The sequence below is a fragment of the Acinetobacter sp. TUM15071 genome (assembly GCF_008980925.1).
GTDB lineage: Bacteria > Pseudomonadota > Gammaproteobacteria > Pseudomonadales > Moraxellaceae > Acinetobacter > Acinetobacter dispersus.
Window position 1 is genome coordinate 1 of the sequence record NZ_BKGB01000014.1, and the last position, 106,509, is coordinate 106,509.

Sequence of the window (106,509 nt, forward strand, 5' to 3'; positions counted from 1 at the left end):
GATGTTAGCACTAGATTTTCTGGAATATTAGGACAGATTATAAGCTTTTTCCTGTTCTTTGTTTTTACTTTGAAATTAATTATAGGAAAAAAATATAATATTATTTATGCTACATCTTCTCGCCTTATGACAGCATTTCTAGGAGCTGTAGTTTCTTTTTTTACAAAGGTACCTCTCTATTTAGATATCCGAGATATTTTTATAGATACTGTTGATGATGTGTTTTCCAAGAAAATGACTTTCTTAGTTTTGCCATTTTTATCTGTAATTGAAAAGTTTGCGATTAATAAAGCCAGTATTGTAAATATAGTTTCAAAAGGATTTCTTCCTTATTTTGAAAGTAAGTACAAAAATAAAAACTATAGTTTCTTTACAAATGGAATTGATACCATATTTTTGGATCAATGTAATAAAAATATTGGGTATAAAATTAATGATCCATTAGTTATTGTTTATGCTGGTAACTTTGGTGATGGACAAGGTCTGCATAAAATTGTTCCACATTTAGCTAAGAAGCTTGAAGGGCGAGCCGTATTTCAGTTAATTGGTAATGGTGGAAGGAAGAATGAGCTGGAAAAAACATTGAATGATTTAAATGTAAATAACGTACAAATTCTTCCTCCCGTGAATCGTTCTGAGTTACTACAGTATTATGACAATGCAGATATCCTTTTTCTTCATTTGAATGATTATGATGCTTTCAAAAAGGTGATACCCTCTAAATTATTTGAATATGCTTGTTATAATAAACCTATTTGGGGTGGTTTGTCTGGATATGTTGTTGAATTTATTGGTGAAGAGTTGGATTCCACATATGTGTTTCGACCATGTGATCTAGAAGATGCAGTTAAAAAGTTTAGTGAAATTGACTATTCAGTAAGTTTACGTGAGAATTTTATCCATAAATATACGCGTAGTAATATTATGGATAGTTTGGCTAATGATATTATGAGATTGGATGAAATTAATTAATATTTACAAGGCTGTTAATTATGTTATCAACTAAAGTTTTAATTACTGGTAGTAATGGTTTTCTCGGGAAATTTCTTTGTCAGTACTTATCTAATAAAGATTATTCTGTCATCGCGCATACACGTACACCTCAAGTTTTTAGCCAATCAAATATTCAAAATATTAATTTTGATTTAAATCAAAATTTGGAAGAATTGGACTTGGAAAGGGTTCAGGTTGTTATACATTGTGCTGGTCGTGCACATGTGATGAATGAAACAGCAGCTTCTCCTTTAGATGCATATCGCCAGATTAATGTAGAAGGAACATTAAATCTTGCTAAAAAAGCGGTACAAAGTGGTGTAAGACGGTTTATTTATTTGAGCAGTATTAAAGTAAACGGTGAGGGGGCTACTCAGCAGAAGCCATTTACTGCCGAGGACTCGATTAATACAGATGATCCCTATGGCTTATCCAAATATGAAGCAGAGCAAGCGCTAAAGCAGTTAGCACAGGAAACGGGTTTAGAAGTCGTGATTATTCGTCCCGTGCTGATTTATGGACCAAATGTAAAAGCCAATTTTAAAAGTATGATTTCTCTGGCATCCAAAAAGATCCCTCTGCCAGTAGGATGTTTAAACAATAAACGTAGTATGGTCAGTGTTTATAATTTGGCTGATTTAATCGAAGTTTGTTTATCTCATCCGAATGCCTCTGGACAAACTTTTTTAGCTAGTGATCAGGATGATATTTCCGTGAAACAGCTGTTTGAGAAATTAGCGTCTTTGCAAAACAATAAACTGATCAAAGTACCTGTACCTAAAAATTTAATTTTCTTATTGGCAAGTCTTGTGGGGCGTTCTGCTATGGCATCTCGCTTATGTTCCGAGTTAGTCGTCAATACATCCAAAAACACACAAGTCCTTGGTTGGAAAGCTCCTTATTCGACCGAGCAAAGCCTCGCTAAAATGTTTAGTGAAATGAGATAAAGTTATGTTCTATGTGTTAATTTTCTTTGTTCTTTCTTTTGTGCTGACTTATCTCATGCGGATGTATGCCCTTAAGAAAAATATTATTGATAATCCTAATGAGAGAAGCTCTCATAGTATCCCAACACCACGAGGTGGAGGCGTTGCAGTTGTTGTTAGCTTCCTTTTAGGACTGACATTGCTTATTTATCTTGAAAATCTATCTCTATCGACGGGTTTAATTCTGATTGCAGCAAGTTTTACAATTGCATTATTGGGTTTCTTGGATGATCACGGACATATTAATGCTTTAGTCCGTTTAGCAGTCCATTTCATTGTTGCAATTGGAGCCGTAGTCGCATTAGGTGGATTCTCCGAAATTGAATTATTTAATAATACGCTTCAGTTGGGATGGGCTGCCAATATTATTGCTGTACTTTTCTTGGTCTGGTTATTAAATCTATATAATTTTATGGATGGTATTAATGGTATTGCCAGCATAGAAGCGATTACAGCAACTGTAAGTATTGGTAGTATTTATCTTTTATCTAGCTTTCATCTATCGAGTCAGGTACTTTTTCTACTAACAGCTTGTACCGCTGGCTTTTTATTGTGGAATTTCCCCAAAGCTCGTATTTTTATGGGAGATGCATGTAGCGGTTTCTTAGGACTCGTGTTGGGTATTCTTGCTTTAATTGCGTTAAAACAAGATGTAGCCCTATTTTGTGCATGGTTAATCTGTTTGGGTGTGTTTATCGTGGATGCCACCTTTACTCTGATTCGTCGTGTAATCAATGGTCACAAAATGTATGATGCACATCGAAGCCATGCCTATCAGTACGCATCTAGAAAATATAATAGCCATACACGTGTTACATTGAGTGTACTGGCAATTAATGTTTTATGGCTCTTTCCAATGGCATACTTTGCAACTCAACACTTTCTAATGCCTGAACTCTTGATATTGATTGCCTATATTCCATTAGTACTTTTGGCTTTGTATTTTGGTGCAGGTAAAACAGAAAATGGCTAAACAAAATGTTTTATTAATTCTGGGTGCTGGTGGGCATGGGAAATCTGTTGCAGAGGCTGCATCGCTATCAGGGCAATGGAGCAAAATTATATTTGCTGATGATAGTTGGCCTCAAAAAACAGAGGTAGCTGGATTTCCTATCGTAGCCAATATTGAGATGGTATCGGCACTCATTTCTACCGTCACGGCAGCTATCCCTGCGATTGGTAATAATCAGGTTAGAAAGGATTGGGCTCAAAGGCTAAAAAACTTAGGGATTCCTTTAGCCACCGTAATTCACCCATCTGCAATAATTAGCCCTACTACTAAATTAGGGGAAGGCATTTGTATTATGGCGGGATGTGTCATTGGTGTTGATGTTAGAATAGAAGATGGTGTGATTGTTAATCTCGCTTCAGCGATTGATCATGATAGTGAGATTGGAATGTTTTCACATCTGAGCGTTGGTGTGAAAATTACTGGCAATAAAATAGTAAAACCTTTTACTTTTTTAGAAGCTGGTTCAATCCTTGCTCATTAAAAATGAACATTAAATCAAAAAAAATAGTGGGATAAGTGACTTGTATCGTACTATGCTTAAACCTTGTGTACTTTATGTGTAAAAGTCATTTCTAGTTTTATTAGAAGTGCGTATAAAGATCGAACCGAATATGGGATGAGTAGAAGATCACTGTGAAAAAGATTATTCATCAATTTGCCTCAGCGCCAAGATTATTTAAACAATTTTTCCTTATTTTTTTGGATGCTTTTGCTTTTCCTGTGATTTTATGGCTGTGTTATGTCATCCGTTTATTTGATCTAGGTGCAGAAGTTATTCCTGGTATTGGTCATGGGGTTGTGCTGGTCAGTCTGATTACTGTTTTAAGCTTGGCACTCACAGGTGTTTATCATTTTATTGTTCGAACTTTCAACGAAGTCTTTATTGTTAAACTTGCAATTGCTGTTTCATTGACGATGATTGCAATGTACACACTGAATATACTTACACCTGCCTATATTCCAATGTCGATTCCATTTATGTATGGATTTATGGTGTTTGCCTGGGTATGGATTAGTCGTGCAGCAATCCGTTTCATTATCAAAGTTTCATTTTATTCAGAGATTGGACGTAAACGGATCGCTATTTATGGAGCGGGTGATGCTGGACAGCAAATCGCAGCTGCATTACACCGTTCTGATGACCACTTACCTGTTTTCTTTATTGATGATTATGCATCATTACAAGGACAAACCGTTGGTGGCTTAAAAGTTTTTTCTGTTGAAAAGGCACTGCAACGCTTTAAAAAAGATCGTATAGAAGAAATTTTACTCGCACTTCCTTCAGTAGGGCGAGTTCGTAAAACAGAAATTATTCAACAGTTTGAAATTGCGCACTTAAAAATTACAGAATTACCTGGCTTAACCCGTCTTGTTGATGGTGAAATACAAGTTTCAGATATACAAGAAGTTGATATTATTGATTTATTAGGACGTGATCCTATTCCTCCTATTTCACATTTGATTGCTAAAAACATCCAGAATAAAGTAGTGATGGTGACAGGTGCGGGTGGTTCAATTGGTTCAGAACTATGTCGACAAATTATCAAGAATCAACCAAAGATGTTGGTGCTGTATGAGCTCACAGAATTTGCTTTATATGATATTGATAAAGAGCTGAGACAAACCGCAACCTGCGAGATTGTGCCGATCTTAGGAACTGTACAAGATCAGCAAAAGCTTGAACGTATTATTGAACAATATCATATACAAACGGTTTATCATGCTGCTGCCTATAAGCACGTCCCGTTAGTAGAGTGTAATCCAATCGCTGGATTAAAAAACAATGCCATTGGTACCGCAAATAGTTTGAATGCTGCAGTTGGAAAAGGTGTTGAAACTTTTGTTTTAATTTCAACGGATAAAGCAGTTAGACCGACCAATGTGATGGGCGCCTCAAAACGTATGGCTGAGCTCTATTGCCAAGCTGTAGCTGAAACCAAACCCGCTACACAAATCAGTATTGTACGTTTTGGTAATGTTTTAGGTTCTTCTGGTTCTGTTGTTCCATTATTTAAACAACAGATCGCAAAAGGTGGACCGATTACCGTGACGCATCCTGAGGTCACTCGTTATTTTATGACCATTCCTGAAGCATCACAGTTGGTGATTCAAGCTGGGGCATTGGGCTCGGGTGGTGATGTATTCTTGCTTGATATGGGTGAGCCTGTTCGAATTCAGGACCTTGCACGTCAAATGATTAAGCTGAGCGGTTTGAAAGTGAGAGAAACTGGCTCACTGGACGGTGATATTGAGATTGCCTATAGTGGTTTGCGTCCAGGTGAAAAACTTTATGAAGAATTGCTGATTGATCAGGATAATACCGAATATACTGAACATACCCGTATCTTACGTTCGTTTGAAAAACATTTTCCATTACATGAAATTGAGTGCGTATTTGGTAAAATCAGTCAAATGACAGCTATCGATCATGACGTGGACTGGGCCCTAACCCAGCTTGAACATTATGTAGATGGCTATAAACGTAGCGGTGAAGTTAGAGTTAATTAATCTGAGAAAGAAATGATCAAAAAAGCAATTTTACCTGTCGCAGGTTTAGGTACACGTTTTTTACCAGCAAGTAAGTCAATTCCGAAGGAAATGGTGACGGTTGTAGATCGCCCTGCGATTGAGTATGTCGTACGTGAAGCAGTTGAAGCTGGCATTGAACAAATTATTTTGGTCACCCATTCATCTAAGGCGTCGATTGAAAATTACTTTGATCGCAACTTTGAGTTGGAAACCACTTTAGAGCACAAAAAGAAATTTGATCTACTCAAAGAAATTACTGATATTTTACCCAAGCATGTCAGTGTTGTGAGTGTGCGTCAGCCACAACCGCTAGGACTTGGACATGCAGTGCTATGTGCGAAAGACATTGTAGGTGATGAGGCCTTTGCGGTGTTATTGCCCGATGTGCTGGTCAAGAACCAAACCAGTGACAATGATTTGTCACTCATGATTCAGCGTTTTGAACAGTCACAAGCAGCGCAAATTATGGTTGAAGCGGTGCCTGACAATCTTGTTGATCAATATGGTATTGTTGATGTTGCAGTTACACCGAATGAGGGTGAAAGTATCAAGATGCAGGGCATAGTTGAAAAGCCTGCTGTGGGTACAGCGCCTTCAAATCTTTCCGTTGTTGGGCGTTATATTTTACCTGCTCAAATCATGGCACTTTTAGAAAATACGCCACGCGGCGCGGGCAATGAAATTCAGCTCACTGATGCAATCGCAGCATTACAACAATCGGAAGCTGTTGAAGCGTATAGGATGAAAGGGCAAACTTTTGACTGTGGTAGTAAATTGGGCTATTTAAAGGCTGTATTACACTATGGTATTGAGCATCCAAAATTGGGCGCAGATTTTAAGGGCTTAATCCAAGAATTAGCCCTGTAGTTTAGGGCATGTGGTTATGAAAGTTGCAATCTTTGGAAATACTTTATATGCAGGCGTGATGTCTGCATTATTGTCTGAATCTGGGCATTTTGTTTATTGGTGTTCCCATCTCGATGATCATTCTGCTGATCAACAATATGCATTTCATGATGAAAATGTCAGTCGTTTATTAGAGAAACAGCGTAATAGTGGTTTTCTAAATTATCGAGATTTAGAGGGTATTCCTTTAGATATTGATGCTTACTTATTTAGTTTTAACCAAACACAAGAACAGCAAGTTTTTCAATTATTGCAGTCGTTGAAACTACGCCCAATCATTCATCCTAAGCTGATGATCAATGCATCCACTTTTGGTTTGCAGGGTACTGAGCACTTTAAGCAAATCCTGTCTGAGGATGACTGGGTTTATTTACCAGATACCATCCAAGAGGGGAATGCTTTACATAGTCTGACCCAAGCTAAGCAACTGATTGTGGGATGCACTCAAGTTGCAGTTCAAAGCAAAGTGAAAGAATTGCTGCGACCATTTTTCCCTTTGGAACAACAATATTTGTTTATGCCAATTTTAGATGCTGAGTTCACCAAACTCAGCATTTCTGGCATGTTAGCGACACGGATCAGCTACATTAATGATTTGGCTGTTGTGGCAGAGAAGCTCGGGATTGATATTGCTTCAGTCCGTCAGGGTATGGCTGCTGATAGCCGTATCGGCTCGGCTTATTTAGCGCCAGGTGCAGGTTTCGGCGGTGAAAACTTTTCTCATGATATCTTGACCTTGTCGAATACAGTTGCAAATACAGGCGTGAAAAGCCAGCTACTTGCTCAAGTTTGGGACATCAATGAGCAACAAAAAGAAATCCTGTTCCGTAAGTTCTGGAATTACTATCATGGTGATTTACAAGGTAAATCAGTCGCGATTTGGGGTGCATCTTTTAAAGAAAATACATCAAGTATTCAGCAATCGCCTATTCACCAAATGTTAGCAGCATTGTGGGCACAAGGGGTGTCGGTTCATCTACATGATCCGCAAGCCTTGGATGAAATTCAACAGATGTATGGGCAACGTGATGATCTGATCCTTTATCAAGATCAGTATGATGCAGTGAAAAATGTGCATGGTCTGTGTGTATTAACTGCATGGAAACAATACTGGAGTCCAGACTTTAAACAGCTTGAACAGTTGATGGTGCATCCTTTAATTTTGGATGGTCGCAATATTTATGATCCAGACTATGTAAAATTACAAGGCTTTGCATATATGGGCGTGGGGCGTTAATGATGATAAAACAGATTCAGCCCTTTAGCGTTAAGGAGCCAGCATCAGTACTTGAGCAGTTATCATCTTTGCAAAAGCAAATTAAGGATATCCATCTCAAAGAATTATTTGCAGCTGATCCTGCACGCTTTAAACATTTTTCGGTTGAATTTGATCAGATTGTTTTAGATTTTAGTAAGCATCGCCTCGATCAGAATATTTTAAATAGTTTGGTTGACTTGGCTCAGGCACAAGATTTAAAACAATGGATTAAGACATTATTTTCTTCTGAACAGATTAATTATACCGAGCATCGGGCCGCGATGCATTGGGCATTACGCCTACCTCAATCTCATTCGGATTTTACTGAGATTAATCAAGCTGTGCACCAGCAGCTTGAACGCATGTATAGCTTGGTTGATAAAATTCATGCGGGTCAATACCGTGGGGCAACGGGTGAAGTCATTCAAGATGTGGTGAATATTGGGGTTGGCGGATCTGATTTGGGACCTGTTATGGTTACCCATGCTTTGTCTGATTTCAAGATCGCCACGGCAAAACCTCTGGACGTACATTTCGTTTCGACTATGGATGGCAGTCAGTTATCTGACCTGCTACATCAGCTGCGCCCAGAAACGACATTATTTATTATTTCCTCGAAGTCATTTGGCACCATTGATACCTTGTCGAATGCACAAACGGTTCGTCAATGGTTGGAAAAGTCGCTTGGACAGAATGAAAAAATTCTGCAGAATCATTTTATTGGGGTCTCGACCAAACCTGAAAAAATGACGGAATGGGGCATTGCCGCTGACAAGCAGCTGTTACTATGGGATTGGGTCGGTGGCCGTTATTCGTTGTGGTCATGTATTGGTTTGCCGATTGCACTGACCATTGGTGTAGAGGGGTTTAAGCAGTTATTAGCAGGTGCTTATGCTATTGATCAACATTTCCAAACAGCGCCATTTCAGCAGAATATTCCTGTATTGATGGGTTTATTGGGCGCGTGGAACAATAACTTTCTGGATATCCAGACGCACGCGGTATTGCCTTATGATGGTCGACTCAAGTATTTCGCAGCTTATTTGCAGCAGCTCGAAATGGAGTCCAATGGTAAATCCATTCAGCGTAATGGTGAGAAGGTAAAGTCAGCAACCTGTCCAATTGTCTGGGGTGAAGTGGGACCCAATGCGCAACATGCATTTTATCAACTGCTACACCAAGGCACACATTCAGTCAGCTGTGACTTTATTGCACCTGTGAAACGTTATAATGCCAATCAATTTACCTATGCTGAAAGTGCAGAAGCCTTGATCGAGCAGCATCATCTTGCTTTATCGAATTGTTTGGCCCAGTCACGTTTATTGGCCTTTGGTAATCAGGCATTGGCAGTAGATGAATTACAGGATTTACCTGCCTATAAACAATATGAAGGTAATCAGCCAAGTTCAACTATTTTGCTTAAAGAACTGAATCCTTATAGTTTAGGGATGCTGATTGCGATGTATGAACATAAAGTATTTGTGCAGTCGGTATTGTGGAATATCAATCCCTTCGATCAGTGGGGTGTTGAAAAAGGTAAGGAAATTGCCAATCAGCTATTACCGATTCTAAATCGTGAACAAGAAGATCTGTCTTCTTTTGATACATCAACTCAAGGTCTACTTAGAATATTGTTAGGAAAGACAGATGGCTAAAATCTTAGTCACAGGTGGTGCGGGTTATATTGGTTCGCATACTTGTTTAGAATTACTCCATGCAGGCCATGAAGTGGTTGTATTTGATAACCTTTCTAATAGTTCTGAAGAAGCTTTGCGTCGAGTACAGAAGCTGGCAAATAAATCGCTAATTTTTGTGCAAGGGGATATCCGTCATCAAGTTGAGTTAGACCAAGTCTTTCAAGATCATCAGATTGATGCGGTAATTCATTTCGCAGGTTTAAAAGCGGTAGGTGAGAGTCAGCAAATTCCTTTGGCATATTTTGATCATAACATTGCTGGCAGTGCTCAATTGTTCAAGTCAATGGAAAAAGCGGGTGTATTTACCTTGGCCTTTAGCTCCTCTGCTACTGTGTATGGGGAGCTCAATCCTTCACCTTATCAAGAAGATATGTCTCTAAGTTTGCCAAATAATAATTATGGTTATACCAAACTGATTATTGAACAGATGTTAGAAAAGATGGCGCTGGCTGACTCAAGATGGTCGATTGCCTTGCTACGTTATTTTAATCCAGTCGGTGCACATAAAAGTGGGCAGATTGGGGAAGATCCTCAAGGGATTCCAAATAATCTCATGCCCTATGTCACACAAGTAGCGGTAGGACGTCGTGAAAAACTGTCGATTTTTGGCAATGACTATCCAACCAAAGATGGTACCTGTGAACGGGACTTTATCCATGTGGTCGATTTGGCGAAAGCTCATGTGCTGGCTGTTTCCAATCGTCTCAACAATAAAGGTTGCCGAGCTTGGAATATTGGAACAGGTGCTCCAATTTCCGTTCTACAAATTAAAGAAACCTTTGAGAAAGTGAATGGGATTGAGATTACAACAGAATTTGCGGAGCGGAGAGCCGGAGATTTAGCCGCATTTTATGCAGATGCTTCGCGAGCTAAAGCTGAGCTTGGTTGGCAGCCACAATATACTTTGGAAGATATGCTGGCCGATAGTTGGAATTGGCAGAAGCAGAATCCAAACGGCTTTAACTGAATAGAACAGCAATAAAAAGGAGCAATATGCTCCTTTTTATTTGGAATAAATTATCCCTGAATTAAAGCGGTTAACTCATCTATATAGTGCTGCATTGGTTGCGGATTTTGATCGGCACGACTCTCAATATTTAGGCGAAGCAATGGCTCAGTATTCGATGCACGCACATTTAAACGCCATGCACCAAAATCAAGACTCACACCATCAGTACGGTCCACTTGTGGATTTTGATCAGCATAATGATCAAAAATCTTTTGCACCGTTGCTTGGGTATCAGCTACTTTAAAATTGATTTCACCACTACATGGGAATTTGGCAATCATATTTTCAACCAGCGTTGAAAGTGATTTGCCTGTTTCCGAGAGCAGGGCAATGGTCAGTAACCAAGGGATCATACCACTGTCACAGTAAGCAAAATCACGGAAATAGTGGTGTGCACTCATTTCACCACCGTAAACTGCATTGTGTTCACGCATGACATCTTTAATGAAAGCATGTCCAGATTTTGACTGTACTGCGATGCCTTGGTATTGATCGACAATATCAAAGGTATTCCAAACTAAACGCGGATCATGCACAATCTTTTCACCTGATTGTTTGATCAGGAAGGCCTGTGCCAATAAACCCACGATATAATAGCCTTCAATAAACTGCCCTTTTTCATCAAACAGGAAGCAACGGTCAAAGTCACCATCCCAAGCGATGCCCATATCAGCTTGATGTTGCAATACTGCATCACGGGTGCTGTCACGGTTTTCAATGAGGATTGGGTTCGGAATACCATTTGGGAAATTGCCATCAGCTTCATGGTGGATTTTAATAAATTCCACAGGGATGTTGAGTTGTTGGAATTTTTGTTCGATGGCATCAATAACATGACCTGCTGCGCCGTTCCCTGCATTGACCACCAATTTGAGTGGTTTAATTTTTTGTGGGTCAATATAAGTGAGCAGGTGATCCACGAATTCAGGCAAAATATTGTAGTTTTGCGTCGTACCTTTATTGGTAACTTCAGCGAATTGTCCTGATTCCGCTAGTGCCTGAATTTCTTTTAAGCCTGTTTCCGCGCTGATAGGACGTGCATTTTCACGCACCAGTTTCATGCCGTTGTAATCCATTGGATTGTGGCTGGCAGTCACTTCAATACCACCTTGCACGTCTAAGTGGAAGGCTGCGAAATAGACTTCTTCTGTGCCTGTCATACCCAAATCAAGCACATTGATACCTGCATCATTCAAACCACGAATGGTTGCCTGTTTTAAGCCTTCGCTACTTAAACGGATATCACAACCAATCACGACAGTTTTGGGTTGATAGATCTGTCCATAGGCACGACCAATGTTATAAGCAATCTCTTCATTCAGTTCTGTGCCGAGTTTTCCGCGAATATCGTAAGCTTTAAAGCAAGTCAGTTGAGTCATATTGTTCAATTCATAGTGATGTGATTTGAGTTGTAAATACATTATACAGATATCGCCAAGAAGTCATATTTATAGTTCTTTATAGGTTGATGATCTAAGTTGAATTTGGCTCTAGTCATGAGGGTAATCGTTTTATCAGACTTTAGTCGAATGTGAAATAAGTAGAGCAGAGCAAAAGGATTGATTTATTTTAATTATTATTGGTCATACCAATTATTGTTATATTGATAGGGTTGCTCCTTTTAATTCATATAATTAAGATGCATGAATATTGCAAATGAGCATGGTTTGTTTATTTATTCAATATTGGTCATACCAATATTGATGAGATTCGTTAAATATCGAAGTAAAAACAAAATGACGCCCAGCATTTCAAGGAGATGAGAATGCTAAATGTGTGGCAACAATTATATGACCCTTTAAATAATATCTGGCTATCTAGTGCAGTCGCGTTGATCCCAATTATTTTCTTCTTTTTGGCTTTGGCTGTATTTCGTTTAAAAGGCAGTGTGGCGGGAACCTGTACCGTAATCATCGCTATGTTGATTGCTTTATTCTTTTATCAAATGCCCGTTGAAATGGCATTTGCTTCTGTTGTTTATGGTTTTATTTACGGTTTATGGCCAATCTCATGGATCATTATCGGGGCAGTTTTCCTGTATAAAATTTCGGTAAAAACGGGCCAGTTTGATGTGATTCGCTCCAGTATTCTATCGATTACCGAAGATCAGCGTTTACAGATGTTATTGGTTGGCTTCGCTTTTGGAACTTTTCTGGAAGGTGCGGCTGGCTTTGGTGCACCTGTTGCGATTACTGCAGCGTTGTTGGTTGGATTGGGCTTTAAACCGCTCTATGCTGCGGGCCTCTGTCTGATCGTCAATACTGCGCCTGTGGCTTTTGGTGCAATGGGGATTCCGATTATTGTGGCAGGGCAGGTATCTGGTGTAGAGACCATGGAAATCAGCCAGATGGTCGGCCGTCAGTTGCCGTTTCTAGTTATTATTGTGCTGTTCTGGATCATGGCGATTATGGACGGCTGGCGCGGGGTAAAAGAGACCTGGCCTGCGGTGCTGGTCGGTGGTAGTGCTTTTGCCATTGCGCAATATCTGACTTCAAACTTTTTGGGGCCAGAATTGCCTGATATTACCGCTGCAATTGCCTCATTGGTCAGTCTCACCCTGTTATTCCGCGTTTGGAAACCGAAACATATTTTCCGTTTTGAAATGACTGATGAACAAGCAGCTAGCCATGTGGCCTCATCACAACAGAGTTATAGCATTGCACAGATTGCCAAAGCATGGTCGCCGTTTATGATTTTGACCGTGATGGTGACCATCTGGAGTATCAAACCATTCAAGTCATTATTTGCCAAAGACGGTGCCTTGGCCGATTGGATTTTTAAAATTGAAGTGCCATATCTGCATAATTTGGTGGAAAAAATGCCACCGATTGTGTCTGAAAGTACCGCTTATGAAGCAATCTATAAATTTGATTGGTTCTCTGCGACAGGGACTGCCATTTTTATTGCCGCGATTATTACCATCATTTTCTTGAAAATGAAAACCCGTGACGCGGTTAGTACCTTTGCTGAAACATTAAATGAGTTAAAAACCCCGATTTATTCGATAGGAATGGTATTGGCTTTTGCCTTTATTGCCAATTATTCAGGTTTATCTGCGACCTTGGCTTTGGCACTCTCGCATACGGGTCATGCTTTTACTTTCTTCTCGCCATTCTTGGGCTGGCTAGGCGTATTCCTGACGGGTTCTGATACCTCATCCAATGCGCTGTTCTCCGCATTGCAAGCGACTACGGCACAACAAATTGGGATTCCAGAAGTACTGTTGGTGGCCGCCAATACCAGTGGTGGCGTAACAGGCAAGATGATTTCACCACAATCGATTGCGATTGCCTGTGCAGCGGTAGGCCTAGTTGGAAAAGAGTCAGACTTGTTCCGTTTCACAGTAAAACATAGCATCATATTTACAGTCTTTGTTGGCATCATCGTCACGGTTCAGGCTTATCTGGTGCCGTGGATGATTCCATAACTCTAATCAAGGAAATGTGATGAGAATCTCCGATCAAGTGGTCATGAAATTACAGGCACTCATTGAGCAACGCCAGATGAAACAAGGTGATCGCTTACCTGCCGAGCGTCAACTTGCGACCAGCTTAGGCGTATCTCGTCCATCCTTACGTGAAGCGATTCAGCAATTGAATAGTCAGGGCGTGCTCAGTAGCCGTCGCGGTGATGGCACCTATATTCAGCAATTGCCTGAGCAGTGGTCACAACAGTTGATTGTGAACCCAATCAGTAACTTGATTGAAGAAGATCCGCTGTATCGATTTGATGTGCAAGAAGCCCGTTTGATACTGGAAGGTGGAACAGCATGGTATGCGGCATTGCGTTCAACACCTGAAGATCGCGCCAAAATCCATCATTATTTTGATGAGATTAGCCGCCATCAAAATGCTGGGGATTCGGCTCAGGCAGCAGTGGCGGATGCGGAATTCCATTTAGCGATTGCTGAGGCCTCACACAATATTGTGTTGATCCAAATGATGCGTAGCCTGTTTGACTTGTTGCAATACAACGTCTTGCTTGGGCGTAACAAAGTTTATAACCATCCTGTTAATGGTGACTTGCTCAGTGAGCAGCATTTTCAGGTGATGGATGCGATTGATCGTCAAGATCCCGAGGCTGCACGCCAAGCGGTGTGCGGTCATATTGAATTTGTGATTAATCATGTACGTGCGCTGGGCGAAGATGAAGCTCGCCAGAAACGTGCAACACGTTTAACTAGAGTTGATTCAAAATGATTATTTCTTCTGGCAATGATTATCGTGCTGCGGCACAGCGTCGTTTACCGCCGTTTTTATTTCACTATATCGACGGTGGAGCGTATTTGGAACATACCTTAAAACGTAATGTGCAGGATCTTTCTGAAATTGCCTTACGTCAGCGGGTACTGAATGACATGTCGGCATTGAGTCTGGAAACCAAGCTGTTTAATGAAACCTTATCGATGCCAGTGGCTTTGGCACCTGTGGGTTTAACTGGTATGTACGCACGTCGTGGTGAGGTGCAGGCGGCAGTGGCAGCAGATCAAAAAGGCATTCCATTTACCTTATCGACGGTTTCAGTCTGTCCAATTGAGGAAGTGGCCCCTGCAATTCAGCGTCCAATGTGGTTCCAGCTCTATGTCTTGCGTGACCGTGGCTTTATGCGTAATGCCTTGGAACGTGCCAAGGCGGCAGGCTGTTCAACATTGGTGTTTACCGTGGATATGCCTGTGCCAGGGGCACGTTATCGTGATGCCCATTCAGGCATGAGTGGGCCAAATGCGGCGATGCGTCGTTATCTGCAATCGATGTTGCATCCGCATTGGGCATGGAATGTGGGGATGTGTGGCCGTCCGCATGATTTGGGCAATATCTCGAAATACTTAGGTAAACCGACTGGGCTCGAAGACTATATTGGCTGGTTAGGTTCTAACTTTGACCCATCGATTTCATGGAAAGATCTGGAATGGATTCGCGAGTTTTGGGATGGTTCGATGGTGATTAAAGGGATTCTGGATCCTGAAGATGCCAAAGATGCGGTGCGCTTTGGTGCCGATGGTATCGTGGTGTCCAATCATGGTGGGCGTCAGCTGGATGGGGTGATGTCTTCTGCACGGGCTTTGCCTGCAATTGCCGATGCGGTGAAAGGCGATCTAGCGATTCTGGCAGATTCAGGCATCCGTAATGGTCTGGATGTGGTGCGCATGTTGGCGCTTGGTGCAGATACGGTGTTGTTGGGGCGTGCCTTTATTTATGCCTTAGCGGCTGCGGGCGGGCAAGGGGTGTCGAATTTGCTGGATTTGATTGAGAAGGAAATGCGTGTGGCAATGACGTTGACGGGTGCTAAGTCGATTCAAGAGATTAATGCAGATTGTCTGGTACAAGCCATTAAACAAGGTTTTTAAGAATAATTTGCTAAGTGATGCGGTAGGCACTGCCTCATCATTGGGTGACTTGCGTGTTTCTAGTGTAGAGGCGTTTGTCACTTTTGAAAGGTCAAAAGTAACCAAAAACCTTTTGTTGAGCAAACCGTACCTCCCTGTACGGTTGCTCAACAGGCGGCATCCTTGCCGCCTTCCGCGATAGCAAATATAGGGCTGATTCGTATTGAAGAATGAGCTACTTAAATAGTTACTTATAAACAGTAAGACTCCGTTGTGCTGATCTAGTTTGAGCATGCATAAGATATAGCTAGATTTTATATGGATGATCCAAAGGAGCCATCATGCAAATATTTTCTCCCAAAGCGGTGATTGATCGTTTACAGCAGATCGTTGGGCGACAACATGTGCTGAGTGATGATCAAAGTACCCGCCAGTATCGGCAAGGTCGTCGTTTTGGTGAGGGCAAAGTCTTTGCGGTGGTGATCCCAGGTACTTTGCTGGAGCAGTGGCAGGTGTTGCAAGCGGCGATTGAAGCGGACTGTATTGTTATCATGCAAGCAGCCAATACGGGCTTGACGGGTGGTTCAACGCCCTATGGTGATGATTATGATCGACCTGTGTTGGTAATGAGTACGCGCCGTTTAAAAGGCATTCAAGTGATTCATGAGGGTAAGCAGGTGATTTGTTTGCCGGGGGCGACTTTGGACAATCTGGAACAGCTACTGAAAGGCTATGATCGAGAGCCACATTCGGTGATTGGTTCTTCCTGCATTGGCGCTTCGGTATTGGGTGGGGTCTGTAATAATTCAGGTGGCGCTTTGGTACGTCGTGGGCCTGCTTATACGGAACTGGCGCTGTATGCGCAGGTCAATGCACAAGGTCAGCTGGAATTGGTGAATCATCTGGGCGTGAACTTGGGCTCAACTCCTGAAGAAATCCTGCCTCGTTTAGAACAACAGCAATACCAAGCGACAGATATTTTAGATGATGGCAAAAAGCAGGCATCTGATCAACGTTATGCGCAAGATGTCACTCAGGTCGATGCCGACAGTCCTGCTCGTTTTAATGCTGATCCATCACGACTGTTTGAAGCCTCAGGTTCAGCGGGAAAAGTCTGCGTGTTTGCGGTGCGTCTGGATACCTATGAAAAGGTGGAGAGTAGTGTGTTTTATATTGGCAGCAATGATGCCGATGACCTGACTGCGATTCGTCGCTATTTACTTACCTCACTGCCAAGCCTGCCGATTGCAGGGGAATATATTCACCGTGATGCTTACCATATTGGCGAAAAATATGGCAAAGATACCTTCCTGTTTATTGAGAAATTTGGCACCGCCAATGTACCGAAAGCCTTCGCGCTCAAGGATAAGGTTGATGGCTTTTTAGAAAAATTTAAAATCAAAGGGCTGACTGATCATATTTTACAAGCAATCACATCCTTGTTACCGAGTCATTTACCGAAACGGATGACCGAATATCGTGATCGTTATGAGCATCATTTGATGTTGCGCGTTGAAAATAATTGCAAGGCCCAGACCGAGCAATTTTTACAAGATTATTTTAAAGTGCATGCTTCTGGCAATTTCTTTCTCTGTGATGCGGAGGAAGGACGTAAAGCCTTTTTGCATCGTTTTGCGGTAGCAGGTGCCGCGATTCGTTACCGTGATACCCATCGCGATGAGGTTGAAGATATTGTGGCACTCGACATTGCGTTACGTCGTAATGACCGTGAATGGGTTGAGCAACTGCCTGCGGAGATGGAACAGCAGATCATTCATAAGCTTTATTATGGGCACTTTTTCTGTCATGTCTTTCATCAGGATTACATCCTTAAAAAGGGTAATGATCCTTTAGCGATGGAACATCAGATGTGGCATTTACTCGATGCTCGCCGTGCCGAATATCCTGCCGAGCATAATGTTGGCCATCTGTATATTGCCAAGCCTGCATTGGCCAATTTCTATCAGAAACTTGATCCGAATAATTGTTTTAATGTCGGGATAGGGCAAACCTCTAAATTGAAGTATTGGGGTAAGGTCAAGTCCTAAATTCAAATAAAACCAGCAATAAAAAAGGCGCTTCAAGCGCCTTTTTTATGTGCAATAACTTAAGCTGTTGCAGCAGATTTTGCTAAAACTTCAGCCACTGCTTTGGCAACTTTGTATACGTTGTTCATGTTCAGACCTGCAACACAGATACGACCACTGCGTACTAAGTAGATTGCATATTCTTCACGTAGCGTATCCACTTGCTCAGCCGTTAAACCTGTGTAGCTAAACATCCCTTTTTGGTTCACAAGATAGCTAAAGTCACGCTCAGGAAGGGCTTTAGTTAGCTCATCTTTTAAGATGCTACGCATTTTGATAATACGCTCACGCATCTCTTTCACTTCGCCTTGCCATTGTTGATTGAGATCAGCGTCATTTAACACTTGATCAACCAACCACGCACCTGTTGTTGGTGGGCTAGAGTAGATACGACGTACCGTTGCTTTCAATTGACCGAATGTGCATTTTGCTGCTTCTGCATCATCACATACGAAAGTCAAACCACCGACACGCTCACCGTAAAGTGAGAAGATTTTAGAGAACGAGTTGCTGACAATAAAGTTCAGACCTGCTTGGTCTAAAGCACGAATTGCATAGGCATCCTGTTCCATACCATCACCGAAACCTTGGTAAGCGATGTCGAGGAATGGAATCAGGTTACGTTCTTTTAATACCACAATCACTTGATCCCATTGTGCTGGATTCAAGTCTGCACCTGTTGGGTTATGGCAGCATGGGTGCAATAACACAATGCTTTGTTCTGGCAATGTTTTTAGGGTAGACAACATGCCGTCAAAATCAACGCCACGTGTTTCAGCATCGAAGTATGGGTAGAAGTTGCTCTTGATGCCTGCACCATTGAAGATCGCAACGTGGTTATCCCAAGTTGGCTGGCTCACCCAAACTTCTGAATTCGGGAAGTAAGTTTTTAAGAAGTCTGCACCGACTTTTAATGCGCCAGAACCGCCTAATGTTTGAATCGTTGCAACACGACCTTGTTGAATTGCAGGGCTGTTTGTACCGAACAATAAGGCTTGAATCGCATCACGGTAAGGTTTGAAACCTTCCATTGGTAAATAAAGCTTGGTTTGGGTATTTTTAGGTGCAATACGTTTTTGCGCTTCGATAATGGTATCAAGCTGAGGAACGATACTGTCTTCGTTATAGTACAAACCAATACTGAGGTTTACCTTTTCAGCACGTGGATCAGCATTGAACTGTTCCATCAATGAAAGGATTGGATCGCCTGCATAAGGTGGGATATGTTGAAACATTAACAATGTCCTTTTCTTCAACAAAGTGCATAGATGTCTGGGGAGGTTGGCGCTTTAGAAGCGGAACCTTTGATGCCCAATAATGTATCAATAAAGACTGCATGAAGCACGCTGTTATTTACATTTTGGTGCAGTATTTACTTACAAAATTTGTCGGTACAAGCTGATTATAAAGATTATCTACAATCAAGTTGTCATACCATGGTCGTAGCATTAACAGTCTAAGGTTGCTCAGTCGATTAAAACTCAGGGTTGAATGATAAGTGGTAATATTATTAAGCTATTGTTTTGTCTAATTTTATATAAGATTTATAGCAGTGTGTTGATCAGCCATTGAGTGATCACAATCCAGTAGAATTGAAAGCACTAGTCTAATTTATTGTCGACAATCCTATTGCATTTTTTCTTTTATCTCGTTATAAAATCATCAAAACCGTAGAGATTGTCGACAATATGCAAGATACCCTTGTTCCTCAAGCCCTCAGCACCAGTCAGGGAATGACCCTGACGGAACACGTATTCAAGCAAATTCAGTCGGCGATAGTATTGGGACATATTCCTGCGGGCAGTAAGATTTCAGAACCTGAACTGGCACGTATTTATGGCATCAGCCGAGGGCCTTTACGTGAAGCGATTCATCGTCTGGAAGGGCAGAAACTGGTAGAGCGGACTGCGCATGTCGGTGCGCGAGTAGTCTCGCTTTCACTGCAACAGTTTCAAGAACTCTATCAAATTCGTGCCTCTTTAGAAGGCTTAGCCTGTAAACTCGCAGCACAGCATATTGATAAAAAACAGATTCTGGCCTTGCGTGATGTATTGCGAATGCATGCCGAAGATGAAAACTTTAAAGCAGGCAAGGGCTACTATCTGCAAGAAGGTCAGGACGATTTCCATTACTGCATTATCAAAAGCAGTGGCAATAAAACCTTAGAAAAAATGTTATGTGATGAGCTGTATCACCTCATTCGTATGTATCGAATCCAGTTTTCAAATACCCCAGATCGACCAAGCAAAGCTTGGGACGAACATATCCGCATATTAGATGCGATTGCTGAAGGTGACGGTGAACTTGCTGAAATGCTGATGCACCGTCACATCAATGCATCTTACAAAATTGTTGAGCAAACATTGCTACAAAATCAAGGAGAACAACAACATGGCTAAACAGTCTGCTGGTCAGCTATTCCGCGACGCGGTCGCAAATGAAAAACCATTACAAGTGGTCGGTGCGATCAATGCCAACCATGCGTTATTGGCAAAACGCGCAGGCTACAAGGCGATCTATTTGTCAGGTGGTGGTGTTGCCGCAGGTTCTTTGGGCTTACCTGATTTGGGTATCAGTAACCTTGATGATGTATTGACCGATGTACGCCGTATTACCGATGTCTGTGACCTGCCATTATTGGTCGATGTCGACACTGGTTTCGGTGCTTCTGCCTTTAATATCGCGCGTACCACCAAGTCGATGATCAAGTTCGGTGCTGCTGCGATGCATATCGAAGATCAAGTCGGTGCCAAGCGTTGTGGCCACCGCCCAAATAAAGCCATCGTGACTCAACAAGAAATGGTCGATCGTATCAAGGCAGCGGTTGATGCGCGTACCGATGACAGCTTTGTGATCATGGCACGTACCGATGCGCTTGCGGTTGAAGGTTTGCAAGCTGCAATTGACCGTGCAGGGGCGTATATCGAGGCGGGTGCAGACATGCTGTTCCCCGAAGCGATCACTGAATTGGCCATGTATAAGCAATTTGCAGATCTGACTAAAGTTCCTGTTTTAGCCAATATCACCGAATTTGGTTCAACGCCATTATTTACCACAGAAGAATTGGCTTCTGCCGATGTCAGCATCGCGCTCTATCCACTTTCTGCATTCCGTGCCATGAACAAGGCCGCAGAAAATGTCTATGAGACTTTGCGTAAAGAAGGCACACAAAAGAATGTGGTGGATACCATGCAAACCCGTCAAGAACTGTATGAACGCATTAACTACCATGCGTTTGAACAATATCTGGATGGGACTTTTGCGAAGAATAAATAATTTTACCCCCTCCTAACCTCCCTCAGAGGGAGAGGGATTTCACGAATTGAAGACTTTCGAGTAGAGATAAAAAGCGTATTTTTTTATCAGTTTCATGAAGGTCTGAATGATCGTGAAGGCGGCATGGATGCCGCCACGTTGGGCTGCCTTGCGCTGCTTTCAAAGCGATGCTTTGAAGTTGCTCAGGACGTACCGTCAGGCCAACACAGGATTTTTGCTTACTTTTGATCCATCAAAAGTAAGTCCAGCCGAAGGCTTATCCTCAAATAAGATGAGAGTTCGGTAAGACACCGCTACGAAATTCACCTAAGGATATAAAAAGGACAATCTTATGAGCAGTAATGAAACGCCAACAGGCTTCAAACCAAAAAAATCAGTTGCACTCAGCGGACAAGTTGCAGGCAACACTGCACTCTGTACCGTAGGCCGCAGCGGCAACGACTTACACTACCGTGGCTATGACATTCTCGATCTTGCTGTCGGCAGCCAATTTGAAGAAGTGGCACACTTGCTGGTACACGGCAAACTTCCAAACAAAGCCGAACTCAAAGCCTATAAAGCAAAATTAAAAGCACTCCGTGGCTTACCTGCAGCATTAAAAACAGCACTTGAGCAACTGCCGCCGTCTGCACACCCAATGGATGTGATGCGTACTGGCGTATCTGTATTGGGCTGCTTAACCCCAGAACATGAAGACCATAACGAAGCAGGCGCAAAAGATATTGCGGATAAATTGATGGCAAGCTTAGGCTCAATGTTGTTGTACTGGTACCACTTCAGCAACAATGGTCGTCGTATCGAAGTTGAAACCAATGATGACTCGATTGCTGCGCATTTCTTGCATCTCCTGCATGGCGAAGCGCCATCTGAAGAATGGATTCAAGCTATGCACACCTCTTTGATTCTGTATGCAGAGCATGAGTTCAATGCATCTACCTTTACTTCACGTGTGGTGGCAGGTACAGGTTCAGACATGTACTCAGCCATCACAGGCGGTATCGGTGCGTTACGTGGACCTAAACACGGTGGCGCGAACGAAGTAGCCTTTGTGATTCAGCAACGTTACGACAATGCAGACGAAGCAGAAGCTGACATCCGTAGCCGTGTTGAGAAAAAAGAAGTGGTGATCGGTTTTGGTCATCCAGTCTATACCGTTTCTGATCCACGTAACGAAGTGATCAAGCAAGTGGCGCGTGAACTTGCTGAAGCGCAAGAAAATACCAAGATGTATGTAATTGCTGAACGTTTAGAAGCCGTGATGAAGGAAGTGAAGAACATGTTCCCGAACCTCGACTGGTTCAGTGCAGTGAGCTATCACTTGATGGGCGTGCCAACAGCAATGTTCACGCCATTATTCGTGATTGCACGTACTGCGGGCTGGTCTGCACACGTGATTGAACAACGTCAAGACGGCAAAATCATTCGTCCAAGCGCGAACTATACTGGCCCTGAAAATCTTGAATTCAAACCATTGGCGGAGCGTGGTTAATGAACACAAAATATCGTAAACCGCTGGTAGGTACCCAGCTCGAATACTATGACGTGCGTCAAGCCGTTGAAGATATTCAGCCAGGCGCATATGAAAAGCTGCCATACACCTCGAAAGTGCTCGCTGAACAGCTGGTGCGTAAAGCGGATGCCGAGAATTTAACGGCCTATTTAACCCAGTTGATCGAACGCCGTCAGGATCTCGATTTTCCATGGTATCCAGCACGTGTAGTCTGTCACGACATTTTGGGTCAAACCGCACTAGTTGACTTGGCTGGTTTGCGTGATGCGATTGCCGACAAAGGTGGTGATCCTTCCAAGGTCAATCCCGTTGTTCCAACCCAGTTGATCGTGGATCACTCTTTGGCCGTAGAATTTGGTGGCTTTGACCCTGATGCCTTTGAGAAAAACCGTGCAATCGAAGATCGTCGTAACGAAGACCGTTTCCACTTTATTGAGTGGACCAAGACTGCATTTAAAAATGTCGACGTGATCCCTGCGGGCAACGGCATCATGCATCAGATCAACTTGGAGAAAATGTCTCCAGTGATCCAAAACCGTGATGGTTTGGCTTTCCCTGATACCTGTGTTGGTACAGATTCACATACCCCACATACCGATGCGCTTGGCGTGATTTCAGTCGGTGTTGGTGGTTTGGAAGCTGAAAATGTGATGTTGGGTCGCGCGTCTTGGATGCGTCTTCCAGACATCATCGGAGTTGAGTTTGTCGGTCAGCGTCAAGCAGGCATTACTGCAACGGATATCGTCTTGGCATTGACTGAGTTCTTGCGTAAAGAACGTGTCGTTGGTGCTTACCTCGAGTTCTTTGGTGAAGGTGCTGACAGCATGTCTGTGGGCGACCGTGCTACCATCTCGAATATGACGCCTGAATATGGCGCAACTGCGGCAATGTTCTATATCGACCAGAACACCATCGACTATTTACGCCTAACAGGTCGTGAAGATGCGCAAGTGGCTTTGGTTGAGCAATATGCCAAAGAAATCGGGCTTTGGGCATCGGATATGACCAAAGCTGAGTACCCACGTGTACTTCGTTTTGATCTTTCAACGGTGACCCGTAACATTGCTGGCCCATCAAACCCACATGCACGTGTCTCTACGGCTGATTTGAAAGCAAAAGGCATTGCAGGGAACTTAGAGCTTGCCAAGGCACAAGAAGCAGAAGGTTTAATTCCTGATGGTGCAGTGATTATTGCTGCAATTACCTCTTGTACCAATACCTCTAACCCACGTAATACCGTTGCTGCAGGCTTATTGGCACGTAAAGCCAATGAACTGGGCTTGGTACGTAAACCTTGGGTGAAATCATCATTTGCACCAGGTTCTAAGGCAGCTGCGCTGTATTTAGAAGAAGCAGGTGTATTGGGTGATCTTGAGAAGCTTGGTTTTGGTATCGTTGCCTACGCATGTACCACCTGTAATGGGATGTCGGGCGCGTTAGATCCAGTGATTCAACAAGAAATCATTGAGCGTGACTTGTATGCGACAGCGGTGCTTTCGGGCAACCGTAACTTCGATGGTCGTATCCATCCATACGCAAAACAAGCGTTTTTAGCATCTCCGCCACTGGTGGTGGCGTATGCGATTGCAGGAACCATTCGTTTTGACATCGAAACAGATTCGCTTGGAAATGACAAAGACGGTAATCCAATTTACCTGAAAGATATCTGGCCTTCGGATGCTGAAATTGATGCGCTTGTGAAAGAAGCAGTGAAACCTGAACAGTTCCGTAAAATCTACATTCCAATGTTTGATTTGGGTGTCAATGAGGAGGCGGCAAGCCCACTATATGATTGGCGTCCAATGAGTACGTATATCCGCCGCCCCCCGTATTGGGAAGGCGCGTTGGCTGCACCACGTACTTTAGCCAATATGCGTCCGCTTGCGATCTTGGGTGACAACATCACCACCGATCACTTGTCTCCATCGAATGCGATTGTGCTAGACAGTGCTTCTGGTGAATATTTGGCGAAAATGGGTGTGCCTGAGGAAGACTTTAACTCTTATGCAACCCATCGTGGCGATCACTTAACCACACAACGTGCAACCTTTGCGAATCCGAAACTGTTTAATGAAATGGTGGTTCGTTCCGACGGCACGATCAAGCAGGGTTCAAAAGCACGTGTCGAGCCTGAAGGCGAAGTGATGCGCATGTGGGAAGCGATTGAAACCTACATGAACCGTAAGCAACCGTTGATCATTGTGGCGGGTGCGGATTATGGTCAGGGTTCAAGCCGTGACTGGGCAGCCAAAGGTGTACGTCTTGCAGGTGTGGAAGCGATTGTGGCTGAAGGTTTTGAGCGTATTCACCGTACTAACTTGGTCGGTATGGGCGTTTTACCGCTTGAGTTTAAGCCGGGTGTTAACCGCAAGACGTTAAAGCTGGATGGTACTGAGCTATATAGCGTGATTGGTAATATTGCACCGCGTTCGACCTTAACTTTAGTGATTGAACGTGCTACAGCGGACGGTAAGGAAGAAATTCTGGAAGTGCCTGTAACCTGTCGCTTAGATACAGAAGAAGAAGTTTCTGTTTATGAAGCGGGTGGGGTATTACAGCGTTTTGCACAAGACTTTTTAGAAGGTCAAGTGGCGTAATACTTTGATCTGACAGTGATTGATTCTGTTTAATAAAAACCCTACTTTATAGTGGGGTTTTATTAATTTATGGCATTAAAAATGAAAATATTGTTTTGTAATATTGGGTGGATGAAAAAATATAATGGAATTGACAAAGATTCTTTAGAAAGAGGAGGGGCTTATAATGATTCTCAAACAGGCCATGAAGTTTGTAATTTCACTAACCTGAATGGAAATGTTTATGGGTATGTGCGTTCATCTGGAAAAATTAATATTAATAATCTAGGGGCGGATAAAAATGATAAGCATATTGATGGGGTAACTGTTGTTTGGACAGCTGGTCCAGACTCTGGTGGAACAGTTATTGTTGGATGGTATAAAAATGCTACAGTATTTCGAGAGGAAACTTACTTTGAATCTATTTCAGGGTTACATAAGAAAAATAGAATTAAATTCTATCGAATAAAAGCCAATTTTGAAGATGCTTACCTTTTACCAGTTTATGAAAGAAATTTGCATATTCCACGGGCAGTAAAAGGGGGGATTGGACAAAGTAATGTTTGGTATGCGAAATCAAAAGAGGCTAAGCCTTTGTTAGAAAAAGTAAAAAAATACATTGAAAAACGATCTCCATTAGGAGAGTTACCTGATATTGATAATCTGGCTGCTAGAGAAGGTAGTTTTAAAATTAGAGAACATTTAGTTCGAGAAAGAAATTTAAATATTATTAAACAAAAGAAGAAGAAAGTATTATCCGATTTGAAGAAATTAGAATGTGAGGTTTGTCATTTTGATTTCAAAAAAGTGTATGGAGAAATAGGAGAGGAATTTTGTGAGGTCCATCATTTGATTCCACTAAGTAAAGCAATTGGTATAGTTGAAACTAAGCTAGAAGACTTAGCTATTGTCTGTTCAAATTGCCATAGAATGTTACATCGGGAAAAAGAACTATTAACATTAGAAGGTCTTAAAAAACTAATGATTAATGTAAAAGAAAACAGTTAAAGTAAGAATAGGTCTTGAAAGTACGTTTAGTGTAGAGATGAGTTTTAGTTTCCTTCACCTTTCCGCCATCATCACTCGTCGGAAAGGTCAATAAATAATCAAAACTATCACGCTATAGTATATGTACCATTTCTAAAATCTATGGAGAACAAAGATGGTAACTGCTGGCGAAAAACCTGGAACAGGCTTCTATTTTTGTGTTCAATGCGGACACCGCACCTATTTAGAAATTGGTACTGATCGTTTACCTCCGTGTACCAAATGCCTTGGCAATCAATTCAACAGTAAGAATGCCTAAGCCGCAAAATACCAAACAGTTACCCACTGTTTGAATAAAAGCCCTATCCCTTGATAGGGCTTTTTGTTACCTTAAAAATAAGATGTAAATAACAAGACCTGTCATAGGCATAGAAAGGTAATCCATGATGGAAACAATTTTAGGACTCTGTATTGGCGTTGGACTCAGCGCAGCCTGTGGCTTTCGTGTCTTTGTTCCGCTATTGGCGATGAGTATTGCCACCCTCATGGGATGGTATCAACCTGCCCAAGGCTTTGAATGGCTGGCACTTCCATCGGTGTGTATGGCACTGGGTTTTGCCACGATTTGTGAAATAGCAGCTTACTATGTGCCATGGGTAGATAATCTATTAGATACCATTGCTACACCTGCGGCTGTGGTGGCAGGTACACTGACCACGATGGCAGTGAGTAGTGGTGAAATGTCCCAGTTTGCCACTTGGGCAGCGGCACTGATTGTCGGTGGTGGTACCGCAGGCGTGGTGCAAATGAGTACCGTAGCGGCACGCGGCGTTTCGACTGCAACCACGGGTGGACTGGGTAATTTTGTGATCTCGACAGGTGAGTTGATTGGCTCGGTCGTCTTATCGATTCTGGCCTTTATCATGCCTGTGGTGATTACGATCTTGGTGATTATTCTTATTATTGTTGCCGCACGTTGGATTCATGCAAAACGCCAAGAGCAAGTGAGCCATTCCATATAAATGCAATAACTCCGATAACAACCTGAATGATGAATTAAAGATGATGATAAGAACACAATGCATTGCACTCATCTTGGCTTGCTCAAGCCTATCTATACTTCCGCAAACAGCCTTTGCCCAACAACAACCATCGGCAGAAGAACTGAAACTCCGCAAAGATAAAGCCACTTATAAAGCCTATATCCCTGCAAAGTATCAACTGTTTGAAGCGATTGAAGGTGATCTCAATAAAGATGGCTTAAAGGATGTGGTACTGATCGTCAAAGCGACTGATCCCAAAGCCTTTGTACATGATGAATATCGTGGGCATTTAGACCGCAACCGCCGCGGTGCAATTGTATTACTGAATGAAAAAGGCAAATACAAATCGGTTGTGAGTAACCTCAATTGTTTTAGCTCGGAAAATGAAGATGGAGGTGTCTATTTCCCACCTGACCTATGGATGGAAATTAAAAATAATGTACTGAGTGTTTATTATTCGCATGGACGTTATGGTTATTGGCGTTATCTATTTCGCTTAGAAGGTAATGATCTACGCCTGATTGGCTATGATGATTCAAGCAATCACGGCCCCCTGATTCAAAGTCAAACCAGTATTAATTTTTTAACGGGTAAAAAAGTTGTTCGTGACAATTTAAGCCAAGATCCAGAAGATGATCCAAGGTTTAAAGAAACATGGAGCAAAATCAATCAACCGCCGATCTATCTGTCCAAAGTGAAGGACTTTAATGATTTAAGTTTTTAAAGACTGATGACTATCGAAAAACCAGTCAGAACAGCGTAAATTAGCCTCACTTTTGCTCTTGCGTTCAAGCTTATGATGATCACTTGGATTCTGTTCACCTTGATGGCTGCATTCATGCAGGCTTGGCGCAATGCATTTCAAAAACAACTCAGTACGAGCGTGGATGTTTATGGCACCACACTGGCGCGCTTTATCTTTTCACCGATCTTTGCCTTTAGCTATCTGGCCTTTCTGTATCTGCATCAACCTGTCACAGTCCCTGTGCATTTTTCCGATAAATTCTGGCTGTATATTGTGATTGCAGGCATTAGCCAAATCTATGCGACTGCTTTGATGGTAAAACTATTTCAACAAAAGAACTACGCCATTGGTGTCGGACTTGCCAAAAGTGAAGCGATCTTGGCAGCCTTGGTCGGTGTGCTGTTCTTACAGGAACATCTCAGCACATGGGGCTGGATCGGGGTAGTGATTGGAGGGCTTGCAGTATTTTTACTGAGTAAAGGCAAACAACAGTCTGATCTGTCCTTTAAAACCTTGATGATTGGACTTGGCAGTGGCCTGTGTTTTGCCATTACCTCTTTGTTGGTGCGTGAAGCCAGTTTAGAACTGAGCATGTTGCCATTTTTACACCGTGCTGCATGGGTGTTGTGCAGTTTGATCAGCTTCCAATGTATCGTACTGTTGATCTATCTCGGATTTTTTAGCCGACCGACGTTATATAAAATGTGGCAGCGTGTTGGGCTGACCTTGAGAGTGAGTATCTGTAGTTTTCTAGCCTCAGTCGGTTGGTTTAGTGCTATGAGTATGCAAACCGTCGCGATTGTCAAAACACTGGGGCAGGTGGAAATTCTATTTAGTCTATTAATCTCGGCTTTCTTTTTTAAAGAAAAGCTCGCTAAAACTGATCATTTAGGTCTGTGGTTGGTGATTGTGGCTGCGATTATGGTGATTTGGGCTTAAATGAGAAGCTCTATTTGAAAAAATACACATGTAAATTTGAATTTATCGAAATATAAATCGTGGTTTTTTATTTGATGTGGGAAATATTTTAACTTTTAGAATGTAGCATGCAAAATTATTTCATTGATTGCTAAAAATAGCAGTTTTTAGGAAAACAATCCCACCGTGATCTGCCTAAACTATGTCTCAAGGGTGTGAAAGGGATCGAAAAGAGTAGCATGCACCGACGCTTATAAAGCAAGTGTGTACGAACCCAAAAGGTCTCGATTCGGCTTAGGACGCTATAGATCAAAAGTTTATAGGCAAAGGTTATGACTTACAAAGTCATAGGTGTTGAAGTAAACAACCTCTGTTTTCCCTTGATACCCTAAAAAATTTAATTGAAGAGAACATCAATAATTCGATCAAAATAATAAAAACTAGATCAATAAAACTAAAACTGAGTGTGAAACTAATCCTGTAATCTGAATATTGTGAATATAAATCGATATTTTTATATTAAAAAACAAAGTGATATAATTATTTTTATATTAATAAATCAAAAAAATCACAGTAATAGGTCAGTACCATCATGAATGAGTTCGAGCTTAAAATCCGCTATCCACATCAAATGAATCATAATGACATCGATCATGTCGGTACATTTGATTTGGCAACGATTTTAACGAAATTTGATGAGATGGCTTGGCGTCAACAGTTGGTTCGTCAATTACAACTCAATGGTGCAGATACCAGTTTTATTGTCAGTGATCATCGGACAGAACAGACCATTTCCATTACCCTTGACGCCTATGCCAAGTCACAACAACTGGAGTTTAAGCTAGACAGTGATATTCCAGTCATCATTCCTAAAAAAGATTTATTTGGCCTAGTCACGCGTAAAAGCAAAGACAGCATTTCGTTTAAACAGCTTAGCCTTGCTCGGGTGAAGGACTATTTGATTGCCTTTCTTAATCGAGATATTGAAAGTTTGGAGGAACGCTATAAAGAAAAGTTAAGTAAAGCGCTCAAAACACCATCTTAATTTGCCTTGAGACAACAGCTGAATCGGTGCTTGCGAAACTGCTTGGGACATCTATAATCGCTGCTGCTTCTGTCTTTGCTTGATTTGTTTATTTCTCCATGCCTTTAAATGACAATTTTATTTATACGCCACCACAAGATCCTTTAGACATCGTTTACGAAGATGAGGACTTGCTGGTAATTAATAAGCCTGCTGGGCTATTGTCCGTGATGGGGCGGTTACCTGAACATCAGGACAGTGCCTATTTACGGGTTTTGGACAAATATCCTGCTGCCAAAGTCACGCATCGTCTGGATATGGCAACTTCGGGCTTACTCATGTTTGCCAAACATCGAGAAGCAGAAGTCGCAGTCAGTAAAATGTTTCAGGCACGAACCGTCAAAAAGTACTATGTGGCATTGGTACAGGGGCAAATTCAGTCAGAAGGTAGTGTCGAAGTCCCCTTAATTACCGATTGGGAAAATCGTCCACGTCAGATCGTCCATTTTGAATTAGGTAAGCAAGCCAAAACCTTATTTCAATGCATGGCATATGATGCCGAAACTGATCAAAGCCGTGTGCGTCTAGAGCCAGTGACAGGGCGTTCGCATCAATTGCGGGTACATATGATGCATATTGGTCATCCGATTATGGGGGATAAACTTTATCATCCTGAGCCAACCAAATTTCATTTAAAACGAATGGCGCTTCATGCGGCTTATCTGGCATTTCAACATCCACTCAAGCTGAATGAAGTTGAAATTCATTCTGAGGTAAGATTCTAAGACAACAATAAATAGGCAAGATCATGTATTCAATTCAATGCGTTCTCTGGAAGCTACTGTCACAGGTACAACAAGATCAATTAAAAACATTGTTGTTAGAGGCTGATCCGAGTTGGGTAGAGATCGAAACATATTTATTTGATTCAAAAATTTTTGTGATCTTGAATGATCAAGCAGAGATCATTGCTCAGCTGTGTTTACTCGAAACAGGTGATCAAGCTGAAATTAAAAATCTAACCGTGGCGGAAGGCTATCAAGGACAAGGCTTAGCCAAAGCATTGATTCAACATGTAATCGAGTCTGCCAAGCAGCTGAATACACACACCTTATGGGTTAAAACAGGGAATTCCAGTCTGAATCAATTGGCACTGTATCAAAAGTGTGGCTTTCGTCTGTCGCATATTGAACGAGATGCTTTTAAAGACTACCCAGAACTGATCTATGAAAATGGCATAGCTTGCCTTGATCAGGTGGTACTTGGCATCGTATTACGCTGATACACCCAGTCTCAAGACGTTTACTTTGATCATTTTTTGACTACAATATTGCTATTAATCCGTCTAAAAAATGACATAAAAATCGGTTAATCTATAGCCAAATATCAAGTCCAAAACACAACAAAGGATATTTATATGACTCGCGACTATGACCAATTCCCAGACAATGATAATGGCAACGTGCTATGGCAGATGGTTGAAGATGGTAATGAACTCAACGAGCCACATGAAGTCGAATTTTCGATTGTTTTTGAAAAACAAGAACAGGTTGAAAAATGTGCCTTACATCTTTTACATCAAGAACAAAAAATTTCACTTTTTCAGGAAGAAGTACATTCAGATGGTTCAGATCTTTGGGTACTGAACATTCATGTCAACATGATTTTGGAATATGAAGATATTGAAGACTTGGAAGAATGGATGACCAAGATCGCCAAAGAGTTCAATGGTGAATATGATGGTTGGGGTTGTATGAGCTATATTTACGACGAAGATGAGTAAACAGCTCAAGCTCGATCCAATAAAAGCCCTTGCATCAGGGCTTTTTTGTTGGGTACAAGTTTATATACCCATATCTAAATATAAAGATTCTTTGACTTCTTCCATCACAATATAGCTATGTGAAGAAGCAGAGGCAGGCAGTTTTTTTAATAAATCGCCTAATAGACGTCGATAAGCACTCATTTCTTTTAAACGTGCCTTTACCAAATAATCAAACTCACCTGAAATGAGATGGCATTCCAATACCTCTGGAATATCAACCAAATCACGTGCCACCTGATCAAATACATCACCAGATTTAGCAGACAGTTTGATTTCCAAAAACACCAGCAGGCTGCGATCGACATAGGCTGGGTTGAGTCGAGCATAGTAGCCCACAATAATCCCTTCGCGTTCTAAACGCTTCACTCGTTCCGAGCAAGGCGTCGTGGAGAGGTTGACCCGTGAAGCAAGTTCACTGATCGCAATTCGGCCTTCACGCTGCAAAATATCTAAAATCAGGCGATCAATACGGTCTAATTTACGCATAGAAGATTCCCTTTTATTTTAATTTTTTCGCGATAAAAATATTAAATTACCTAGATTATAGTCATAAAATCAGTGAAAAAAACTATTGATCCAAAAATATACTAGTTAAATAACCTAGTGTGTGCTTGAGGGATCTATTATGCGCGTAATCGTTTTAGGAAGTGGCGTCATTGGTGTGGCAAGTGCCTATTATCTTGCACAACAAGGTGCGCAAGTGACGGTACTTGACCGTCAGTCTGGACCTGCAAAAGAAACCAGTTTTGGTAACGCAGGCCAAATCTCCCCAGGATATTCAACGCCGTGGGCAGCGCCCGGTATTCCTTTCAAAGCCGTAAAATGGATGTTCCAGCATCATGCGCCATTAGCAATCAATATTGATGGCAGTATGTGGCAGTTGCAGTGGATGGCTCAGATGCTGAAAAACTGTAATCCACAAAGCTATGCGGTGAATAAAGAACGCATGATGCGTGTGGCAGAATACAGCCGTGACTGCTTACGCGATCTCAGAGCACAAACAGGGATCAACTACGAAAACCGCGCGAAAGGTACCTTACAAGTGTTTCGTAATGAGGCACAACTTGAAGCTGTACAGCGTGATATTCAAGTACTCAAAGAGTGCGGTGTTGACTTTGATTTGTTGAATGCACAAGAGCTGGGTACGGTAGAACCTGCCTTAGCACATACCGATAAATTGGTGGGTGGTTTACATCTGCCGAATGATGAAACAGGTGATTGTTATCTGTTTACCAATGCCTTGGCAAAATTGGCCCAAGATTTGGGTGTGGAATTTAAATTCGATCAAAATGTTGAAAAGTTGATTGTTGAAGGCGATGAAATCAAAGGCGTCATGGTCGATGGTGCGATTTTAACAGCCGACCGTTTTGTACTGGCTTTTGGTAGTTATTCACGTGATTTCCTGAAACCACTGGAACTGAATTTACCTGTTTATCCAGTGAAAGGCTATTCACTCACGATCCCGATTGTGGAACCAAAATTCGCACCGCAATCAACGGTATTGGATGAAACCTATAAAGTTGCTTTGACACGTTTCGATCAACGTATCCGTGTTGGTGGTATGGCTGAGCTCAGTGGTTTTAATCTTGGTCTAAAAGAAGATCGTCGTGCAACCTTAGAAATGGTGACTCAAGATCTATTCCCAGGTGGCGATCTTGCTCAAGCATCGTTCTGGACAGGTTTACGTCCGATGACACCCGACAGCACACCGATTATCGGTGCAACGCAATATAAGAATCTGTTCCTGAATACGGGGCATGGCACTTTAGGTTGGACCATGGCTTGCGGTTCTGGAAAATTGATCAGTGATCTGGTCATGAATCATCGTCCAGACATCAGCACTGATGGCTTGTCGATTCAACGTTATTCACACGCCGCATAATTGAACATACAAGGAAGTATCGTATGCCTCGTCCAATTACTGCAGTCATCCATACCCAAGCCTTACGCCAAAACCTAGCGGTCGTCAGTCAGTCGGTACCCGACAGCAAAGTGTTTGCAGTGGTCAAAGCCAATGCTTATGGGCATGGGATTGAGCGTGTCTATGAGTCTTTTAAAAGCGCAGATGGCTTTGCCTTACTCGATATCGATGAGGCAAAACGCTTACGTGCTTTAGGTTGGACAGGCCCGATTTTATTGCTGGAAGGTATTTTCTCCCCACAAGACTTATTTGATTGTGCACAGTACCAATTAAGCTTTACGGTACATAGTGAACAACAAGTGGAATGGCTACAGCAACATATCTATCCAGCTCAATTTGATATTTTCTTAAAAATGAACAGTGGTATGAACCGACTTGGTTTTAAACCAGAACAGTATCGTAAAAACTGGCAACATTTAAATCGTTTTCCTAACGTGGCCAGTATCACCCATATGATGCATTTCTCCGATGCTGATGGTGACCGTTTTGGGCAAACTGGAATTGATTATCAACTCAAGCAATTCGAAGCTACGATCCAAGGTCTACCTGGGGAAAGATCCGTCAGTAATAGTGCTGCAATCTTAAGATATCAAACCCAATTGCAATCAGATTATGTCCGTGGTGGCATCATGCTGTACGGCAGTTCTCCCGATTATCCTAAACACACGATTCAGGATTGGGGCCTTGCACCGAGCATGAGCCTGCGTAGTGAAATTATTGCCGTGCAAGAACTCAATACCAATGAAAGTGTTGGCTACGGCTCCAGCTATGTGGCCGAGCAACCGATCCGTATTGGTATCGTGGCGTGTGGCTATGCCGATGGTTATCAACGGATTTCAGCCACTGGTACGCCAGTTTTGGTGAATGGAATTCGGACCCAAACCATTGGGCGGGTCAGCATGGACATGCTGGCTGTGGACCTCAGCCCAATCAGCGATGCCGATGTTGGCAGCGAAGTGGTGTTATGGGGCCAGTCTAGTTCAGGAACAGTTTTACCCATTGACGACGTCGCAGTAACTTCAGGCACCATCGGTTATGAACTGATGTGTGGCGTGACTGCGCGCGTTTCATTTATGACTCAGGAATAAGGATTTATCATGTCACATTCAGATATTCAAAAGCTCAATACCAATGAAGTGATGAGTGCAGTCACAGTATTCAATAAGGTGGTGTATTTGTCAGGTCAGGTGCCTAAAAATGCCGACTTAGATATTGAAGGACAAACTCGTGAAGTGCTTGCAACCATTGAACAATTACTTGCTTCAGCAGGGACGGATAAATCTCGTCTACTCTCAGCACAACTATTTTTAAAAGATCTTTCAGATTTCCCTGTGGTCAATACCATTTGGATTGATTGGTTAAAAGGTCATGTCGCACCTTCACGTGCCACCATTCAGGCCGATTTGGTCAATCCAAAATGGTTGATCGAAATTGCAATTGTTGCAGCACAAAAATAAAGCGATCCGCTTTATTTTTGTTTAAAAAATATAAAAAAAGAAGAAAAGTAACGTATTTGCAGTAGATAAAACGTAGTCAGATACGTATTTTCTTGCAATCGAAGATGAGTCAGCAGTCTTAAAAAGACAGCTAGGGTATGGCACATAAATCAAGGCTGACTCATTTAGGAAAGAGTAAAAGGAACTTAAGATGACGGTTACACAGCATCAGTCAGAAGGCGAACAGTCGCCCCAAGACTTACAAAGAAAACTTTCAAATCGCCATTTGCAATTGATTGCAATTGGCGGTGCCATTGGTACAGGGCTCTTTATGGGCTCAGGCAAAACCATCTCCTTGGCAGGCCCATCGATTCTGTTTATTTACATGATTATTGGTGGAATGTTCTTCTTCTTAATGCGAGCACTCGGTGAGTTGTTGCTTGCCAATCTACACTACAAATCATTTGTTGATATGGCGCATGACCTGATTGGGCCATGGGCTGGCTATTACATGGGCTGGACCTATTGGTTGGGTTGGGTACTGGTCGGTATTGCCGATCTGGCCGCCGTGATCAATTATTTAACCTTCTGGCTGCCTGAAGGCACCATGTTTACCCCAATTGGACAGGCTGCCATTAGCGCAGGCTGTGTGCTATTTGTGCTGTTCTTGAATCTGCTGACGGTACGTCTGTTTGGTGAAATTGAGTTCTGGTTTGCCCTGATCAAGATTTTAGCGATTATTGGCTTGATTGGTGTCGGTGGCTATATGATCTTTAGCCATTTCCATGCTCCTCATGGTGCTGTCGCTTCGCTCAGCAATGTCTGGTCGCATGGTGGTATGTTTCCTAAAGGTCTGGATGGTTTCTTGGCAGGTTTTCAGATTGCTGTATTCGCCTTTGTCGGCGTGGAACTGATTGGAACCACCGCTGCTGAAACCAAAGACCCACATAAGAATTTGCCAAAGGCTATTAATGCGATTCCGATTCGTATTATCTTGTTCTATGTGTTGGCCTTATTGGTGGTGATGTCCGTGACACCGTGGAACATTATCCGTGCAGATAAGAGCCCATTTGTAGAATTGTTCTTAAATGCTGGGATTGTGACATCGGCGATCATCATGAATTTGGTGGTACTGTCTTCAGTCATGTCTTCCATGAACAGTGGTGTGTTCTCCACCAGTCGGATGCTGTTTGGTCTGTCTAAAGATGGTCAGGCACCGAATGCCTTTGGTCGTTTATCCAAAAGTGCCGTTCCAGCCAATGGTTTGATTTTCTCATGTGTGTTCATTATGGGCGGTGCGGTATTACAATATTTTGTACCGAATACCCTTGAAGCCTTCACACTGGCGAGTTCACTATGTGTGATTCTATTCATTAGTGTTTGGAGTCTGATCATGGTGTGCTATCTGCGCTACCGAAAGCTACGTCCAGAACTGCATGCACAATCGAAGTTTAAAATGCCGGGTGGCGTATTCATGTCTTATATCGTGATTGCCTTCTTGTTATTTGCTTTGGTGATTTTGGCACTTGAGCCAGATACCTTAAAAGCACTTTATGTTAGCCCATTATGGGTAGTCATTTTGGCTGTGACCTATCAGCTGATGTATAAACCACGCATGAAAAAACTGGGTCGTGAGTTGGCACAATAGTTCATGTCAATTAAGTAAAAAACCGATCTACATTGATCGGTTTTTTATGGTCGGGTGATTGTGTTTAATCGACTAATAAGTGCTGATATTGATCAGCCTGTTTACGTAGATAATCCCAGACCAGTTTAATGCGGGGTTCATGTTGCAAATCGACAAAGGTCAGCATCCAAAAGGTATGGGTGTAGCGCACTTGTTGTTCTAATACTGTTTCAAGTTCAGGTTTATCATCGGCTAAAAACTTGGGCAAGATGGCCAGTCCTGCGCCAGAACTGACAGCAATTTGCTGCGCTAAAATACTGCTGCTGCGAAAGTTTGCATTCAGTTTTAAGGGTAAGCGTTCCAGACAATACAGCTCAGGACTATAGACCAGATCATCAATATAATTGACAAAGCGATGTGAAGTTAAATCTTGTAAATCACGGATGGGTGGGTTGAGTGCCAGATATTTTTTACTGCCATAAATTTTTAAACAATAATCCGAGAGTCGCGTAATGATATAGGGACCAGAGGTGGGTCGTTCAATCGAGACCACAATATCTGCTTCACGATGCGACAGTTTGATCATTTTCGGCACTGGAATCAGGTCAATGGTGAGCGAGGGATACTGTATGGAAAACTCTGCTAACAAGCGGGCTAAAAATGCCGTACCAAAACCCTCAGGTGTGCCAATTCGCACACGGCCTTGCAAAGGTTGATGCGGTTTTTCAATTTGCAGGAAAGCGTATTCCATTTGCTCAACCCGCGGCACCAGTGCCAAACCCTCCATAGTCAGCTCATAGCCAGAGGCTTCGCGTTTAAATAGGGTAATGCCTAAAGCCTGCTCCAACGCCTGAATCCGCCGCGCTACAGTACTGTGTTCCACGCCAATAATGCGGGCGGCATTGGTTAAGGTTTTGGTCCGTGCCAACACTAAAAAAAACTGTAGATGATCCCAATCCACTTTCATTATTATGGTCTTCCTTGTGCATATTTGCACAATGATCGTGCATTAATTTGCGTTGGTGGTCAAAGCTTTCTTTGCTAGTCTCGAATAAAACCTGAATAAAGAAAATACGACGATCGATATTTTCTGAACACTGAACACAATAAAAATACGGCCTATGGAGAGGTTATGAACACAATCCAAAATATTCAATTGGAAACAGCCAAGTTACTCATTAACGGTAGTTTTATCGAATCTGAAACCCAACAATGGCAAGACATTATTAATCCTGCAACGCAGGAGGTGATTGGTCGTGTGCCATTTGCTACGGTGCAGGAAGTCGATGCGGCAATTCAGTCTGCACAAGCAGCTTTTGCGTCTTGGCGTCAAACCCCGATTCAGGCGCGTATGCGTATCATGCTGAAACTGCAAGACCTGATTCGCGCCAATATGAAAGAGATTGCTCAGGTACTGACTGCGGAACAAGGCAAGACTTTGGCGGATGCAGAAGGTGATATTCAACGCGGTTTAGAAGTGGTTGAGCATGCCTGTTCAGTTGGTACCTTGCAAATGGGTGAATATGTTGAAGGTGTGGCGCGTGGTGTCGATACCTATACCTTACAGCAGCCTTTGGGTGTGTGTGCAGGCATTACCCCATTTAATTTCCCTGCCATGATCCCGCTCTGGATGTTCCCAATGGCGATTGTCTGTGGCAATACCTTTGTATTGAAACCTTCTGAGCAAGATCCGCTTTCGACCATGATGTTAGTCGAATTAGCGATTCAGGCAGGTATCCCAGCAGGGGTGCTCAATGTGGTACATGGTGGTAAAGAGGTGGTTGATCGTCTGTGTACCCATGCTGATATTAAAGCGATTTCCTTTGTCGGTTCGACTGCGGTTGGTACGCATGTGTATAACCTTGCAGGACAACATGGCAAACGTGTGCAGTCGATGATGGGTGCGAAAAACCATGTCGCGGTAATGCCAGATGCCAATAAAGAACAAACGCTGAATGCTTTAGTCGGTGCCGCATTTGGTGCAGCAGGACAACGTTGTATGGCGTTGTCGGTTGCGGTGATGGTCGGAGACAGTAAACACTGGATTGCAGAGTTGGTCGAAAAAGCCAAAACATTGAGTGTTAATGCAGGGCATGAACCGAATACCGATATTGGGCCAGTCATTTCAAAGCGTGCCAAAGCCCGGGTACTGGATTTGATTAATAGCGGTGTCGAGCAAGGTGCAGAACTGTTACTGGATGGTCGTGATGTTCAGGTACACGGTTATGAGTCAGGCAATTTTGTCGGAGCGACGATTTTTAGTGGCGTGAATACCGACATGTGCATTTATAAAGAAGAAATTTTTGGCCCAGTACTGTCTATTATTTGTGTCGATACGCTTGAAGAGGCGATTGCACTGATCAATGCCAATCCATTTGGTAATGGTGTGGGATTATTTACGCAAAGTGGTGCGATTGCGCGTACTTTCCAGAACCTGATTGATATCGGTCAAGTCGGCATCAATATTCCAATTCCTGTCCCTGTACCGTTCTTTAGCTTTACTGGCTCTCGTGGTTCAAAACTCGGTGATTTAGGCCCTTACGGCAAACAGGCTGTGCAGTTCTATACCCAAACCAAAACCATTACCAGTCGCTGGTTTGAAGACAGCCACGAAGTGGGCGGTGTCAATACCACCATCAGTTTACGTTAATAAGGGGATCACGGATGAATATCGCCTTTATCGGTCTAGGGAATATGGGCGGCAGAATGGCCCACAACCTACTTAAAGCCGGATTGACAGTCTATGGTTATGACCTCAGCGAAGTGGCCATTCAGCACTTTGCCGAGGCGGGTGGGGTAGTGTGTGACAGCCCTCAAGCAGCGGCCAAACAAGCCGATGTGCTGATCAGCATGTTACCTGCCGCCAAACATGTCAAAGAGGTATATCTGGGCGAAGATGGCGTGCTGGAAGTTCTGAAAGCAGGCAGCTTATGTATTGACAGCAGTACCATTGACCCACAAACCATCAAGGACATTGCTGCGGTTGCCCAAAGTAAAAATATTCACATTTGTGATGCACCTGTTTCGGGTGGCACCATTGGTGCACAAGCGGGGACCTTGACCTTTATGGTGGGTGCCAATGATCAGACTTTTGATGAAGTCAAACCCGTACTCAGTCACATGGGCAAAAACGTGGTGCATTGCGGTGAGGTGGGTGCAGGTCAAATTGCTAAAATCTGCAATAACTTGATTCTCGGCATTTCTATGGCTGCCGTGGCAGAAGGCATGGCGCTCGGTGCCAAACTGGGCATTGATCCAAAAGCCTTGGCTGGGGTGATTAATACCTCAAGTGGTCGTTGCTGGAGTTCGGAAGTCTGTAATCCATGGCCACAGATTAATGAAAATGCCCCCGCTTCGCGTGGCTATCAAGATGGTTTTGCCACACAGTTGATGTTGAAAGACTTGGGTCTTGCAGTAGAAGCGGCAGGGCAGGTCAAACAACCGATCGTATTGGGTGGGATGGTGCAGCAGCTGTATCAGCAAATGTGTATGCGCGGCAATGCGCATCTCGATTTTTCCAGCATTATTCAGCAATACCTGCCGCCAGAGGCATAACAGCTCAAGCCAAAGGATGGCTATCAAAAAATTAAACCCTGTCATGAATAACAATCAAAGCAGACTGAGGGAACACAGATGTTGAATTATAAAGAGACGGTACAGGCTTTTGATCTGCAAAGTACAGCAACAGAGATGCTGTCAGGTTCAGTCGATGCATTGAATGCCTGTTATGAATGTTGTGATCGCCATGCGCATGACGACAAGATCGCATTGTATTGGCAAGGCAAAGATGGTCGAAAAGAACAGTATACCTTTCGCCAGTTACAGCAATGGTCGAGTCAATTTGCGAATTTCTTAAAATCACAAGGGGTGCAAGCAGGTGACCGTATTTCAGGATTACTGCCGAGAACACCCGAACTGTTGGTGACGATTTTCGCGGCTTGGCGGATTGGTGCGGTTTATCAGCCTTTGTTTACTGCATTTGGTCCGAAGGCCATCGAGCATCGATTGCAACTGGCACAAAGTAAGTTGGTGGTGACGGATACGGGGAACCGCAGCAAACTCGATGAAATTGAAGATTGTCCAACGATTGTCACAGTTGCTGATCAGCAAGATTCGCCGTTAATCGATGGTGATTTTAATTTTTGGCAAGTGCTTAAACAGCAGTCTGATCAATGTGAATTGGTCATGCGAGCCCTCCAAGATCCATTTTTATTAATGTTTACGTCAGGTACCACGGGGCCCGCCAAACCGTTAGAAGTTCCGTTAAAAGCCTTACTGGCGTTTGCTCGCTATATGCAAGATGCGGTTGGTCTAAGGGACGATGATTCATTCTGGAATATTGCCGATCCAGGTTGGGCTTATGGTTTGTACTATGCGATTACTGGACCACTGTTCTTAGGCCATGCCACCTTATTCTATGAAGGCGGTTTTAGTACCGATAGCCTATGTCAGATTGTGAAGGATTATCAAATTACCAATCTGGCGGGTGCACCCACGGCGTATCGCATGATGATGGCAGCGGACCCAGCTCAGATGGCAGCATTAAAAGGCCAGTTTCGTGTGGTCAGCAGTGCAGGCGAGCCACTGAATCCAGAAGTGATTCGCTGGTTTAAACAGGTGCTGGATGCGCCGATTTATGATCACTATGGGCAAACCGAAGTCGGCATGGTGGTATGTAACCACCATGGTTTAAGCCATCAGGTTCGTGCCGGTTCAGCAGGCTTTGCCAGTGCAGGTTATCGTGTTGCCGTGGTGAATGAACAAGGTGAAGAATTACCTGCTGACACCGCTGGGATTTTAGCGGTGGATATTGAGCAGTCACCGATGATGTGGTTTGGTGGCTATCATGAAACGCGCAAATCACCTTTTATTGGTCAGTACTATTTGACGGGTGATACTGCCGAGTTACATGCCGATGGCAGCATGAGTTTTGTCGGGCGCAGTGATGACGTGATCACCACCTCGGGCTATCGGATTGGGCCGTTTGATGTGGAAAGTGCCTTACTCGAACATGATGCGGTGGTTGAAGCAGCCGTGATCGGAGTGCCAGATCCAGAGCGGACTGAAGTGGTGAAAGCGTTTGTGATTTTATCGGCAGGTATTCAACCCTTGGAGCAATTGGCTGAAGAACTGAGTCAATTTGTGAAAAAACGCCTGTCTGCACATGCCTATCCACGCTTGGTTGAGTTCGTCACTGAACTACCAAAAACCCCAAGTGGCAAAATTCAGCGCTTTTTATTACGTAATCAGGAAATTGCTAAACAGCAAGCGAAAGCAGGTTAAGGAAGATAAGATGCAATTAACTGAAGAACAAAGCTTAATTCGTGATATGGCGAAAAGCTTCGCCCAAGAACAAATCAAACCGAATGCCAGTGACTGGGATCGACATGGCACTTTTCCAAAAACCGCATTGGCACAAATGGGGCAACTCGGTTTTATGGGCATGCTGATTCCAGAGCAATGGGGCGGTTCCGACACAGGCAACCTCGCTTATGTGTTGGCGCTTGAGGAAGTGGCCGTAGCCGATGGTGCCACTTCAACCATCATGAGTGTGCATAACTCGGTGGGCTGTGTGCCAATTTTAAAATTTGGTAGCGATGAGCAGAAACAACGCTTTTTAAAACCATTGGCGCAAGGTGAAATGATCGGTGCTTTTGCCCTGACTGAACCGCATACTGGTTCAGATGCGGCAGCGATTAAAACCCGTGCCGTGAAAGATGGCGATGACTATATTCTCAATGGTGCCAAACAATTTATTACCTCGGGTGATAATGCGGGGGTGATTATTGTATTTGCCGTGACTGACCCTAATGCAGGCAAAAAAGGCATCAGTGCCTTCCTCGTGCCACGAGAGACACCCGGTTATGAGGTGATTCGCGTTGAAGAAAAACTTGGTTTACATGCTTCGGATACCTGCCAAATTGCGCTGACGGATGTGCGTATTCATAAGAGCCTGATGTTGGGTGCTGAAGGTGAGGGGCTGAAAATTGCGCTTGCCAATCTGGAAGGTGGTCGTATTGGTATTGCGGCACAGGCGGTCGGGTTGGCACGTGCAGCATTGGAAGAAGCCACGCGTTATGCCAAAGAGCGTCTGACCTTTGGCAAACCAATTTTTGAGCATCAGGCACTTGCGTTCCGTCTTGCCAGTATGGCGACCGAGATCGAAGCGGCTCGACAACTGGTGCATTACGCTGCACGTCTCAAAGAAGCAGGGCAACCTTGTCTCAATGAAGCTTCCATGGCCAAGCTATTTGCTTCAGAAATGACTGAACGTGTCTGCTCAGCCGCGTTACAGGTGTTTGGCGGCTATGGCTATCTGAAAGACTTCCCGATTGAACGTATCTATCGTGATGCTCGAATTTGTCAGATTTATGAAGGCACCAGCGATATTCAACGTTTAGTGATCGCCCGTAGCTTATAACCAGAGAACAAGGAGTCCATGATGCAATGGCAAACCATTTTATTAGAAAAACGCAATGGCGTAGGGCTGATTACGCTGAATCGTCCACAAGCCTTGAATGCGCTGAATAGTGAATTAATTAGCGAAGTGAATCAGGCTTTAGATGAATTAGAAAAAGATCGTGAGATTGGCTGCATGGTGTTGGCAGGCTCAGAAAAGGCCTTTGCCGCAGGTGCCGACATTAAGGAAATGGCGGATCTGAACTTTCCCGATATTTATTTTGATGATTTTTTCCATCTTGCCGATCGTATCGCGCAACGCCGTAAACCGTTGATTGCTGCGGTCAGTGGCTATGCTTTGGGTGGTGGTTGTGAGTTGGCCCTGATGTGTGACTTTATCTATTGTGCAGACAATGCCAAGTTTGGTCTGCCTGAAGTGACTTTGGGCGTGATTCCAGGGATTGGCGGTACGCAACGTTTAACCCATGCGATTGGCAAAGCCAAAGCCATGGAAATGTGCTTTACCGCACGGCAAATGGGTGCAGTCGAAGCTGAACAAAGCGGGTTGGTGGCACGTGTGTTTCGTAAGGAAGAATTGCTTGAACAAACCCTGCAAGCCGCAGAAAACATTGCTGCGCGCTCTTTAACCGCCAACATGATGTTAAAAGAAAGCATTAATCGCGCCTTTGAAGTCAATCTGACCGAAGGCTTACGTTTTGAAAGACGGATGTTCCACTCCATTTTTGCCACATCGGATCAGAAAGAAGGGATGCAGGCTTTTGTGGAAAAACGTCAGGCGAAATTTAAAAATCGATAAGAGATCAACAACAATGAATATCGAAAATCAGTTAATGATTGAGCAAAAGGGTAGTCTTGGCCTGATTAGCTTAGATCGGGTTAAACATTTAAATGCCTTGTCATTGGAGATGATTGAGGGCATCTGTAGTCAACTGGAATTATGGCGTTATGATGCAGCAATTCAGACAGTTTTGATTAAATCGAATAGCCCTAAAGCCTTCTGTGCAGGTGGGGATATTCGCTATCTATATGATAGTTATAAAAATGATACGGCTGATTATAAAGGTTATTTTAGTGCCGAATATAAAATGCTGAACCTGCTGCGTGACTATGCAAAGCCTGTTGTTGTTGTGCTTGATGGTTATGTGCTAGGTGGTGGTTTTGGGCTAGCACAAGCGTGTCATATTGTGGTGAGCAGTGAAAAATCTCGATTTGCGATGCCTGAAACAGCAATTGGCTTTTTCCCTGATGTCGGTGCGACCCATTTCCTGTCTCGACTAGATGATATTGGGGTTTATCTGGCCATTACGGGCGAGCAGATCAGCAGTAGTGATGCCCTTTATTTAGATTTAATCGACTATCACGTACCAAGTCAAAAGCTACAAGCCTTGCAAGATGCGCTGATTAATGAACCGAATCTAAGCAAACAGAATATTGAGCATATTGTTGCGTGCTTTATAACTCGACCTGCTGAAAGTGAACTGAAACAGTTGGCAGATGGTATTCGCAAACATTTTGGTTTTCAGCATTTGGACGAAATTGAGCAAAGCCTTGCGACTGAGCAGGATGAGCAATTGCAGCCTTGGGCAGAAAAAATGCTCAGCATCTTGCAGCAGCGGTCCTTCATTGCCAAACAAACCAGTTTGAAACTACAACATTTAGGCCGTGGTCTTTCATTGCCACAATGTATGCAACTGGAGCGCGACCTGCAAGATATCTGGTTTGAACATGGTGATTTTATTGAGGGTGTGCGTGCCTTAATTGTGGATAAAGACAAACAGCCACAATGGCAACAACGTAACCACGAGTTGGAACAGATTTTAGAAAAACTCAGTTAAATCCAATTATGCATATTGACTCATCGAAGGAGTAGTAAAACGTCTGACATGCTGATGGTCAGGATTGATGATCAGCAAAAAACCTAAAACAAGAAGATCCAAGAAAGGAACATGATGATGCAAACAATACATGGAAACGGTTCATCTGCTAAAAAGTCCTCTCATCGCTTGGCGGGTATCTCCAGTATGGTGGGGACTACCATTGAGTGGTATGACTTTTTTATCTACGGTGCGGCAGCAGCTTTAATTTTCAATAAATTATTTTTCCCCAATTTAGATCCGCTGACGGGTGTACTTGCGGCGTTTGCAACCTATGCGGTGGGATTTATCGGTCGGCCATTGGGTGGTCTGGTGTTTGGGCATTTTGGTGACAAGATTGGCCGAAAATCGATGTTACTGTTGACCCTGATGTTGATGGGGATTCCAACAGTACTGATTGGTTTGTTACCCACTTATGAGTCGATTGGTTATTGGGCCGCCATCTGCTTGGTGATCCTGCGATTTATCCAAGGTATGGCCATGGGCGGTGAGTGGGGCGGTGCAGTGCTGATGGCGGTTGAACATGCCCCAGAAGGCAAAAAAGGCTTTTGGGGCAGTCTGCCTCAAGCCAGTACTGGCGGTGGCTTAATGCTTGCCTCAATTGCACTAGGATTGGTGTCTTTATTGCCTGAGCAGGCTTTGTTTAGTTGGGGTTGGCGGATTCCGTTTCTTGCCAGCATCGTGTTACTGGCAGTCGGTTGGTACATTCGGGTCAAGGTGCCAGAGTCTCCCGATTTTGAAAAAGTGAAGCAACAGGCGGAAGAAGTTAAAGTCCCAGCTTTACAGGTCTTTAAAAACCATCCGAAGCAACTGATCACCATTATTGTGGCGCGTGCAGCCGAGAATGCATGGTTTTATATTGCCTCGACCTTTACTTTGGCCTACACCACCACACAGTTGGGGATTGCCAGACAAGAAATTCTATTTGCCACCATTTGTGGGGCCATTGTGATTATGTTTATGACCCCATTATGTGGACATTTGTCCGATAAAGTCGGGCAACGCAATATGTTTATGTTTGGCCTATGTGTACTGGCGCTGTATAGCTATCCATTCTTTAGCATGCTCAATACCAAAGACCCTATGTTGGTCTGGACTGCAATCGTGTTAGCGATCGGGGTGGTTTTTCCGATTATGTATGCACCACAGGCACAGCTTTTTGCCCGTCAGTTTCCCGCAGAAATTCGCTATAGCGGTATCTCGATTTCGGTGCAGTTAGCGGGGGTATTGGGTGGTGGACTAGCGCCGTTGATTGCGACAAAGCTACTCAGTGTCGGTGGCGGCAGCCCTCATCTGATTATGATGTATATTGGCAGTATGGCGGTGATTGCGATTATCTCGACCACCTTTATGCCACGTGATCGAAAATATGGTGTAGTAGAAACTGAGATGAAAAAACAAAGTCTCAATTTGGATGCCAAGATTACAGAACAGTCTTAATTTTATGTTCCACGTGGAGCATTATGATTTGCAAAGAAAAAAGCCCTAATCTTTCGACTAGGGCTTTTTTGAATCTGGAGCGGGAAAGGAGACTCGAACTCCCGACCCCAACCTTGGCAAGGTTATGCTCTACCAACTGAGCTATTCCCGCTAATTGAGCAGTTTTTACGAAAACTTACACTAAAAAATTTGAGCGGGAAAGGAGACTCGAACTCCCGACCCCAACCTTGGCAAGGTTATGCTCTACCAACTGAGCTATTCCCGCATGCCGTGTATAATACATTATGCAAAAATAGGGTCAATAATTTTATGCAAAGAAATTGTTTATTTGCATAAAATTAAAGCATTTTCATGCAAAAAAAGCCTAGGAAAGCAAATTTTTGTACAAAAGTTTCCCTCAGATTCCGCTCATGTATACTAATGAGCTATCTCAATCTGACCTTACAGAGTGACTGATGAACTTAGAACAACAGTTGATTGAACATTTAAACACCCTCTCACCTACCCATCTTGAAGTGATTAATGAGTCGGCAGGGCATGGCGGATATTTCCCGGGTAAAGAATCACACTTTAAAGTCATTGTGGTAAGTGATGAATTTCAAGGACTACGTTTAGTACAACGTCATCAAAAAATTTATGCCGTTGCAGCAGAGTTGATGAGTCCGGGTCGAATCCACGCACTTGCGATTCATGCTTATGTTCCAAGTGAATGGCAAGGCCAAGCACCTGCCAGCCCTGAATGTGCACATGCACCAAAAAGCTAAGGATTAATGATGGACCTTTTCCTTACTAAAATTGTGCATATGTCCGCAGTGAGCTTATTGATCATTGCTTTTGTATTGCGTGGCGCAACACTCTTTGTTGGCGTACAAGACCAGCAACCCAATCCAAAAGCACGTAAAGGCTTGGTGGGATTACAACATCTATCTTTGACCTTAATTATTGTGACGGGTGCGGTTTTACTGTTCATGAATAACTTTGAGGTGCAGCCTTGGTTCTACGCCAAAGTGATTTTATTTTTTGTGTTGTGGTCGTCTTTGATCAAAACCTATAAAAAGGACAGCAGCATTTTATTGGAACAACGCCGTGCAGGATTACTCATCGGGACGGTGGCTATGGTAGGTATTCTTGGGTTGGTGATGATTAAGCCTGTTTTTGCCTGATTGTTCGACACATTGTTTGAGTAATTGTTTTGTCACTAGGTTAAACTGCGTGCAGTTTACAAAAATATTATAGAGGGAAATCATGTTAACGCGTGTGGTATTTAACCAAAAAGGTGGTGTGGGGAAATCAAGTATTACAGTCAATCTCGCTGCGATTAGCGCGAAACAGGGGTTTAGAACCTTGGTGATTGATCTTGATCCACAAGCGAATTCAAGCCAATACCTTTTAGGTGAAGATGCAACCTATTCTGCGGATAAAGCAGCTTTAGAGCCAAACATTGAAAACTTCTTTGATGATATTTTAGGCAGTACGCAGCAAAAGGGCTTGATCGGCAATGCGATTGGTTCAATCCTGAAAGCACCACGTGGCAAAGGCTTGGACAGTTATGTACATCGTTCTTCTTTTGACAATCTGGATGTGATTCCTGCAAGCCCAAGTCTAGGTGCATTGGAGCATGCACTGGAAAGTAAACACAAAATTTATAAATTACGTGATTCGATTCAGTCTCTCAGTGCGCGCTATGACCGCATCTTTATTGATACGCCACCTGCGTTTAACTTCTTCACTTTATCCGCATTAATTTCAGCAGATCGAGTGCTGATTCCATTCGATTGTGATGTGTTTTCAAAACGTGCGTTACAAACTTTGATTGAAAATGTACTCGAAACCCAAGATGATCATAATGATCGCTTGGAGATTGAGGGAATTGTGGTCAATCAGTTCCAATCTCAGGCAAAATTACCTCGTGAAGTGGTTCAACAGTTAAAAGACGAAGGCTTGCCTGTGCTGGATAGCATGCTGCCACCATCGATCTTGATGAAAGAATCACATCAAAAGAATTTACCCTTGATTCATTTGGCATCTGACCACAAATTGACCGTCGCTTATGTGACCCTGTTCAATGAGATTGAATCAAAGAAATAAGAGAATCTTATGAAACGCTTATATTGGATGCCTGTTTTGGCAGCGAGCATGTTATTGGGTGCATGTGCATCAACGGTTAAGCCTGCCTACGTGTCGCCTACACAATATCAAGCCCTTGGTTGCCAGCAGTTGCAAGCCGAGTACAACCGTATTCAGCTTTATATCGAAAATGGTGTACAAACACCAAAACGTACTGGTGTAGGGGTTGGTCTTGGACTTGGTGGGGGCTGGGGTAGAGGCGGTTGGGGCTTTGGCCCATCGATCTCGGTCAATATGGGACAGTCGATGAATACCAAAAATACTGAACTTGCCAATGTGTTGGGACAACAAGACGCAATTGTACAAGCAGCGAAATTCAAAGGTTGCCCAATCATTGTGAAGCAACGTCCAAAATCATAAATTTTGTGTACTGATCGCCATTGTTCGCAATGGCGATGACTAACTAAATTATAGCAAAATGTTTCAAAATATAATGATAAAAATCAAATAATTGAGTTAAAAAGTCTCGTAAGTTGCTGATTTGTCTTGTTCAACCACACTGCTAAAATTTGTGTTTTTGCCCTAAATTCGTTTAAGGTGGCGCCCATGTATAGTCGTTCGGTATGTGTATGATTGAGAGTTGGTTTTTTGTTTTGGCGATGTTGGCGGTATTGTTAATACCAGGTCCGACCAATGCTTTGCTTGCCAGTGCAACACATCAACATGGTGTACCTAAAACGATAACGTTTATCCCAATTGAATGGTTGGGTTATCTGTATGGCATTAGTTTATGGGCACTTTTTATTCATTTATTTGATCCGATTTGGCCAGCAATTGGCGCAATTTTACATACTGCAAGCTTGCTCTATGTGCTTTGGATGGCCTTTCATCTTTGGAAAGGGTCGCATCTACAAAAACATGATCAACATCACCAGCATATTCGTAAAAGACAGTTATTTATCTCAACCCTAAAAAATCCTAAAACAGTGCTATTGGCTTCAGGAATTTTCCCGAGCGAAACATGGAATTCGATTGAGCAGGCTGCACTGGTATTTGCGGTGTTTAGTTTGATCCTGATACCCGTGAGTATCTTTTGGATGCTGTTTGGGCGTGCGTTATTGGCGGGAAGTTTGGTTGGAATCAAAGCCGACCACTTATATAAAGGGTCGGCGATGTTATTGCTGATTTGTATGTTGCCAATGATCTTTCGGTTGTTTTAAAAAACAAACCTAGATTTATTGTGCTTTACGATTATTCAGCTTTTGACGAATAAATCCAATCACACCCGGTAAAATACTGATAATAATGATACCGAAAATTAAATGGGTGAAATTATCTTTCACGATTGGCATATTTCCGAACAAATAACCAAGCGTGATGAACGATGCAATCCAGCAAAATGCACCAACAACGTTATAGGTAAGGAAGAATTTATAATTCATGCTCCCTGCACCTGCAACAAATGGGGCAAAAGTACGTGCAAAAGGAACAAAACGGGCAAAAATAATGGTTTTACCACCGTGACGTTCAAAGAACTGCTGGGTCTTAATCAAATGTTGTTTATTGATAAAGCGAGAATTGGTTTCAAAAACACGGGGGCCAATATAACGACCAATATGGTAGTTCAAGGTGTCACCAAGAACCGCAGCGATAAATAATAAAACACCCAATACCCATGGATCCATGGCTCCTGTTGAAGCAGCCAATGCACCTGCAGCAAATAGTAAGCTATCACCCGGTAAAAATGGCATCACCACTAAACCAGTTTCAACAAAAATAATTAAGAATAATATGGCATAGATCCATACGCCATAATTGGTAATAAATTCTAAAAGGTGTTCGTCAACGTGCAGAATAAAATCAATGAGTTCCATGAAGATGTTAACACTATAAATGTGAGCTAAATCCTAGCAGTGCATCTGTAGAATGTCAGTATAAAAAGCAAATTAATTGGTAACTTTCAGAGATGGAAAATTGGAGACAATGATTTAGCAGAAAAGACAATTTTATTGTTGCAAATAAGGAACGATGTGTTAACTAAACTAGTGTTTATTGCAAAAGTAAAGATACATAAACTTGCTACTATGTTAAAAAACGAACAGTGTGGAATCAACCATGTTTAATCCAAATGTTGTTGTAAAAAATATCGTAACGCAATCTGGTGTATCAAACGTTGTAATTTTAGTTGCACGTTTATTAATGGCTTATATCTTTCTTGTTGCAGGTTGGGGCAAGATCGTTGGTTATGCTGGCACAGCGGGCTATATGGAATCAATGGGCGTTCCTGGTGCTCTATTACCATTGGTGATTCTGATGGAATTTGGTGGTGGTTTGGCGCTGCTATTCGGTTTCCAAACACGTTTTGCATCTTTGGGTTTAGGGCTTTTTAGTATTATTACAGCCTTTATCTTCCATGCTGGTGCAGAAGATGCCATTAACTTTATGAAGAACTTTGCAATGGCGGGTGGTTTCTTTGCATTAATGCTCTATGGTGCAGGTCGTTTTAGTCTCGATCATTTGATTGAAAAATAACAATAGCAATAAAATACCCCGCTTTAATCAGCGGGGTTAAGCGTATGTATGCATTACATAGATTACGCTTGATTACAAACTTAAGCCGACATCATCGACTATTTCTGTTTAGATTATAAGTTGTTAGAACAAAATAGGACATGAAATGAAAAGAATGATTGCAAGTTGTGGGATTGTGGTTTTAACGGGATTGTCTACGTTGACATGGGCAGGTAAAGATGACCATGTGATTGTACAAGAGGCTGCAAAGAATGTAGTTACGGTCAGTCAAGTTGCCAAACTGAAAGATGAAACGGGCGTGACACTGACAGGCCAAATCACGAAGCATTTACAAAGTGATCATTATGAGTTCAAAGATCAAAGCGGTACGATAGGTATTGAAATTGATGATGATATCTGGCGTCAAGCGGGTCTAAAAGTCGGTGATCATGTGCGTTTGGTCGGTGAAGTAGATACGCACCGTTATAAACCGACAGATATTGAAGTGATTAAAATTGAAAAGCATCTGCATAAATAATGCCATTAAAAAAAGGAAGCTTAAGCTTCCTTTTTTTATCATAGAAATGATTAGAGCATAAAGTGAATTTGCATTTCCCCAACCAGAAAACCGAGCACAGCACCGACAATAATCAATGACCACTCATCTTCTTTAAAGGCTGGACGCAGCATACCTTCAAACTCTTCAGGGCTGAGTTTCTGCATGCGCTCAACTAATGTATTCCGCACATTCATCGCATCTTCTGCATAAGATTCAACATAGCGCATCGTGTCTGGAAGTTGTTTTAAAATACGTTCAGCTACTTCTGCTTTCAAGTTCTGATACTTTTCACCACCAATCGCATAAACCACTAATGGGCGAACAATACCAGCTTGTAAATCAATTTCTTGTTTGACTTGACGGCTGACCAGCTCAATGACTTTATCCGAATGTGTGCCTGAAAAAAGCTCTTCCATCATGTTGCGTGAGGTCAAGAGTTGTTTGGAAATCAACGCAGCATAATCCGCAGCAACTTCATTTTGGCGTTTAATGAATAAACCCTGCCATGTATAGCCCATAATCTTTTTCGGATACAAAGGTCTAAACATCATTTGCAAAGCCATCCAGTCGCTAAAGAAGCCGACAAAGCCGCCAAACATCGGTAGCATCCATGGATATTTGCCTTGGGTCACGATCCAGCACAACATTTGCACCACACCAATCGCGAAGCCAAAAACAAAGCCGACATTACTAAAGAATTTGAATTCCTGTTTGCCGACTTTCTTAAAAATTTCGTTGAGGAGGCGTTTATCTTTGAGCAGGTTGTTGACCACCATATGTTTGATATCGAAGTACTTGGTCACATCCTTTTGTACTTCACTCATAATATGTTCAACAATTTCAGGCGCTTTCGCCTGAACTCGTTTAATCAGTTTTTGTCGTGCAAACTCAGGCATGCCTTCCCATAAGCCCGGCTGATATTGCTGTGCAACTTCTCGGGTAATGTCTTCAGCTGCTGCCATCAATGGTTTTTCAATTTCTTGGGCAATACGTTTCGGGTCGAGGCGGGCAAAAATTTCTTCAGGTTTGATGAGTTTAGAGGTCATCAACTCCACCGCAGTGGTGGCCATTTTTTCTGCTTTGCGAGGAACAATCCCTTGCCATCCAAGTGGCAGACCAAATAATCGCAACCCTTTAAATTCAAGCGGTGAAAACATCATTTGAATGGCAATGACTTTGGTCACATAACCAATAAAGCCACTGATAAATGGGATTGAGATGTATAACCAGAAATTCTGTTGAAAATCCGCAATCATTTCTTGAAACATTATTTTATTGGTCCTTCAAGTCCTAATTGTTGCTCGTGGTCGGGCAAGCGCTAGATGATGATAGTGAAATATTTTGGATATTGGTGATGCACCCATATCTTTAAATTTTTTAGTTACCCTTTATTTTTCCTTTGAATAAGGTCATCACAATCGTATAAAAAGGTAACGATGTTGTCGAATGAATACCTTTCCATGGCAATGCACATTTCGACTCATTATCTTAGCACCAATTTTTGTTTTGTGTTGAGCAGAATAGGCAACAATTGTTGATTTAACTCTCCTTATTGGCGGCAGGATTGTGAAATTTTAGTTTAAATATCAGCGTTTATTGGTCAGCCTAACTAAAAAATCAGATAGATGATGAATTGCGGTGCGTCAAAGCGTGAAAAATGTTAGAATGTGGCGCTTAATTCATTTGCCTTTAAGATGAACCATGACGACCAATACTCAAATTACTGAAGATCGTATCCTTATTTTGGATTTCGGCTCTCAATATAGCCAGCTCATTGCACGTCGTGTACGTGAAGCGGGTGTCTATTCTGAAATGTATGCATTCGATATGTCTGAAGCAGACATTCGTGCGTTTAATCCAAACGGGATTATTTTGTCAGGTGGCCCTGAGAGCGTACATGAAGAAGGAAGCCCACGCGCGCCGCAAGTTGTATTTGAATTAGGCGTACCAGTATTGGGTATTTGCTATGGTTTACAAACCATGTCTGAACAACTTGGCGGTAAAGTAGAGCCAGGTACAGTGCATGAGTTTGGCTACGCCGAAGTTGATATTCTTGTACGTGATAAATTAATTGGTAAGTTACAAGATCGCGAAGACCAACTTCATGTATGGATGAGCCATGGCGATAAAGTCAGTGCAATTCCAGAAGGTTTCCAAGTCACTGCAAGCACGCCAAGCTGCCCATTCGCTGCTGTGAGCGATGAAGCACGTCGTTTCTATGGTGTTCAGTTCCATCCAGAAGTGACTCACACTGCAAAAGGTGCTGAATTACTGTCTAACTTCGTACATCAGATTTGTGGTTGCCGTGGTCTTTGGACACCTGAACACATTATTGACCTACGTGTAGAGCAATTGCGTGCACAAATTGGCAATGAAAAAGTCTTGCTTGGTTTATCTGGTGGTGTTGATTCTTCAGTTGTAGCTGCATTATTGCATAAGGCAATTGGCGACCAGTTAACTTGCGTATTTGTAGATAATGGTTTGCTTCGTTTAAACGAAGGTGATCAAGTGATGCAAATGTTTGCAGAAAACATGGGTATTCGTGTGATCCGTGCTGATGCTGAACAGCGTTTCTTATCTGCATTGGCTGGTGAAGTTGATCCTGAGAAAAAGCGTAAAATCATTGGTCGTGAATTTATCGAAGTATTTGCAGAAGAAGCACGTAAACTTGATGGTGTGAAATTCTTGGCACAAGGTACGATTTACCCAGACGTAATCGAGTCTGCTGCTACTAAAAATGGTAAAGCACACGTAATTAAATCACACCACAATGTGGGTGGTTTACCTGATGATTTAGAATTTGAATTGGTTGAGCCATTACGTGACTTGTTCAAAGATGAAGTGCGTAAATTGGGTACAACACTTGGTTTACCACACAGCATGATTTACCGTCATCCATTCCCAGGTCCAGGTTTAGGCGTGCGTATTTTGGGTGAAGTGAAAAAAGAATATGCAGATATTCTTCGTCTTGCTGACGATATCTTTATGCAAGAGCTTCGTGCAAGTGGTTGGTACGACAAAACTGCTCAAGCATTTGCGGTATTCCAACCTGTGAAATCAGTAGGTGTTGTAGGTGATGGTCGTCGTTATGCATGGGTGATTGCACTTCGTGCTGTTGAAACCGTTGACTTTATGACAGCTCGTTTTGCACACTTGCCATACGAATTGGTTGATAAAATCTCAACCCGTATCATGAACGAAATTAAAGATGTTTCACGTGTTGTGTATGACGTGTCATCTAAACCACCAGCAACGATTGAGTGGGAATAAGACCAAGGGCAGGATGAAAATCCTGCCTTTTTTTATGCGATTGAGAAAGAGGTCAAGCATGTCCGAAACCTTGCAACTCGAGCAGTTAACAGGATTTTTACAGCAGCTTTTGGGTGAGTCCCTGTTTGCCATTTATCTGTATGGATCAGCTGTTGATGGCGGGCTAGGTCCAGAAAGTGATCTGGATCTTTTGGTTGTCATAACTCAAGCACTGACATTTCAGCAACGACAGCAACTGACAGAAACCTTATTAAAAATTTCATATCCGATTGGGGCTGCGCAGCGTGCACTTGAAGTCACCATTGTACGCAAAGATCAAATTCTTTCAGGCAGTTATCCGCTCTGCTACGAACTACAGTTCGGGGAATGGTTACGGGAGGAATTAAGCCAAGGTGCTTTGCTCCGTGCACATACAGACCCCGATTTGAGTATTTTGCTGAAGAAAGCACAAATGCATCATCGTACTTTGTTCGGACCAAGTTTTTCACAGTGGTCAGCTGAGATTCCTGTGCCGCAACTCTGGCAGGCGATGGCAGATACCTATCCCTCGATTGTGGCGCATTGGGATGAGGATGCCGATGAGCGTAATCAGATTTTGGCCTTATGCCGTATTTATTTTAGCTTGATGACGAATGAGATTGCACCTAAAGATCAGGCCGCACACTGGGTGATGGTTCAGTTACTACCGCAGCATCAACCCGTTTTGCAACGCATGATCCAAGAATATAAAGGTAAGATTGCAAAGCAAAATTGGCAAGATGAGCATCAAGCTTTACAGCCGATTGTTGATTTCCTGAGTTCAAGAATCGATGAACAGCTTAAGAAGAAGGGTGGCCTGAACAAATAATAATATTTTAAAAAGTTGGTCTTATTTAAAGTTCGATATTAAAAAAGAGCGCTTAGGTGCTCTTTTTTATTACTTAACTTTTCTAAAAATATACCTATAAAGTAAATAATTCATTAAATATCAGAATCTTAAAATTTAAAGATATATCTTAACTTGCTATAAGATTAATTAAGATATATCTTAATATGCGTAAAGTAAGCAATATGAGAAAAATAAAGATGAAACACGTATCAGATCATCACGAACACGAACGTGATATCCAGCATCGAGAGCATCACCGTTCAGGCCGTCGTGGTCGTTTATTTGAATCAGGTCGTATGAAACTACTGGTGCTACATTTGATTCAACAGAACCCTAAACACGGTTATGAAATCATTAAAGAGATTAGTGATCTTGTAGGTGATGGTTATACCCCAAGTGCAGGAACAATCTATCCAACACTGACTGCATTGGAAGAAATGAATCTTATCCAGTTGCTCGATGTGGAACGTAAGCAATATCAGGTGACTGAATATGGTGAAGTTTACTTAAAAGAGCAGCAAGACATGCTGGCGGCATTACTACAAAAACTGCGATTGAGACGTGAAATTCATAATAATGATCAGTTGATTGATATTCATCGTGCTATGGAAAATTTAAAAACAGCACTACGTTTAAAGCTGAATATCGCGGATTTACAACAAGAGCAAATTCATGAAATTGCTGAAAAAATTGATCAAGCGGCCATTGCGATTGGACGTTTATAAGTTGGGGCAAAAAAGATGTTAGAGCTACAACAGAAAATCAAACAGGCAGGGCTACGAGTCACTCATCCACGTATGGCGGTATTGTCCATATTGGCGCAACAGTCAGATGATCTTACGGTAAAGCAGATTTATCAGCAGCTTAACTCGCAAAAACAGCAATTAAGCTTGGCTACGGTCTATCGTGTGGTTAGTGATTTGGTGGTCGCAGGTTTACTTGCCAGTTATCAATTTCATCGTGCCGAGACAAAATTTAACCTTCCGAATTTGTCTAAGATCCAACTACTACAAATTCGTTGTGCAGATTTAACTACAGCAAAACAAGCACAATTTTTACAGTCATTGAAAGTTGTGTTTAATCAATATCAAGTTGACTTGATGCAGGTCGAAATTAAAGAAAGTGCTTAAAAAAGCATATGGAGAACGTTATGAAACAACATCAATACCATGTCACTGTGCAACATTTAAAAGATGCGAAGGGACAAGTCTCAACTTATACCGAGCGTTTAGAGTTTTATACAGGCAATCATGATGATATTTTCGAGATTGTGGAACGTTTGAAGAAAGCCGATTTTTTTGATGATCAAACTACCAAGTCATTCGCAGTGGGTATGAAATTATTTAGTGAAGTGATGTTGGAAAATAATGATCATCCTTTATTTAAAGAGTTTCTCCCTCAGTTCGGTCAGTTTATGAAAAATCTCAAACAGCAAGTGAAGAAGTAGAGATGAAATTGCAAACTCAACTAAATATGATTTTATGGAAACGCGTTTAAGATGCAGGAATTGAAAGTTACACCACGCCTTATCACTAAATTACCAGCCAAGTATGCGGCTTGGATTTTGCCGTTGATTTTATCTTTTTTGATGAGTGGATCCTTGTCGTTTGTGAATATGTGGATGAGCCTTGGTTTTATTCCAGAATTTTTGAACAAGTGGTTGGCGACATGGATGTTCTCTTGGCTGATTGCGTATCCGTTGGTGCTGGTTTTACTGCCATTGGTTCGCCGTTTAACAGGCTTAATTGTTGATATGCAACCTAAATAACTTTTTATTGATTCATATTTTCAAGGCGGGGCTTTTACTTCACTGGAACTGAGATTGTCTCATTGATAACACTCTGTGTATTACTAAAAGACTATATTGAAGAATGATTGTATTGTTAAGATCAATACATCAACTCATTGCAATAGCATAGGTAAAAGAGAGCAATATCATGAGCAATAATAACGACTACGATATTTCTGATTCAAAAGACTGCGAAACTTACATCAATCAATTTATTCAAGAATTCACCATTCGTTCGGCAGAAATTGGTAGGGGAACGATTATTAAGCGTGCCTTGCCGAGCCGGCAAAAACGTTTGGTCGGCGCATGGTGTTTCCTCGATCATGCTGGGCCTGTCAGTTTTCCTGCGGGTGATGGCTTAGATGTGGGGCCACATCCACATATTGGTTTGCAGACGTTTACATGGATGATTGAAGGCACCATGATGCATACGGATAGTCTGGGTTCAAAGCAACTGATTCGCCCTAAGCAAGTTAATTTGATGACTGCTGGTCGAGGAATTTCACATACCGAAGTTGCGCCAGATAGTGAAACGAAAATGCATGCGGCACAGCTATGGATTGCCTTGCCAGATGATAAGCTCAATATAGACCCTAAATTTGAACACTATCCAGAATTACCTGTGGTGAGTAAGGATCAGGTTGAGTTTACCGTTCTGGTCGGTGATTTCTTGGAAACAACATCACCTGTGCAAGTGCATACACCTTTGGTCGGAGTCGATTTAACGGCACAAGCCGATACCAAAACCCGCATTCCTTTGAATCCAAAATTTGAATATGCCTTCATGGCATTAGAGGGAACGGCTCGCGTCAATGGTCATGAACTCAATGCTGACAATATGGTGGTGTTGGAAACAGGTTTAACTGAAATTGAAGTCGAATTAACGCAAGGTCATCGGTTGTTGTTAATTGGTGGTGAACCCTTTGAATCTCCAATCCTGTTATGGTGGAATTTCGTGGGCCGTACCATGGAAGGTCTAAAACAGGCACGTGAAGACTGGATTAATCATGATGCACGTTTTGGGGAAATTCCAGATTATCAAGGTAAACGTCTAGAAGCACCGGTATTACCTGATCAAATGAGGGCGTCGAAATGAGTATTATCGCCAGCGCAACAGTCCAGACTTTAGCTGAACCTTGGAAGGGGGAGGTGAGTAGTGGTACGCATCAGTTTTTAACCGATAAACCTGAAGCATTTGGTGGGCATGATACAGGGCCAGCACCATATGATTTCCTCACTGCAAGTTTGGCCTCATGTACCATGATTACCTTACGTATGTATGCGCAGCATAAGGAAATGGATTTAGGTGAATTTTCTGTTGAAGTGGATTTTCATACCAATCGTGAGCAACAGGAGCGCATCGAGCGTCGTGTAATATTTAAACAACCTGTTTCACAAGATTTACAAGAAAAACTTCTTAATGTGTGTAGCAAAACGCCCGTCACTAAAACTTTGTTACGTAGTTTAGACATTCACACCATGATTCTTTAAGACTAAAGTGCTATTGTGCTTGGGCAAAACATAATTCTAAGCGTAACTGTGAGAGGGATTAAAACCATAGTTACGCAGCTAAAAAGCAGGCACAAAAATGATTACCTTACATTACCTACAATGCTCACGTTCGTTCCGCATATTGTGGGCGTTAGAAGAACTTGGTGTGGATTGCCAAGTTGAGTATTACCAAAGGTCAGCCAGTTACGCAGCACCAGAAAGCCTTAAACAAATTCACCCTCTCGGTAAAGCACCTATTTTGGTCGATGGGGATGATGTCATTGTTGAATCTGCTGTGATTCTAGATTATTTACAGCAGCAGTATGATCTTCAAAACAAATTCAAACCTCAACAAGTATCTGATCAACGTCAATATTCATATTGGATGCACTATGCTGAAGGTTCATTGATGCCTTTATTGGTCATGACCTTGGTGATGAATAGTGTCAGTAAACATGTGCCTTGGGTGATTCGTCCGATTGCGGAAAAAATTACCGATGGTGTTAAGGCAAGTTTTGTCCGTCCACGGGTGAAAGAACATATTTTGTATCTTGAAGATTATCTAGCAAAACATGATTATTTTGCAGGAGATTTTTCTTTTGCCGATATTCAAATGGCATTTCCATTAATTGCCATCCAAAACCGCTTACATGGTAAGTATCCGAATATTCAGGCGTTTGTACAGCGTATACAGCAACGTCCAGCCTTTCAACGAGCTGAGCAACGAACTTTACATTCTCAATGCGCATAATTTTGAGCATAAAAAAAGGGAACACATTGTTCCCTTTTTTTATGCGATCTTGTTAGCGTTTAATCACGATAGAATCAATGCCGCTATGTTGTAAGGTCTGTTGCGCTGCAAGCGCAGATTCTTGGCTGTCATAGGGTCCTGAGAAAACGCGATACCATGTTTGGCCATTTTCAACACTTTTCACTACATCTGCAGATAAACCATTCAGAATAATCTCTGCACGACGTGCATCTGCACTGTCTGGATCTGGGTAACTACGTACTTGCAGAATATAGGTGGCATGTGCTGGAGCAGTGGTTTGTTCACCTGATGCAGTATTTGCGGGATCTTCGGTTGTTGTCGTTTCAGGCTTTGGTGATTCAATAATCACGACATTGCCTTGAGGCTTGGCCTCAGGTACAGCTTGTTCTGGAATGGGTGTCACTTGCTGTTGAGGAAGTAAGTCATAAAAACGGTAGTCTTTATTGGTGTTTTCTTCTTCATAGTGTTCAGAGGTTACCTGATTTTTTGTAGGAACAGGCTGCCATGGTTGCCAAAGCATGAGCATAACGCCAGCACATAGGATCGCGAGAATTGCGACAAGCATTCCTAACCACTTCGGAATGAGTGGTTTTTTGGGCTTGTTTGGTCGTTCAGATACACCACGTTGCGTTTTTCCAAACACCAGAAATTCCTCTTGATCCTATTAGATTAGTTTTAACTTGAATCTACTTAAAAACAAAGCATTATGTTTAAAAATAATGCTTTGTTTACCATATTGTTAAACAATCACGGCTTAAGTTTACATGTGTTTAAGCTTTGATTTACTGGTTGCCGTTTTACCTTAGGCAGAGCCTTTGGTCTTGTGACGATGTGCAAAGCGTTGCTTTGCTGTTTTTTCAGCCCACCTCAAGCATAGCTTTCGGTCTTGCAGCCATGTGTGAAGCTTCGCTTCACTTTATTACATGGCTACTTCGGGCATAGCCCTCCGTCTTGCGACGATGTGCAAAGCGATGCTTTGTTGATTACATCGTCTCAGGAGCGGATACGCCGAGTAATTCTAAGCCATTGTGTAAAACTTGCTGTACATTGATTGAAAGCAATAAACGTGCTTGTGTAAGTGCTACATCATCACCCAAAACTTTATGCTCATTATACCAAGCATGGAATAGGGCAGCTAACTCTTTAAGATAGTTACCAATTTGGTGTGGTTCATAGACATTTGCCGCACGGACTAAAATATCAGGATAAGCAGCAAGCTTAGACAGAATTTCTGTTTCAGCATCAAGTTCTAAACGATTGGCTTGCTCGCGCGCTGCAACAACATCAAAACTGATCCCTGTAGTGGCTGCTTTTTCTAACATACGACAAATACGTGCATGGGCATATTGAATGTAATACACCGCATTGTCTTTGCTTTGCGAAACCGCGAGGTCTAAGTCAAAGTCGATGTGTTGTTCAGATTTACGCATCACATAGTAGAAACGTGCGGCATCATTGCCGACTTCCTTACGTAAGTCACGTAACGTCACGAACTGGCCTGAACGAGATGACATTTGTACCATCTCACCGCCACGCCACAAGCTGACAAACTGAACCAAAAGCACAGTCAATTTCTTCGAGTCATAGCCCATTGCATCAATGGCAGCTTTGACACGTGAAATATAACCGTGGTGATCTGAACCCCAAATATCAATCAGGTCAGTATAGCCGCGTTGTAATTTATTTAAGTGATAAGCAATGTCAGAGGCGAAGTAAGTGGTTTGACCATTACGACGTTTAACCACACGGTCTTTTTCATCACCAAATTCGGTTGATTTAAACCAGATGTTGCCCTCTTTTTCATAGAGGTAACCACGTTGGTCTAGAGTCTCAAGTGCTTCGTCAATTTTGTCAGTTAAAGAGTCTTCACTGAACCATTTGTCAAAGGTCACGCCAAAGTCAGCCAAGTCATCTTTAATATCATCTAAGATGGCATGTAATGCTGCTTGATGGAAAACACGGTAGTCCGCCCCCAAGTGTTGTTGGGAGTTTGCGATCAAACCATCAATGTGTTTTTCTTTGTCGCCAGAAAGCACAACTTTATTGCCTTCAGCATCAAGTTCTTCTGCGTATTGAACGTCTTCTGGTACATCTTTATAGATGTCAGCAACGGCACGAACGTGTGCATTGCCATCTTTATCAATAATTTCTTGAGCGATCTCTTTAACGTAATCGCCTTGGTAGGCATTTTTAGGGAAGACCAACTCTTGACCCGTCAATTCTAAATAACGTAAATAAGTTGAAGTCGCCAAAATATCCATTTGACGGCCTGCGTCGTTGACATAGTATTCGCGATCAACGGTTGCACCTGTTGCTTCTAATAGATTCGCAACAGTCATACCATACGCTGCGCCACGACCATGGCCGACATGCAGACTAGACGTTGGGTTTGCTGAGACAAACTCGACTTGGATCTTTTTAGCTGCGTTGGCTTGGCTACGACCGTATTCACTTTTCTGTGCTTGGATTTGGTCGAGCACAGCATAGCGTTGGTCAGCATTTAAAAAGAAGTTAATAAAACCAGGACCTGCAATCTCAGCTTTAGTAATGTCAGCGACTTCAGGCAGGGCTGCCAAGATTTTTTCAGCTAGATCGCGAGGTTTCATGCCTGCAACTTTTGAGCCGATCATGGCGATGTTTGAAGCAAAGTCTCCGTGACTTCGGTCTTTGGTACGGGTTAAATGGCTCGTGTTGGTCCAATCTGAAGGAAGTACACCTTGTTGTTGCAGGGTTTGTACCGCATGATCGAGAGCTGCTTGTATTGCCGTATTCATAGTTACCGAAAATAAATGTCGCGGAAAAACGACCAATATAGCAAATTTTATCGGCTTAAGGGGAGTGGGATTTGTGCGGAATTAACATATTCACATAAATCTTTTCTGAGTGATTGAAACCTTGGGGTGAATGCAGATGCTATGCTATTGAAAAACATAGCATCTGATGGTTTTAATCTTCTAAAATCTGTTCTAATAATTCATCGCTTGGCGCGAAGTAATAAGCACCATCAATCGCAGTGGTAAAATGCAGTAAGCGATCATGAATGCCATCACCTGTGGTGCCAAACATACGTTTCAGCATCTCATCAATAATGCTTAAATTGTTGGTGTAAGCGACAAAGAATAAGCCTTGCTCGCCTTTGCCATCACCGTAAGGCAAGCTGTGACGCAAGATTTCCATTTCCTCACCTCCATCGTCTTCAACGACTGTACGTGCCACATGTGAGTTTTCTGGTTTTACATCATCATCCAACTCAATTGACTCAAGTTTGGTACGGCCAAACACATGTTCTTGCGCATCGACTTTCAGCATTTGCCATTTTGCAAGATCATGAATATAACGTTGCGCAAAGATAAAGCTGCCATCGGCAAAGGCACCTGCTGTTTCTGGTAGTAATGCTGCTTCTGCACGGTCATCTGGAAATTGCGGATTCTCTGTTCCATCAATAAAGCCTGTCATATCACGGCCATCAAAGAAACGGAAACAAGCACGCTCATCTAGGACTTCGACTTTGTCTTGAATGCCGTTAAAAAAAGCTTGGCTCATGGCAAAACAAATATCTGCACGGGCACTGGCAAGATGAATAAATACATCCGCTGGCACCACTGGCATATTAAACGCACCCTGTTGCGGATCGAGCTGTTTAAAACCTTCAGGTGTTTGCGAATTGAGTTGTGCCCAAAGTTCGGGACCAAAAGCGATGGCTGTTTTAATCTGGTCATTCGGGTGTTGCGTGATCAAACGGTCACGTGTTGAAAGGAGAGCTTCAATCTGTTGTTTTAATTCGGCAATGGTTAAATCTTTTAAACGTAAAAGAATAAAGCGGGCGTGGTCAGAAGGTAATGGAAGAATGACAGATTGCGCAGTCATTAAAAACTCCTTAGTTATTTTTAAGGGGAAAACGATAATTGTGCCTGATGTTGGTTGGGCTGAGTAGTTTATTTAAGAAATTTTATTGCCTAAAAAATCATCGTAACTATTCAATAAAACAGTATAATTCACCTTTTATTGTTCGACGCTGTTGTTATGTCTTTGCAGATTTGGTTTGCTTTTATGTTGGCGTGCTGGGTGATTAGCATCTCGCCAGGCGCAGGAGCAATTGCGTCAATGTCGAGTGGCCTCAACTACGGCTTTCGACATGGCTATTGGAATGTCATTGGTTTACAAGTGGCATTGTTGATACAAATCCTGATTGTGGCAGCAGGTGTTGGTGTGCTGTTTGCGACCACACCTTGGGCTTTTCAGGTGGTGAAATGGTTTGGCGTCGCTTATTTGGTCTATTTGGCGTATAAGCAGTGGACTGCACCGATTCAGGCGATTGAGATTCGACAGGAACAACCTCAATCAGCGATCGCCTTAATATTGAAAGGCTTCGTGGTGAATATGAGTAATCCTAAGGCGATTGTATTTTTGTTGGCTGTTTTGCCGCAATTTCTGGATTTGAGTCGACCACAATGGCCGCAATACTTAATCATGGCAGTCACGATGGTGACGATCGACCTGATTGTCATGGCAGGCTATACCGGACTGGCTTCGAGAGTATTGAGACTGCTTCACTCACCAACACAGCAAAAATATTTAAATCGTGGTTTTGCGGTGATGTTTAGTGGTGCAGCACTTTTATTAAGTGCGATTCAACAGTCAAGCTGACTGCCTGATTTAGGCAGATTGAGCTTGGCTTTTGAGTTTTTGCGTGATGAAAATGGCGGCAAAGCAAAGTGCCATACACAGAACAATACTTAAGCCTGTAGAGATATTCAGTGCAGCACTCGACCATAGACCAACTGTAACACCGAGCTGTGCCAACACAAATGCCCAAACCACCATTTGTTTTGGTGAGTGCGCCAATAAGCGTGCACTCAGGGCTGGAATCACTAGTAAAGCACCCATCAATAATGAACCGACCGCACGTAACGCCAATACGGTAAATAATGCTAATAACAACATGAAGATTAAACGTTGCCAGTTGGCACTCACGCCTTCACTCATGGCGATATCTGGATCAATCGCAATTTGAATCTGCGCTGACCACGAACGATAGAGTACGATTAATGCACCTGCGATCACCACGGCAAACATCGGTAAATCAGCCCATTCGATACTGAGTAAATCACCGAATAAATAGCTAAGCAATTCAGGACGCAAACTTGGTACTTGCTGAATCAGTAGCAGACCAGAGCAGAGTAGGGTGGCAGAGCTTAAAGCGAGTAATGCATCATTGGGTAGGCGTGAATCGTGCAAAACCCACAGCAGAGCAACCAACAACAGTGCAAGGCAAGCGACACCCAGCCAAAAAGGTAAATTCAGAATCCCTGCAACTGCGACACCGAGTAAGGTGCCGTGTGCCATGGTGTCGGCAAAAAAAGACATTCTGCGCCAAAGCATCAAGCAGCCGAGAGGAGCCGTTAGAAAAACCAGTAATGACCCCATGATCCAAGCAGGGAGGAGGAGTTGTAACCATTCCATCATGGCTTAGACCTTTGGCTCAGGGTGAATATGTGGGCGTGGATCGTGCGAACACGGTTCGGCATGATCACTATGACCACAGTGATTGTGATGATGCTGATAGAACATACGTTGGGTGCCAAAAATCGCTTGGTATTCTGGATGCTGTTGAATGCTTTCAGGCAAACCACTACAGCAAATATGTTTATTCAGGCAGACCACGCGATGTGTACCTTGCATCACCCATTGTAGGTCATGTGACACCATCAACACAGCACAGCCATAGCGTTCAGGCAAACTACGTACATATTCATAAAGCTCAGCTTCGGACTGAATATCCAAGCCTTGCATCGGTTCATCCAGTACTAAAATATCTGGTTGACGTAATAATGCACGTGCAAGTAGAACGCGTTGACGTTCACCACCTGAGAGTTGCTGTACTTTGGATGACTGTAATTTTTGAATGCCTGTGTCACGAATAATCTCTTCGCGTAAAGCCTTTTCGCAGACTTCTAGATCAAGTAAATCTTGTACACGTAAAGGGAGGCTCGCGGAAGGGTTAAACTTCTGCGGAACATAGGCCATTTTTAATTTTTTAGAAAAGTGAACTTTGCCTTTATTCGGCGGCATGATACCCAATAGCACTTTGATTAATGTAGATTTGCCTGCGCCATTGGGACCAATCAACGTCACAATTTCTTTTGCCTGCAAAGCAAAATCTACATTTCTTAAAATATCCAGCTCATCACGACGAACAGAGATACTCTCCAGTTGAATAAGTGGAGGACTTACTGGCGTGTGCTGCACTGATGACATTTTCCAGAGATTTCAATAATGCTATGTTGCGCTAAAAACTGGTCTGATGATGCAAGTTGATCGAGTTGCTGGATCAAACCTTGTGCTGATGCTTCTTTTACAGAGTGACATTCCGTACAAATCAGAAAAGCCGCTTGATGACCTTCACGTGGATGGCAGCAAGGTATATAGGCATTAATAGACGTAAGTCTGTGGATTAAGCCTTTTTCTAATAAAAAGTCTAAAGTACGGTATACCGTAGGAGGCGCAGCAGGGCGGTCTGCTTGGCCTTTAATTTTAGCCAATAAATCATAAGCACCCATCGGTGCAGATGCATTTAAAATGAGTTCAAGGACTTCTTTACGTAAAGGTGTCAGACGAGCGCCAGTCGCAGTACATAAAATTTCTGCTTCGGCAAGGCGTGCTTTAATATCGTGATGACCGTGAACACCATGTAAAGCATTGTCATGTTCATGTGAACAAGAACTCATAGATTGACCTCATTGTTTTTGTAGAGCCTATTGAATTTTCACTGACATGAAGAGTCTGAATAGTGTCGCAATAGCCCCGCTATCATAACATGCAATTTAGGATAACTATCTATATAAGTGAAATGCACGACGGATAGTGCAGCGAATCTAAAAATAGACATAGGCATTTTTCAACTTTTGTTATATTATAACATGCTTCGCTAAATTGAGTAATGTTGTGATGTCTCGCCTATTTGTTTTGGTCTTGTTTTCGATGTTAAGCACATGGGGCTGGACACAAAGCTTGGTGGTTTCAACACACCCAATTTATCTGATTGCCAAAGAAGTAACAGACGGCGTAGAAGAACCGATCCTGTTATTAAAAGATCAAAGTGGTCATGATGTACAACTCACACCAGCTCACCGTAAGGCGATTCAAGATGCCTCTTTGGTAATTTGGCTTGGGAAAGCACATGAGGCACCGCTTGAAAAGATGCTAAATCAGAATCGCAAAGCAATCGCACTATTGGATTCAGGTATTTTAACGACTTTACCACTGCGTAATTTGCGTGGTGCATCTATGGCGAACACGGTTGATAGCCATGTTTGGTTAGATCCAAATAATGCGGTGCGTATCGCCTTCTTTATTGCAACTTTGCGTTCACAGCAATATCCAGAAAATAAAGCCAAATATATGGCCAATGCGAAAGAGTTTTCGCAACAAATGCTGCAAGCCTCACAACAGTATGAAAGCTCAAACAAAGCAAAGAACTACTGGTCTTATCATGATGCCTATCAATACCTAGAAAGAGCATTGAACCTGAAATTTGCAGGTGCATTGACCGATGATCCACATATCGCACCGACGGCAGCTCAAATTAAGTACTTAAGAGACAATCGTCCACAAAATAAAATGTGCTTATTGGCCGAAACGACAGCAAGTGCCAGTCAGTACCAAAAAATGAACCCAGTAGTTTTTCAGTCGGTCGATGAAAGCATGCGTGGCGAAGACAATTTTGTAACAGCGTGGAAAAAATTGGCTTTAAAAACTGATAAATGCGTAATAAGTGCACAAAATTGATCAAAAAAATAAAAATCAATTGACTCTAGCGTCAAAAAATATGGTAACGAAAAAACCAGACTTAAGTCGAGAAAAGATTGCATGTTCAGGGGTGTAACTCTATAATGCCTGCGATTCGAAACGATCATGATTAAAACTTGTCAAGCAGTTCTGCTGTAAGTGGGTAAAAAATGAGCCAAACTAGTCGCATGATTGACCGACGATTAGCAAAAGCTTTGGTCTTCTTACAAGCATGTATGATTCCTATTGCAGCTTTGCTTGCATGGGCAATAAAAGATACAACTGCTGCTTTGAGTGCTGCGCTTGGGGCTTTGGTATGTTGGTTGGCACATTGTTATTTTGCTTGGCAGTCGTTTAGAACGGCAGGCGCAAGAGCATCAAAACAAGTCATGCTGAATATGTACCGAGGAATGCTCGGTAAGTTTGCGATTGTGATTGTGGGTTTTATATTAATTTTGAGCAATGTTAAACCGTTGTCACCGGTTGCGTTGTTTTGTGGATTTATTCTCGTACAAGCGATGTCGTGGGTCGCGCCATTTTGGGTGGCACGACTACAAAAACGAGGGTAAAGCACATTTTGAGATTTTTGGAAGTAGAGGCGGAATCATTGCCATCCGCATGATTCGTTTCTCTTCTTTTTAATGATTGACATTGACCAGGTGTGATTTATGGCTGCTGAAGAACATGCCCTGACTTCGACCGAGTATATCAAGCATCACTTGACCAATATGACCTATGGCAAAATGCCTGATGGTACATGGAAATTGGCTGAGACTGCTGAAGAAGCTCATTCGATGGGGTTCACTGCAATTCACTTGGATTCAATGGGTTGGTCTATCGGACTTGGTGTGATTTTCTGTTTGTTGTTTTGGACAGTTGCGAGAGCTGCGAATGCAGGTGTTCCAACTAAATTCCAATCAGCGATTGAAATGATTATCGAGTTTGTTGACTCAAGTGTTCGTGATACTTTCCACGGCAAATCACGTTTAATTGCACCATTGGCATTAACCATTTTCGTGTGGATTTTCCTCATGAACGCAATGGACTTAATCCCTGTTGACTGGATCCCGTATACAGCTCAATTGATTGGCGCAAACGTATTTGGTATGGACCCTCACCACGTTTACTTCAAAGTTGTTCCATCTACTGACCCGAACATTACCCTTGGTATGTCGTTGTCTGTATTTGTTTTAATTTTGTTCTATAGTATTCGTGAAAAAGGGATCGGCGGTTTCGTCGGTGAATTGGCACTTAACCCATTCAACCCAAGTAACAAATTTGCAAAAGCGTTATTGATTCCAGTGAACTTAATTTTGGAATTAGTAACTTTCCTTGCTCGTCCAGTTTCGTTAGCTCTACGACTGTTCGGTAACATGTATGCGGGTGAGTTGATCTTCATCTTGATCGCATTATTGCCGTTCTGGATCCAGTGGGCGTTATCTGTGCCTTGGGCTATTTTCCACATTCTTGTAATCACGCTGCAAGCATTTATCTTTATGATGCTGACCATCGTTTACTTGAGCATGGCAAGCGAAAAGCATTAATGGTATTGCCTGACTATCACCTGATCGTTGGGCTTAAATTTTAGTTTAATTTGGTAATAACCTAACCTCTGAGGAATTTTTCATGGAACTCACTTTAGGTCTAGTTGCAATTGCATCTGCTATCTTGATCGCTTTCGGTGCTTTAGGTACTGCGATTGGTTTTGGTCTTTTAGGCGGTCGCTTCTTAGAAGCTGTTGCTCGTCAACCAGAATTGGCTCCACAACTTCAAACTCGTATGTTCTTAATTGCGGGTCTTCTTGATGCTGTGCCTATGATCGGTGTTGGTATTGGCTTGTTCTTCATCTTCGCTAATCCATTTGTAGGTTAATAGCTTAATTCCTAAATCCACATATTGAGGAATAGCGAAATGAATATCAACCTCACATTGATTGGCCAAGCAATTGCATTTGCGATCTTTGTCGCATTCTGCATGAAGTTTGTATGGCCTCCACTAATCAATGCGATTAGTGAGCGTCAGCGTAAAATCGCTGATGGCTTAAACGCTGCTGAAAAAGCAAAGGCTGACCTTGCTGATGCGCAAGCACAAGTAAAGGCAGAATTAGACGCAGCAAAAGCACAAGCGGCTCAATTGATCGAACAAGCGAACCGTCGTTCAGCACAATTGATCGAAGAAGCGCGTACCCAAGCATCTGCTGAAGGTGAGCGTATTCGTCAACAGGCGAAAGAAACTGTTGATCAAGACATCAATTCTGCTCGCGAAGAATTACGTCAACAAGTTGCTGCTTTGGCAGTTGCTGGTGCAGAAAAAATTCTGAACCAACAAGTTGACGCAGAAGCTCATAATGCCATGCTGAATCAGCTGGCTGCTAAACTTTAAGCGAGGCGAATATGGCTGAACTCTTGACGTTAGCACGCCCGTATGCCAAAGCAGCATTTGCTTATGCTTCTGAGCAAGGTGCAACTGACAATTGGTCAAATGCGTTACAACTGCTCAGTGCTGCGGTGCAAGATGAAGCATTTTCCGCTTATTTAAATCGCCCTGAGCTGACTCCTGCGGAACAAGTAGCTCTTTTTGCCAAGGTTTTAGGTGAAGATCAAACTGCATCAGTGTCTAACTTTTTGACATTGCTTGCAGATAACGATCGTCTAGTTTTATTGCCTGAAATCGCAGCAGAATATGAACTACTTAAATCGCAGAACAACAACACATTGGAAGTAGAGATTGAATCTGCTTTCCCAATGGATGCGACACAAGAGCATATTTTAGCTCATGCGCTTGAAAAACGTTTTAACAGAACAGTTCATGTCACTGTTAACGTTAATCCAGCGTTGATCGCAGGTGTTGTGATTCGTGCAGGCGACCAAGTGATAGATGACTCTGCGCTTAACAAGCTTGAAAAAATGCGGACTCGTCTTCTTGCGTAATAGCAAAAAGACTGAACTTAAAAAAGATTGAGGAATAGCGCAATGCAACAACTGAATCCATCCGAGATCAGTGCGCTCATTAAACAGCGTATCGGCGATCTGGACACCAGCGCGACCGCGAAGAATGAAGGTACCATCGTCATGGTATCTGACGGTATCGTGCGCATTCACGGTCTTGCAGATGCAATGTACGGTGAAATGATCGAATTCGACGGCGGCTTATTTGGTATGGCACTGAACCTAGAACAGGATTCAGTGGGTGCCGTTGTTTTAGGTAACTACCTAAGCCTTCAAGAAGGTCAAAAAGCTCGTTGTACAGGTCGTGTATTAGAAGTTCCGGTTGGTCCTGAACTTCTTGGCCGTGTCGTAGACGCTTTGGGTAACCCAATTGATGGTAAAGGCCCAATTGATGCAAAATTAACTGATGCTGTTGAAAAAGTAGCACCAGGTGTAATTTGGCGTCAGTCTGTCGACGAACCTGTTCAAACTGGTTATAAATCAGTTGATACCATGATCCCTGTAGGTCGTGGTCAGCGTGAGTTGATTATTGGTGACCGTCAAACTGGTAAAACAGCAATGGCGATCGATGCGATCATCGCTCAGAAACATTCTGGCATTAAATGTGTATACGTTGCGATTGGTCAAAAACAATCAACAATTGCAAACGTGGTACGTAAGCTAGAAGAAACTGGCGCTATGGCGTATACAACTGTTGTCGCAGCTGCGGCCGCTGATCCTGCAGCAATGCAGTATTTAGCTCCGTACTCAGGCTGTACAATGGGCGAATACTTCCGTGATCGTGGTGAAGACGCGTTGATCATTTATGATGATTTGTCTAAGCAAGCTGTTGCTTACCGTCAAATTTCATTACTTTTACGTCGTCCACCAGGTCGTGAAGCGTATCCAGGTGACGTATTCTATCTTCACTCGCGTCTTCTTGAACGTGCTTCGCGCGTTTCAGCTGATTATGTTGAGAAATTCACGAACGGTGCAGTAACTGGTCAAACTGGTTCTTTAACTGCGTTACCGATCATTGAAACTCAAGCTGGTGACGTATCTGCATTCGTACCAACCAACGTAATTTCGATTACTGACGGTCAGATCTTCTTAGAAACATCATTATTCAACGCAGGTATTCGTCCTGCTGTGAACGCGGGTATCTCTGTATCACGTGTTGGTGGTTCTGCTCAAACGAAGATCATCAAAAAATTGTCTGGTGGTATCCGTACTGCTTTAGCACAATACCGTGAATTGGCTGCGTTTGCTCAGTTCGCTTCTGATCTTGATGAAGCAACTCGTAAGCAACTTGAGCATGGTCAACGTGTAACTGAGTTAATGAAGCAAAAACAATATGCTCCTTACTCAATTGCTGACCAAGCTGTTTCTGTTTATGCATCTAACGAAGGCTATATGGCTGACGTAGAAGTGAAGAAAATCGTAGACTTTGATGCTGCGTTAATTTCTTACTTCCGTTCTGAACAAGCTGCGTTAATGCAACAGATCGATGAAACTGGTGATTACAACAAAGACATCGAAGCAGCAATCAAATCAGGTATTGAAAGCTTCAAAGCGACTCAAACTTACTAATTTTAGCAATAGCTAAAACTTTAGTTAAGTTTGGTTCACGGATCAACCTTCGGAAGCTCGCAAGAGCTTTCGAATACTAGGTTAAGCGTATGGCAAATTTAAAAGAAATTCGCGCCAAAGTAGCTAGTATCAAGAGCACGCAAAAGATTACTCGCGCGATGCAAATGGTAGCTGCTTCTAAAATGCGTCGTGCGCAAGAGCGCATGGCTCAGGGCCGTCCGTATGCCGATAATATGCGCCGTGTAATTGCTCACTTGGTACAAGCAAACCCTGAATACAAACACCGTTATATGGTTGAACGCCCAGTTAAGCGCGTTGGCTATATCGTAGTGTCTTCAGATCGTGGTTTGGCAGGTGGCTTGAACATTAACTTGTTCAAGAAAGTTGTGCAGCATGTCAAAGCACAGCAAGAGCAGTCAATTGAAGTTGAATTTGCTTTGATTGGTCAAAAAGCGGTTTCGTTTTTTAAGAATTACGGCGGTAAAGTGCTCGGTGTGACCACTCAATTGGGTGATACACCAAGTTTGGAACAGTTAACGGGCTCAGTGCAAATTATGCTTGATGCATTTGATAAGGGCGAATTAGATCGTATCTACCTCGTATCAAATGGCTTCATCAATGCAATGACGCAACAGCCTAAAGTAGAACAACTCGTTCCTTTAGCACCAGCAGAAGAGAGTGATGACCTTAACCGTACTTATGGTTGGGATTACCTCTATGAACCAGAAGCAGAAGAATTGTTAAATGGTTTGTTGGTCCGCTATATCGAGTCTATGGTTTATCAAGGTGTGATTGAAAACATCGCCTGTGAGCAATCTGCACGTATGGTCGCTATGAAAGCAGCGACTGACAATGCAGGCGATCTCATCAAGAGCCTACAACTCATTTATAACAAGCTGCGTCAAGCCGCGATTACTCAGGAAATTTCCGAGATCGTTGGTGGTGCCGCTGCCGTTTAACATTATTTTTGAATTGAGGAGACAGCAATGAGTAGCGGTCGTATCATTCAGATCATCGGCGCGGTTATCGACGTCGAGTTTGAACGTAATAGCGTTCCTAAGATCTATGAAGCTCTCCAAGTTGATGGTACTGAAACGACTTTGGAAGTTCAGCAACAGCTTGGTGATGGTGTAGTTCGTACTATCGCAATGGGTTCTACTGAAGGACTTAAACGCGGTCTTAACGTGACTAGCACTGGCGCACCGATTTCTGTTCCAGTGGGCCCAGCTACGCTTGGTCGTATTATGGACGTTTTGGGTCGCCCAATTGATGAAGCGGGTCCTGTAGCGACTGAAGAGCGTTTGCCGATTCACCGTCAAGCACCTTCTTATGCTGAGCAAGCAGCTTCTACTGATCTTTTAGAAACTGGTATCAAAGTCATCGACTTACTTTGCCCGTTTGCGAAAGGTGGTAAAGTTGGTTTATTCGGTGGTGCGGGTGTTGGTAAAACCGTTAACATGATGGAGTTGATCAACAACATCGCGAAAGCACACTCAGGTTTATCTGTGTTTGCTGGTGTTGGTGAGCGTACTCGTGAAGGTAACGACTTCTATCACGAAATGAAAGATTCTAACGTTCTTGACAAAGTAGCAATGGTCTACGGTCAGATGAATGAGCCACCAGGTAACCGTTTACGCGTAGCGTTGACTGGTTTGACTATGGCTGAATATTTCCGTGATCAAAAAGACGAAAACGGTAAAGGTCGTGACGTATTATTATTCGTCGACAACATCTACCGTTATACACTTGCGGGTACTGAAGTATCAGCATTGTTAGGTCGTATGCCATCTGCAGTAGGTTACCAACCAACACTTGCAGAGGAAATGGGTGTTCTTCAAGAGCGTATTACGTCTACTAAGTCTGGTTCGATCACTTCGATCCAAGCAGTATACGTACCTGCCGATGACTTAACAGATCCATCGCCTGCGACAACGTTTGCTCACTTAGATGCTACAGTTGTATTGAGCCGTGACATCGCATCTTCTGGTATTTATCCAGCGATCGATCCACTTGACTCAACTTCACGTCAGTTAGATCCATTGGTTGTTGGTGCTGAGCATTATGAAATTGCACGTTCTGTACAGAACGTATTGCAACGTTATAAAGAGCTTAAAGACATCATCGCAATCTTGGGTATGGATGAGTTAGCAGAAGAAGACAAATTGGTTGTTTACCGTGCGCGTAAAATCCAACGTTTCTTCTCTCAACCTTTCCACGTAGCTGAAGTGTTTACTGGTGCTCCTGGTAAATTAGTACCGCTTAAAGAAACGATTCGTGGCTTTAAAGGTCTATTAGCTGGTGAATACGATCACATCCCAGAACAAGCGTTCTATATGGTTGGTGGTATTGACGAAGTGATTGCTAAAGCAGAGAAACTTTAATTAGCAACTCTAATTTAGGAGGTTCTCATGGCGACTATGCAATGTGATGTCGTAAGTGTTAAAGAGTCAATTTACTCTGGTACAGTAACGATGTTAATCGCTAAAGGCGCGGGTGGTGAGCTTGGTATTTTGCCAGGACATGCGCCACTTGTAACTTTGCTCCAACCGGGTCCGATTCGTGTTCAGTTGGAAAATGGTACAGAAGAAATTGTTTATGTATCAGGCGGTGTGTTAGAAGTTCAACCTCACGTTGTTACGGTTCTTGCAGATACTGCAATCCGTGCTGACAACTTGGATGAAGCTGCAATTATGGAAGCTCGTAAACAAGCTGAACAATTGTTAGCAAATCAAAAGAGTGATTTGGACTCAGCTGCTGCTCTCGCTGCGCTTGCAGAAACTGCTGCTCAGCTTGAAACGATCCGTAAGATGAAGAACCGCGCACTGTAATTTGCAGGTTTGACATTCAAAAAAAGCCACCGAAAGGTGGCTTTTTTTATGGGAAGAAAAAGTTTAAATGTGTTTAAATAGTTCTCATTATCATATAAATTTGTTGGGCTTATTTATATTATTGTAAAGCCCAAGGAAACTTAAAAATGCAATTTAAAATCGTTCTTCCACTTATTATTTCAAGTCTGTTTGTTGGCTGTGCCTCTGTTCCAAAAGCCAACCCACAACTTTCGCAGCAAGCAAAACAGTTATCCAATCCTGCTGATGGAAATGCCGCGATTTATGTTTATCGTTCAAATAGCGTGGTTGGTGGAGCAATTAAGAAAGATGTCTGGGTGGATGGAGAGTGCTTGGGTGAGACTGCACGTGGCACATTTTTCTTAAAAGAAGTTACTGGTAATCAAGAGCATACGATTTCTACTGAATCTGAATTTTCGCCAAACCATTTGGTCCTTAAGACCGAAGCGGGCAAGCGCTATTTTATCCAACAATTTATTAAACCAGGCGTATTTGTCGGTGGGGCAAATTTAAAACAAGTCGATACGACAACAGGTGAAAAGGCTGTGGGTGAGTATCAACTCGCACAGTCTGGTAAATGCAGTAAGGCGACAATTTCACTTGATAAGAAATAAGAGAAAGCCACCGAAAGGTGGCTTTTTATATAAAGAATAAATAGAGCATCAAGTTTGAATCATTGCGACAAGAACCAATAATATTAACTTGTAGGCTGTTCAGATTCAGCCTTATTTCCCAACACTAAGGTTGCCAGTTTCACCATATCCATTTGAATTGTATTAAATTGCTTTTCTATCTTGGCAAAATCAATTTTTGAAAGATCGGTTTGACCATGCAATAGTGGCATATTCAGCAACTGTTGATTTGCACTCAATAAGCTTTGGCGAATTTGATCTACTTCCGTACTCTTTAAGTTGAGTGCCAGCAAGGCATCATGTAAACCATTCAATTCTTGGCTTAAAGCACCTGTTGTCTGTTGCAGGCTTTGAACATTTTTATCTTGAATCGCTTGTTCAAGATTGCTTTGTGATTGCTTAAGCAGCGTGACGTAGTCATCAGTCTCGATTTGCAACTTGGCAATATCACGGGCGATGTTCAACATATTGCCACGACTTAAGGGTTGGGTGTCTTGAGTGACTGTTGTTACGCTTTCTTCATTTTCAGAAGCTGTGTCTGTCTGTTCAAATGTAGTTGTTTGCTCAGTTTGTTCATTCTCTTGAGGGGCTTGGTCGCAACCAGTGAGCGTTAATGCCGCCGCAAGTGTAGATACAGAGAGAATGGCTTTGAGGGATAGATTTTCCATCATGGCTGAACGACACCAGATTATAAGAAGATGGTCACTATAATCAGAAAGTGTGGAGAAAGAAGTGATTTTTGCAATTCAGCAACAGTTTGATGGAAATAGAGAGATGAAGGGCTTTTTAAGTTTTGAATAGAAAAGAGCAGATTAAATGCTCTTTTCTATTTATATCTAAAAATTATTTCGCTAATTCTGCTTCAATTGCGCTGACAATACGCTCGTCATCTGCAGTAATATCTGGTGCAAAACGAGCAACAATTTCACCGTTCTTATTTACTAAGAATTTTTCAAAATTCCATAACACTTCTGGTGGATTGTTTGGCGTTAAACCATAATCGACTAAGTCTTTCCACCATGGACCTTCACCTTGACGCTCTGGAATTGCTTGGGTCAGGGTTTGATATAAAGCGTGTTTATCCTCACCCGCAACAGAGATTTTTGCGAACAGAGGGAAGTGCACATCATAGTTCAGTGAGCAGAACTGTTGGATTTCATCATTTGATCCTGGCTCTTGTTCCAAGAAATTATTCGCAGGAAAACCAAGAATTTCTAAACCTTGATCTTTTTTGGCTTGATACAGTTTTTCCAGACCTTCGTATTGTGGTGTTAAACCACATTTTGATGCAACGTTGACGATCAACAGGACTTTGCCTTGATATTGATCTAGATCGACTGCTTGACCTTTGATGTCTTTAACTGGAATGTGATAAACCGATTGGCTCATGGAATACGTCCTAATTTGTTGTTGTGACAATACCCGTTTGTTTTAACTGCTATTGCCGCATAGTGCAATGCTCTTGATATGAATCCATACAAATAATCAGAAAAACCAAGCCTTTATTTTAGAGAGAGGCATTTTTAAGTTGAATGGGGGTTTGTCCCGTATAGCGCTTAAAGAACTCAATAAAGCTGGAACTGTGGTGATAGCCTAAAGCAAAGGCCAACTGTTTAATGGTCATCCCTTGGCGAATTTGATTGATGGCAAAAATAATCTTGGCACGATTGCGCCATTCTGACAGCGACAGTTGTAACTCTTGCTGGCTCAGACGAAGCACGTGCCGCTCGCTCACCGTAAAGTTCTGTAATACCTGTTGTAGACTGCTATTAAATAATTCAGGATCAGACAGCTTTTCTAGGATTGGCGACAAAATGGGATGGCTACTTTGCGGTAAGTAATGTGAATAAGCAGGCGCTTGTTTGAGCTGATCGAACAGCACTTGTAGCAGGTGTTCGAGATATTCAGGGGGGGCAGCTTGTTTTTGTTGCTCTAAGATTTGTAGTACCAATGCCCGAAAGAAAGGCTCGATACTAAAACAACGACAAGTATTCCCTAAAAAATCACCAAACTTCGGATGTAGGCGGATACAGATATAATGAATTTCATGCTCAACAGGGAGTGATTGATGTTCGGTTCGTGAGGGTAACCACAATCCATAACTCGGTGGTGATAGGTAGTATTGACCTTCAATATCAAACTCTAAAGTTCCATTCAAACTGAAATTGAAATCACCCCAAAGTGAAGAATGAGGTGTGACAATATCGTCTTTTTGATACAGAAATTCATGCACTTCTATACCGTGTAAAAAGGGAAATTGTTCAGCAACATCATGCTTCATTTGAGGGGCTCATTTTAGTTTTCGTAAGTCACTTTAGGATTGTTTAGACCTTTGGCTAAAGTAAAAATACTAATCAAAGCTAAGGCAACAAAACTAATTACACCATAAATTAAGATATTTTCATTGAAATGATCAACCACATAACCACCGAGTAGTGAACCTGTGGCAATCATGACTTGAAACATGCCGACGAACAAAGGCATACCTTTTTCCACGGCATGAGGAGCATGCACAAACATCCAGATATTGGCTGAGGTAGGGAAAGCACCGAAAGCAAAACCCCATAAGGCGGTCAGTACAATGGCACCAAACTCATGAACTGCAAAGATTGGGAAGCCAAAGAAGACGATTGCAAAACAGATCCCGACAAAGGCAAGGGTATAGCGCACATTTAAATTGCCACTATAGCCTGCAAAGGCATTACCAAAAATACCTGCAATGCCATAAAGCAGAAGCAATGAGCTAATGGTGGTTCCGTTAAAACCTGCAATATTTTTAAAGAAGGGTGCCAAGTAACTATAGGCACAGAAGTGAGCAAGACCAATCAGTAACACGATCAACATGCCGCTACGTGCTTTAGGGGTACGCAATAATGCAGGTAGGTCGCGTAAATGAATGGCAGACTCAGGTTTCAGTTTAGGCAAGAAAATCACTTGTAGAACCAAAACCAGCAGTCCAATCACCGCAGTAATGCCGAATGCACTTCGCCAGCCATAGAATTCACTCAGCCATGTTCCGATTGGAACGCCTAGCACAGTTGCAAAAGTAACACCTGCCATCACAATTGCAGTGGCTTTGGCGATAGGTAAATGGGGTGGTGCAAGCTTGCCACTGAGCGCGATTGCGGTTGCCCAGAAGCCGCCAATTGAAATTCCGAGTACCAAACGACTGAGCAATAACACATTGAAGTTATCGGCAAATGCCGTAATGGTGTTGGCTATGACCATAATTGCGGTCAGTAAGATCAATACATAACGACGATCAAGCTGTTTGACCCAAATGGGTAATAGCGGTGCAGCAATTGCTGCCATTACACCAGGCAAGGTAATGATTAAACCTGCAGTCCCGACGGAAATATTTAAGTCCGCTGCGACACTATTCAGTACGCCTACAGGCAAGAATTCGCTGGTCACCAATGCAAAAGCACCAATAGCGACAGCTAAAATTGCATACCAACTACCTTGCGTGGTTTCAATGGGTCGTGCATCTGAGGAAGTGGATTGTTCCATGTGAATGTCCTTATTTGTCAGTAAGATGACAAAAGGTTTATGAAAAATGAAGTTTTTATAACGATCGATATAAAATAAAATAGTAGATAAATGCAAGGTCGTCAATTAATTTAATAGTGATCGTTATAAAAATATTTGTAAGGCTTATGATAAATATGCATAGTTTGGGAAAGTTACGCGCAAATGGAAATGAACCAATAGGGTCGCCTTAACAGGTTGTGTAGAGGCGACTAGTCATGATGCGGATAGAAGAAATATCTAAGCAGGGGGACTCAGTATGATCTCTGCTTTTATCCTTGCTTTTGATAATGGATTTTAGGGTTGTTCAGACCTCGTGCTAGTGTAAAAATCAATACCAAAGAGCAGAGGACCAATGGCAACATAGCGAAAAATAAAACCGTACCATTAAAATAATCAACGATAATGCCGCCAAACATACTGCCTAACGCAATCAAGATTAAAAAGGTCAAAGTCACCATTGGCATACCTTTTTCAACGGCTTCAGGCGCATGTGTAAACATCCAGATGTTGACTGCGGTTGGGATAATGCCATAAGCGAAGCCCCATAAAGCAGTCAAGATGATTGCTGAGATGACATGTGCGCCAGACAGTGGTAAGCACAGAAAGGCAAAGAAGAAGGTGATACCACTGACTGCAAAGGTATAACGGATATTCTTCTGCCCCAGATAGCCAGCAAAAATATTGCCAAAAATTCCTGCAATACCATAGACCAGCAGTAAACGACTAATCAGGCCATCAGAGAAGTCCAATTGATGCTTAAAAAAGGCAGAAAAATAACTATAAGCCGCAAAATGTGCAAAGCCCATAAAAATAAAGATGATCAGACCTTTACGCGCTGCAGGATGTTGTAAAAGGATCGGAAGTTCTTTCCAACGCAATGAAGAGGCGGGTTTGAGTTGAGGTAGATACAGATACTGGAAGATAAACAGTAACACGCCCATCAATGAAATTGCGGTGAAAGAAGTCTGCCAACCATTATACTGAGCCAACCATGTGCCCATCGGGACACCCAATACACTGGCCAAGGTCACTCCGAAAGCCACCCAAGCCGTTGCCTTGGCAATCGGTAAATGGGGCGGTGCAAGGCGACCACTTAAAGCAACTGCAGTGGCCCAGAATCCGCCAACGGCAACGCCCAGAATGATACGTCCGACTAACAGCAGGATAAAGTTAGGCGCAAATGCGGTGAGAAGATTGGCAATAATCATTAACAGGGTGAGCATCAGTAACAGAGTTCGTCGATCTAGTGTCTTCGCCGAAATTGGAATCAGCACTGCAGCAAACATACCGACGATTGCGGTCAATGAAACGGTTAGACCTGCTGTTCCAACCGAGACTTGAAAGTCCCGTGCGATGTCATTGAGTACACCAATCGCAAGAAACTCACCTGTGACCAAGGCAAAAGCGCTGAAGGTAACGGAGAGTAATGCGAGCCAGTTCCCTTGTGAGGGGTTCGACTCCAGCGAGCTGATGTCAGTTGCAGATGGGTTTTCCATAAAAATTCCCTTTATTGTTAGTTAGATAACAATAAAATTGAAAAATAGTAATTTTTTATAACGATCGATATAAAATAAAATAGTTGATTAATGTTGCTGCGTCAATTAATTTGATAGTGATCGTTATGAAAATATCTGTGACCGTTATGACAAATGCACCTGATCCCCTGCCAACACCATGTGATGACAGCTTGAAAAAAAAGCGCGGCCGTCCAAAGTGCTTTGACGAGCAGCAGGCTTTGGAAAAAGCCATGTTGTTATTTTGGGAGCATGGTTATGAAGCCACATCGATCAGTGATTTAACACAAGCACTAGAGCTGACTGCACCGAGCTTATATAGTAGCTTTGGTGATAAAGCTGGGTTGTTTTATAAATGCATCGATTATTATTTGGCACATGAAGCTTGTCCGATTGTTCCTATTTTTTTAGAAGCCAAAACCGCCAAAGTTGCATTTGAGCTTTATTTATATGACAACGTTAAACGTTTGGCTCAACCCAATAAACCTGCAGGTTGTATGTTGGTTGTTGCGACTATGAGTTGTTCTGACAATGCGCAGGCGGTGCAACACAATATTCTGGAAAAACGTTTGCAGACCAAGCAAAAACTGTTTGAGCGTTTAGAGCAGGGAGTTGCCAACGGGGATTTGCCAGCAACAGCGCCTTTACAGGAAATGACAGACTTCTATGCAACGGTTGTGCAGGGGCTAACGATTCAAGCACGAGATGGGGCGACTGTTGAACAACTGCATAAGGTGGTTGAACACGCGATGCGCGCATGGGAGCTGTTCTAAGCAGTGATGTCGTGACTGCGATATAAATGTCTGAAATACGATATTTCAATTATTTTGGACATCTTCCACAATACTCCCATTGCTGAGATATGGTGAGAAAATGATGGGTCAGTTAAGTAAGTACCAAAAATGGGCCTTCGTATTGCCCTTGATTGCGGTTTTGATTTGGTCGTTGAATATTGCTGTGACACGCTATGTGGCGGACTATATTTCGCCTGTAAGTATCAGTTTTTATCGTTGGTTTGTTGCTTTTATTATTTTGACACCGTTTATGTTGCCGAAAGTATGGCGACAACGCGCTGTTATTCGTCCATTGATTCCTAAATTAGCCGTACTCAGTGCTTTTGGTATGGTGTTGTACCAAGGTTTATCTTATACCGCTGCTCACTATACGACTGCGACCAATATGGGCATTGTGAATGCCTTTGTCCCGATCTTTACTATCTTTATCTCTTTTTTTATTTTAAAAGATGCACCGAATCGGTTTGCTATTTTTGGCAGTCTCTTATCTTTTGCAGGCTTGATTTATGTGATGAGTCAAGGTCACCTCTCAAACCTATTTGATCAAGGTGGGCATTGGGGCGATGCAGTCATGGTATTGGCTGTGGGTTTCTATGCGTTTTATGGCGTGTTTTTGAAAAAATGGCAGCTACAGCTTCCTTTATTAAGCAGCTTGTATGTACAAATTGGTTTTGCGCTGCTGTATCACATCCCATTCTTGCTCTGGTTTGGCTTGGATGGGATTAATGCTCAGAATGCAGCGAGTGTTCTCTATGCGGGCATGTTCCCTTCATTAATTGCACCGTTATTATGGATGATCGCAGTACAGGCGATTGGTCCAAATCGCACCAGTATTTTCATGAATTTAATGCCAGTATTCACAGCGATTATTGCCAGTTTCTGGTTGTCAGAGCACTGGACGATTTATCATAGCATTGGCGGTCTGATGATCTTGATGGGGATCATTATGGCGCAGAAGAAAACGATTAAAGCAACGGCTCCGCTGGCTGAGTCAGCATCATAAATATGAAAGTTGGTGGTGCGTTTGTTTAAAATATCAACAAACGCACCAAAAATATTTTTTTATGACTGTGCTTTCTATATGATTTGCAAATATATTTTTAAGATTTACTAAATTTACGATCAAAAAAAAGCTGAATAAAAATATAAATATAATTTTATTGAAAATGAGGAAGTGACAAAATTGGTACGCTTTTCACACTTTTTGTTAGATAAATAATATATTTGTATAAATGGGGCGATTCCCTCATAATACCAACCACAGCAAGATGATTCATTTTTAGAATGAATAAGTTGCTCACCAAATTTACGAACCCTCTGGATGTGATTATACACATCCTTTTTATGCTCAGTTATCCCTATATAACTGAGCTTTTTTTTGTCCGCTATTCACCTAATTAGGCGCGAACAACTTCACCTGTCAGTGCATTCAAAATGCGACTTGGTTCTCTGCTCAACCCTAAATCACCTTCGAGATAATTTAATGAAGTGCTGAAGTAATGTTGCGCTTCTTCTAAGCTTTGTGCGGGTGAGAGACCAGCTGGGTTGGCGCTGGTAGAGACAATAAAGCCACCAAATTGTTGGCATAGTTCCATGCATAGAGGATGTGTCGTGACACGAACTGCAACCAAAGGATGCTGCCCCTTGATCCATGTTGGAATACTTTGATCAGCAGGAAGTAGCCACGTTGTGGCACGTTCTGTCTCAAGGCGATTCGACCAACTTGCAATCACTTGATGACGTAGCTCAGCACTCAAGCCTTGCAGTAAATGCTCAACTTGGTCTAAATGCCCTGCCAATAAAATCACGCCTTTTTCAACGGGACGATGTTTGAGTTCTAAAATGTCTTGAAACGCTTGTTCATTGAATGGATCACAACCCAATCCCCAAACTGCTTCTGTCGGATAAGCCAGAACTTGTCCGTGTTTTAAAAGTTGAGCTGCTTCAGAAATAGAGGAAGTAATCATGGGATGTATGTGCAAACAGGAGAGGGTATGACTAGTTTAATGCATTGGGCGGCAACGTAAATAGCGTCCTGCTTGTTGCATGCATAAACCGAGTAATTCTAACTCCATCAATTGTGCAGTCAGTTCCGCAATTGGCATCGGGTGACGTTTAATCAACTGATCTAGGTCTTGTCCGACCCAATCTAAAACTTGATAAAGCGCAATCAGATGGTTGGGTAAAGTAGGAGGGGCGACAGGTGCCTCTTCGGTTGTTTGTTGCTGGGTTTGCCATTGCGTTGGTAGTGCAAGATCTTCGATGATTTGTTCGGGATGATCGACCAGAATTGCACCTTCGCGAATCAGTTGATGACAGCCTTGATGGTGCTCACTATAAATATGCCCCGGAATCGCGAACACCATTTTACCTTGTGTTGCCGCTTCATTGGCGGTGATCAATGAACCACTTTTGAGCGCTGCTTCTACTACTAAGACCCCTAGACTTAAGCCACTGACAATTCGATTCCGACGAGGGAAATGCTGTTGCAAAGGCATTGTCGTTGGAAGAAATTCAGTCACAATCGCCCCTGACTGAATAATCTGTTGAGCGAGCTGTTTATGCTGAGCAGGATAAACCGTATCTAAGCCTGTGCCAGTAACGGCAATGGTTCGTTGATGAGCTAATCCACCTTGATGTGCAGCCTGATCAATCCCATGTGCGAGTCCACTGCTAATAAAAAAGCCTTTTTCACTTAAATAATACGCAAAGTCATAAGCGACTTGTCGTCCATGGGGACTGGGTTTACGACTGCCCACCATGGCAATTTGCGGTTGTAATAATGCTTGCGCCTGACCTTGTCCAAATAAAATGGGTGGACGATCTGTATAAGGTAGCAGTTGAGTCGGGTAGCCAATATCATCAGGTGTTAAAATAAAGTCACTATGTCGACATATCAATTGAACCAGTTGTTCGAATTGTTGTTGACCTTGAGGTGTTTGTAATTCGTCTACGCGTTTTAAATGATTGGCATGTAAGCCAAGTTGAGACCATTCAGAGAAACGATGTGGTAGCGTCGCTTGTTCACAATTACCAAAATGTTGCTGAATTTTGGCAAAACTCGATAGCGAATGTTGAACCAAGTACCACACCAACACAGTGTGATAGTGATGAGGCGATAGTTGATTCAACATAGGTGATTACTTAGTCATCGAGACGAGGTGGTTTGATATCTGAACCAATCTTGATAGGTAATTCACTCTCTAATACATAAGCATAGCTGATTCGATCGAAACTCTTAAAGACCATGACACTACCCAAATATTGTCCAGGGAGTTTTACTTGTTCTTTGGTCTTTGGATCTCTTACAACTTCGCCATCTTGGTAGATACTGAACACTTGGCCTATTTCTACACCATCCGTTGTACCACGATCCACGGTGACGACGCCATTTTTGGCTGCTGTACCAATAGATCCCATCACACGAATGATTTTTCCGCCATCTTTCACTTGATTGGCATCAATTGGATAGAACAAGGTTGGTAGCATGGCATCTTGTTCAGCCATAACACGATCGCCACGACGAACTTCGCCGTTATAGCTATCTGTCAGCTCAACTGTGGTGATGTCATTTTCGTTACGAATCGCAACGCCTGAAGCGACTTGGGTCAGTTCAACGCCAAGGATCTGCTTTTTGCCATTCTGATCTAGTACGGTATATGGTTCACCCTCACGGAATACGCCATAGCGTTGACCATTTTCAAGCCCTTTGCCACGTACATAAACACTTTGGCCTTTACCCGCCATGACACGGTTGTCTGCTGTGCCTAAAATATATGGCGTATTGGCAATCGCATCTGCGGGTAGAACTGAAGTACGTTCTAGCCATTGCTGAATATGGGCCAAGGGAATCACGGGAACGCTATTATTCAATGCTTCAACACGAACTTGCGGACGTAAATTAGAAGTATTGCCTGTATAGCGGCGAATAATACCGTCACAGCCATCACCTTCATCTTTACCGATTAAAGGTTTACCGTTCAAACTACAAAGTAGTAAGCGATCTCCAGGATAAATCCAGTGCGGATTTTTCACATGTTTATTGCTTGCCCAAATTTCTGGCCAGCGCCAAGGCTTACTTAAAAACTTGCCTGAAATATCCCAAAGCGTATCGCCTTTTTTTACCACGTAGACATGAGGTGCTCCCACTTTTACCGACGGTGGGCTGACATTCGGGCTTGCCGCATGAGCGAAATTCACGCTCATACCCAATCCCGCACAAATCGCAGCGGCAATCAGTTGTTTTTTTAACCCCAAGGCATGAAATGAGTGTATGCCGTTTAAAACCTTTTTCATTATCATAATTCCTAAAAATTATGTGTGTAGTTGCGCTATAATAACGACTTTACACACAATTTTTTTTGATCAAGCATTCCCTTCAGTTGGTTTTCTGATCAATGGCTTAAGTGAGGACGACAGTATGGCCTTATTACCTATTCTAAGTTTTCCTGATTCCCGCCTTCGTACCATTGCCAAGCCAGTCGAAGAAGTCACTGATGATATTCGTCAGCTTGCAGCAGATATGTTTGAAACCATGTACGAGGCACCGGGTATAGGTTTAGCGGCAACTCAGGTTGATCATCATATTCAGCTTATTGTTATGGACATCTCTGAAGAGAAAAACCAACCGATGGTGTTCATTAACCCCAAAGTCACTCCACTGACCGAAGATACTCAGCCTTATGAAGAAGGCTGTCTCTCTGTGCCTCAAATATACGACAAAGTTGAGCGTCCGTCACGCGTAAAAATCGAGGCAATTAACCTTGAAGGTCAAGCATTTGTGTTAGAAGCTGACGAACTTCTCGCTGTTTGTATTCAACATGAAATGGATCACTTAAATGGCAAGCTTTTTGTTGATTATTTATCGCCATTAAAGCGCCAACGTGCCCGTGAAAAAGTGGAAAAATTGGTTCGCCAGCGTGAAAAAGAAAAAGTTGCAGTCAAACGTTAAGCTTTAAAATCATTTAAAGATGTTTTCTTTGTTTCGTTGTGGCTTGCTACTCGCATTAACCGCGGTCTGTTTACAGATTGCGGTTTTCTTGCAACCGCTACTCCCGAAGCAATATCAAATCGCACCTGTATGTGAAACCATTACCAAGGCTTTGCTTTTGCCTCAAGCGGAAACAGCGCAAAGCCACTCGGTACATAGAAAACATCATCACAGCCATCAGCTTGAGCACGCTCAAGTCTCGATGCCGCAACATGATCATCATGATCCCAATCACCAGTGTCAGTACTGTACAGTTTATGCCAATTTAGTATTACCCCCTGAATTAGGCGTAAAAGAAGTTCTGGTCCGTATCCAAATCCGTTTAGTTGCTTATCAACAAGCTTTTAAGCATGTTTATTTTGCACTGCAACGGTTGTTCCTGTTGCCTCAAGGGCGGGCTCCACCTTTCTTTGCATAACTTAAAACTTCATTTTCATTAGGGTTTTTTAGAACTTTAGTGCTGTTTTATTTATGTTTTGAAGAGAGACCAATCATGGCTCAACCTAAATTTTTATTACAACCGCTCACGGTTGCGATTCTTGCTGCCTCAAATACTGCAATGGTCTGGGCAAATCCAGTTGTACAAGCAGATCATTCACATGCGCATGTTTCACTTGCGCCAATTGTAGTCACTGCACAGCAACCGAATGAGAATAATGGTTTGGTGGTACAAGCCGATCCTAAGCAGCCGATTCAACCTGTACCAGCAACCGATGGGGCAGATTATTTACAGAGTATTATGGGTTTTAATGCCATTAAAAATGGCGGTACCAATGGTGATGTCACGTTCCGAGGCATGTTTGGTTCGCGTATTAAAATGTTGGTGGATGGCAGTGAAAACCTTGGCGCTTGTCCATCGAGAATGGATGCACCTACCTCATATATTCAGCCTGAAAGTTTTGACAAAATTACGGTGATCAAAGGGCCGCAAACAGTTCAATATGCCAATACGGGTTCAGCCGCAACAGTAATTTTTGAACGTGAACCTGAAAAATTAACGCAAGAAAAACCGTATCGTGGACAAGCAAGTGTGGTGATGGGCTCGTATGGGCGTCTTGACCATAATGTTGAAGCTGCCGTTGGTGATGAAACGAAATATGCGCGTTTAAATGCCAATCGTTCGGAAGCGGATAATTATAAAGACGGTGATGATCAATCCGTACATTCGAACTGGAAACGCTGGAATGCTGATTTGGCTTTAGGCTGGAAACCTACAGATGATTCTTGGTTGGAGCTCCGTGCAGGTAAAGGTGATGGTGAAGCTGCCTATGCCGGTCGTGGTATGGATGGTTCACAATTTAAACGTGAAAGCTTAGGTCTACATGCTGAGCAGAAGAATCTGACGGATGTAATTAAGAAAGTCGAAGCACAAGTTGACTACAGCTATAACAATCACATCATGGATAATTTCCGTTTACGTACACCACCAATGACAACCATGAAGATGCATGGCATGGAGATGACTGTACCGAATAAAATGGAAATGGAAGTGGCCCGCCGTACCCTAAACACCCGTTTAGCAGTGACGACAGACTGGGACAAGTTCAGTGTAGTGTCTGGGGTCGATACCCAGCATAACAAGCATGGTGGCAACATGATCATGTATGCAATGCCAAGCATGAATTCACCATTCAGCAATGATTTGAAATTCCAGTCTTATGGTGCGTTTAGTGAATGGACCTATAACACCGATGCGAATCAAAAATGGGTTGCGGGTGCGCGTGTTGATCAAGTCAAAATTGACAGTCTGGAAAATGGTAAAAGTCGAAGCGATACCAACCCAAGTGGTTTTATCCGTATCGAAAAAACCTTACCTGAGCATGGTTTAAAAACTTATGCAGGTTTAGGTTATGTTGAACGTACCCCAGATTTTTGGGAACTCTATAGTACCTCTACCGATCGTGGGGTGGGTTCAACCGATATGATGGGTAAAACCACTTATCGTATGATTGATAACTTAGATAACCTGAAAAACGAACGTACTGCGCAGTTAGATGTCGGTTTTCAAGCGGAACATGGCGCATGGAATACATGGGCTTCTGCTTATGCAGGTTTAATTAAAGACTTTATCTTGTTGCAATACGGTGGATCAAATCAACGCTATCCTTTAGCACGTAATGTAGATGCGACCATTGCTGGAGCTGAAGCTGGGGTCGGGTACCAATTTACAGATCACTTGCAAGCGGATGTTTCAACCATGTATGCATGGGGTAAAAACACTTCTGACGGTCGTGCTTTGCCACAAATTGCACCTTTAGAAGGACGTGTGAACCTACGTTATGTGGAAGAAAAATACAGCTTGGGTCTGTTATGGCGTGCAGTCGCTAAGCAAAACCGCGTGAGTTTGAATGAAGGTAATGTGGTCGGCTATGACATGAATGAAAGCAAAGCATTTAACACTTTGGCCCTGAATGGGACCTATAAGTTGACAGATGCGGTTGATGTATCAGTGGGTGTCGATAACGTGCTAGATAAAACCTATACCGAACACCTGAATAAAGCAGGTGCGTCGATGTTTGGTTATGGGGCAAGTGAGCAGTTCAATAATATTGGACGCAACTACTGGATGCGTATGAGCATGAAGTTCTAAGAAACAAAAAACAAGGTGGCTCAGCCACCTTGTTTTTTCTGAGTTTAAGCCAAACAGTCCTGTTTTGGCATTAAGCTATCGCAATACAATGGATTTAAAGCACATTGCAAATCATCGATTTGTTCTTGAGTCACATAGCCTTTGGCTTTGAGATATTCTGCGACGCGATCATCACGCAGACTTAAAAATGCAGCATCATAAACGCCTAAATCGACAAATAAAGCAGCGGTTTCCAAGCTATTAAAATGGTCTAAGAACACATCATTTTCATACATTAAGAAAATATGCGTCAAAGCAGCGTTGGCATCGACTTTTAAGCGTTGTGCTAATTGTTCAGGGCGCGTTTTTATAAACAACAAATCCGAAAGTTCATCGAACTGGGTTTTATCCAGTTGGTTTTCACCACCTTTGACATGTCCTAACCATGCTTTAAATACCAATACAGCACCGCCACGTAACAGCATGCTCCAGATTTGATGTCGTGTTTCATGATCAAGATGAGCTGATTCTGCTTCGAGTGCTTCTAAGAAAGTCTCTTCTTGCTCTGCCAGTTTCTCAAATAAGCCAAGACCTTGTGGATGATAAGCGGCAGGTGCAAACACATCAAAATTGAGTTGATTAAAGACATTGAGTGCTAGTGGAACAGCGGCTTGGTAAAGCGTATTCAGTGCGCGTAAATGTGTTTCACCTAGTTTGCTATGCACAAAGATAGTTTGCCAGTCCAGTTGAGGTAATAGGGCATTCGCACTGTATTGGCGATAAAACTGTTGTGAGCTATGGTCAGTTGAAGGGTGACTGTTATTCATGATCAATGTCCTTTTTGACAATTTGTGATGAGAAACCCAACAAGCCGAGGTCTAGGTTTCGTTGAACTTGATCAATTTATGCGGTATCGAGAAAACAAGTAGAATACGACTAAAGTTGTAGATGTAATTTTAATGGTAAAATTTAATAGTAAAAACAATAACTTGTTAAATTGTAAGTAAGTGTACAAACGTTCACTAATGTAAGTGAACGTTTTTGCCATAGCCAATAATGATTTGAGCACTTTGGTCAATTCATCATCGCGCAAAGTGCATTGTTTTGATCATTTTGGCCTATGTTGCAAAATATTTTGCTAGTTATTGCATGGGCATGATTTTTAAGCCAGATAACCATGCACGTAAGCCTGCAGGTTTGAGTGGCTTTCTCAACAACACAATATTCTGCTGTTTTAAATATTGTGGAAGTTCTGGATCAGAATCTGCGGTAATCAGTGCTACAGGAATATGAGCCAATCGATGTTGTTCAATGAAGTCTAGACCACGTTGATCATGGTTCAAATGCTGGTCGATCAGCCAGACCTGAATGTCTTCTTGTTCAATCAGTCGTAGTGCTTGCTCAGGTTCTGTTGCAGTAAAGATCTGATAGCCCCATTTGCTGAGTAAAGTCCGCATGCCTTCTAAAATGGTTTCGTCATTGTCCAAGCACAACACTTTATAGGCGGTATGTTGCAGTGCTGGCACATGTGGTATTGCCATTTGAATTTTTGGTGCTTCAGCGAGTGGCACTTCAATCATGAAGCAAGAGCCTTTACCCAGTTCCGAATAGACATGCACAGGAAAATCAAGCAGGCTGGTCATACGTTGTACGATGGCAAGTCCGAGACCAAGACCTTGTTCACCCCAAGGAGAGGTATGGCCACAGCGTTCAAATTCTTGGAATAGCTTCAGGCGTTGTTGTTCATGAATACCGGGACCCGTGTCCCAAACGCCAATACGAATATGCTTCGGACGTTGTGCAGAACGTAACACACCAACCACCACACGACCTTGAGCGGTATAACGCAATGCATTGCTGACAAAGTTTTGGATAATACGTCGCATCCATTGCGGATCGGTATCGACCCAAAATTTAGTGTCGTGAACAGACAAATGAATATTGCGTTGTGCTGCAATTGATTTGAACTGTAATTCCAGATCATTTAATAAATCATGCAGTGCATAAGCTTGGCGTTTTGGCTGAATTGTACCGCCTTCCAAACGGGCGATATCTAGGAGTGCTGAGAGCATACTTTCAGCCCCATAGAGTGCGCGATCCAGTTGTTGTAAGGTCTGTTGGTCTTCGGTTGAATGTACACTTTGCTCTAATGCGGTACTAAATAAACGGGCTGCATGCATGGGTTGTAATAAGTCATGACTGGCTGCAGCAAGGAAGCGGCTTTTCGATTGATTGGCTTTATCGGCTTGTTCTAGCGCGAGTTGTTGCTCGGTCAATGCATTGGCAAGCTGCTGAGTTCGGTCACTGACGCGTTCTTCCAGCACTGCTTCATTTTCACGGAAGGCGGTAATATCGGCGAAAGTGGTCACGAAACCACCGCCTTCAATAGGATTACCACGCATCTGAATGACTAAACCATCTTTACGAATCCGCTCAAACTCATGTGCACTGCCCACTTTCATCCAGTGCAGTCGTTTACGCACATGTTCCTCGACAGGACCGGGACCGCATTCACCGCGTTCAGCGTTATAGCGAATCAGATCTGCGATCGGACAGCCGACGTAGACCAGATCTTTAGGATAATCAAATAGCTTTAAATATTGGTTGTTCCACGCCACCAAACACATATTTTTATCCACCACACTGACGCCTTGAGTCATATGGTCGATCATAGTCATGAGTAGGTTCTGATTAAAACGCTGCCATTGTGAGGCTTGGTCGAGAATATTGGCAACTTGCCCGAGTGCCAAGCCATTGTTAATCATGGCAGTGGTGAGCAGTGTACGGGCAGAGGCCGCACCAATAATCCCTGCCAGATACTGCTCAGTGAAACGCCACCACATGCCATTGGCGACATGATTTTCATTTAACACCACATGGTTTTGTTCACAAAACTGTTGGAAGGCTTGAAGGGTTGGCTTATCCCCCGTGACCCGTTTAGCCAGAGCCAATAAGTCACCGACTTTCAAGCGTGCGGCATTCAGGTGTAGATCGGTTAGATCGGTATTGGACTGAGCTGATGGCAGAGGTTTGCTTTCATAATAGAAGAAGCTTTCCGCCTGAATTTGCTCTGCCACACTTGGACGATACAGACGCGACACCCAGATATACAGCACTACATTGAGACCCAATGACCAAAGTACACCGTGTGTAAGTGGGGCAAAAGATTCGAAACCAAGCAATGCTTCGGGGCGTAAGCCATTAATATCGAAAGGGCCAAATAATAATAGGTGTTGAGCGAATTCTTGATAGTGATCTGGCAAGCTGCGTAATACTGTTGGAAATAGTAGCGTGTAGCTCCACATGGCAAAGCCCATGAGTAGGCCGACATAGACGCCTTGACGACTTGCACCACGCCAGTATAGCCCACCAATCAAGGCGGGAGAAAACTGGGCCACTGCACTAAAAGCCAATAAGCCAAAGACTGAAAGCTGATTGATATCGTTAAAGAAATGGAAGAATAAGAAGCCCAGTAGCATCACACTGACGATACTGATACGACGCGTCAATTTGAGCACACGAGGTAGGTGCTGATCATGGCGAGAAATGATTTTAAAGCGCCATAATGCAGGCATGATCAGGTCATTACTGAGCATGATCGACAGTGCCACTGAAGCCACCAATAGCATGCCTGTCGAAGCTGAAAAGCCACCTAAAAAGGCCAATAAAGCCAACCATTCTTGTTGATAGCTTAAAGGCAAAGCCAATACCGCAATATCAGGTGTACCAAGTGATTCAGGTAAAGAGTGTAAAGCCCAACTGGCAATCGGAATAATCGCAATCACAGTAAGAATCAGATAGGCTGCGAACCAGCGTCGTGCGCCACGAATATGCTTTTCATCCCGTAATTCGACCACTGCCACATGAAATTGACGCGGCAAGCAAATCATGGCTAAGCCTGCGAGCAAGGTTTGTACCCAAAAAGTTTCAGGCACACCCAGTTGTTGCAGGTCATGGAAATGCTGACTGACATCGCTACTGACCTGTTTGATATTGTCAGGTGATTGTAATAAGAAGAAAGCAGCGACACAGAGCAGTGCAAATAGTTTAACAAAGGATTCAAACGCCACTGCCAACATTAAACCGCCGTGCTGTTCAGTATGGGCAATATGACGGGTGCCAAAAATCATTGCCAAAATCGCCAGTACCGCAGTCAGCACTAACACACTATTGGTGGTGGTATGGATATGCGCATTTTGCTCAAGAATAACCGATGCACTGAGGGCAATGGCACGCAGTTGCAAAGCCAGATAAGGCACAATGGCAATCACAGCGAGGATGGTCACCAGTGCGGCCAAGCTACCACTTTTGCCATAACGCGCTGCGACAAAATCGGCAATCGAAGAAATTGCATGATGTTGACGAATCCGACCTAAGCGTTTCCAGATGTCATAACCAAACCAGATAAACAGCAAGGGGCCAAGATAAATCGGTAGAAAAATAACTCCCTGACGTACTGCAGCACCCGTCGCACCGTAAAAGGTCCATGATGAGCAATAGACGCCTAAAGTCAAACTAAACAGCAGCATACGGCCGCGGGTACTTAAACGGCTGGCATGTTTTTCACCAAAAAAAGCGCAGCCGAATAACAGCACAATATACAGGGCAAGGACACCAAGAATAAGCCAGCTGTTCATATTGCTCACGTGATCAAATTCCATTTTTTATCATACCCGAAGTGCGGGTATAGCAAGGAGTATAGATTGTCATTTAGAGACCAAAGTCTAAGTTACGAGTCAAGCATAATCTTGTTACTTTGGATAATGAAAAATCCCATGTGAAAAAGGGGTCCACGGTTGGACACAAAAATAAGGAGTCAATTATGGATGATTCACAGGTAGATCGAATTCTACGAAATCCAAAGTTTCAAGAGATGGTCAGCAAAAAGCGCACATTAAGTTGGACATTAACAGCAATCATGCTGTTTATCTACGTTGGGTTTATGCTTTTGGTTGGCTATAACAAAGAATTTTTAGCAAGTTCATTTAGCGGTGGTGTAACCACATGGGGAATTCCCCTTGGTTTAGGCATTATCGTATTGTCATTTATCTTATGTGGTGTGTATTCCTATATTGCCAATACGAAACTTGATCAACTGAATGAAGCAGCCCTCAAGGAAGTTGAGGCCATTGCACATGAAAAAGGGATGCACTGAGATGAAAGGGACATCATTCAAAGCGATACTGTTTACGCTGCTCAGTTTTTGCTGCTCAAGTATTGCATTCGCGGGCCCAGACCTAGGTGCTGCTGAACAGCAGGCGACCAATTGGCACGCGATCATTATGTTTACGATCTTTGTCGGTTTTACATTGTTCATTACCAAATGGGCGGCAAAGCAAACTCAATCTGCTCAAGACTTTTATACGGCAGGTGGTGGAATCAGTGGTTTCCAAAATGGTTTGGCGATTGCGGGTGACTATATGTCAGCGGCATCATTTTTGGGTATTTCAGCATTAGTTTTTAGCTCGGGCTTTGATGGCTTACTTTACTCACTTGGTTTTATGGTGGGTTGGCCAATTGTACTTTTCCTTGTTGCGGAACGCTTACGTAACTTGGGTAAATATAACTTGTCAGATGTGGTGTCGTTCCGTTTGGAAGAAAAGCCAGTCCGTACTTTGGCAGCATTTAGCTCATTGGTTGTGGTTGCGTTCTACCTGATTGCACAGATGGTGGGTGCAGGTCAGTTGATCAAATTGCTATTCGGTTTGAACTACAATATCGCGGTTGTGATCGTCGGTCTATTAATGATGGCGTATGTGATCTTTGGTGGTATGTTGGCAACGACTTGGGTACAGATCATCAAAGCAGTGATGCTACTCAGTGGTGCAACGTTCATGGCCTTTATGGTGATGAAAGCAGTTGGCTTTAGCTTCACCAATATGTTTAACCAAGCCATTGGTGTGTATAGCCAAGCGCATAGCATGAGCTGGGAGGAAGCATCAAAAATCATGGGGCCGGGTAAACTCGCGGCAAACCCAATTGATGCGTTATCACTTGGTCTTGCTTTGATGTTTGGTACGGCAGGTTTACCTCATATCCTTATGCGTTTCTTTACCGTAAAAGATGCCAAAGAAGCACGTAAATCAGTTGTGGTTGCAACAGGCTTTATTGGTTACTTCTATCTGCTCACCTTCATTATTGGTTTCGGTGCAATCCTGTTTGTTGCGAACAACCCACAATTCCTTGATGTTGCAAAAGCGGCAGTAACAGGAAAATTAGAGTTGGTGGGTGGTAACAACATGGCTGCCGTGCATTTAAGTGATGCAGTGGGTGGCGACTTGTTCATGGGCTTCATTTCAGCAGTCGCATTCGCAACAATTCTTGCAGTGGTTGCTGGTTTGACCCTGTCAGGTGCTTCAGCGATTTCACATGACTTATATGCCAACGTGTTCAAAAAAGGCAAAACTACCCCTGAATCTGAATTGAAGATGTCAAAAATTGCAACTTTAGGTTTAGCAATCTTTGCCATGATCTTGGGTATCTTGTTTGAGAAGCAAAACGTTGCCTTCATGGTGGGCTTAGCATTCTCAGTCGCATGTTGTGCAAACTTCCCAATCCTCGTGTTATCAATGTTCTGGAAAGGTTTGACTACACGTGGTGCGGTGATTGGTGGTGTAGTTGGTTTGGTTGGTGCGGTAAGCCTAATCATTCTGTCTAAAGCTGTTTGGGTCGATACTTTGGCAATTTCTGAAACTGCGCCAAACCCATTCAATGGTCCAGCATTATTTGCAATGCCACTCTCATTCTTCTGCTGCTGGTTCTTCTCTGTAACAGACAAGTCAGCTCGTGCGGAGAAAGAGCGTAAAGCCTTTGATGCTCAGTTTGTGCGTTCAATGACAGGGATCGGTGCGTCTGGCGCGTCAGATCACTAATCAAAACCAAGCATAAAAAAAGCCCTCATTGATTGAGGGTTTTTTTATGGCTTATTGATGCATACTGGCCAGTTGCTGCCCTTGGTTGCGGTATAAAGACAAACCAATGCGTTGTACCTGTCGTCCATTTTGTTCAAGGAAGCTGTTTAATTTTGGAATATGTTTAGCACCTGTATATAAAGCTAAATTACGACCAATCAGATAATAAGCAAACCAAGATGCTGATTGTGGAGCTAAACCGAGCTTCTGCATTTTCTTACGGCCAATAAAAAATTGAGTAATCTCGAGATGTTGCTTATAGGCCAGTTTCTGTTGGAAAGAACGTAGATAGCGATATTTTCGCTCAAAGGGTTCTTTGGAAAGACTGGAACCCAATGAAATGCTGCTGGCATCAGATTGAGGATGTGCGAAATGCATCCAGTAAATCAGTTTCCAGCCGTCGACTTCTTGATCGACCAACCATTTTTCTTCAACGCCCATTAGCCAGCCTGCATATTTCCAAAAATGTAAAAAACTGGCGACTTCTTGTTTGCTCGGAAAAATGCCTAAAGCTCGTATCCCAAGCAATACCACACCGCTGAAAGCGATATTGGTCATCGCCTGATCATATTGATTGATCGGAATTCCCCAAGTTTCGGCATCCCATTTCTCCGATTTTTGCAGTTGATGACGCACGAGTGAATGAATAAAACGCACAAAAATGGTGGAGGTAAAACCTTTGCTAAAACGTTCAAAACCATTTTTTTCGGTGATATCGACCCACCATTTGGTGGTTTCAGCCAAACGTGTACCTGCCTGTTTTTTTAATGCGCCTGTTAGGACCAACGGTTGGTTAAAACCAGGGTACATATAGCCTGTCATTAGGGATAAATCTCGGAGGATAAGACCGTTATTGATTCCCAAGCGATAGGTAAATTTCAGTGCAGCATCAATTTTGTTTTGATCATACCAAGCAGGTTTTTGTTCAACGAATTGGAAGAATTGGGTGAGTTCAGGAATTTCATGTGGCAGTTTATCGAGGCCTTGATATAACGCGGTTTCAAAGTATTTACGATGTTGTTTTGGATTCTGTAGCACCCATAGCAGCAGTTGATCCATGGGTTGATCACCACTTTGCAGAGCAGTATTCAGTGCCTGATACTCTGCATAACTTGGTTGTACCTGTTGATGGGTCATATAACTCAAAATTTTGGTTTTGATATTAGACTGACTCATGTCTTCAAACGCAGCCAAGCGTTTAGGTTTAATGATGCTTTGCATTGCATAAAGCCTGTGATTGTTATTTAATCAAAGCTTAATATGAATAATTATTCGTATTCAATTCGCATTCTAGTCGAGTCTGTTTATGAGAAAACGACCACAGCAGCAACGTGCCAAAATGATTGTCGAAAGCATTTTGGAAGGGGCGCAGAAATGTATTTCTGAATATGGGGTTTTGCTGGTGACGACGCCTAAAATCTCTGAAAAATCAGGCGTTAGTGTTGGGTCGATCTATCAGTATTTTGAAAATAAAGAACAAATCATCGCAGAACTATTGTTGCGTAAAAGTGAAAGCTTGGGGCAAGCCGTAAAGCAACTTGTGATGCTACAACAACAAACCTCTATTCAAGACATCATCACATTAAGTATTGCTTTTGGCTTTGAATCTTTGAAATCTGATCAAGGTTTTTTTATCGAAATCTTAAAAAACTGGCATGCCTATAGTGATTCGGAAGCGGCACAAGTTTTAGAGCAGCATTTTTTAGAAGTCGGCATGTATTTGTTTGGACGTTATTATCCGAACTGGGATTTTGAGACCTTAAAACATAAGTCTTTTGTTATTATTAACAGTACCTTATTTACCATGATGCGTTATGCCAGTAAAAATACTTTTCTCATTGAAGAACAACGACTGCAACAAGAACTGTCTAAAATGATCGTTTCTTTTTTAGATGCAGTATGATGCACTCAACAAAAATGAAAACCATAACAAGATTCAGGGAAACAACATGCAAACGTTAAAACAATTTTGGCAGGGCTTTCGTTTACTTCCATCTGCATGGTTGTTGCTGGTTCAATTGGCTTTGTTAATTTTGGCGATGCTCACTTATGGCGATAGCGAATTTCGTGCCTTAACTTGGTCATTGGGCGTATTGGCCTTACTGATCATCGCTAAAGTGATTCGGCAAACCCCTGTATTTACCTTTTGGGGGCTGGTTTTTGTGAGTGGTGCTTTTTTATTTTCGATCCTGATTTTTATTGGCTATAGCAATTTGATGATTCAGATCATCGCACATAGTTTTGAAGCGTTGGCTTATTTCTATGCAGCATATGGTTTGTTGCGCTATATGTTTGCGGATCGTTATCTCACCAAAGATGAATTGTTTGCGGCAGGGGCGGTATTTACCCTCATCGCTTGGGGTTTTGCCTTTCTATATAGTATCTGTCAGTTGTTACTGCCGAACAGTTTTCAAAATCCAAATCAGCCTCAAGCCTTACAACATTGGCTGGATCTTTTATTTCTCAGTTTCAGTCTACAATCGGCAACAGGGTTGTCGGATTTGATTCCGATTAGCCCTGCGGCAAGAGTGTTGGCAATGCTGCAAATGTTTGGTGGGGTCATGTATTTGGCTGTCGTGGTATCTCGATTAATCGCATTGCAATATATTAGCCATCAGCCCAAAAATAATTAATTTGAAGCGTATGTTGAGATTGCTGGCATAGCAGTCTCTTGTTGCAGCCATTCAATGAATTTCAGCATGATTGGGTTATGTGGCTGTTCAGCATAAACAAAATAATAGCAACGTGAGCCAGTCAATTTATGTGATGACACAACGATGAGTTCACCTTGCTTCAATTCTTTTTCAATCAACATTTGAGGAATCAATGCCACACCTAGATGATGTGTGGCAGCAACGGCCAGCATTGAAAACAGTTCATGCCGCTGGCCTTCCATGGCATAAGGTGCATTGTAATTTAGGCTATCAAACCATTCCTTCCAAATCGCTGGGCGAGTGGTTTGCTGTAATAGTGGGAGCTTCGAGAGTTGTTCCGCACTGAGATCAAGAGTGGTAGGGGAATCGTATTCAATCAACGCTGGATAAAACTTCTTGATCAAGGCGGGAGAACAAACGGCAACCACTTCCTCTGGCATTAAAAAATGTGCTGTTGTGCCAGGCCAGTTTTCCACTTGAGCAGGTGTGCCTGCATAAATTGCGGCATCAAAAATTTGTTCACTAAATAAAAAAGGTTTGGTGCTGGTCTCGAGGTGAATGGTAATTTCAGGATAAATTTTATTGAAACGATAAAGACGTGGTAATAACCAACGTGTTGCAAAGGTTGGGACCACGCCCAGTTTGAGTGTGCCACCCAGTCCCTGATGCGACATTAGATCAAGGGTGCTGTGCTCCAGCCCCAACAAATGTGTCTTGATATTCTTGAGGTATTGCTCACCCGCACTGGTGAGTTCTACACCATGCCTTACTCGATGAAACAGTTGTAGGTTGAGAAATTCTTCCAGTTGCTGAATCTGCCTCGAAATCGCACTTTGGGTCATGCTGAGTTCCTGTGCTGCATGGGTATAGGTTTTATGTTTGGCAGCTGCTTCAAAGCAAATCAGTGATTGCAATGAGGGAATCATACGTCGCATAACATCATCCTTATGTTGATTGCGAAAAAGAGAGATGACCCGAAGATCGTTTAAATTTTTACCTTATCCTTAACTTTCTTTTTAGCAGAACAGCAGCAGTGATTTCAATCGAGCTATGCGTTTTTTGCATAGCTGTATGAAAAAACATCGTTTGCTTCACTGTGCAATCTGGCCTAGCATCAATAGCAGAACTTATATTAAGATCGATTAAAAGGAAGATAAAAAGTCATGGCAAATCAAGGAAAGCGCGTCTCTTTTAACTGGCAAGATCCATTTTTACTTGAACAGCAACTCAGCTCAGAAGAACGTATGATTCGGGACAGTGCTCAGGCCTATTGTCAAGACAAACTCATGCCACGGGTATTGGAACAATTTCGCCATGAAACAACTGATCCAGCTATTTTTCGCGAAATGGGCGAGCTAGGGCTGTTGGGTCCAACCATTTCAGAGCAGTATGGGGGTGCAGGACTAAACTATGTCAGTTATGGTTTGATTGCGCGTGAAATTGAACGGGTAGATTCAGGCTATCGTTCGATGGCCAGCGTACAAAGCTCATTGGTGATGGTGCCGATTGATGAATTTGGGACCGAAGTACAAAAACAGAAATACCTACCTAAATTAGCAACAGGTGAATACATCGGTTGTTTCGGTTTAACTGAGCCCGATCATGGTTCAGATCCAGGCAGTATGTTGTGTCGTGCTAAAAAAGTTGCAGGTGGCTATCGCCTCAGTGGCAGCAAAATGTGGATTACCAATAGTCCGATTGCAGATGTATTTGTGGTCTGGGCCAAAGAAGTTTCAGAACAAGGTAATGTTGGGGAAATTCGAGGTTTTATTTTGGAAAAAGGCTGGGAAGGACTATCTGCACCTGCCATTCATGGCAAGGTTGGACTTCGTGCATCAATTACCGGTGAAATCGTTATGGATCAGGTCTTTGTGCCAGAAGAAAATGCGTTTCCTGAAGTGCGTGGTCTGAAAGGACCGTTTACCTGTTTGAACAGTGCCCGTTATGGTATTGCATGGGGTGCAATGGGAGCCGCTGAATTCTGTTGGCATACTGCACATCAATACACCATGGATCGCAAACAGTTTGGTCGACCTTTGGCTGCCAATCAACTCATCCAGAAAAAGCTGGCGGATATGCAAACCGAAATTGCTTTGGGTCTGCAAATTGCATTACGTTTTGGACAAATGAAAGATGCAGGTATTGCTTCAGTAGAGGGGACTTCGCTGATCAAACGCAATAACTGTGGTAAAGCGCTGGAAATTGCCCGACTGGCACGAGACATGATGGGCGGTAATGGGATTAGTGATGAGTTTGGCGTGGCACGTCATCTAGTCAATCTGGAAGTGGTGAATACCTATGAAGGCACCCATGATGTACATGCCTTGATTCTCGGGCGTGCACAAACAGGTATCGCTGCATTTTCTAACTAAAGTTTCATCACCTAGTTGAATTGAAAGATACGCTTTCGGGCGTATCTTAGGGCAAATTCATGCCTAAAAAAATTGACCTATACCAATTAAAATCGTCAAGGATTCATCAAGCGCATTTTAGGTGAAAAATGACACTTTGCTAAAAACAATAAATAGCACTGTAGCAAAGTATTCATCACATCAATGATTGATGAAAGACCAGACCCATTTGAGAAAATGAGGTGTCAAATGAACAATGATGTTCAAGCGGTAGCAAGTCCAAATATGAGCAAGTGGCCATCCAATTTGGGAACTTATGAGCGGATTAGCCCACACACCTGGAAGTTTGCCTTGTTGTTTGCCTACTTCGCCATGGTAGTGGATGGTGTCGATATTATGCTGTTGTCCTATAGCCTGACCAGCTTAAAAACGGAATTTGGATTATCGACCTTTCAGGCGGGTGCACTTGGCAGCGCATCTTTAGCTGGCATGGGGATTGGTGGTATTTTGGGTGGTTGGGCCTGTGACAAATTTGGGCGGGTTAGAACCATTGCCCATTCCGTGACTTTCTTTTCAGTTGCAACCTGTTTGTTGGGCTTTACCCAAAGCTTCGAACAATTTATGTCACTACGCTTTATCGGAGCATTAGGGATTGGTGCCCTGTATATGGCTTGCAATACCTTAATGGCTGAATATGTTCCAACCTCTTATCGCACCACAGTACTAGGCACCTTACAAACAGGTCAAACCGTTGGCTATATTGTCGCAACTTTACTTGCAGGTGCCATCATTCCAGAACATGGCTGGCGTATTCTATTCTTCATTACAGTGATTCCTGCGGCAATTAATATCATTTTGCAGCGCTTTGTGCCTGAACCTAAATCGTGGCAGCTCTCAAAAATTAAAAGCTTGTCTCCTCAAATACAGGACGTTATTACACCTCAAGAACAACCGAAAAGCCAAAGTATTTATAAACAAATTTTTGCCAATCTAAAGCATCGGAAAATGTTCTTGTTGTGGATGAGCACAGCATTCTTTTTACAGTTCGGTTATTACGGTATTAACAACTGGATGCCAAGTTATCTGGAAACCGAAGTCAATATGAACTTTAAGTCGCTTACCAGTTATATGGTTGGTTCTTATACTGCAATGATTTTAGGCAAGATTCTGGCTGGTTATTTGGCAGATAAGTTTAATCGCCGTGCCATTTTTGTGTTTGGAACGTTGGCTAGTGCAATCTTTTTGCCGATTATTATTTTCTTTAATACGCCTGACAATATTCTGTATTTATTAATTACCTTTGGCTTTCTTTATGGGATTCCATACGGAGTCAATGCAACCTATATGGCGGAATCTTTTTCAACTGATGTGCGTGGCACAGCGATTGGCGGGGCTTATAACATTGGTCGAGTGGGTGCAGCAATCGCACCAGCAACCATCGGTTTTTTAGCTTCTGGCGGAACCTTTACCATGGCATTTATTATCATGGGAGCAGCCTATTTCATTGCAGGGGTGTTACCTGGGTTATTTATTCGTGATCGTCAATACGATCCACAAAAAGCATAATCAGGAGGGATCATTATGGGTGCATTAACAGGTTTACGTGTACTAGATCTAAGTAGGGTTTTAGCAGGGCCTTGGTGCAGTCAGATTCTGGCTGATTTAGGCGCTGAAGTGATTAAGATTGAACGTCCTAAAACGGGTGATGATACTCGTATGTGGGGGCCGCCATGGATGAAAGACGATACAGGACAAGCCACACGAGAGGCGGGATATTATCAATCTGCCAATCGGAATAAATATTCGGTTGCGATTGATATTGCGTCAAATGAAGGCCAAGCTTTGCTCAGAGAAATGGTCAAAGACAGTGATGTCCTGATTGAAAATTATAAAGTTGGTTCATTGCGTAAATATGGGTTGGACTATGCCAGTTTAAGCGACATCAATCCGGGTCTGGTGTATTGCTCAATTACGGGGTTTGGGCAAACAGGACCACGTGCGTCTGAACCTGGTTATGATTTTGTCATTCAGGGCATGGCGGGATTGATGAGTATTACGGGTGAACGTGATGATTTAGCAGGTGGTGGCCCACAAAAAGTTGGGGTTGCCGTTACCGATTTGCAAACAGGTTTGTATGCCACGATTGCAATTCAGGCTGCACTTTGGTCACGTCAAAGCACGGGGAAAGGACAACACATTGATTTATCTTTGCTCGATGTACAGGTCGCAGGTTTAGCCAATCATGGGATGAACTATTTGATTACAGGGCAGGCACCGAAGCGCTGGGGCAATGCACATGCCAATATTGTGCCTTATCAAACTTTTAAGGCAAAAGATAAGGACTTTATTATTGCTTGTGGTAATGATGCCCAGTTTAAAGCCTTGTGTCAGGCTGTCGGTCGTATTGAATGGGCTGAGCATCCCAAGTTTAGATTTAATCAAGATCGACTTGCAAACCGTGGAGAATTGACCAGTTTAATGGATCAGCATTTTCTTAGCCAAGCTGCACAATATTGGGTAGAGCGGATTCATGCCGTTAAAGTGCCTGTCGGGATGATTAATAATGTGGATGAGGCATTACAAGAACCGCAAGTACAAGCACGGGAAATGGTGGTGTCTATTCCACATCCACAATATCGTCATTTTAAAATGATTGCCTCACCGTTGAGATTGTCTGCAACACCTGTGGAATACCGTCTTGCGCCACCACGTTTGGGAGAGCATACCCATCAAATTTTGGCAAAATATCGTTCAACAGAAAACTTAGGATACTTAACAGAACTTGGTGTCATCGGGCATTTTTAAAAATGCCTGAAATTTATTCTAACTTTTAGATTGCTTTAAATCTTTATGAGATAAAGGCGTATAGAGGTTAAATATGATCTTTGTTACAGCATTACAACTGCTTTATTTTTCACATTTTTTATAATTAGTATCGAGTTTTTCATGCTTTAAGCTCGCTTTTATTCACATTGTGAATGTCTTCTTTGGCCGTCATGGCCTGTCCATTATCATTAGAATAACGTGAGGGAATTATGCCTTCCAAGCCATCTTCGCATTTTGCGAATGTGAATCCAAACGTGTTTTTAAGCACGGTGATTATCATTGCGATTTTTCTCGCAATCGTTATTGTCGCACCTAGTTCATTTGAACTTCTTACACAACAGTTAAAACAATGGATCACTGATTCATTTAGCTGGTTTTATGTTTTATCAGTCGCAGTCTTTCTGATCATACTGATTTACATTGCCTGCTCTGCCAGTGGAAAAATCAAATTAGGTCCTGATCATAGCCAGCCTGAATATAGTAATGGCTCATGGTTTGCCATGCTGTTTACAGCTGGGATGGGGATCGGGTTGATGTTCTTTGGTGTGGCTGAACCTGTCATGCATTATATCAGTCCACCGAGTGGTGCACCTGAAAGTGTAGAGTCAGCACAACAAGCGTTACGCATTACCTTTTTCCATTGGGGCTTACATGCCTGGGCCATTTACGCACTCGTTGGTCTATCCTTGGCTTACTTTGCCTATCGTCATAACCTGCCTTTAAAAACCCGGTCTGCTTTATATCCGATTATTGGCAAGAAAATTTATGGCCCATGGGGCGATAGTATTGATACTTTTGCCACCATTGGTACCGTTTTTGGTGTTGCAACTTCCCTTGGTTTCGGGGTAACCCAGATCAACTCAGGTTTACACTATCTTTTTGGTATCGAGCAAAGTAGCAATGTTCAAGTTATTCTGATCATCTTTGTCAGTGCCTTGGCATCTTTATCGGTGTTCTTGGGGCTAGATAAGGGCGTTAAGCGTCTTTCTGAACTGAATCTGATCTTGGCCTTGGTGCTGTTGGCATTTGTATTTATTGCAGGCCCGAGTATCTATTTACTGCAAACGACCATCCAAAACACGGGTTCTTACATTTCTAACCTGTTTAGCATGACGTTTAACTTATATGCCTATCAACCTAATGGTTGGATCGGTGGTTGGACCATTCTCTATTGGGCATGGTGGATTTCATGGTCACCATTTGTGGGTATGTTCATCGCACGTGTTTCACGAGGACGGACCATCCGTGAATTTATTGTTGGTGTACTCTTAATCCCAACTGGTTTTACCATTATCTGGATGGGTTTTTTAGGTAATGCTGCGTTATTTAGCATTATGCAAGAACATAATGTCACCCTAATTCAAGCTGTACAAAGCGATTCATCGGTTGCCTTATTTGAATTTCTGAACCATTTACCTTTTTCAGGTGTCATGAGTTTACTCGCGACAGTATTGGTGATGTTGTTCTTTGTCACATCGGCCGATTCAGGTGCACTGGTCACAGATTATCTGACTGCGAAATCTGAAAATTCACCGACATGGCAGAGATTATTCTGGACAGTGTTGATGGCGGCTCTGGCGATTATTCTGCTTTTGGTTGGTGGTTTAGCTGCTTTGCAAGCCTCAATTATCATGAGTGCTTTGCCTTTTACCTTAGTCATGTTGTTGATGAGTTGGGGCTTATTGAAAGCCTTGAAACTTGATGTGACCAAGATGAATGCGATTCAGGAAGCACGAATTACACCGCGAGCGATTAATAATCCAAGAAGTTGGCAACAACGCTTAGGTTTGATCATGCATTATCCACATACCGAGGCAGAAGTTCAGCAATACATCGATACGCAAGTGCGTAAGGCTTTCGAAAGTATTCAACGTGAATTTAAACGCCGTCATTTAGAGGTGGATATTCGTGAGATTGAAAATGGCTTACAACTGCATGTTGACCATCATCATGAGATTAACTTCACTTATAAAGTAGTTTCACACGCGACTGTTCCACCAAGCTTTATGTTAGGGCGGGCAGATGAAGATGAGTTGAATTATTTCCAAGCAGAAGTGTTCTTAAGAGAAGGCGGTCAAAATTATGATGTGATGGATTGGACCCAAGAAGATTTAATTCAGGACATTATTGATCAATATGAACGCCATCTTTATTTCTTAAATATTGTGAGAGGCACGACTTCTTAGCAGAAGATTTGAATTGCAATAATAAAAACAACGGTTTTGAGTACATCAAAGCCGTTGTTTTTATTTTGTATGATTGATTTTTAAGCATGATAAGGAGATAGCAAAGATGATTTAGCTAAATGTTTGGCTCAAAATAAGGGGTAAACATAAAAATAAAGCTGCTTTTTTGATGATAATTAAAACAAATTCTATATAAAAGTATTAAATTACAGTGGTTTACTTTATTTAAATTCACTTTTAAGATAATTAATAAATTTTAAATTATATAAATCAGTAAATTAGATAAGTTAAAGTTTAAAAATAAAACAACCGAATTATTAAATTTTTAAAAGTGCTTGCACCTGACCTGAAATGCTGTAGAATGCACATCCATCGGCGGTGATGCAGATAAAAACTTGTTGATAAACAAGGATTTGGCTTAAGGGTTAAATTTTTGGGTTTGAGAATAAGTTTTGAAAATATCTAAATTACCTGTTGACTTTAAAGAAATTTAGAGTAATATAGCCGACCTAGCTTGATGATGACGAATCATCGAGAAGATCATTAAGAGAATAGAAGAACAACTTGTGTGGATTTTTACTGATTGATCGATCGAAAATATTTCATTGATTGAATGGTAAGAATTTCTCGAAGTTTATTTGAGCGAAT

General features: G+C 42.6%; 102 protein-coding genes and 2 tRNA genes. 78 read left to right on the forward strand and 26 right to left on the reverse strand.

Features of this window, described 5'->3' with window-relative positions:
* The 9 genes from GBI66_RS13480 to galE form a co-directional block, all read left to right on the forward strand.
* Positions 1-972, forward strand: a 972-nt coding sequence (locus GBI66_RS13480; RefSeq protein ID WP_151716477.1) for a glycosyltransferase, incomplete at its 5' end; no start/stop codon positions are given.
* 20 nt (positions 973-992) lie between these two features.
* The gene (locus GBI66_RS13485; protein ID WP_151716478.1) at positions 993-1,940 is read left to right on the forward strand and encodes an NAD-dependent epimerase/dehydratase family protein; all 948 of its coding nucleotides are present in this window, start codon (positions 993-995) and stop codon (positions 1,938-1,940) included.
* A gap of 4 nt (positions 1,941-1,944) precedes the next feature.
* On the forward strand, positions 1,945-2,952 hold the full coding sequence (locus tag GBI66_RS13490) for a glycosyltransferase family 4 protein (protein WP_151716479.1): 1,008 nt from the start codon (positions 1,945-1,947) through the stop codon (positions 2,950-2,952).
* Positions 2,945-3,472: an acetyltransferase gene (locus tag GBI66_RS13495; RefSeq protein WP_151716480.1), complete on the forward strand. Its 528-nt coding sequence runs from the start codon at positions 2,945-2,947 to the stop codon at positions 3,470-3,472. Before GBI66_RS13490 ends, GBI66_RS13495 begins: the two co-directional genes overlap by 8 nt.
* A 152-nt stretch (positions 3,473-3,624) precedes the next feature.
* Positions 3,625-5,499 carry a nucleoside-diphosphate sugar epimerase/dehydratase gene (locus tag GBI66_RS13500; RefSeq protein WP_151716481.1) on the forward strand — a complete coding sequence of 625 codons (1,875 nt, stop codon included), beginning with the start codon at positions 3,625-3,627 and terminating at the stop codon, positions 5,497-5,499.
* Positions 5,500-5,511: 12 nt separating this feature from the next.
* Positions 5,512-6,387: a UTP--glucose-1-phosphate uridylyltransferase GalU gene (gene galU, locus GBI66_RS13505; RefSeq protein ID WP_005209838.1), complete on the forward strand. Its 876-nt coding sequence runs from the start codon at positions 5,512-5,514 to the stop codon at positions 6,385-6,387.
* Between the two features lie 16 nt (positions 6,388-6,403).
* Positions 6,404-7,663, forward strand: coding sequence for a nucleotide sugar dehydrogenase (locus GBI66_RS13510; protein WP_151716482.1), 1,260 nt, complete (start codon positions 6,404-6,406; stop codon positions 7,661-7,663).
* A gap of 2 nt (positions 7,664-7,665) precedes the next feature.
* Positions 7,666-9,339 (forward strand): glucose-6-phosphate isomerase, encoded by a 1,674-nt coding sequence (gene pgi / locus GBI66_RS13515; protein WP_171494318.1) that lies wholly within the window; start codon positions 7,666-7,668, stop codon positions 9,337-9,339.
* Positions 9,332-10,348, forward strand: coding sequence for a UDP-glucose 4-epimerase GalE (gene galE, locus GBI66_RS13520; protein WP_151716484.1), 1,017 nt, complete (start codon positions 9,332-9,334; stop codon positions 10,346-10,348). Before pgi ends, galE begins: the two co-directional genes overlap by 8 nt.
* Positions 10,349-10,398: 50 nt before the next feature.
* Here the strand turns inward: galE and GBI66_RS13525 are convergent, their stop codons facing one another.
* Positions 10,399-11,769: a phosphomannomutase CpsG gene (locus tag GBI66_RS13525; protein ID WP_151716534.1), complete on the reverse strand. Its 1,371-nt coding sequence runs from the start codon at positions 11,767-11,769 to the stop codon at positions 10,399-10,401.
* A 380-nt stretch (positions 11,770-12,149) separates the two neighbouring features.
* Here GBI66_RS13525 and lldP point away from each other — a divergent pair, with 380 nt between their 5' ends.
* The 4 genes from lldP to dld all read left to right on the forward strand — a co-directional run bounded on the left by lldP (position 12,150) and on the right by dld (position 17,764).
* The gene (lldP, locus tag GBI66_RS13530) at positions 12,150-13,817 is read left to right on the forward strand and encodes an L-lactate permease (RefSeq protein WP_171494316.1); all 1,668 of its coding nucleotides are present in this window, start codon (positions 12,150-12,152) and stop codon (positions 13,815-13,817) included.
* A 19-nt stretch (positions 13,818-13,836) separates the two neighbouring features.
* Positions 13,837-14,589 carry a transcriptional regulator LldR gene (lldR, locus tag GBI66_RS13535; RefSeq protein WP_151716486.1) on the forward strand — a complete coding sequence of 251 codons (753 nt, stop codon included), beginning with the start codon at positions 13,837-13,839 and terminating at the stop codon, positions 14,587-14,589.
* Entirely contained in the window at positions 14,586-15,737 is a 1,152-nt protein-coding gene (lldD, locus tag GBI66_RS13540; protein WP_151716487.1) for an FMN-dependent L-lactate dehydrogenase LldD, read from the forward strand. The genes lldR and lldD overlap by 4 nt, the downstream gene beginning before the upstream one ends.
* Positions 15,738-16,057: 320 nt before the next feature.
* Positions 16,058-17,764, forward strand: a complete 1,707-nt coding sequence (gene dld / locus GBI66_RS13545) for a D-lactate dehydrogenase (RefSeq protein ID WP_151716488.1) — start codon at positions 16,058-16,060, stop codon at positions 17,762-17,764.
* 59 nt (positions 17,765-17,823) lie between these two features.
* Here dld and GBI66_RS13550 read toward each other — a convergent pair whose 3' ends face one another.
* Positions 17,824-19,038 carry an amino acid aminotransferase gene (locus GBI66_RS13550; protein WP_151716489.1) on the reverse strand — a complete coding sequence of 405 codons (1,215 nt, stop codon included), beginning with the start codon at positions 19,036-19,038 and terminating at the stop codon, positions 17,824-17,826.
* Positions 19,039-19,491: 453 nt separating this feature from the next.
* Here GBI66_RS13550 and GBI66_RS13555 point away from each other — a divergent pair, with 453 nt between their 5' ends.
* The 13 genes from GBI66_RS13555 to GBI66_RS13620 all read left to right on the forward strand — a co-directional run bounded on the left by GBI66_RS13555 (position 19,492) and on the right by GBI66_RS13620 (position 31,665).
* A complete protein-coding gene (locus tag GBI66_RS13555; protein ID WP_005186499.1) occupies positions 19,492-20,202 on the forward strand; it encodes a GntR family transcriptional regulator in 711 nt (236 codons plus the stop codon).
* Positions 20,195-21,079 carry a methylisocitrate lyase gene (prpB, locus tag GBI66_RS13560; protein WP_005209856.1) on the forward strand — a complete coding sequence of 295 codons (885 nt, stop codon included), beginning with the start codon at positions 20,195-20,197 and terminating at the stop codon, positions 21,077-21,079. The genes GBI66_RS13555 and prpB overlap by 8 nt, the downstream gene beginning before the upstream one ends.
* Positions 21,080-21,410: 331 nt before the next feature.
* Positions 21,411-22,568, forward strand: coding sequence for a 2-methylcitrate synthase (prpC, locus tag GBI66_RS13570; RefSeq protein ID WP_004656677.1), 1,158 nt, complete (start codon positions 21,411-21,413; stop codon positions 22,566-22,568).
* The gene (gene acnD, locus GBI66_RS13575; protein WP_151716490.1) at positions 22,568-25,186 is read left to right on the forward strand and encodes a Fe/S-dependent 2-methylisocitrate dehydratase AcnD; all 2,619 of its coding nucleotides are present in this window, start codon (positions 22,568-22,570) and stop codon (positions 25,184-25,186) included. Before prpC ends, acnD begins: the two co-directional genes overlap by 1 nt.
* A 69-nt stretch (positions 25,187-25,255) precedes the next feature.
* Positions 25,256-26,173, forward strand: coding sequence for an HNH endonuclease (locus GBI66_RS13580; RefSeq protein WP_228267298.1), 918 nt, complete (start codon positions 25,256-25,258; stop codon positions 26,171-26,173).
* A 154-nt stretch (positions 26,174-26,327) separates the two neighbouring features.
* The gene (locus GBI66_RS13585; protein WP_004637424.1) at positions 26,328-26,471 is read left to right on the forward strand and encodes a zinc ribbon-containing protein; all 144 of its coding nucleotides are present in this window, start codon (positions 26,328-26,330) and stop codon (positions 26,469-26,471) included.
* Between the two features lie 127 nt (positions 26,472-26,598).
* Positions 26,599-27,174, forward strand: coding sequence for a DUF4126 domain-containing protein (locus GBI66_RS13590; protein ID WP_151716536.1), 576 nt, complete (start codon positions 26,599-26,601; stop codon positions 27,172-27,174).
* A 43-nt stretch (positions 27,175-27,217) separates the two neighbouring features.
* On the forward strand, positions 27,218-27,919 hold the full coding sequence (locus GBI66_RS13595) for a hypothetical protein (protein ID WP_151716537.1): 702 nt from the start codon (positions 27,218-27,220) through the stop codon (positions 27,917-27,919).
* Between the two features lie 72 nt (positions 27,920-27,991).
* Positions 27,992-28,879: a DMT family transporter gene (locus GBI66_RS13600; RefSeq protein WP_151716491.1), complete on the forward strand. Its 888-nt coding sequence runs from the start codon at positions 27,992-27,994 to the stop codon at positions 28,877-28,879.
* 571 nt (positions 28,880-29,450) lie between these two features.
* The gene (locus GBI66_RS13605; protein WP_005186524.1) at positions 29,451-29,903 is read left to right on the forward strand and encodes a hypothetical protein; all 453 of its coding nucleotides are present in this window, start codon (positions 29,451-29,453) and stop codon (positions 29,901-29,903) included.
* A gap of 98 nt (positions 29,904-30,001) precedes the next feature.
* Positions 30,002-30,667: an RluA family pseudouridine synthase gene (locus tag GBI66_RS13610; protein WP_151716492.1), complete on the forward strand. Its 666-nt coding sequence runs from the start codon at positions 30,002-30,004 to the stop codon at positions 30,665-30,667.
* A gap of 23 nt (positions 30,668-30,690) precedes the next feature.
* Positions 30,691-31,164, forward strand: a complete 474-nt coding sequence (locus GBI66_RS13615; protein WP_151716493.1) for an N-acetyltransferase — start codon at positions 30,691-30,693, stop codon at positions 31,162-31,164.
* Positions 31,165-31,299: 135 nt separating this feature from the next.
* Entirely contained in the window at positions 31,300-31,665 is a 366-nt protein-coding gene (locus GBI66_RS13620; protein ID WP_004801857.1) for a ribonuclease E inhibitor RraB, read from the forward strand.
* 60 nt (positions 31,666-31,725) lie between these two features.
* Here GBI66_RS13620 and GBI66_RS13625 read toward each other — a convergent pair whose 3' ends face one another.
* A complete protein-coding gene (locus GBI66_RS13625) occupies positions 31,726-32,193 on the reverse strand; it encodes an Lrp/AsnC ligand binding domain-containing protein (RefSeq protein WP_005186529.1) in 468 nt (155 codons plus the stop codon).
* A 139-nt stretch (positions 32,194-32,332) separates the two neighbouring features.
* On the opposite strand from GBI66_RS13625, the gene GBI66_RS13630 reads away from it, so the two are divergent.
* From GBI66_RS13630 to GBI66_RS13645, 4 genes are all read left to right on the forward strand, one after another.
* A complete protein-coding gene (locus GBI66_RS13630) occupies positions 32,333-33,589 on the forward strand; it encodes a D-amino acid dehydrogenase (RefSeq protein WP_151716494.1) in 1,257 nt (418 codons plus the stop codon).
* A gap of 23 nt (positions 33,590-33,612) precedes the next feature.
* Positions 33,613-34,716, forward strand: a complete 1,104-nt coding sequence (gene alr, locus GBI66_RS13635; RefSeq protein ID WP_151716495.1) for an alanine racemase — start codon at positions 33,613-33,615, stop codon at positions 34,714-34,716.
* Between the two features lie 9 nt (positions 34,717-34,725).
* Positions 34,726-35,085 (forward strand): RidA family protein, encoded by a 360-nt coding sequence (locus GBI66_RS13640; RefSeq protein WP_005186540.1) that lies wholly within the window; start codon positions 34,726-34,728, stop codon positions 35,083-35,085.
* A gap of 190 nt (positions 35,086-35,275) precedes the next feature.
* On the forward strand, positions 35,276-36,712 hold the full coding sequence (locus GBI66_RS13645; RefSeq protein ID WP_005209874.1) for an amino acid permease: 1,437 nt from the start codon (positions 35,276-35,278) through the stop codon (positions 36,710-36,712).
* A gap of 64 nt (positions 36,713-36,776) precedes the next feature.
* Here GBI66_RS13645 and GBI66_RS13650 read toward each other — a convergent pair whose 3' ends face one another.
* A complete protein-coding gene (locus GBI66_RS13650; protein ID WP_151716496.1) occupies positions 36,777-37,658 on the reverse strand; it encodes a LysR family transcriptional regulator in 882 nt (293 codons plus the stop codon).
* Between the two features lie 165 nt (positions 37,659-37,823).
* Here GBI66_RS13650 and GBI66_RS13655 point away from each other — a divergent pair, with 165 nt between their 5' ends.
* From GBI66_RS13655 to GBI66_RS13685, 7 genes are all read left to right on the forward strand, one after another.
* Positions 37,824-39,341, forward strand: a complete 1,518-nt coding sequence (locus GBI66_RS13655; protein ID WP_151716497.1) for a CoA-acylating methylmalonate-semialdehyde dehydrogenase — start codon at positions 37,824-37,826, stop codon at positions 39,339-39,341.
* 14 nt (positions 39,342-39,355) lie between these two features.
* Positions 39,356-40,246, forward strand: coding sequence for a 3-hydroxyisobutyrate dehydrogenase (mmsB, locus tag GBI66_RS13660; protein ID WP_266095279.1), 891 nt, complete (start codon positions 39,356-39,358; stop codon positions 40,244-40,246).
* 78 nt (positions 40,247-40,324) lie between these two features.
* The gene (locus GBI66_RS13665; RefSeq protein WP_151716499.1) at positions 40,325-41,974 is read left to right on the forward strand and encodes an AMP-binding protein; all 1,650 of its coding nucleotides are present in this window, start codon (positions 40,325-40,327) and stop codon (positions 41,972-41,974) included.
* A 10-nt stretch (positions 41,975-41,984) separates the two neighbouring features.
* Positions 41,985-43,112: an acyl-CoA dehydrogenase family protein gene (locus tag GBI66_RS13670; protein ID WP_151716500.1), complete on the forward strand. Its 1,128-nt coding sequence runs from the start codon at positions 41,985-41,987 to the stop codon at positions 43,110-43,112.
* 21 nt (positions 43,113-43,133) lie between these two features.
* The gene (locus GBI66_RS13675; protein WP_151716538.1) at positions 43,134-43,907 is read left to right on the forward strand and encodes an enoyl-CoA hydratase; all 774 of its coding nucleotides are present in this window, start codon (positions 43,134-43,136) and stop codon (positions 43,905-43,907) included.
* 13 nt (positions 43,908-43,920) lie between these two features.
* A complete protein-coding gene (locus GBI66_RS13680) occupies positions 43,921-44,946 on the forward strand; it encodes an enoyl-CoA hydratase/isomerase family protein (RefSeq protein WP_151716501.1) in 1,026 nt (341 codons plus the stop codon).
* Between the two features lie 117 nt (positions 44,947-45,063).
* Entirely contained in the window at positions 45,064-46,425 is a 1,362-nt protein-coding gene (locus GBI66_RS13685) for an MFS transporter (protein ID WP_151716502.1), read from the forward strand.
* Positions 46,426-46,500: 75 nt separating this feature from the next.
* Here GBI66_RS13685 and GBI66_RS13690 read toward each other — a convergent pair.
* Together GBI66_RS13690 and GBI66_RS13695 are read right to left on the reverse strand one after the other, a co-directional pair.
* A tRNA-Gly gene (locus tag GBI66_RS13690) sits at positions 46,501-46,576 on the reverse strand.
* 41 nt (positions 46,577-46,617) lie between these two features.
* Positions 46,618-46,690 (reverse strand) — tRNA-Gly (locus tag GBI66_RS13695).
* A 190-nt stretch (positions 46,691-46,880) separates the two neighbouring features.
* Here GBI66_RS13695 and GBI66_RS13700 point away from each other — a divergent pair.
* From GBI66_RS13700 to GBI66_RS13720, 5 genes are all read left to right on the forward strand, one after another.
* Entirely contained in the window at positions 46,881-47,189 is a 309-nt protein-coding gene (locus GBI66_RS13700) for a BolA family transcriptional regulator (RefSeq protein ID WP_151716503.1), read from the forward strand.
* 9 nt (positions 47,190-47,198) lie between these two features.
* Positions 47,199-47,588 carry a SirB2 family protein gene (locus tag GBI66_RS13705; protein ID WP_005209886.1) on the forward strand — a complete coding sequence of 130 codons (390 nt, stop codon included), beginning with the start codon at positions 47,199-47,201 and terminating at the stop codon, positions 47,586-47,588.
* A gap of 82 nt (positions 47,589-47,670) precedes the next feature.
* Positions 47,671-48,513 carry a ParA family protein gene (locus GBI66_RS13710; protein WP_004801912.1) on the forward strand — a complete coding sequence of 281 codons (843 nt, stop codon included), beginning with the start codon at positions 47,671-47,673 and terminating at the stop codon, positions 48,511-48,513.
* A 9-nt stretch (positions 48,514-48,522) separates the two neighbouring features.
* Positions 48,523-48,912: a hypothetical protein gene (locus GBI66_RS13715; protein ID WP_005186579.1), complete on the forward strand. Its 390-nt coding sequence runs from the start codon at positions 48,523-48,525 to the stop codon at positions 48,910-48,912.
* A gap of 209 nt (positions 48,913-49,121) precedes the next feature.
* Positions 49,122-49,712 carry a LysE family translocator gene (locus tag GBI66_RS13720; RefSeq protein WP_005186582.1) on the forward strand — a complete coding sequence of 197 codons (591 nt, stop codon included), beginning with the start codon at positions 49,122-49,124 and terminating at the stop codon, positions 49,710-49,712.
* A 15-nt stretch (positions 49,713-49,727) separates the two neighbouring features.
* Here GBI66_RS13720 and GBI66_RS13725 read toward each other — a convergent pair whose 3' ends face one another.
* Entirely contained in the window at positions 49,728-50,366 is a 639-nt protein-coding gene (locus GBI66_RS13725) for a DedA family protein (RefSeq protein WP_151716504.1), read from the reverse strand.
* Between the two features lie 241 nt (positions 50,367-50,607).
* Here GBI66_RS13725 and GBI66_RS13730 point away from each other — a divergent pair, with 241 nt between their 5' ends.
* The gene (locus GBI66_RS13730) at positions 50,608-51,024 is read left to right on the forward strand and encodes a DoxX family protein (protein ID WP_005186591.1); all 417 of its coding nucleotides are present in this window, start codon (positions 50,608-50,610) and stop codon (positions 51,022-51,024) included.
* A gap of 145 nt (positions 51,025-51,169) precedes the next feature.
* On the forward strand, positions 51,170-51,541 hold the full coding sequence (locus GBI66_RS13735) for a NirD/YgiW/YdeI family stress tolerance protein (RefSeq protein WP_151716505.1): 372 nt from the start codon (positions 51,170-51,172) through the stop codon (positions 51,539-51,541).
* 50 nt (positions 51,542-51,591) lie between these two features.
* Here the strand turns inward: GBI66_RS13735 and GBI66_RS13740 are convergent, their stop codons facing one another.
* Positions 51,592-52,818 (reverse strand): DUF445 family protein, encoded by a 1,227-nt coding sequence (locus GBI66_RS13740; RefSeq protein WP_171067187.1) that lies wholly within the window; start codon positions 52,816-52,818, stop codon positions 51,592-51,594.
* 445 nt (positions 52,819-53,263) lie between these two features.
* On the opposite strand from GBI66_RS13740, the gene guaA reads away from it, so the two are divergent.
* The 9 genes from guaA to GBI66_RS13785 all read left to right on the forward strand — a co-directional run bounded on the left by guaA (position 53,264) and on the right by GBI66_RS13785 (position 59,731).
* Positions 53,264-54,832 carry a glutamine-hydrolyzing GMP synthase gene (gene guaA / locus GBI66_RS13745; RefSeq protein WP_005186595.1) on the forward strand — a complete coding sequence of 523 codons (1,569 nt, stop codon included), beginning with the start codon at positions 53,264-53,266 and terminating at the stop codon, positions 54,830-54,832.
* A 58-nt stretch (positions 54,833-54,890) separates the two neighbouring features.
* Complete coding sequence (locus GBI66_RS13750) at positions 54,891-55,679, forward strand: ANT(3'')-II family aminoglycoside nucleotidyltransferase (RefSeq protein ID WP_308464065.1); 789 nt, start codon at positions 54,891-54,893, stop codon at positions 55,677-55,679.
* A gap of 218 nt (positions 55,680-55,897) precedes the next feature.
* On the forward strand, positions 55,898-56,425 hold the full coding sequence (locus GBI66_RS13755; protein ID WP_151716507.1) for a PadR family transcriptional regulator: 528 nt from the start codon (positions 55,898-55,900) through the stop codon (positions 56,423-56,425).
* A 15-nt stretch (positions 56,426-56,440) separates the two neighbouring features.
* Complete coding sequence (locus tag GBI66_RS13760; protein WP_005186598.1) at positions 56,441-56,830, forward strand: Fur family transcriptional regulator; 390 nt, start codon at positions 56,441-56,443, stop codon at positions 56,828-56,830.
* A gap of 20 nt (positions 56,831-56,850) precedes the next feature.
* Entirely contained in the window at positions 56,851-57,147 is a 297-nt protein-coding gene (locus tag GBI66_RS13765; protein WP_151716508.1) for a DUF3861 domain-containing protein, read from the forward strand.
* Between the two features lie 51 nt (positions 57,148-57,198).
* Positions 57,199-57,468: a DUF2798 domain-containing protein gene (locus tag GBI66_RS13770; protein ID WP_005186601.1), complete on the forward strand. Its 270-nt coding sequence runs from the start codon at positions 57,199-57,201 to the stop codon at positions 57,466-57,468.
* Positions 57,469-57,637: 169 nt separating this feature from the next.
* Positions 57,638-58,585 carry a pirin family protein gene (locus GBI66_RS13775; protein ID WP_005209912.1) on the forward strand — a complete coding sequence of 316 codons (948 nt, stop codon included), beginning with the start codon at positions 57,638-57,640 and terminating at the stop codon, positions 58,583-58,585.
* The gene (locus GBI66_RS13780) at positions 58,582-58,980 is read left to right on the forward strand and encodes an OsmC family protein (RefSeq protein WP_151716509.1); all 399 of its coding nucleotides are present in this window, start codon (positions 58,582-58,584) and stop codon (positions 58,978-58,980) included. The genes GBI66_RS13775 and GBI66_RS13780 overlap by 4 nt, the downstream gene beginning before the upstream one ends.
* 97 nt (positions 58,981-59,077) lie before the next feature.
* Positions 59,078-59,731: a glutathione S-transferase gene (locus tag GBI66_RS13785; protein ID WP_151716510.1), complete on the forward strand. Its 654-nt coding sequence runs from the start codon at positions 59,078-59,080 to the stop codon at positions 59,729-59,731.
* Positions 59,732-59,783: 52 nt separating this feature from the next.
* Here the strand turns inward: GBI66_RS13785 and GBI66_RS13790 are convergent, their stop codons facing one another.
* From GBI66_RS13790 to GBI66_RS13800, 3 genes are all read right to left on the reverse strand, one after another.
* Entirely contained in the window at positions 59,784-60,395 is a 612-nt protein-coding gene (locus tag GBI66_RS13790) for an SPOR domain-containing protein (RefSeq protein WP_151716511.1), read from the reverse strand.
* Positions 60,396-60,735: 340 nt separating this feature from the next.
* Positions 60,736-62,526 (reverse strand): arginine--tRNA ligase, encoded by a 1,791-nt coding sequence (gene argS, locus GBI66_RS13795; protein ID WP_151716512.1) that lies wholly within the window; start codon positions 62,524-62,526, stop codon positions 60,736-60,738.
* A 172-nt stretch (positions 62,527-62,698) separates the two neighbouring features.
* Positions 62,699-63,619, reverse strand: a complete 921-nt coding sequence (locus tag GBI66_RS13800) for a Dyp-type peroxidase (protein ID WP_151716513.1) — start codon at positions 63,617-63,619, stop codon at positions 62,699-62,701.
* Between the two features lie 156 nt (positions 63,620-63,775).
* Here GBI66_RS13800 and GBI66_RS13805 point away from each other — a divergent pair, with 156 nt between their 5' ends.
* Positions 63,776-64,399: a LysE family transporter gene (locus GBI66_RS13805; RefSeq protein ID WP_151716514.1), complete on the forward strand. Its 624-nt coding sequence runs from the start codon at positions 63,776-63,778 to the stop codon at positions 64,397-64,399.
* Positions 64,400-64,408: 9 nt separating this feature from the next.
* Here the strand turns inward: GBI66_RS13805 and znuB are convergent, their stop codons facing one another.
* The 3 genes from znuB to GBI66_RS13820 are packed head-to-tail and all read right to left on the reverse strand — an operon-like array spanning position 64,409 to position 66,480.
* Entirely contained in the window at positions 64,409-65,218 is an 810-nt protein-coding gene (znuB, locus tag GBI66_RS13810; RefSeq protein WP_004801966.1) for a zinc ABC transporter permease subunit ZnuB, read from the reverse strand.
* A 3-nt stretch (positions 65,219-65,221) separates the two neighbouring features.
* The gene (gene znuC, locus GBI66_RS13815) at positions 65,222-66,010 is read right to left on the reverse strand and encodes a zinc ABC transporter ATP-binding protein ZnuC (protein ID WP_005186621.1); all 789 of its coding nucleotides are present in this window, start codon (positions 66,008-66,010) and stop codon (positions 65,222-65,224) included.
* The gene (locus GBI66_RS13820) at positions 65,983-66,480 is read right to left on the reverse strand and encodes a transcriptional repressor (protein ID WP_004801969.1); all 498 of its coding nucleotides are present in this window, start codon (positions 66,478-66,480) and stop codon (positions 65,983-65,985) included. Before GBI66_RS13820 ends, znuC begins: the two co-directional genes overlap by 28 nt.
* Positions 66,481-66,700: 220 nt before the next feature.
* Between GBI66_RS13820 and GBI66_RS13825 the strand changes: the two genes are divergently transcribed.
* The 11 genes from GBI66_RS13825 to GBI66_RS13875 all read left to right on the forward strand — a co-directional run bounded on the left by GBI66_RS13825 (position 66,701) and on the right by GBI66_RS13875 (position 75,517).
* Positions 66,701-67,540, forward strand: a complete 840-nt coding sequence (locus tag GBI66_RS13825; RefSeq protein WP_005209923.1) for a metal ABC transporter substrate-binding protein — start codon at positions 66,701-66,703, stop codon at positions 67,538-67,540.
* A gap of 170 nt (positions 67,541-67,710) precedes the next feature.
* Positions 67,711-68,109 carry an ATP synthase subunit I gene (locus tag GBI66_RS13830; protein WP_005186627.1) on the forward strand — a complete coding sequence of 133 codons (399 nt, stop codon included), beginning with the start codon at positions 67,711-67,713 and terminating at the stop codon, positions 68,107-68,109.
* A 99-nt stretch (positions 68,110-68,208) separates the two neighbouring features.
* A complete protein-coding gene (gene atpB / locus GBI66_RS13835) occupies positions 68,209-69,084 on the forward strand; it encodes a F0F1 ATP synthase subunit A (protein ID WP_004801976.1) in 876 nt (291 codons plus the stop codon).
* 82 nt (positions 69,085-69,166) lie between these two features.
* Positions 69,167-69,412: a F0F1 ATP synthase subunit C gene (gene atpE, locus GBI66_RS13840; RefSeq protein ID WP_000424060.1), complete on the forward strand. Its 246-nt coding sequence runs from the start codon at positions 69,167-69,169 to the stop codon at positions 69,410-69,412.
* A gap of 39 nt (positions 69,413-69,451) precedes the next feature.
* The gene (locus GBI66_RS13845; RefSeq protein ID WP_004801977.1) at positions 69,452-69,922 is read left to right on the forward strand and encodes a F0F1 ATP synthase subunit B; all 471 of its coding nucleotides are present in this window, start codon (positions 69,452-69,454) and stop codon (positions 69,920-69,922) included.
* A gap of 11 nt (positions 69,923-69,933) precedes the next feature.
* Positions 69,934-70,470 carry a F0F1 ATP synthase subunit delta gene (locus GBI66_RS13850; RefSeq protein WP_151716515.1) on the forward strand — a complete coding sequence of 179 codons (537 nt, stop codon included), beginning with the start codon at positions 69,934-69,936 and terminating at the stop codon, positions 70,468-70,470.
* A gap of 42 nt (positions 70,471-70,512) precedes the next feature.
* Positions 70,513-72,057 carry a F0F1 ATP synthase subunit alpha gene (atpA, locus tag GBI66_RS13855; RefSeq protein WP_005186634.1) on the forward strand — a complete coding sequence of 515 codons (1,545 nt, stop codon included), beginning with the start codon at positions 70,513-70,515 and terminating at the stop codon, positions 72,055-72,057.
* 89 nt (positions 72,058-72,146) lie between these two features.
* Positions 72,147-73,016 carry a F0F1 ATP synthase subunit gamma gene (atpG, locus tag GBI66_RS13860; protein WP_151716516.1) on the forward strand — a complete coding sequence of 290 codons (870 nt, stop codon included), beginning with the start codon at positions 72,147-72,149 and terminating at the stop codon, positions 73,014-73,016.
* A 27-nt stretch (positions 73,017-73,043) separates the two neighbouring features.
* On the forward strand, positions 73,044-74,438 hold the full coding sequence (gene atpD / locus GBI66_RS13865; protein WP_004801985.1) for a F0F1 ATP synthase subunit beta: 1,395 nt from the start codon (positions 73,044-73,046) through the stop codon (positions 74,436-74,438).
* A gap of 27 nt (positions 74,439-74,465) precedes the next feature.
* The gene (locus GBI66_RS13870) at positions 74,466-74,885 is read left to right on the forward strand and encodes a F0F1 ATP synthase subunit epsilon (RefSeq protein ID WP_005154462.1); all 420 of its coding nucleotides are present in this window, start codon (positions 74,466-74,468) and stop codon (positions 74,883-74,885) included.
* 146 nt (positions 74,886-75,031) lie between these two features.
* Positions 75,032-75,517, forward strand: a complete 486-nt coding sequence (locus GBI66_RS13875; protein ID WP_151716517.1) for a DUF2846 domain-containing protein — start codon at positions 75,032-75,034, stop codon at positions 75,515-75,517.
* Positions 75,518-75,600: 83 nt separating this feature from the next.
* Here the strand turns inward: GBI66_RS13875 and GBI66_RS13880 are convergent, their stop codons facing one another.
* The 5 genes from GBI66_RS13880 to GBI66_RS13900 all read right to left on the reverse strand — a co-directional run bounded on the left by GBI66_RS13880 (position 75,601) and on the right by GBI66_RS13900 (position 80,562).
* Entirely contained in the window at positions 75,601-76,206 is a 606-nt protein-coding gene (locus GBI66_RS13880) for a hypothetical protein (protein WP_151716518.1), read from the reverse strand.
* Positions 76,207-76,378: 172 nt separating this feature from the next.
* Positions 76,379-76,924 carry a glutathione peroxidase gene (locus GBI66_RS13885; protein WP_151716519.1) on the reverse strand — a complete coding sequence of 182 codons (546 nt, stop codon included), beginning with the start codon at positions 76,922-76,924 and terminating at the stop codon, positions 76,379-76,381.
* Between the two features lie 118 nt (positions 76,925-77,042).
* Positions 77,043-77,816 (reverse strand): helix-turn-helix transcriptional regulator, encoded by a 774-nt coding sequence (locus tag GBI66_RS13890; RefSeq protein ID WP_005200693.1) that lies wholly within the window; start codon positions 77,814-77,816, stop codon positions 77,043-77,045.
* A 14-nt stretch (positions 77,817-77,830) separates the two neighbouring features.
* Positions 77,831-79,045 carry an MFS transporter gene (locus GBI66_RS13895; protein WP_004801995.1) on the reverse strand — a complete coding sequence of 405 codons (1,215 nt, stop codon included), beginning with the start codon at positions 79,043-79,045 and terminating at the stop codon, positions 77,831-77,833.
* Between the two features lie 290 nt (positions 79,046-79,335).
* A complete protein-coding gene (locus tag GBI66_RS13900) occupies positions 79,336-80,562 on the reverse strand; it encodes an MFS transporter (protein WP_151716520.1) in 1,227 nt (408 codons plus the stop codon).
* Positions 80,563-80,699: 137 nt separating this feature from the next.
* Here GBI66_RS13900 and GBI66_RS13905 point away from each other — a divergent pair, with 137 nt between their 5' ends.
* Together GBI66_RS13905 and GBI66_RS13910 are read left to right on the forward strand one after the other, a co-directional pair.
* Entirely contained in the window at positions 80,700-81,353 is a 654-nt protein-coding gene (locus GBI66_RS13905; protein WP_373885796.1) for a TetR/AcrR family transcriptional regulator, read from the forward strand.
* Between the two features lie 103 nt (positions 81,354-81,456).
* Positions 81,457-82,377: a DMT family transporter gene (locus GBI66_RS13910; RefSeq protein WP_151716540.1), complete on the forward strand. Its 921-nt coding sequence runs from the start codon at positions 81,457-81,459 to the stop codon at positions 82,375-82,377.
* A 394-nt stretch (positions 82,378-82,771) separates the two neighbouring features.
* Here the strand turns inward: GBI66_RS13910 and GBI66_RS13915 are convergent, their stop codons facing one another.
* Genes GBI66_RS13915 through GBI66_RS13925 form a run of 3 tightly spaced genes read right to left on the reverse strand, consistent with a single transcriptional unit; the run spans position 82,772 to position 85,670 of the window.
* Entirely contained in the window at positions 82,772-83,341 is a 570-nt protein-coding gene (locus GBI66_RS13915) for an L-threonylcarbamoyladenylate synthase (protein WP_151716521.1), read from the reverse strand.
* 36 nt (positions 83,342-83,377) lie between these two features.
* Entirely contained in the window at positions 83,378-84,508 is a 1,131-nt protein-coding gene (gene dprA / locus GBI66_RS13920) for a DNA-processing protein DprA (RefSeq protein ID WP_151716522.1), read from the reverse strand.
* Between the two features lie 10 nt (positions 84,509-84,518).
* Positions 84,519-85,670, reverse strand: a complete 1,152-nt coding sequence (locus GBI66_RS13925) for a LysM peptidoglycan-binding domain-containing protein (RefSeq protein WP_151716523.1) — start codon at positions 85,668-85,670, stop codon at positions 84,519-84,521.
* A 124-nt stretch (positions 85,671-85,794) separates the two neighbouring features.
* Here GBI66_RS13925 and def point away from each other — a divergent pair, with 124 nt between their 5' ends.
* The 3 genes from def (at position 85,795) to GBI66_RS13940 (ending at position 88,954) form a co-directional block, all read left to right on the forward strand.
* Entirely contained in the window at positions 85,795-86,325 is a 531-nt protein-coding gene (gene def, locus GBI66_RS13930; protein ID WP_005154485.1) for a peptide deformylase, read from the forward strand.
* A gap of 19 nt (positions 86,326-86,344) precedes the next feature.
* Positions 86,345-86,782 carry a DUF2946 family protein gene (locus GBI66_RS13935; protein ID WP_151716524.1) on the forward strand — a complete coding sequence of 146 codons (438 nt, stop codon included), beginning with the start codon at positions 86,345-86,347 and terminating at the stop codon, positions 86,780-86,782.
* A gap of 75 nt (positions 86,783-86,857) precedes the next feature.
* Positions 86,858-88,954 carry a TonB-dependent copper receptor gene (locus GBI66_RS13940; protein ID WP_151716525.1) on the forward strand — a complete coding sequence of 699 codons (2,097 nt, stop codon included), beginning with the start codon at positions 86,858-86,860 and terminating at the stop codon, positions 88,952-88,954.
* Positions 88,955-88,998: 44 nt separating this feature from the next.
* Here GBI66_RS13940 and GBI66_RS13945 read toward each other — a convergent pair whose 3' ends face one another.
* Both GBI66_RS13945 and GBI66_RS13950 read right to left on the reverse strand, forming a co-directional pair.
* Positions 88,999-89,760 (reverse strand): hypothetical protein, encoded by a 762-nt coding sequence (locus tag GBI66_RS13945; RefSeq protein ID WP_151716526.1) that lies wholly within the window; start codon positions 89,758-89,760, stop codon positions 88,999-89,001.
* A 315-nt stretch (positions 89,761-90,075) separates the two neighbouring features.
* Positions 90,076-93,570: a PAS domain-containing hybrid sensor histidine kinase/response regulator gene (locus GBI66_RS13950; protein ID WP_171067525.1), complete on the reverse strand. Its 3,495-nt coding sequence runs from the start codon at positions 93,568-93,570 to the stop codon at positions 90,076-90,078.
* A gap of 185 nt (positions 93,571-93,755) precedes the next feature.
* On the opposite strand from GBI66_RS13950, the gene GBI66_RS13955 reads away from it, so the two are divergent.
* Positions 93,756-94,088, forward strand: coding sequence for a DUF485 domain-containing protein (locus tag GBI66_RS13955; protein ID WP_004656466.1), 333 nt, complete (start codon positions 93,756-93,758; stop codon positions 94,086-94,088).
* Between the two features lies 1 nt (position 94,089).
* Entirely contained in the window at positions 94,090-95,805 is a 1,716-nt protein-coding gene (locus tag GBI66_RS13960; RefSeq protein ID WP_017402153.1) for a cation acetate symporter, read from the forward strand.
* 51 nt (positions 95,806-95,856) lie between these two features.
* On the opposite strand, the gene GBI66_RS13965 is transcribed toward GBI66_RS13960, so the two are convergent.
* A complete protein-coding gene (locus tag GBI66_RS13965) occupies positions 95,857-97,065 on the reverse strand; it encodes an oxygenase MpaB family protein (RefSeq protein ID WP_151716527.1) in 1,209 nt (402 codons plus the stop codon).
* A gap of 85 nt (positions 97,066-97,150) precedes the next feature.
* Here GBI66_RS13965 and GBI66_RS13970 point away from each other — a divergent pair, with 85 nt between their 5' ends.
* Positions 97,151-97,747 (forward strand): TetR/AcrR family transcriptional regulator, encoded by a 597-nt coding sequence (locus GBI66_RS13970; RefSeq protein ID WP_151716528.1) that lies wholly within the window; start codon positions 97,151-97,153, stop codon positions 97,745-97,747.
* 46 nt (positions 97,748-97,793) lie between these two features.
* Entirely contained in the window at positions 97,794-98,477 is a 684-nt protein-coding gene (locus GBI66_RS13975) for an ion channel (RefSeq protein ID WP_005186692.1), read from the forward strand.
* Here GBI66_RS13975 and GBI66_RS13980 read toward each other — a convergent pair.
* Positions 98,474-99,433 (reverse strand): LysR family transcriptional regulator, encoded by a 960-nt coding sequence (locus GBI66_RS13980; protein WP_151716529.1) that lies wholly within the window; start codon positions 99,431-99,433, stop codon positions 98,474-98,476. The two genes, GBI66_RS13975 and GBI66_RS13980, sit on opposite strands and share 4 nt — an antisense overlap.
* A gap of 228 nt (positions 99,434-99,661) precedes the next feature.
* On the opposite strand from GBI66_RS13980, the gene GBI66_RS13985 reads away from it, so the two are divergent.
* From GBI66_RS13985 to GBI66_RS14000, 4 genes are all read left to right on the forward strand, one after another.
* The gene (locus tag GBI66_RS13985; RefSeq protein WP_151716530.1) at positions 99,662-100,870 is read left to right on the forward strand and encodes an acyl-CoA dehydrogenase; all 1,209 of its coding nucleotides are present in this window, start codon (positions 99,662-99,664) and stop codon (positions 100,868-100,870) included.
* 228 nt (positions 100,871-101,098) lie between these two features.
* A complete protein-coding gene (locus tag GBI66_RS13990) occupies positions 101,099-102,415 on the forward strand; it encodes an MFS transporter (RefSeq protein ID WP_151716531.1) in 1,317 nt (438 codons plus the stop codon).
* 15 nt (positions 102,416-102,430) lie between these two features.
* Positions 102,431-103,654 (forward strand): CaiB/BaiF CoA-transferase family protein, encoded by a 1,224-nt coding sequence (locus tag GBI66_RS13995; protein ID WP_151716532.1) that lies wholly within the window; start codon positions 102,431-102,433, stop codon positions 103,652-103,654.
* A gap of 230 nt (positions 103,655-103,884) precedes the next feature.
* Positions 103,885-105,861, forward strand: a complete 1,977-nt coding sequence (locus GBI66_RS14000) for a choline BCCT transporter BetT (protein ID WP_151716533.1) — start codon at positions 103,885-103,887, stop codon at positions 105,859-105,861.
* Positions 105,862-106,509 lie beyond the last annotated feature (648 nt).

Coding starts and splice junctions, on each gene's coding strand:
- GBI66_RS13485 (WP_151716478.1), top strand. CDS start 993: ATGTTATCAACTAAAGTTTTAATTACTGGTAGTAATGGTTTTCTCGGG.
- GBI66_RS13490 (WP_151716479.1), top strand. CDS start 1,945: ATGTTCTATGTGTTAATTTTCTTTGTTCTTTCTTTTGTGCTGACTTAT.
- GBI66_RS13495 (WP_151716480.1), top strand. CDS start 2,945: ATGGCTAAACAAAATGTTTTATTAATTCTGGGTGCTGGTGGGCATGGG.
- galU (WP_005209838.1), top strand. CDS start 5,512: ATGATCAAAAAAGCAATTTTACCTGTCGCAGGTTTAGGTACACGTTTT.
- GBI66_RS13510 (WP_151716482.1), top strand. CDS start 6,404: ATGAAAGTTGCAATCTTTGGAAATACTTTATATGCAGGCGTGATGTCT.
- pgi (WP_171494318.1), top strand. CDS start 7,666: ATGATAAAACAGATTCAGCCCTTTAGCGTTAAGGAGCCAGCATCAGTA.
- galE (WP_151716484.1), top strand. CDS start 9,332: ATGGCTAAAATCTTAGTCACAGGTGGTGCGGGTTATATTGGTTCGCAT.
- GBI66_RS13525 (WP_151716534.1), bottom strand. CDS start 11,769: ATGACTCAACTGACTTGCTTTAAAGCTTACGATATTCGCGGAAAACTC.
- lldP (WP_171494316.1), top strand. CDS start 12,150: ATGAGAATGCTAAATGTGTGGCAACAATTATATGACCCTTTAAATAAT.
- lldR (WP_151716486.1), top strand. CDS start 13,837: ATGAGAATCTCCGATCAAGTGGTCATGAAATTACAGGCACTCATTGAG.
- lldD (WP_151716487.1), top strand. CDS start 14,586: ATGATTATTTCTTCTGGCAATGATTATCGTGCTGCGGCACAGCGTCGT.
- dld (WP_151716488.1), top strand. CDS start 16,058: ATGCAAATATTTTCTCCCAAAGCGGTGATTGATCGTTTACAGCAGATC.
- GBI66_RS13550 (WP_151716489.1), bottom strand. CDS start 19,038: ATGTTTCAACATATCCCACCTTATGCAGGCGATCCAATCCTTTCATTG.
- GBI66_RS13555 (WP_005186499.1), top strand. CDS start 19,492: ATGCAAGATACCCTTGTTCCTCAAGCCCTCAGCACCAGTCAGGGAATG.
- prpB (WP_005209856.1), top strand. CDS start 20,195: ATGGCTAAACAGTCTGCTGGTCAGCTATTCCGCGACGCGGTCGCAAAT.
- prpC (WP_004656677.1), top strand. CDS start 21,411: ATGAGCAGTAATGAAACGCCAACAGGCTTCAAACCAAAAAAATCAGTT.
- acnD (WP_151716490.1), top strand. CDS start 22,568: ATGAACACAAAATATCGTAAACCGCTGGTAGGTACCCAGCTCGAATAC.
- GBI66_RS13580 (WP_228267298.1), top strand. CDS start 25,256: ATGGCATTAAAAATGAAAATATTGTTTTGTAATATTGGGTGGATGAAA.
- GBI66_RS13585 (WP_004637424.1), top strand. CDS start 26,328: ATGGTAACTGCTGGCGAAAAACCTGGAACAGGCTTCTATTTTTGTGTT.
- GBI66_RS13590 (WP_151716536.1), top strand. CDS start 26,599: ATGGAAACAATTTTAGGACTCTGTATTGGCGTTGGACTCAGCGCAGCC.
- GBI66_RS13595 (WP_151716537.1), top strand. CDS start 27,218: ATGATAAGAACACAATGCATTGCACTCATCTTGGCTTGCTCAAGCCTA.
- GBI66_RS13600 (WP_151716491.1), top strand. CDS start 27,992: ATGATGATCACTTGGATTCTGTTCACCTTGATGGCTGCATTCATGCAG.
- GBI66_RS13605 (WP_005186524.1), top strand. CDS start 29,451: ATGAATGAGTTCGAGCTTAAAATCCGCTATCCACATCAAATGAATCAT.
- GBI66_RS13610 (WP_151716492.1), top strand. CDS start 30,002: ATGCCTTTAAATGACAATTTTATTTATACGCCACCACAAGATCCTTTA.
- GBI66_RS13615 (WP_151716493.1), top strand. CDS start 30,691: ATGTATTCAATTCAATGCGTTCTCTGGAAGCTACTGTCACAGGTACAA.
- GBI66_RS13620 (WP_004801857.1), top strand. CDS start 31,300: ATGACTCGCGACTATGACCAATTCCCAGACAATGATAATGGCAACGTG.
- GBI66_RS13625 (WP_005186529.1), bottom strand. CDS start 32,193: ATGCGTAAATTAGACCGTATTGATCGCCTGATTTTAGATATTTTGCAG.
- GBI66_RS13630 (WP_151716494.1), top strand. CDS start 32,333: ATGCGCGTAATCGTTTTAGGAAGTGGCGTCATTGGTGTGGCAAGTGCC.
- alr (WP_151716495.1), top strand. CDS start 33,613: ATGCCTCGTCCAATTACTGCAGTCATCCATACCCAAGCCTTACGCCAA.
- GBI66_RS13640 (WP_005186540.1), top strand. CDS start 34,726: ATGTCACATTCAGATATTCAAAAGCTCAATACCAATGAAGTGATGAGT.
- GBI66_RS13645 (WP_005209874.1), top strand. CDS start 35,276: ATGACGGTTACACAGCATCAGTCAGAAGGCGAACAGTCGCCCCAAGAC.
- GBI66_RS13650 (WP_151716496.1), bottom strand. CDS start 37,658: ATGAAAGTGGATTGGGATCATCTACAGTTTTTTTTAGTGTTGGCACGG.
- GBI66_RS13655 (WP_151716497.1), top strand. CDS start 37,824: ATGAACACAATCCAAAATATTCAATTGGAAACAGCCAAGTTACTCATT.
- mmsB (WP_266095279.1), top strand. CDS start 39,356: ATGAATATCGCCTTTATCGGTCTAGGGAATATGGGCGGCAGAATGGCC.
- GBI66_RS13665 (WP_151716499.1), top strand. CDS start 40,325: ATGTTGAATTATAAAGAGACGGTACAGGCTTTTGATCTGCAAAGTACA.
- GBI66_RS13670 (WP_151716500.1), top strand. CDS start 41,985: ATGCAATTAACTGAAGAACAAAGCTTAATTCGTGATATGGCGAAAAGC.
- GBI66_RS13675 (WP_151716538.1), top strand. CDS start 43,134: ATGCAATGGCAAACCATTTTATTAGAAAAACGCAATGGCGTAGGGCTG.
- GBI66_RS13680 (WP_151716501.1), top strand. CDS start 43,921: ATGAATATCGAAAATCAGTTAATGATTGAGCAAAAGGGTAGTCTTGGC.
- GBI66_RS13685 (WP_151716502.1), top strand. CDS start 45,064: ATGCAAACAATACATGGAAACGGTTCATCTGCTAAAAAGTCCTCTCAT.
- GBI66_RS13700 (WP_151716503.1), top strand. CDS start 46,881: ATGAACTTAGAACAACAGTTGATTGAACATTTAAACACCCTCTCACCT.
- GBI66_RS13705 (WP_005209886.1), top strand. CDS start 47,199: ATGGACCTTTTCCTTACTAAAATTGTGCATATGTCCGCAGTGAGCTTA.
- GBI66_RS13710 (WP_004801912.1), top strand. CDS start 47,671: ATGTTAACGCGTGTGGTATTTAACCAAAAAGGTGGTGTGGGGAAATCA.
- GBI66_RS13715 (WP_005186579.1), top strand. CDS start 48,523: ATGAAACGCTTATATTGGATGCCTGTTTTGGCAGCGAGCATGTTATTG.
- GBI66_RS13720 (WP_005186582.1), top strand. CDS start 49,122: ATGATTGAGAGTTGGTTTTTTGTTTTGGCGATGTTGGCGGTATTGTTA.
- GBI66_RS13725 (WP_151716504.1), bottom strand. CDS start 50,366: ATGGAACTCATTGATTTTATTCTGCACGTTGACGAACACCTTTTAGAA.
- GBI66_RS13730 (WP_005186591.1), top strand. CDS start 50,608: ATGTTTAATCCAAATGTTGTTGTAAAAAATATCGTAACGCAATCTGGT.
- GBI66_RS13735 (WP_151716505.1), top strand. CDS start 51,170: ATGAAAAGAATGATTGCAAGTTGTGGGATTGTGGTTTTAACGGGATTG.
- GBI66_RS13740 (WP_171067187.1), bottom strand. CDS start 52,818: ATGATTGCGGATTTTCAACAGAATTTCTGGTTATACATCTCAATCCCA.
- guaA (WP_005186595.1), top strand. CDS start 53,264: ATGACGACCAATACTCAAATTACTGAAGATCGTATCCTTATTTTGGAT.
- GBI66_RS13750 (WP_308464065.1), top strand. CDS start 54,891: ATGTCCGAAACCTTGCAACTCGAGCAGTTAACAGGATTTTTACAGCAG.
- GBI66_RS13755 (WP_151716507.1), top strand. CDS start 55,898: ATGAAACACGTATCAGATCATCACGAACACGAACGTGATATCCAGCAT.
- GBI66_RS13760 (WP_005186598.1), top strand. CDS start 56,441: ATGTTAGAGCTACAACAGAAAATCAAACAGGCAGGGCTACGAGTCACT.
- GBI66_RS13765 (WP_151716508.1), top strand. CDS start 56,851: ATGAAACAACATCAATACCATGTCACTGTGCAACATTTAAAAGATGCG.
- GBI66_RS13770 (WP_005186601.1), top strand. CDS start 57,199: ATGCAGGAATTGAAAGTTACACCACGCCTTATCACTAAATTACCAGCC.
- GBI66_RS13775 (WP_005209912.1), top strand. CDS start 57,638: ATGAGCAATAATAACGACTACGATATTTCTGATTCAAAAGACTGCGAA.
- GBI66_RS13780 (WP_151716509.1), top strand. CDS start 58,582: ATGAGTATTATCGCCAGCGCAACAGTCCAGACTTTAGCTGAACCTTGG.
- GBI66_RS13785 (WP_151716510.1), top strand. CDS start 59,078: ATGATTACCTTACATTACCTACAATGCTCACGTTCGTTCCGCATATTG.
- argS (WP_151716512.1), bottom strand. CDS start 62,526: ATGAATACGGCAATACAAGCAGCTCTCGATCATGCGGTACAAACCCTG.
- GBI66_RS13800 (WP_151716513.1), bottom strand. CDS start 63,619: ATGACTGCGCAATCTGTCATTCTTCCATTACCTTCTGACCACGCCCGC.
- GBI66_RS13805 (WP_151716514.1), top strand. CDS start 63,776: ATGTCTTTGCAGATTTGGTTTGCTTTTATGTTGGCGTGCTGGGTGATT.
- znuB (WP_004801966.1), bottom strand. CDS start 65,218: ATGATGGAATGGTTACAACTCCTCCTCCCTGCTTGGATCATGGGGTCA.
- znuC (WP_005186621.1), bottom strand. CDS start 66,010: ATGTCATCAGTGCAGCACACGCCAGTAAGTCCTCCACTTATTCAACTG.
- GBI66_RS13820 (WP_004801969.1), bottom strand. CDS start 66,480: ATGAGTTCTTGTTCACATGAACATGACAATGCTTTACATGGTGTTCAC.
- GBI66_RS13825 (WP_005209923.1), top strand. CDS start 66,701: ATGTCTCGCCTATTTGTTTTGGTCTTGTTTTCGATGTTAAGCACATGG.
- GBI66_RS13830 (WP_005186627.1), top strand. CDS start 67,711: ATGAGCCAAACTAGTCGCATGATTGACCGACGATTAGCAAAAGCTTTG.
- atpB (WP_004801976.1), top strand. CDS start 68,209: ATGGCTGCTGAAGAACATGCCCTGACTTCGACCGAGTATATCAAGCAT.
- atpE (WP_000424060.1), top strand. CDS start 69,167: ATGGAACTCACTTTAGGTCTAGTTGCAATTGCATCTGCTATCTTGATC.
- GBI66_RS13845 (WP_004801977.1), top strand. CDS start 69,452: ATGAATATCAACCTCACATTGATTGGCCAAGCAATTGCATTTGCGATC.
- GBI66_RS13850 (WP_151716515.1), top strand. CDS start 69,934: ATGGCTGAACTCTTGACGTTAGCACGCCCGTATGCCAAAGCAGCATTT.
- atpA (WP_005186634.1), top strand. CDS start 70,513: ATGCAACAACTGAATCCATCCGAGATCAGTGCGCTCATTAAACAGCGT.
- atpG (WP_151716516.1), top strand. CDS start 72,147: ATGGCAAATTTAAAAGAAATTCGCGCCAAAGTAGCTAGTATCAAGAGC.
- atpD (WP_004801985.1), top strand. CDS start 73,044: ATGAGTAGCGGTCGTATCATTCAGATCATCGGCGCGGTTATCGACGTC.
- GBI66_RS13870 (WP_005154462.1), top strand. CDS start 74,466: ATGGCGACTATGCAATGTGATGTCGTAAGTGTTAAAGAGTCAATTTAC.
- GBI66_RS13875 (WP_151716517.1), top strand. CDS start 75,032: ATGCAATTTAAAATCGTTCTTCCACTTATTATTTCAAGTCTGTTTGTT.
- GBI66_RS13880 (WP_151716518.1), bottom strand. CDS start 76,206: ATGATGGAAAATCTATCCCTCAAAGCCATTCTCTCTGTATCTACACTT.
- GBI66_RS13885 (WP_151716519.1), bottom strand. CDS start 76,924: ATGAGCCAATCGGTTTATCACATTCCAGTTAAAGACATCAAAGGTCAA.
- GBI66_RS13890 (WP_005200693.1), bottom strand. CDS start 77,816: ATGAAGCATGATGTTGCTGAACAATTTCCCTTTTTACACGGTATAGAA.
- GBI66_RS13895 (WP_004801995.1), bottom strand. CDS start 79,045: ATGGAACAATCCACTTCCTCAGATGCACGACCCATTGAAACCACGCAA.
- GBI66_RS13900 (WP_151716520.1), bottom strand. CDS start 80,562: ATGGAAAACCCATCTGCAACTGACATCAGCTCGCTGGAGTCGAACCCC.
- GBI66_RS13910 (WP_151716540.1), top strand. CDS start 81,457: ATGGGTCAGTTAAGTAAGTACCAAAAATGGGCCTTCGTATTGCCCTTG.
- GBI66_RS13915 (WP_151716521.1), bottom strand. CDS start 83,341: ATGATTACTTCCTCTATTTCTGAAGCAGCTCAACTTTTAAAACACGGA.
- dprA (WP_151716522.1), bottom strand. CDS start 84,508: ATGTTGAATCAACTATCGCCTCATCACTATCACACTGTGTTGGTGTGG.
- GBI66_RS13925 (WP_151716523.1), bottom strand. CDS start 85,670: ATGAAAAAGGTTTTAAACGGCATACACTCATTTCATGCCTTGGGGTTA.
- def (WP_005154485.1), top strand. CDS start 85,795: ATGGCCTTATTACCTATTCTAAGTTTTCCTGATTCCCGCCTTCGTACC.
- GBI66_RS13935 (WP_151716524.1), top strand. CDS start 86,345: ATGTTTTCTTTGTTTCGTTGTGGCTTGCTACTCGCATTAACCGCGGTC.
- GBI66_RS13940 (WP_151716525.1), top strand. CDS start 86,858: ATGGCTCAACCTAAATTTTTATTACAACCGCTCACGGTTGCGATTCTT.
- GBI66_RS13945 (WP_151716526.1), bottom strand. CDS start 89,760: ATGAATAACAGTCACCCTTCAACTGACCATAGCTCACAACAGTTTTAT.
- GBI66_RS13950 (WP_171067525.1), bottom strand. CDS start 93,570: ATGAACAGCTGGCTTATTCTTGGTGTCCTTGCCCTGTATATTGTGCTG.
- GBI66_RS13955 (WP_004656466.1), top strand. CDS start 93,756: ATGGATGATTCACAGGTAGATCGAATTCTACGAAATCCAAAGTTTCAA.
- GBI66_RS13960 (WP_017402153.1), top strand. CDS start 94,090: ATGAAAGGGACATCATTCAAAGCGATACTGTTTACGCTGCTCAGTTTT.
- GBI66_RS13965 (WP_151716527.1), bottom strand. CDS start 97,065: ATGCAAAGCATCATTAAACCTAAACGCTTGGCTGCGTTTGAAGACATG.
- GBI66_RS13970 (WP_151716528.1), top strand. CDS start 97,151: ATGAGAAAACGACCACAGCAGCAACGTGCCAAAATGATTGTCGAAAGC.
- GBI66_RS13975 (WP_005186692.1), top strand. CDS start 97,794: ATGCAAACGTTAAAACAATTTTGGCAGGGCTTTCGTTTACTTCCATCT.
- GBI66_RS13980 (WP_151716529.1), bottom strand. CDS start 99,433: ATGCGACGTATGATTCCCTCATTGCAATCACTGATTTGCTTTGAAGCA.
- GBI66_RS13985 (WP_151716530.1), top strand. CDS start 99,662: ATGGCAAATCAAGGAAAGCGCGTCTCTTTTAACTGGCAAGATCCATTT.
- GBI66_RS13990 (WP_151716531.1), top strand. CDS start 101,099: ATGAACAATGATGTTCAAGCGGTAGCAAGTCCAAATATGAGCAAGTGG.
- GBI66_RS13995 (WP_151716532.1), top strand. CDS start 102,431: ATGGGTGCATTAACAGGTTTACGTGTACTAGATCTAAGTAGGGTTTTA.
- GBI66_RS14000 (WP_151716533.1), top strand. CDS start 103,885: ATGCCTTCCAAGCCATCTTCGCATTTTGCGAATGTGAATCCAAACGTG.